General features: G+C 62.5%; 98 protein-coding genes and 1 pseudogene (2 of these 99 cut by a window edge). 43 read left to right on the top strand and 56 right to left on the bottom strand.

Annotated features, from left to right (window positions below):
• The 4 genes in view from amoF to amoH are tightly spaced (at most 20 nt apart) and all read left to right on the top strand, a layout consistent with a single transcriptional unit that may run on beyond the window.
• Window positions 1–1191, top strand: the 3' end of a protein-coding gene (gene amoF / locus KW824_RS02005) for an amonabactin biosynthesis non-ribosomal peptide synthetase AmoF (RefSeq protein WP_218408737.1). 1923 nt of this gene lie to the left of the window's left edge; the window shows 1191 of its 3114 coding nt (coding positions 1924–3114); its start codon lies off the left edge, out of view; it ends in the stop codon at window positions 1189–1191.
• 20 nt (window positions 1192–1211) lie between these two features.
• A complete protein-coding gene (gene amoA, locus KW824_RS02000; protein ID WP_218408736.1) occupies window positions 1212–1961 on the top strand; it encodes an amonabactin biosynthesis protein AmoA in 750 nt (249 codons plus the stop codon).
• Between the two features lie 14 nt (window positions 1962–1975).
• Complete coding sequence (gene amoG, locus KW824_RS01995; RefSeq protein ID WP_218408735.1) at window positions 1976–8275, top strand: amonabactin biosynthesis non-ribosomal peptide synthetase AmoG; 6300 nt, start codon at window positions 1976–1978, stop codon at window positions 8273–8275.
• Window positions 8272–9834, top strand: a complete 1563-nt coding sequence (amoH, locus tag KW824_RS01990) for an amonabactin biosynthesis glycine adenylation protein AmoH (protein ID WP_218408734.1) — start codon at window positions 8272–8274, stop codon at window positions 9832–9834. The genes amoG and amoH overlap by 4 nt, the downstream gene beginning before the upstream one ends.
• An 83-nt stretch (window positions 9835–9917) precedes the next feature.
• On the opposite strand, the gene KW824_RS01985 is transcribed toward amoH, so the two are convergent.
• Complete coding sequence (locus tag KW824_RS01985) at window positions 9918–10856, bottom strand: iron-siderophore ABC transporter substrate-binding protein (protein WP_218408733.1); 939 nt, start codon at window positions 10854–10856, stop codon at window positions 9918–9920.
• A gap of 206 nt (window positions 10857–11062) precedes the next feature.
• Here KW824_RS01985 and KW824_RS01980 point away from each other — a divergent pair, with 206 nt between their 5' ends.
• Window positions 11063–11788 (top strand): 4'-phosphopantetheinyl transferase, encoded by a 726-nt coding sequence (locus KW824_RS01980; RefSeq protein ID WP_218408732.1) that lies wholly within the window; start codon window positions 11063–11065, stop codon window positions 11786–11788.
• A 58-nt stretch (window positions 11789–11846) separates the two neighbouring features.
• Here the strand turns inward: KW824_RS01980 and KW824_RS01975 are convergent, their stop codons facing one another.
• The 5 genes from KW824_RS01975 to KW824_RS01955 form a co-directional block, all read right to left on the bottom strand.
• Window positions 11847–12641, bottom strand: a complete 795-nt coding sequence (locus tag KW824_RS01975) for an amonabactin ABC transporter ATP-binding protein (RefSeq protein WP_041205522.1) — start codon at window positions 12639–12641, stop codon at window positions 11847–11849.
• A gap of 43 nt (window positions 12642–12684) precedes the next feature.
• Window positions 12685–13767: an amonabactin ABC transporter permease subunit 1 gene (locus KW824_RS01970; protein ID WP_218408731.1), complete on the bottom strand. Its 1083-nt coding sequence runs from the start codon at window positions 13765–13767 to the stop codon at window positions 12685–12687.
• Between the two features lie 11 nt (window positions 13768–13778).
• The gene (locus KW824_RS01965) at window positions 13779–14795 is read right to left on the bottom strand and encodes an amonabactin ABC transporter permease subunit 2 (protein WP_043132296.1); all 1017 of its coding nucleotides are present in this window, start codon (window positions 14793–14795) and stop codon (window positions 13779–13781) included.
• 75 nt (window positions 14796–14870) lie between these two features.
• A complete protein-coding gene (locus KW824_RS01960) occupies window positions 14871–16844 on the bottom strand; it encodes a siderophore amonabactin TonB-dependent receptor (protein ID WP_218408730.1) in 1974 nt (657 codons plus the stop codon).
• A 58-nt stretch (window positions 16845–16902) separates the two neighbouring features.
• Entirely contained in the window at window positions 16903–18138 is a 1236-nt protein-coding gene (locus KW824_RS01955) for an MFS transporter (RefSeq protein ID WP_218408729.1), read from the bottom strand.
• Between the two features lie 262 nt (window positions 18139–18400).
• Between KW824_RS01955 and KW824_RS01950 the strand changes: the two genes are divergently transcribed.
• Window positions 18401–19153, top strand: a complete 753-nt coding sequence (locus KW824_RS01950; protein WP_218408728.1) for a hypothetical protein — start codon at window positions 18401–18403, stop codon at window positions 19151–19153.
• Window positions 19154–19171: 18 nt separating this feature from the next.
• On the opposite strand, the gene KW824_RS01945 is transcribed toward KW824_RS01950, so the two are convergent.
• The 4 genes from KW824_RS01945 to KW824_RS01930 all read right to left on the bottom strand — a co-directional run bounded on the left by KW824_RS01945 (window position 19172) and on the right by KW824_RS01930 (window position 22901).
• Complete coding sequence (locus KW824_RS01945) at window positions 19172–19633, bottom strand: DUF2919 domain-containing protein (protein ID WP_042648660.1); 462 nt, start codon at window positions 19631–19633, stop codon at window positions 19172–19174.
• Window positions 19634–19764: 131 nt separating this feature from the next.
• Window positions 19765–20712 carry a magnesium/cobalt transporter CorA gene (gene corA, locus KW824_RS01940; protein WP_005332981.1) on the bottom strand — a complete coding sequence of 316 codons (948 nt, stop codon included), beginning with the start codon at window positions 20710–20712 and terminating at the stop codon, window positions 19765–19767.
• A 308-nt stretch (window positions 20713–21020) separates the two neighbouring features.
• A complete protein-coding gene (locus tag KW824_RS21175; RefSeq protein ID WP_371316588.1) occupies window positions 21021–21098 on the bottom strand; it encodes a hypothetical protein in 78 nt (25 codons plus the stop codon).
• Between the two features lie 132 nt (window positions 21099–21230).
• Window positions 21231–22901: an electron transfer flavoprotein-ubiquinone oxidoreductase gene (locus tag KW824_RS01930; RefSeq protein WP_218408727.1), complete on the bottom strand. Its 1671-nt coding sequence runs from the start codon at window positions 22899–22901 to the stop codon at window positions 21231–21233.
• A 126-nt stretch (window positions 22902–23027) separates the two neighbouring features.
• Between KW824_RS01930 and KW824_RS01925 the strand changes: the two genes are divergently transcribed.
• From KW824_RS01925 to aroG, 5 genes are all read left to right on the top strand, one after another.
• Window positions 23028–23780 carry an electron transfer flavoprotein subunit beta/FixA family protein gene (locus tag KW824_RS01925; protein WP_218408726.1) on the top strand — a complete coding sequence of 251 codons (753 nt, stop codon included), beginning with the start codon at window positions 23028–23030 and terminating at the stop codon, window positions 23778–23780.
• A 103-nt stretch (window positions 23781–23883) separates the two neighbouring features.
• Window positions 23884–24813: an electron transfer flavoprotein subunit alpha/FixB family protein gene (locus KW824_RS01920; protein ID WP_218408725.1), complete on the top strand. Its 930-nt coding sequence runs from the start codon at window positions 23884–23886 to the stop codon at window positions 24811–24813.
• A gap of 224 nt (window positions 24814–25037) precedes the next feature.
• Window positions 25038–26126: a 3-phosphoserine/phosphohydroxythreonine transaminase gene (gene serC / locus KW824_RS01915; protein ID WP_005332966.1), complete on the top strand. Its 1089-nt coding sequence runs from the start codon at window positions 25038–25040 to the stop codon at window positions 26124–26126.
• Between the two features lie 173 nt (window positions 26127–26299).
• Complete coding sequence (aroA, locus tag KW824_RS01910) at window positions 26300–27580, top strand: 3-phosphoshikimate 1-carboxyvinyltransferase (protein WP_218408724.1); 1281 nt, start codon at window positions 26300–26302, stop codon at window positions 27578–27580.
• Between the two features lie 208 nt (window positions 27581–27788).
• On the top strand, window positions 27789–28844 hold the full coding sequence (gene aroG, locus KW824_RS01905) for a 3-deoxy-7-phosphoheptulonate synthase AroG (protein WP_218408723.1): 1056 nt from the start codon (window positions 27789–27791) through the stop codon (window positions 28842–28844).
• An 83-nt stretch (window positions 28845–28927) separates the two neighbouring features.
• Here aroG and KW824_RS01900 read toward each other — a convergent pair whose 3' ends face one another.
• On the bottom strand, window positions 28928–29686 hold the full coding sequence (locus tag KW824_RS01900; RefSeq protein WP_218408722.1) for a TerC family protein: 759 nt from the start codon (window positions 29684–29686) through the stop codon (window positions 28928–28930).
• A 73-nt stretch (window positions 29687–29759) separates the two neighbouring features.
• Between KW824_RS01900 and KW824_RS01895 the strand changes: the two genes are divergently transcribed.
• The 3 genes from KW824_RS01895 to KW824_RS01885 all read left to right on the top strand — a co-directional run bounded on the left by KW824_RS01895 (window position 29760) and on the right by KW824_RS01885 (window position 33026).
• Window positions 29760–30875 (top strand): ATP-NAD kinase family protein, encoded by a 1116-nt coding sequence (locus KW824_RS01895; protein WP_218408721.1) that lies wholly within the window; start codon window positions 29760–29762, stop codon window positions 30873–30875.
• Between the two features lie 108 nt (window positions 30876–30983).
• A complete protein-coding gene (locus KW824_RS01890; RefSeq protein WP_005332956.1) occupies window positions 30984–31262 on the top strand; it encodes a YfcL family protein in 279 nt (92 codons plus the stop codon).
• Between the two features lie 99 nt (window positions 31263–31361).
• Entirely contained in the window at window positions 31362–33026 is a 1665-nt protein-coding gene (locus tag KW824_RS01885; protein ID WP_218408720.1) for an AMP-binding protein, read from the top strand.
• A gap of 79 nt (window positions 33027–33105) precedes the next feature.
• Here the strand turns inward: KW824_RS01885 and cdd are convergent, their stop codons facing one another.
• The 3 genes from cdd to KW824_RS01870 form a co-directional block, all read right to left on the bottom strand.
• A complete protein-coding gene (gene cdd / locus KW824_RS01880; RefSeq protein WP_218408719.1) occupies window positions 33106–33987 on the bottom strand; it encodes a cytidine deaminase in 882 nt (293 codons plus the stop codon).
• A 242-nt stretch (window positions 33988–34229) separates the two neighbouring features.
• Window positions 34230–34916, bottom strand: coding sequence for an LrgB family protein (locus tag KW824_RS01875; RefSeq protein ID WP_218408718.1), 687 nt, complete (start codon window positions 34914–34916; stop codon window positions 34230–34232).
• Window positions 34913–35272: a CidA/LrgA family protein gene (locus KW824_RS01870; protein ID WP_218408717.1), complete on the bottom strand. Its 360-nt coding sequence runs from the start codon at window positions 35270–35272 to the stop codon at window positions 34913–34915. Before KW824_RS01870 ends, KW824_RS01875 begins: the two co-directional genes overlap by 4 nt.
• 130 nt (window positions 35273–35402) lie before the next feature.
• Here KW824_RS01870 and KW824_RS01865 point away from each other — a divergent pair, with 130 nt between their 5' ends.
• Window positions 35403–37118, top strand: a complete 1716-nt coding sequence (locus KW824_RS01865) for a glycoside hydrolase family 36 protein (protein ID WP_218408716.1) — start codon at window positions 35403–35405, stop codon at window positions 37116–37118.
• 58 nt (window positions 37119–37176) lie between these two features.
• On the opposite strand, the gene KW824_RS01860 is transcribed toward KW824_RS01865, so the two are convergent.
• From KW824_RS01860 to KW824_RS01850, 3 genes are all read right to left on the bottom strand, one after another.
• Window positions 37177–37683 carry a hypothetical protein gene (locus tag KW824_RS01860; protein WP_041205536.1) on the bottom strand — a complete coding sequence of 169 codons (507 nt, stop codon included), beginning with the start codon at window positions 37681–37683 and terminating at the stop codon, window positions 37177–37179.
• A gap of 146 nt (window positions 37684–37829) precedes the next feature.
• The gene (gene sbcB, locus KW824_RS01855; protein WP_218408715.1) at window positions 37830–39257 is read right to left on the bottom strand and encodes an exodeoxyribonuclease I; all 1428 of its coding nucleotides are present in this window, start codon (window positions 39255–39257) and stop codon (window positions 37830–37832) included.
• Between the two features lie 188 nt (window positions 39258–39445).
• Window positions 39446–40162 (bottom strand): metallophosphoesterase, encoded by a 717-nt coding sequence (locus tag KW824_RS01850; RefSeq protein WP_256351223.1) that lies wholly within the window; start codon window positions 40160–40162, stop codon window positions 39446–39448.
• A gap of 237 nt (window positions 40163–40399) precedes the next feature.
• On the opposite strand from KW824_RS01850, the gene mprF reads away from it, so the two are divergent.
• Together mprF and KW824_RS01840 are read left to right on the top strand one after the other, a co-directional pair.
• Window positions 40400–42955: a bifunctional lysylphosphatidylglycerol flippase/synthetase MprF gene (gene mprF / locus KW824_RS01845; RefSeq protein ID WP_218408713.1), complete on the top strand. Its 2556-nt coding sequence runs from the start codon at window positions 40400–40402 to the stop codon at window positions 42953–42955.
• 10 nt (window positions 42956–42965) lie between these two features.
• Window positions 42966–43694: an AcvB/VirJ family lysyl-phosphatidylglycerol hydrolase gene (locus KW824_RS01840; RefSeq protein WP_218408712.1), complete on the top strand. Its 729-nt coding sequence runs from the start codon at window positions 42966–42968 to the stop codon at window positions 43692–43694.
• Between the two features lie 130 nt (window positions 43695–43824).
• On the opposite strand, the gene KW824_RS01835 is transcribed toward KW824_RS01840, so the two are convergent.
• Genes KW824_RS01835 through KW824_RS01825 form a run of 3 tightly spaced genes read right to left on the bottom strand, consistent with a single transcriptional unit; the run spans window position 43825 to window position 46624 of the window.
• Complete coding sequence (locus tag KW824_RS01835) at window positions 43825–44595, bottom strand: ABC transporter substrate-binding protein (RefSeq protein ID WP_042649351.1); 771 nt, start codon at window positions 44593–44595, stop codon at window positions 43825–43827.
• A gap of 53 nt (window positions 44596–44648) precedes the next feature.
• Window positions 44649–45464 carry a carbon-nitrogen hydrolase family protein gene (locus KW824_RS01830; protein ID WP_218408711.1) on the bottom strand — a complete coding sequence of 272 codons (816 nt, stop codon included), beginning with the start codon at window positions 45462–45464 and terminating at the stop codon, window positions 44649–44651.
• An 8-nt stretch (window positions 45465–45472) separates the two neighbouring features.
• Entirely contained in the window at window positions 45473–46624 is a 1152-nt protein-coding gene (locus KW824_RS01825; RefSeq protein ID WP_218408710.1) for a methionine aminotransferase, read from the bottom strand.
• Window positions 46625–46738: 114 nt separating this feature from the next.
• Between KW824_RS01825 and KW824_RS01820 the strand changes: the two genes are divergently transcribed.
• Window positions 46739–47629, top strand: a complete 891-nt coding sequence (locus KW824_RS01820) for a LysR family transcriptional regulator (protein WP_182785634.1) — start codon at window positions 46739–46741, stop codon at window positions 47627–47629.
• 106 nt (window positions 47630–47735) lie between these two features.
• Here KW824_RS01820 and araA read toward each other — a convergent pair whose 3' ends face one another.
• Genes araA through KW824_RS01805 form a run of 3 tightly spaced genes read right to left on the bottom strand, consistent with a single transcriptional unit; the run spans window position 47736 to window position 51635 of the window.
• Window positions 47736–49235 (bottom strand): L-arabinose isomerase, encoded by a 1500-nt coding sequence (araA, locus tag KW824_RS01815; RefSeq protein WP_218408709.1) that lies wholly within the window; start codon window positions 49233–49235, stop codon window positions 47736–47738.
• Between the two features lie 13 nt (window positions 49236–49248).
• The gene (locus KW824_RS01810) at window positions 49249–49947 is read right to left on the bottom strand and encodes an L-ribulose-5-phosphate 4-epimerase (protein ID WP_218408708.1); all 699 of its coding nucleotides are present in this window, start codon (window positions 49945–49947) and stop codon (window positions 49249–49251) included.
• Window positions 49944–51635, bottom strand: a complete 1692-nt coding sequence (locus KW824_RS01805) for a ribulokinase (RefSeq protein WP_218408707.1) — start codon at window positions 51633–51635, stop codon at window positions 49944–49946. Before KW824_RS01805 ends, KW824_RS01810 begins: the two co-directional genes overlap by 4 nt.
• A gap of 361 nt (window positions 51636–51996) precedes the next feature.
• On the opposite strand from KW824_RS01805, the gene KW824_RS01800 reads away from it, so the two are divergent.
• The 4 genes from KW824_RS01800 to araC all read left to right on the top strand — a co-directional run bounded on the left by KW824_RS01800 (window position 51997) and on the right by araC (window position 56650).
• A complete protein-coding gene (locus KW824_RS01800; RefSeq protein WP_218408706.1) occupies window positions 51997–52980 on the top strand; it encodes an arabinose ABC transporter substrate-binding protein in 984 nt (327 codons plus the stop codon).
• A 66-nt stretch (window positions 52981–53046) separates the two neighbouring features.
• Window positions 53047–54543 carry an L-arabinose ABC transporter ATP-binding protein AraG gene (gene araG, locus KW824_RS01795; protein WP_218408705.1) on the top strand — a complete coding sequence of 499 codons (1497 nt, stop codon included), beginning with the start codon at window positions 53047–53049 and terminating at the stop codon, window positions 54541–54543.
• Between the two features lie 48 nt (window positions 54544–54591).
• Complete coding sequence (gene araH / locus KW824_RS01790) at window positions 54592–55593, top strand: L-arabinose ABC transporter permease AraH (protein ID WP_043132145.1); 1002 nt, start codon at window positions 54592–54594, stop codon at window positions 55591–55593.
• A 145-nt stretch (window positions 55594–55738) separates the two neighbouring features.
• A complete protein-coding gene (gene araC / locus KW824_RS01785) occupies window positions 55739–56650 on the top strand; it encodes an arabinose operon transcriptional regulator AraC (RefSeq protein ID WP_041205593.1) in 912 nt (303 codons plus the stop codon).
• 76 nt (window positions 56651–56726) lie between these two features.
• Here the strand turns inward: araC and KW824_RS01780 are convergent, their stop codons facing one another.
• Entirely contained in the window at window positions 56727–57347 is a 621-nt protein-coding gene (locus tag KW824_RS01780) for a bifunctional 4-hydroxy-2-oxoglutarate aldolase/2-dehydro-3-deoxy-phosphogluconate aldolase (RefSeq protein ID WP_218408704.1), read from the bottom strand.
• A complete protein-coding gene (locus tag KW824_RS01775; protein WP_218408703.1) occupies window positions 57331–58287 on the bottom strand; it encodes a sugar kinase in 957 nt (318 codons plus the stop codon). The genes KW824_RS01780 and KW824_RS01775 overlap by 17 nt, the downstream gene beginning before the upstream one ends.
• 315 nt (window positions 58288–58602) lie before the next feature.
• On the opposite strand from KW824_RS01775, the gene kdgR reads away from it, so the two are divergent.
• On the top strand, window positions 58603–59397 hold the full coding sequence (gene kdgR / locus KW824_RS01770; RefSeq protein ID WP_256351222.1) for a DNA-binding transcriptional regulator KdgR: 795 nt from the start codon (window positions 58603–58605) through the stop codon (window positions 59395–59397).
• Between the two features lie 127 nt (window positions 59398–59524).
• On the opposite strand, the pseudogene KW824_RS01765 reads toward kdgR, so the two are convergent.
• From KW824_RS01765 to kduI, 3 genes and pseudogenes are all read right to left on the bottom strand, one after another.
• Window positions 59525–60049: pseudogene (locus KW824_RS01765) on the bottom strand (YgjV family protein).
• A 66-nt stretch (window positions 60050–60115) separates the two neighbouring features.
• Window positions 60116–60877, bottom strand: a complete 762-nt coding sequence (gene kduD, locus KW824_RS01760) for a 2-dehydro-3-deoxy-D-gluconate 5-dehydrogenase KduD (RefSeq protein ID WP_218408702.1) — start codon at window positions 60875–60877, stop codon at window positions 60116–60118.
• Window positions 60878–60958: 81 nt separating this feature from the next.
• Window positions 60959–61795, bottom strand: a complete 837-nt coding sequence (gene kduI, locus KW824_RS01755; RefSeq protein WP_218408701.1) for a 5-dehydro-4-deoxy-D-glucuronate isomerase — start codon at window positions 61793–61795, stop codon at window positions 60959–60961.
• Window positions 61796–62081: 286 nt separating this feature from the next.
• On the opposite strand from kduI, the gene KW824_RS01750 reads away from it, so the two are divergent.
• Window positions 62082–62414: a SemiSWEET family sugar transporter gene (locus KW824_RS01750; protein ID WP_111910953.1), complete on the top strand. Its 333-nt coding sequence runs from the start codon at window positions 62082–62084 to the stop codon at window positions 62412–62414.
• A gap of 146 nt (window positions 62415–62560) precedes the next feature.
• Here KW824_RS01750 and KW824_RS01745 read toward each other — a convergent pair whose 3' ends face one another.
• The 7 genes from KW824_RS01745 to KW824_RS01715 all read right to left on the bottom strand — a co-directional run bounded on the left by KW824_RS01745 (window position 62561) and on the right by KW824_RS01715 (window position 70886).
• Window positions 62561–63394, bottom strand: coding sequence for a sugar phosphate isomerase/epimerase (locus KW824_RS01745; protein WP_218408700.1), 834 nt, complete (start codon window positions 63392–63394; stop codon window positions 62561–62563).
• Window positions 63395–63585: 191 nt separating this feature from the next.
• Window positions 63586–65229 carry an alpha-glucoside-specific PTS transporter subunit IIBC gene (locus KW824_RS01740; RefSeq protein WP_256351221.1) on the bottom strand — a complete coding sequence of 548 codons (1644 nt, stop codon included), beginning with the start codon at window positions 65227–65229 and terminating at the stop codon, window positions 63586–63588.
• A 35-nt stretch (window positions 65230–65264) separates the two neighbouring features.
• The gene (locus KW824_RS01735) at window positions 65265–66338 is read right to left on the bottom strand and encodes a glycoside hydrolase family 105 protein (RefSeq protein WP_218408699.1); all 1074 of its coding nucleotides are present in this window, start codon (window positions 66336–66338) and stop codon (window positions 65265–65267) included.
• Window positions 66335–68797, bottom strand: a complete 2463-nt coding sequence (locus KW824_RS01730) for a hypothetical protein (RefSeq protein ID WP_218408698.1) — start codon at window positions 68795–68797, stop codon at window positions 66335–66337. The genes KW824_RS01735 and KW824_RS01730 overlap by 4 nt, the downstream gene beginning before the upstream one ends.
• Before the next feature lie 546 nt (window positions 68798–69343).
• Entirely contained in the window at window positions 69344–70051 is a 708-nt protein-coding gene (locus KW824_RS01725; protein ID WP_218408697.1) for an oligogalacturonate-specific porin KdgM family protein, read from the bottom strand.
• A gap of 443 nt (window positions 70052–70494) precedes the next feature.
• Window positions 70495–70620 (bottom strand): type B 50S ribosomal protein L36, encoded by a 126-nt coding sequence (gene ykgO / locus KW824_RS01720; RefSeq protein ID WP_025326720.1) that lies wholly within the window; start codon window positions 70618–70620, stop codon window positions 70495–70497.
• Complete coding sequence (locus KW824_RS01715) at window positions 70617–70886, bottom strand: type B 50S ribosomal protein L31 (protein WP_218408696.1); 270 nt, start codon at window positions 70884–70886, stop codon at window positions 70617–70619. Before KW824_RS01715 ends, ykgO begins: the two co-directional genes overlap by 4 nt.
• Window positions 70887–71140: 254 nt before the next feature.
• Here KW824_RS01715 and KW824_RS01710 point away from each other — a divergent pair, with 254 nt between their 5' ends.
• Window positions 71141–71395, top strand: a complete 255-nt coding sequence (locus tag KW824_RS01710) for a DinI family protein (protein ID WP_171273977.1) — start codon at window positions 71141–71143, stop codon at window positions 71393–71395.
• A 131-nt stretch (window positions 71396–71526) separates the two neighbouring features.
• Here the strand turns inward: KW824_RS01710 and KW824_RS01705 are convergent, their stop codons facing one another.
• From KW824_RS01705 to dcuC, 5 genes are all read right to left on the bottom strand, one after another.
• Entirely contained in the window at window positions 71527–72288 is a 762-nt protein-coding gene (locus KW824_RS01705; protein ID WP_043132139.1) for a DUF2927 domain-containing protein, read from the bottom strand.
• Window positions 72289–72372: 84 nt separating this feature from the next.
• Complete coding sequence (locus KW824_RS01700) at window positions 72373–72876, bottom strand: M48 family metallopeptidase (RefSeq protein WP_218408694.1); 504 nt, start codon at window positions 72874–72876, stop codon at window positions 72373–72375.
• 130 nt (window positions 72877–73006) lie between these two features.
• A complete protein-coding gene (locus KW824_RS01695; RefSeq protein ID WP_005328305.1) occupies window positions 73007–74650 on the bottom strand; it encodes a hypothetical protein in 1644 nt (547 codons plus the stop codon).
• A 262-nt stretch (window positions 74651–74912) separates the two neighbouring features.
• Entirely contained in the window at window positions 74913–76574 is a 1662-nt protein-coding gene (locus tag KW824_RS01690) for a bifunctional UDP-sugar hydrolase/5'-nucleotidase (RefSeq protein WP_218408693.1), read from the bottom strand.
• 101 nt (window positions 76575–76675) lie between these two features.
• A complete protein-coding gene (gene dcuC, locus KW824_RS01685; protein ID WP_218408692.1) occupies window positions 76676–78028 on the bottom strand; it encodes an anaerobic C4-dicarboxylate transporter DcuC in 1353 nt (450 codons plus the stop codon).
• Between the two features lie 319 nt (window positions 78029–78347).
• Between dcuC and KW824_RS01680 the strand changes: the two genes are divergently transcribed.
• Window positions 78348–78953 (top strand): DUF922 domain-containing protein, encoded by a 606-nt coding sequence (locus KW824_RS01680; protein ID WP_218408691.1) that lies wholly within the window; start codon window positions 78348–78350, stop codon window positions 78951–78953.
• A gap of 73 nt (window positions 78954–79026) precedes the next feature.
• On the opposite strand, the gene mnmC is transcribed toward KW824_RS01680, so the two are convergent.
• A complete protein-coding gene (gene mnmC / locus KW824_RS01675; protein ID WP_218408690.1) occupies window positions 79027–81051 on the bottom strand; it encodes a bifunctional tRNA (5-methylaminomethyl-2-thiouridine)(34)-methyltransferase MnmD/FAD-dependent 5-carboxymethylaminomethyl-2-thiouridine(34) oxidoreductase MnmC in 2025 nt (674 codons plus the stop codon).
• A 90-nt stretch (window positions 81052–81141) separates the two neighbouring features.
• Here mnmC and fabB point away from each other — a divergent pair, with 90 nt between their 5' ends.
• Window positions 81142–82353: a beta-ketoacyl-ACP synthase I gene (fabB, locus tag KW824_RS01670; RefSeq protein WP_218408689.1), complete on the top strand. Its 1212-nt coding sequence runs from the start codon at window positions 81142–81144 to the stop codon at window positions 82351–82353.
• A gap of 61 nt (window positions 82354–82414) precedes the next feature.
• Here fabB and KW824_RS01665 read toward each other — a convergent pair whose 3' ends face one another.
• The 3 genes from KW824_RS01665 to KW824_RS01655 all read right to left on the bottom strand — a co-directional run bounded on the left by KW824_RS01665 (window position 82415) and on the right by KW824_RS01655 (window position 84700).
• The gene (locus KW824_RS01665; RefSeq protein ID WP_005326918.1) at window positions 82415–82909 is read right to left on the bottom strand and encodes a GNAT family N-acetyltransferase; all 495 of its coding nucleotides are present in this window, start codon (window positions 82907–82909) and stop codon (window positions 82415–82417) included.
• Between the two features lie 94 nt (window positions 82910–83003).
• Window positions 83004–83318 carry a DUF4377 domain-containing protein gene (locus tag KW824_RS01660; protein WP_218408688.1) on the bottom strand — a complete coding sequence of 105 codons (315 nt, stop codon included), beginning with the start codon at window positions 83316–83318 and terminating at the stop codon, window positions 83004–83006.
• Between the two features lie 95 nt (window positions 83319–83413).
• Window positions 83414–84700 (bottom strand): citrate synthase, encoded by a 1287-nt coding sequence (locus KW824_RS01655; protein ID WP_041205909.1) that lies wholly within the window; start codon window positions 84698–84700, stop codon window positions 83414–83416.
• Between the two features lie 423 nt (window positions 84701–85123).
• Between KW824_RS01655 and sdhC the strand changes: the two genes are divergently transcribed.
• The 8 genes from sdhC to sucD all read left to right on the top strand — a co-directional run bounded on the left by sdhC (window position 85124) and on the right by sucD (window position 94703).
• The gene (gene sdhC, locus KW824_RS01650) at window positions 85124–85513 is read left to right on the top strand and encodes a succinate dehydrogenase cytochrome b556 subunit (RefSeq protein WP_025326734.1); all 390 of its coding nucleotides are present in this window, start codon (window positions 85124–85126) and stop codon (window positions 85511–85513) included.
• Window positions 85507–85851, top strand: coding sequence for a succinate dehydrogenase, hydrophobic membrane anchor protein (gene sdhD, locus KW824_RS01645; protein ID WP_005326929.1), 345 nt, complete (start codon window positions 85507–85509; stop codon window positions 85849–85851). The genes sdhC and sdhD overlap by 7 nt, the downstream gene beginning before the upstream one ends.
• Window position 85852: 1 nt before the next feature.
• Window positions 85853–87619 (top strand): succinate dehydrogenase flavoprotein subunit, encoded by a 1767-nt coding sequence (sdhA, locus tag KW824_RS01640; RefSeq protein WP_025326735.1) that lies wholly within the window; start codon window positions 85853–85855, stop codon window positions 87617–87619.
• Between the two features lie 17 nt (window positions 87620–87636).
• Entirely contained in the window at window positions 87637–88353 is a 717-nt protein-coding gene (locus KW824_RS01635) for a succinate dehydrogenase iron-sulfur subunit (protein ID WP_025326736.1), read from the top strand.
• A 114-nt stretch (window positions 88354–88467) separates the two neighbouring features.
• Window positions 88468–91278 (top strand): 2-oxoglutarate dehydrogenase E1 component, encoded by a 2811-nt coding sequence (sucA, locus tag KW824_RS01630; RefSeq protein ID WP_218408687.1) that lies wholly within the window; start codon window positions 88468–88470, stop codon window positions 91276–91278.
• A 92-nt stretch (window positions 91279–91370) separates the two neighbouring features.
• On the top strand, window positions 91371–92558 hold the full coding sequence (gene odhB, locus KW824_RS01625) for a 2-oxoglutarate dehydrogenase complex dihydrolipoyllysine-residue succinyltransferase (RefSeq protein ID WP_218408686.1): 1188 nt from the start codon (window positions 91371–91373) through the stop codon (window positions 92556–92558).
• 106 nt (window positions 92559–92664) lie between these two features.
• Entirely contained in the window at window positions 92665–93831 is a 1167-nt protein-coding gene (sucC, locus tag KW824_RS01620) for an ADP-forming succinate--CoA ligase subunit beta (protein ID WP_005326943.1), read from the top strand.
• Window positions 93831–94703, top strand: a complete 873-nt coding sequence (sucD, locus tag KW824_RS01615) for a succinate--CoA ligase subunit alpha (protein WP_218408685.1) — start codon at window positions 93831–93833, stop codon at window positions 94701–94703. Before sucC ends, sucD begins: the two co-directional genes overlap by 1 nt.
• A gap of 205 nt (window positions 94704–94908) precedes the next feature.
• Here the strand turns inward: sucD and KW824_RS01610 are convergent, their stop codons facing one another.
• On the bottom strand, window positions 94909–95121 hold the full coding sequence (locus KW824_RS01610) for a hypothetical protein (protein WP_152565409.1): 213 nt from the start codon (window positions 95119–95121) through the stop codon (window positions 94909–94911).
• Between the two features lie 356 nt (window positions 95122–95477).
• On the opposite strand from KW824_RS01610, the gene KW824_RS01605 reads away from it, so the two are divergent.
• Window positions 95478–95915, top strand: a complete 438-nt coding sequence (locus KW824_RS01605; protein ID WP_041205904.1) for a YcgN family cysteine cluster protein — start codon at window positions 95478–95480, stop codon at window positions 95913–95915.
• 536 nt (window positions 95916–96451) lie between these two features.
• Here KW824_RS01605 and pflB read toward each other — a convergent pair.
• The 3 genes from pflB to ycaO form a co-directional block, all read right to left on the bottom strand.
• A complete protein-coding gene (gene pflB / locus KW824_RS01600; RefSeq protein WP_305730009.1) occupies window positions 96452–98734 on the bottom strand; it encodes a formate C-acetyltransferase in 2283 nt (760 codons plus the stop codon).
• Between the two features lie 41 nt (window positions 98735–98775).
• Window positions 98776–99624, bottom strand: a complete 849-nt coding sequence (focA, locus tag KW824_RS01595; RefSeq protein ID WP_218408683.1) for a formate transporter FocA — start codon at window positions 99622–99624, stop codon at window positions 98776–98778.
• 381 nt (window positions 99625–100005) lie between these two features.
• Entirely contained in the window at window positions 100006–101766 is a 1761-nt protein-coding gene (ycaO, locus tag KW824_RS01590) for a 30S ribosomal protein S12 methylthiotransferase accessory factor YcaO (RefSeq protein ID WP_043132116.1), read from the bottom strand.
• 310 nt (window positions 101767–102076) lie between these two features.
• Here ycaO and KW824_RS01585 point away from each other — a divergent pair, with 310 nt between their 5' ends.
• Window positions 102077–102775, top strand: a complete 699-nt coding sequence (locus KW824_RS01585; RefSeq protein ID WP_043132114.1) for a B3/4 domain-containing protein — start codon at window positions 102077–102079, stop codon at window positions 102773–102775.
• Window positions 102776–102855: 80 nt separating this feature from the next.
• Here the strand turns inward: KW824_RS01585 and sugE are convergent, their stop codons facing one another.
• A complete protein-coding gene (gene sugE / locus KW824_RS01580) occupies window positions 102856–103170 on the bottom strand; it encodes a quaternary ammonium compound efflux SMR transporter SugE (RefSeq protein ID WP_043132113.1) in 315 nt (104 codons plus the stop codon).
• A 329-nt stretch (window positions 103171–103499) separates the two neighbouring features.
• Here sugE and asd point away from each other — a divergent pair, with 329 nt between their 5' ends.
• The gene (gene asd, locus KW824_RS01575; RefSeq protein WP_218408682.1) at window positions 103500–104612 is read left to right on the top strand and encodes an aspartate-semialdehyde dehydrogenase; all 1113 of its coding nucleotides are present in this window, start codon (window positions 103500–103502) and stop codon (window positions 104610–104612) included.
• A 125-nt stretch (window positions 104613–104737) separates the two neighbouring features.
• On the opposite strand, the gene cspD is transcribed toward asd, so the two are convergent.
• A complete protein-coding gene (gene cspD, locus KW824_RS01570; RefSeq protein ID WP_005300025.1) occupies window positions 104738–104956 on the bottom strand; it encodes a cold shock-like protein CspD in 219 nt (72 codons plus the stop codon).
• 228 nt (window positions 104957–105184) lie between these two features.
• Here cspD and clpS point away from each other — a divergent pair, with 228 nt between their 5' ends.
• Both clpS and clpA read left to right on the top strand, forming a co-directional pair.
• Window positions 105185–105502: an ATP-dependent Clp protease adapter ClpS gene (gene clpS, locus KW824_RS01565; RefSeq protein ID WP_005325410.1), complete on the top strand. Its 318-nt coding sequence runs from the start codon at window positions 105185–105187 to the stop codon at window positions 105500–105502.
• A 60-nt stretch (window positions 105503–105562) separates the two neighbouring features.
• Complete coding sequence (gene clpA, locus KW824_RS01560) at window positions 105563–107815, top strand: ATP-dependent Clp protease ATP-binding subunit ClpA (protein WP_043132110.1); 2253 nt, start codon at window positions 105563–105565, stop codon at window positions 107813–107815.
• A 69-nt stretch (window positions 107816–107884) separates the two neighbouring features.
• Here clpA and infA read toward each other — a convergent pair whose 3' ends face one another.
• From infA to aat, 3 genes are all read right to left on the bottom strand, one after another.
• The gene (gene infA, locus KW824_RS01555; protein WP_005300033.1) at window positions 107885–108103 is read right to left on the bottom strand and encodes a translation initiation factor IF-1; all 219 of its coding nucleotides are present in this window, start codon (window positions 108101–108103) and stop codon (window positions 107885–107887) included.
• 68 nt (window positions 108104–108171) lie between these two features.
• Entirely contained in the window at window positions 108172–108888 is a 717-nt protein-coding gene (locus tag KW824_RS01550) for an arginyltransferase (protein ID WP_042650310.1), read from the bottom strand.
• Window positions 108885–109592: a leucyl/phenylalanyl-tRNA--protein transferase gene (aat, locus tag KW824_RS01545; protein WP_043132108.1), complete on the bottom strand. Its 708-nt coding sequence runs from the start codon at window positions 109590–109592 to the stop codon at window positions 108885–108887. The genes KW824_RS01550 and aat overlap by 4 nt, the downstream gene beginning before the upstream one ends.
• A gap of 17 nt (window positions 109593–109609) precedes the next feature.
• On the opposite strand from aat, the gene KW824_RS01540 reads away from it, so the two are divergent.
• Entirely contained in the window at window positions 109610–110080 is a 471-nt protein-coding gene (locus KW824_RS01540; RefSeq protein WP_218408681.1) for a glycine zipper 2TM domain-containing protein, read from the top strand.
• 102 nt (window positions 110081–110182) lie between these two features.
• Here the strand turns inward: KW824_RS01540 and KW824_RS01535 are convergent, their stop codons facing one another.
• From KW824_RS01535 to ald, 3 genes are all read right to left on the bottom strand, one after another.
• Window positions 110183–111424, bottom strand: coding sequence for a diguanylate cyclase (locus tag KW824_RS01535; RefSeq protein WP_171269774.1), 1242 nt, complete (start codon window positions 111422–111424; stop codon window positions 110183–110185).
• Window positions 111425–111480: 56 nt separating this feature from the next.
• Entirely contained in the window at window positions 111481–112431 is a 951-nt protein-coding gene (gene trxB / locus KW824_RS01530; RefSeq protein ID WP_043132103.1) for a thioredoxin-disulfide reductase, read from the bottom strand.
• Between the two features lie 184 nt (window positions 112432–112615).
• Window positions 112616–113731, bottom strand: coding sequence for an alanine dehydrogenase (gene ald / locus KW824_RS01525; protein ID WP_043132101.1), 1116 nt, complete (start codon window positions 113729–113731; stop codon window positions 112616–112618).
• A gap of 150 nt (window positions 113732–113881) precedes the next feature.
• Here ald and lrp point away from each other — a divergent pair, with 150 nt between their 5' ends.
• A complete protein-coding gene (gene lrp / locus KW824_RS01520) occupies window positions 113882–114373 on the top strand; it encodes a leucine-responsive transcriptional regulator Lrp (protein ID WP_005300047.1) in 492 nt (163 codons plus the stop codon).
• A 192-nt stretch (window positions 114374–114565) separates the two neighbouring features.
• Window positions 114566–114686 carry the beginning of a DNA translocase FtsK gene (locus tag KW824_RS01515; protein WP_218408680.1) on the top strand. The gene runs 2387 nt beyond the window's last position, so the window shows 121 of its 2508 coding nt (coding positions 1–121); it begins with the start codon at window positions 114566–114568; its stop codon lies off the right edge, out of view.

The raw sequence follows: 114686 nt of genomic DNA, 5'->3' as shown, positions 1-114686 counted from the left end.
ATCGAGGAGGTGTTCGCCACCTTGAGCGCCGGCGCGACTCTGGTGCTGCGCACCGACGCCCTGCTCGAATCCATGCCCGCCTTTGCGGCCGGGGTGGAGCAGATGGGGATCACCCACCTCGACCTGCCCACCGCGTTCTGGAACGAGTGGGTGGTGGCGCTGACGGCGGGTCAGGCCCATATTCCTGCCGGGCTTGCCACCGTCATCATCGGCGGCGAGGCGGTCTACCCCGAGCAGCTGGTCCAGTGGCAGCGCCAAGGCCGCTCCGATGTGCGCCTGTTCAACACCTACGGCCCCACCGAGACCACAGTGGTGGTGACCACCCAGGAGCTGCAACAGGAAGACCCGAGCCAGGCCCAGTTGCCCATCGGCCTGCCGCTGCCCGGCATGCAGGCGCTCATTCTGGGGGCGGGGGAGCAACCCGCCAGTGAGGGTGAACTGGTGCTGCTCGGCCCGCAGCTGGCCAACGGCTATGTGGGCAGCGCGCAGAGCCCGAATGTGCAGAGTGCGCAGGGCGGTTTCGGCACCCTGCGGGTTGGCGCGGAGCAGATGCCCGTCTACCGCACCGGCGATCGGGTGCGATTGGTGGATGGCCGGCTGGTCTACCTCGGTCGGCGCGACAACGAATTCAAGATAAGCGGCTATCGCATCCAGCCCGGCGAGGTGGAGGCCCAGCTGCTGGCCCTGCCGGGGGTGGACGAGGCCTGCGTGCAGGGGGTGAGCATCGGCAGCGTGCGCCGGCTGGTGGCCTTCGTGGCGGGGCCGGAGCGCGACAGCCGGGTCATCAAGGCGCAGCTGGCCAAGGTGCTGCCTGCCGCCATGATCCCCACCGACTATCGCCACTATGACCAGCTGCCCCGCACCGGCTCCAACAAGCTGGATCGCAAGGCTCTGCTGGCCGCCTACCAGGCGGGCGGCGAAGCCCTGACCCTGGGCAGCGAGACCGAGAACCGGGTCGGCGCCATCTGGCAGCAGATCCTGGGGCTCGCCACCATGGCGCCTGCCGACAACTTCTTCGAACTGGGGGGCCAGTCCCTGCAGACCATCCAGATCGTCAACCGGCTCGGCGCCGAGTTCGGGGTGCAGGTCAAGGTCTCCGACGTGTTCGATCACCCGCGCCTCGACGACTTCTGTCGTTTCCTCGACGGCCTGCTTGCCGAGGACGAAGAGAGCGTGGAGATGGTGTGGTGATGAGCAAGGAGCAACAAGCAATGACCTTTGATTTCACTGGCAAGCGGGTCTGGGTGACCGGGGCTGGGCGCGGCATCGGCCGCGAGGTGGCGACGCAGTTCGTGGCGGCCGGAGCAATCGTGGTGGGGTTGGATCTGGCGTTTCCCGAAGCCGACTACCCCTATGCCACCCGGCTGCTCGATATTGGCGATTCGAAGGCGGTCAACGCCTGCTGCGCAGCGCTGCTGGCGGACGGCGGGCTCGATGTGCTGGTCAACGGGGCAGGGGTGCTGCGCCTCGGCCCTGCCGACGCCTTGAGCGATGACGACTGGCACGACTGCATGACGGTCAACGCCAGCGGCGTCTTCTACCTGCTGCGGGCCCTGATGCCCCACTTCAAGGAGCAGCAGCGCGGCGCCATCGTCACCATCGGCTCCAACGCCGCCCATGTACCGCGCATGCAGATGGCAGCCTATTGCGCCTCCAAGGCGGCGGTCACCAGCCTGACCCAGACGGTGGGGCTGGAGCTGGCCCCCTTCGGCGTGCGCGCCAACCTGGTGTCGCCGGGCTCGACGGATACCCCCATGCTGCGCGGCATGCTGCCAAGCGAGCAGGCCATGGCCCGCACCATTGCCGGGCTGCCGGAGCAGTTCAAGCTCGGTATCCCCCTGCGCAAAATCGCCACCCCGGCGGAGATCGCCCATACCGTCCTCTTCCTGGCCTCGGATCTGGCCAGCCACATCACGCTGCAGGATCTGGTCGTCGACGGCGGCGCCACCCTGAGTGCCTGAGGCTTGAGAAACAGATGAACAATATGATTTTGCTGTTGAAACAGCTGGAACGGCAGGGGGTCAAGCTGGCTCTGAACGACAAGGGCCAGCTTATCTCCCAGTCGAGCAAGGAGGCGGTAACGCCGGCCATCGGCGCCACCATCAAGGCCAACAAGGATGAGCTGGTGCGCTGCCTGATGGCCCGCGCCGCCTTCGAGGCGCCCATTCTTGCGCAACGTGATGCCGAGGGCGCCCGGCAGGGGCCGCTCTCCTCGTCCCAGAGCGGGCTCTGGTTTATCGAGCAGTACGAGGAGGCCTCCCACCTCTACAACATGCCGGTCTATTTTCGCGTCAAGGGAGAGCTGGACACGGCGGCGCTGGAGTTTGCCTTCGACCACCTGTTTGCCCGCCACCCCAGCATGCGTACCCGCTTCATCAAGGACGAGGCGGGCAGGGGGGCGCAGGAGATCCTGCCCCACACGCCCTTCAAGCTGCATATCGAGGACGTGAGCGCAGAGCCCGCAGCCGAGCGCGAGGCCTATGTGGCCCGCCGGGTGCGCGAAGAGATAGGCCGCCCCTTCTCCCTGACCAAAGGGGATCTCAGCCGGGTGCACCTTATTCGGCTGGGCAGCCGCGAGCACGTGCTGCTGATCACCCAGCACCACATCATCTCCGACGGCTGGTCGGTCAAGAACATGTTCGCGGATCTCAAGCGCGCCTTTCTTGCCCACCAGAACCGCGAGCCCCTGCAGGTGAGCGAGCTGCCGCTCACCTACATCGACTATGCCCGCTGGTTCAACTCGCCGCGCTTTCTCGATTATCACGCCGAGTTCAAGCCGTTCTGGGTCGACCGGCTCGGTGGCAGCCCCGAGGTGCACGGTCTGCCGCTCGACAAGCCGCGCCCGGCCCATCAGGCCAGCGGCGGCGAGCTGGTCTTCTCCACCATCGACAATGAGCTGTGGGAGAGCTTCAAGCGCCTCTGCCAGCGCCACAGCACCTCCAACTTCATCGGCCTGCACGCCCTGTTTGCCTTGCTGATGGTGCGCCAGAGCGGCGAGAAGGAGGTGGTGATCGGCACCCCGCTCGCCTATCGCGAACGCCACGAGATCGAGTCGCTGGTGGGCTTTTTCGTCAACACCCTGGTGCTGCGCACTCAACTCAGTGGCAAGCCCAGCTTTGTCGACTACCTGCAGCAGTGCCGGGAGGAGGACTTGGCGGCCTTCGATCACCAGCTCTACCGCTTCGAGGCGCTGGCCGAGGCCATCGGCGCCGATCGCACCACCGCCATCAACCCCATCTTCCAGATCATGCTGGTCTATCAGGCCAAGGTGGACTTCAACGATCTCATCCCCGGCTGCCAGCTGGTGGAGGAGACCTCGCCTGTGCTGCCGGCCAAGACCGACATCTCGGTGAAGGTGACCGAGCTGATGGACTCCGTCAGGGTGGACTGGCTGTTTGCCACCGCCCTGTTCGAGCGAGAGACCATCCAGGCTCTTGCCGATCGCCTGTTGCACCTGATGCGCGCCGTGGTGGCGGCCCCCGAGACCGACATCTGGCAGCTACCGCTGGAGGCGGGCACCGACCAGGCAGCGATGGCCGCACAGCTTGCCGAGCTGCCGCAGGACTACCCGAGCCGCGACACCCTGCTCTGTCATATCGAGCGGCGCGCCGGGAAGTCGCCGGACGCGCTGGCGGTGAGCGACGGTGCGCAATCTTTGACCTATGGTGAGCTGGAGGTGCGTGCCAACCGGCTGGCCCACTGGTTGCTGGCTTGCGGCGTCACCCCGGGCGCCGCCATCGGCATCCAGGCCAGACGCGATGTCGCCTTCGTCATCGCCCTGCTCGCCTGCTGGAAGGCGGGGGCGGCTTATGTGCCCCTCGACCCTACCTATCCCGCCGAGCGGCTGGCCCATATCCTGAGCGACGCCAGTATTGCGCTGGTGCTCGGGGGAGAGCCGGATGCCCGGCTTGCCGAGGCCATCAAGGGCACAGATGCCGGTTACCACAACCTGCACCAGCTGGCGCTGGACAAGATGCCAACCAGCACGCCGGCACTGCCCCGGGACGCCGCCATGCTGGCCCAGATCATCTACACCTCCGGCAGCACCGGCCTGCCCAAGGGGGTCATGGTGGAGCAGGGCAGCCTGGTCAACCTGATGGCGGATCACGGTGAGCGCATCGCCCTTGATCAGAACGGGGCCATGTTCAACTGCATGTCTCTCTCGTTTGATGCGGGCAACATGACCAGCTTGCTGCCCCTGTACTGCGGCGCGGCCCTGCACTTCGGCGAGCCGGGCGAGGGGGTGATCGCCGCCGCCATGGCCAAAGGCGCCAGCCATATGATTTTGCCGACGGCCCTGCTTGCCAACCTTTTGCCACCGGCGGATCTCGGTTCCCTCAAGGCCATCGGCTTTGGCGGCGAGGCGTGCCCGAGCAGCCTGGTGGAGCGCTGGGGGGAGCGGGTGGCCCTCTTCAACATGTACGGCCCGACCGAGTGCACCGTCACCGCGCTCTGCGCGCGGCTCACCCTGGGGGCGCCCATCACAATCGGTCGCCCCGTCAACCACCTGAAGGCGCTGATCCTGGACGAGGCGGGCAACCTCTGCCCGGTGGGGGTCCCCGGCGAGCTCTGCCTGGCAGGGTTGGGGCTGGCCCGCGGCTACCTCAATCTGCCGGAGCGCACCCAGGAGGCCTTTATCGAGCTGGCGCTGGCGGAACGTGCCCATCGCCTCTATCGCACCGGCGATCGGGCCCTGCTGCGCCGCGACGGCAACATCCAGTATCTGGGCCGGATAGACGAGCAGATCAAGCTGCGCGGCTATCGCATCGAGCCGGGGGAGATAGAGACCCGGCTTGCCGAATTGTGCCCGGCCATCCGTCAGATCAAGGTTGTGGTGCAGGAGGGGCGCCTGCTGGCGTATGCCTGTTTGCAGGCCGGGGCGAGCGAGCCCGACGGCGATGCCCTGCTGCAGCGGGCCGGCGAGTGCCTGCCCGAATACATGGTGCCGGCGCGCCTCTGCTGGCTGCCCGAGATGCCGCTCACCCCCAACTGCAAGCTGGACTTGCGCCGCCTGCCCGCCATCGTCTGGCAGCAGAGCAAGGGCGAGCCGCAAAACGAACTGGAGCAGACCGTGCTCGCCATCTGGCAAGGGGTGCTCAAGCAGCCGCTCGGGGTGGAGGATGATTTCTTCCGCTTAGGCGGTGACTCCATCCTCAGCATCCAGCTCACCACCCGGTTGCGGGATGCGGGGCTGCACTGCAGCGTGAAGGACGTGTTCGAAGCCAAGACGGTGCGCCGCCTCTGCCGCCAGCTCGGCCAGCAGCAGGCGGTCAGCCACAGGAGCGAGCAGGGCAGCCTGACCGGCGAGTTCCCGCTCCACCCCATCCAGCACTGGTTCTTCGAGCAGGGCTTTGCCAGGCCAGGTCACTGGAACCAGGGGGTGATACTGCGCCTGCCGGCCGGGGTGGAAGACGAGGCCCTGCGCGGCTGGCTGGGTGCCCTGCGCCAGCACCACGACGCCCTGCGCCTGGCGGTGACCCCGACCGGTCAGCACTATCTGGCCGAACTGCCATTGCCGCCGCTGCCGACCCTGGATGCCGGCAGCCTGGATGAGGCCGGGCTGCAGGCCCGCCTGAGCGAACTGCAGGGGGATCTCGATCCCGCCTGCGGCCATACCCTGGCCTGGGCCCGCCTGCGCAATTTGACGGTGGACGGGGAGACGGTGGAGGGGCTCTTCCTCGCCTTCCATCACCTGGTGATCGATGCGGTCTCCTGGCGCATTCTGGCCGAGGATCTGGCCCGGGTGAGCAGGGGCGAGCCCCTGCCCGCCAAGGGCAGCAGCTATCGCCAGTGGGGCGAGGGGCTCGCGGCCTACGCCAAACGGGAAGAGGAGCAGATGGGCTTCTGGCTGGCTCAGGGGGAGGGCTGCGAGTCAGGCTTGCTTTCGGCGCAACGTGCCGCCGATGGTCGCGCCGCCGCCAGCCTGCTGCAACTGAGTCAGGAGACCACGGCCCGCCTCATCGACACCGCCAACCAGGCCTACTTCACCCGGGTGCCCGACCTGCTGCTGGCGGCACTGACCCGTACCCTGAGCGAGCAGGGTTACGGCAGCCGTCACTGCGTGATGCTGGAAGGGCACGGCCGTGAGGCCATCGATGCCGAACTGGACGTGAGCCGTACTCTGGGCTGGTTCACCAGCACCTACCCGCTGGCGCTGGAGGATGCCGGGGCCTGGGATGGGCTGGTCTGCGCCACCAAGGAGCAGCTGCGCACCGTGCCGGACAAGGGGGTGGGCTTCAACGCCCTGCGACTGCACCACCCCCGTGGCTGGGCACTGCCCCAGGCCCTTGTCGTCTTCAACTATCTGGGGGTCAGCCATCAGGGCGTTGCAAGCCAAGCCTGGCAGCCCCTGCCGCTGGCGCCGGGGGCACCCACGTCCCCTGACAACCTGCCGCGCGAGCTGGTCAGTCTGCACGGTGGCGTGTTTGATGGCCGCCTCACCCTGCGCCAGGTGGGCGCCCTCAACCAGCAGGCGAGCGACGCCCTGATGGCACGGCTGGCGGACAACCTGACGGCGCTGGTGGAACACTGCTGCACGGTGAAGGCCCCACGCCATACCCCGAGCGACTTCCCGGGGCTGGGCCTCTCGCAAGCCGCGCTCGATCGGGTGCTGAGCGGGCGTGAGGTGGAGACCCTGCTGCCCATGACCTCCTTGCAGCAGAGCATGTTCCATCACAGGGCGCTGCTGCCCCGGGATCACGCCTATCACCTGCAGACCGAGTTTGACTATCACCAGCCGCTGGACGTGGCGGTCTACCGTCAGGCCTGGCAGGGGCAGATCGCCCGCTGGCCGGCCCTTCGCAGCGAACTGGTGCTGACGGACGGAGTCGCGCTGCAGCGCATCATGAAGCACGCCGAGCTGCCGTTCCACTATGAGGACTTGTCCGAGGTGGGAAATGCGGTGGGAGAGGCAGAGGCACGGATCCAGGCCTACCGTGAGCAGGATCTGGCCCGCCCGATCCCGCTCGAGCAGGCCCCCCTGCTGCGCCTTGCCTGCTTCAAACTGGCCCCCGATCACCACAAGGTTGTCTTCAGCGCCCATCACGGCGTGCTGGATGGCTGGAGCGGACCCGTGTTGCTGGGGGCGCTGCATCGCGGCTATCAGGCTTTGATGAACGGCCTGTTGCCACAGCGCGATCCGGATACCGCCTGGCTCGAATTTGGCCGCCATATCGTGAGCCAGACCCGCAGCGCCGACGCCTACTGGCAGGGGCGTGGCGAGCTGCTAACAAAGCCTAACGATCTCGCCTGCCTGTTCGGGGTGACGCTGGACGCTAGCTCAAGCGGGCGCCATACCCAGCAGCGACCGGCGGTGTGCGCCACATCGTTGCCGACCGAGGTGGCGACCTTGCTCGCGCGCAGGGCCCGTGACCTTGGCGTGACCGCAGGCCTGTTGGCCCAATATGCCTGGCACCGTCTGCTGGCATGCCGCTCTGGCGATGCCGTCACCCTGGTGGGGAACGTGACCCCGGGCCGGGACTATCCCATCGAGGGGATCACCGCAAGCGTCGGGCTCTACATCAACAGCCTGCCGTTGGCCCTGGCGTGGCGCACCGAGCTGAGCCTGGCCGAGCATATCGCCCGGTTGCAGACTGACCTGATGGCGCTCAATGAGCACGGAACCCAGTCGCTGGCGGCGCTGACCAAAGGCCGGGCGCGTCTGTTCCAGAGCCTGTTCGTGTTCGAGAACTACCCCATGCCCGCGGCCCCTGCCGCCCCCGAGCCCCATCAGTTGGTGCCGCGCTTTGGCGCCGTGGTGGAGAAGGTGGAGCTGCCTCTGTCGCTCGTGGTCAGCAGCCGGGGCGAGACGCTCCAGCTGCGCCTCGAGTTCGACGGCGAGCAGATCCCCGAGGCCCAGGCCGAGGCGGTGCTGGCCGACTGGCTGGCCGAGCTTGGCTGGCTGGCGCAGGCGGATCTGGGCCAGCCGGCCAGAGTGGCGGCGGCCGCGCCGTTCCCAGCACAAGGAGCTGCCATACCATCTACAGCCACATCATCGACTGTCACCAGGGCTGAGTCCGGTCTGGCTCAGCCACCGGCCGAGGCCCGCAGGCTGGTGGCCCTGTGGGAGCGCCAGTGCGGCGTACCCGGCATCTGGCAGCAGACCCTGTGTGAACTCGGGGTGGATTCGGTGCAGCAGATCGCCCTGCTGGTGGCCCTCAATGAGGCGTTTGGCCAGGAGCGGGCGCCGCTTACCCTGCAGACCCTCAAGGCCCACCCATCCCCCAGCCGGCTCTATCGGCACTGGCTGGTGCGCCAAACGGAGGCCGCGCTATGACAGTGACCATCAAGCATGAGGCTCCGCTCGTGCAAACCCGGCCTGCCCCCCGTGAGGGGGCGGCCAACCTGGGCGCGCGGCTGGCGGCCTGTCTGGCCGCCACCCCGCTGGCTCCCGCCATCCGTATGGGCGTGGGCATGAGTGTGGACATGGCAGAGAGCCGTGACGGTGCAATCACAGGGCAGTGGCTCAGCTACGGCGCGCTCAATGCCAGGGTCGGCGAGATTGCCGCCCGATTGCAGGGACTGGCGGTGGGGGAGCGGGTCGGTCTCTATCTCTCCCGCAGCCCGGATCTGGTGGCCAGCCTGCTGGCCTGCCTGCGCCTCGGTCTCACCTTCGTGCCCCTTGAGCCGGACTTTCCGGTGGAGCGGCTGCAGGGGATCGCCCGTCAGGCGCGCCTGTCGGCGGTGATCTGCGACGGCGACAGACCGGCTCCCGCCTTCGGCTGTCCGCTGCGCACCCTCGATGGGCCGGCAGCGGCAGGGCCCGTCTCCTGGCACCAGGTGGATGACGCCCTGGCCGCCTACATGATGTTCACCTCGGGCTCCACCGGCGAGCCCAAGGGGGTGGTCATCAGCCGCCGGGCCCTGCTCTGCTTCCTCGACGGGATCCGCGAGCGGCTCGGGCTTTCACCTGGCTGCCACTGGCTCTTTATCACCACCCCGGCCTTCGACATCTCCCTGCTGGAGATGCTGGGGCCGCTCTGGGGCGGGGGCCGGTTGACGGTGGCCGGCGGCGAGCACAACAAGGATCCGCTGGGGATGCTGGCGCTGCTCGAGGGCGACCCCTCCATCAACTGGCTGCAGGCCACCCCGGCCTGCTGGCGCATGCTGCTCAAGGCCGGCTGGCAGGGGCGCGATACCCTCACCGCCCTGTGCGGCGGCGAGGCGCTGGACCCAGGCCTGGCCGAGCAGCTCTGTGCCCGCACCCGGCGACTGTGGAACTGCTACGGGCCCACCGAGGCCACCGTCTGGTCCCTGGTGAGCGAGGTGCACTGGCCACCGACTGATGGCCGGATCACCATCAGCCACAGCCTGCCCGGCTATCGCCACTGGGTGCTGGATGAGGCGGGGCAGCAGGTGCAGGAAGGGGAGGTCGGTGAGCTCTGCATCGAGAGCCCGGCCCTGTGCGAGGGGTACTGGCGCAAGCCGGCCTTGACCAGCGCCGCCTTCCTGCGCCTTGCCACCCATCGCCTCTATCGCACCGGTGATCGGGTGAGGCGGCTGGGGACGGACCGTTTCCTCTATCTGGGTCGGCGCGACGATCAGGTCAAGCTGCGGGGCTTTCGCATCGAGCTCGGGGAGGTGGAGGCGGGACTGCGCCGCCAGGCCGGGGTGCAGGAGGCGGCGGTGCGCCTCTTTGGCGAGGGGGACGAGGCCATGCTGGTGGGCTACGTGGAGGCGAAAAGCGGGGTGACCCTCCATCGCCTGGCCCTGCGCAAGGGGTTGCAGGCGACGCTCCCTCACTACATGGTGCCAGCGCGACTTATCCTGCTGGATGCCCTGCCCAAGACCGGCAGCGGCAAGCTCGATAGAAAGGCGCTGCCCCTGCCGGAGTAGCATTGCCCGTTGCTCGCAAGCGTTGATAAACAAAAAAGCCCGCATGATGCGGGCTTCTTGTTGGCAGTCAACCGAGATGGGGATCAGTGCGCGATGGGGGCCGCGTCCGGCTTGGTGAGCAGCTGCTCGACGTCGTCGATCACCTTGAGCGCCGCCTGGGGCCCGCCGGTGGAGGTCCAGAGCGACCCGTCCACGGCGCCGAAGCGCTTGCCCTTGATGGCGCCAAGCTGCTGGAAGGCCGGGGTCTGCTCGGCCTGCTTCATGGCATCCACCGCATCGCCGCTGGTGCTCAGGGTGCCGACCACCAGCCAGTCACCGTCCAGCAGGTTGAGGGATTCGAGACTCAGAGCCGGGGAGTGGGGGCTCTTGTCGCCGATCTGGTGGGCAGGGCGAGCCAGCCCCATCTCGGTGACCACGCTGCTGGCGAAGGTGCCGCCGTGCATGTAGCTAGGCCCCTTGGGGTTCCAGCGCACTATGCTCACCTGCTCCCCCTGGTGCTTGGCGAGCTTGCTGCGGGCCTCTGCCAGGCGGGCGTCATAGCGGGCGAGGAAGGCCTTGGCCTCGGCCTCCTTGTTCATCACATTGGCGCTGCGGTTGAACACGGTTTTCCAGGGCTCGCCCCAATTGCCGGTGACCACTGTGGGGGCTATCTCCTGCAGCAGGGCCAGCAGCTCTGGCTTGGTCTGGCCGGTGAGGATGAGATCCGGTTCGAGGTCTATCAGCTTCTCCAGATTGGGGTTGTCCAGATCCCCGACCACGGCGATCTCCTTGCCCGCCTTGTCCAGCAGATAGCGGGGCAGGGTGGACTGGCCGCGGCCGTTGACTGTGCCGACCGGTTGCACCCCCAGGGTCAGGGCGCTGTCGAGGTCAAGCTCACTCAACACCACGACGCGCCGGGGCGCATCGGGGACAGTGTGGGTCTGGCCGTTGGCATCGAGTACCTGGCGGGTGCCTGCCTGGGCCTGAAAGCCGACCAGACTGGCCAGCATGAGCGCGGCGGCCAGGGGGGAGAAGATCTTCATGGTTACATCCTTAATGGGTGAAATCGGCGGCACTCTTGGCCCATGCAGGGCAGCCCCTGTTGGTCGTGCCTGCCAGCCTGAAACCGGGGTCCAAATGGGCGGGGACATGCTACCACAGAAGCGCAAGTGAGAAACATTGTCATTTGTATTTGTGGTGTCTGCCCTGGGGGTTTTGTTACCATGAGGCGCCATTGCAAGGAGCCCAGATGCCCCCCTTATCCCCTCTCACCGCCTTCCTTTTGCAACGGGATCACCTGCTGCTGCCGGGTACGTCCCCCTTGACCCTGCATCGCATCTGCTTCGATGCCGCCGCCTTTACCCCCGCCTGCTTCGCGGCCCACGACATGGCGCTGCCCGCCAGCCTGGAGCGTGCGGCCCCCAAGCGGCTGGGGGAGTTTCTGGCGGGGCGCCTCGCGGCCCGCGAGGCCCTGCGCCCCTTTGGCCTTGCGGGGAAGGGGGTGGCCATCGGGAGCGCCCGCGAGCCCCTGTGGCCTGCGGGAATGGAGGGGAGCATCAGCCACAGTCAGCTGGCGGGGCTGGGGGTGGCGCTCTGTGGGGTGCGCCCCGCACAGGGGGGAATGGGGCTGGATCTGGAGGCCTGGCTGGGGCCGGAGCAGGGGAGTCAGCTCTGGCCCGGCATCGTCGATGAGGATGAGTGGGGGCGACTGGAGGGCGGGGCCCGCGCGTTCGGGCTGGACAGGGCCAGAGGGCTGACCCTGGTGTTTTCCGCCAAGGAGAGCCTGTTCAAGGCGCTCCATCCCAGGGTGGGGCGCTACTTCGACTTTCTCGATGCCCGCTGGCTGGGGATGACGGCCCAGAGCCTCACCCTCGAGCTGAAGGTCCCGCTGACGCCGACCCTGCCGGCCGGCTGGCGCTGCACCCTGCACTGGCAGCCGCTGCCGGGGGGCGTGCTCACCGCATTGTTGCTATGAGAGTGAGGCTTCGACCCAGACAAAGAAACCGCCATCAGGCGGTTTCTTGCCATCCGGCTCAGGCCGATTGCGCATGGTCGACGCGCCGACGGGGCACTATGACGGGGGCACCGTCGCCGGGGGCGTGCAGTATGTCCACATCTGTCTGGTAGAGCCGATCGATGAGGGACTTGGTCACCACCTCCCGGGCCGGGCCCATGGCCTGGATGCCGCCATCCCCCAGGGCAATCAGCTCGTCGCAGTAGCGGGCAGCGGTGGCGAGATCGTGGATGACGATGAGCACCGTCTTGCCCTCGGCGGCGACCCTGTGGATGGCCTCCATCACCTCGGTCTGGTGGCCTATGTCCAGGGCGCTGGTGGGCTCGTCCAGCAAGATGAGATCCGCATCCTGGGCCAGCACCATGGCGAGCCACACCCGCTGGGCCTGGCCGCCGGAGAGGGAGCTGGCGCTCTGCTGCCAGATGGCATCGAGCTGCATCCGCTCCCTGGCCCAGCCCACCATGCGGGCGTCCTCCTCGCTCCACTGGGTGAACCAGCCCTGATGGGGATGGCGGCCGTACTGCACCAGCTGTTCGACCCGGATGCCGGGCGGCACCAGGGGGCGCTGGGGCAGGTAGGCCAGCTCCCGGGCCAGGGCCTTCATGCCATAGCTCCCCAGGGGCTTGCCCTTGAGCAGTATCTCCCCGGACTGGGGCTGCTCCTGGCCAGCCAGCAGTTTGAGCAGGGTGGACTTGCCGCCCCCGTTGGGGCCGACGATGCCCACCAGCTTGCCCTGGGGGATGGAGAGGGAGATCTCCTTGAAGATGGCCTTGTGCTGATAGCCGAAATGGAGTCGATTCACGGTGAGCGTCATCAGGCGGCCCTCGGTCTGTCTTGGAAATGGATGAAGGGCATGGTCAGTCCGCCCGTTGTCTGTCTTTGATCAGGATGAACAGCAGCAGCAGGCCGCCGAGAATGCGGGTCATGATGCCGGTGGCCACCTCGTGGGGGCTGGCCAGTAACCGCACCAGGGTGTCGCTGGCGAGCAGCATCAGGGCGCCGCACAGGGCCGCAATCCAGAGCGGCACTATGCGATCCCGGGAGAGCCAGGAGGCGAGAATGGGGGCCGCCATGGCGATGAAGACCACGGGGCCGCCGATGGCGGTGCCAAGGGCCGCAACTATGATGGCCTGGGCCAGCACCCCGAGCTGCACCCGGTTCACGTTCACCCCCAGGGTTTTGGCGGTGACGGGGCCGAGGCGCAGCACGCCGAGGGCGCGGGAGAGATAGACGACCCAGGGGCAGACCAGCAGGATCAGTATCCCCACCGGCAGCACAGTGCCGTAGCCCTGGCCGACGAAGTTGCCCATGTTCCAGAGATAAAGGCTGGTGAGGTGCACCAGGGACTGGGTGGACATGGCGAACTGGCCGATGGCGTTCATCAGCTCGGAGACGCCGATGCCGATCACCACGAACAGGTAGCCCTGCTCCCCCGGCTTGTTGCACAGGGCATAGAGCACGGCGGCGGCAAACAGGGCGCCGAAGGGGGCGGCCCACCAGGGCCAGCTGCCGAGGGTCAGGTAGAGGGAGAAGATGATGATGGCAAGGGACGCCCCCTCGTTGACCCCTATCATGTCCGGGGTGGCGAGGCGGTTGCGGACCAGGGTCTGCACCAGGCAACCTGAGAGGCCCATGGCGGCGCCGGCCACCAGCACGGCGACGATGCGCGGCAGCCGGATCTTGAACACTGTCACCTGGTCGAGTCGGCTCCCCTCTCCAAGCAGTGTCTGGATCACTCCCGGCATGGTGATCTTGCCTGAGCCCAGGGTCAGGGCCAGCAGGGAGAGCAGGGTGAGGGCGAGCACCAGCGCCAGGGTGACGAGCCAGGCGCGGCGCTCCAGCAGCAGGGTGCGGCGGCCGAGGCGCAGGCGCAGGGTGCCGGTGGGGACCAGGGTCCCGGGCAGGGAGCCCGTCAGGGTGTCATTCGTGGGGTTGTTCATGGGAGGGCACCTTATTTGACGGCCAGCAGGGAGCGGAAGCCTCCGCTGCGCACCACCAGGATGAGCACGGGGGCGCCGATCAGCGCCAGAATGACGCCGTTGGGCAGCTCGAACGGCTGCAGCAGCCAGCGCGCCAGTATGTCGGCCCCGAGCAGGAACAGCACCCCGAACAGGGCGGAGAAGCGCACCTGGATGGCGAGGCGCACCGGCTCCACCAGGCGGGCGCAGTAGGCGGCCAGGAAGCCAACGAAGCCGATGGGCCCGGCGATGGCGATGGCGCAGGCGGTGAACAGAGTGGCGGCCAGCAGCACGCCGATGCGCACCCGGGTCGGCCGGATGCCGAGCGCCTGGGCCTGGTTGTCCCCCATCTGCATCAGGGTGAGCTGGCGGCAGAGCGCCAGGGTCAGCAGCAGGGCGGCCAGCGCGAAGGGGGTGACCGTCAGCACGGACTCCAGGCTGGAGGCGGCAAGGGATCCTAGGTTCCAGAAGCGGAACTGCTCCAGCACCACCCGGTTGGAGAGCAACAGGAAATTGGAGAGGCCGCCGAAGGTGGCGGAGAGGGCGACCCCCACCAGGATGAGCTTGAGGGGATTGGAGCGCCCCACCATGAGACCGAGGCCGAGCACGATGAGGTTGCCAAGCAGGGCCCCCATGCCGGACCAGAGCAGGTAACCGTAGGCGGATTCGACGCCAAACCAGGTGAGGCCTATCACCAGGGCGAAGACGGCGCCGGCGTTGACCCCGAGCAGGCCGGGTTCGGCCAGGGGATTGCGGGTGGCGCTTTGCAGCATGGAGGCGGCGAGCGCGAGACAGACCCCCACCACCAGGGCCGCCAGGGTGCGGGGCAGGCGCAGGGTATTGACTATCATGGCGAGTTTTTCATCGGCCAGGAAGGCGGGATCGCCCATCAGGAAACCGGCGACCTCGCGGCCACCATAGACACCGGCACCTGTGGCCAGTGACAGAGAAATCAGCAGCAAGAGGAGCAGCACTCCGAGCCAGAACAGCTGTGCTTGGTATCTGAGCACGCAACAACTCCTTTGATACGGGGCAGTAGAAACGCAAAAAGGGAGCCCCGATCTCGGGGCTCCCGCAGGGAGAGCTTACAGCTTGTAATCGACACCGGCGTAGACGGTGCGTCCTTCCAGGATGAAGTCGGCGTCGGTGGCCACCTCGTCACGCTGGGTGTTGGTGAGGTTGGTGATGCCGAGCTTGAAGTCCAGCGCCGGGGTGACGGTCCAGTTGGTGTTCACGTCCAGGGTCTGGTAGTGCTTGGAGGTGAACGCCTGGGAGTTGCGGGCCGGCACCTTGATCACCTGGCTGCCGACATATTGCCAGGCCAGGTTGGCGCTGACGAGCTCGCTCGCCTGCCAGTCCAGGCCGAGGTTGCCGGTGTGATCCGGGGTCTTGGCCAGATCATCCCCTGTGCTCCTGTCCTCGGAGTCCAGCAGGGTGAAGTTGCCGGTCAGCTTGACGTTGTCCAGCACGTCGACCCAGCCGGTCAGCTCCAGACCCTTGATGCGGGCCTCCTTGACGTTGAGGTAGGTCATCACGGTCGGACGGTAGCCCGGACCCCACTGATCGCTCTGGATCAGATCCTCGATCTCGTTGTGGAAGCCGGTCACCCCGGCGCCGAAGCGCGCGGCCTCGTAGGCGGTGCCCAGCTCGTAGCTGACGGCGGTTTCCGGCTTCAGATCCGGGTTGCCGATGACCTGGCAGGCGCCGCGGCAGGCGGTGGTGGAGAAGCCTTCGCTGGACTGGGCCAGGGTCGGGGCCTTGAACGCCTTGCCGGCGCCACCCTTGATCACCCACTCGTCGGTCAGGGTGTAGAGGGCGTAGGCGCGCGGGCTGAACTCGGTGCCATAGGTCTCGTGGTGATCCAGACGACCGGAGAGGGTCAGGGCCAGATCGCCGAAGCCGAACTCGTCCTGCAGGTAGACGGCGCTCTGGGTCGCATCCACGCTGCCATTGGCGATGTTGCGGCTGTGCTCCAGCTCGGTCTTGCGCAGCTCGGCGCCTGAGGTGAGCAGGTGATCTCCCAGGTAACCGCTGACCTGACCGTCCACCGTGTTGTTGGTCTGGGTGATGTCGGCGGCGCCGCCATTGAGCTGGGAGTCATCCATCAGATCGATCTGCTCGAAGTAGTAACGAGCGCGGCTGTCGAAGTGCTCCCAACGGCCGTTGTGGGTCAGCCCCAGGCTCAGGCGATCCAGATTCTGCACGTTGTGGGGGGTGGCCGGTGCGGTCGGGGCGCGGGGCACGTTGTTGAAGTAGCTGTCCATGTCGTTCTGGTTGTAACCCAGATCGAAGTCGATGTCCTGGTTGTCCGCCACCAGCCACTTCAGGCTGGTCAGCACGTTGACCACTTCACGCTTCTCCAGGGCATCGGCGTCCGGGTTGTTGGACTGATCGCTCTTCCAGTTGTCGCGCTGATAGCCTTCCACCACCACGCTGCCCAGCAGCTTGTTGTCGATCAGGGCGCCGGAGACATAGGCACTGCCCTGGTTGGCATCGCCGCCTTCCCCCTTGGTGGGCATGCTGTGGGTGTAGCCGACGGCAGCCTCTGTCTTCTCCTTGGCCTGGCGCAGGATCACGTTGACCACACCCCCCAGGGCATCGGCCCCGTACAGGGAGGAGACGGGACCACGGATCACCTCGATGCGCTCGATGGCGGCCATGGGGATGGAGCTCAGGTCGAAGTCGTTACCGTAGGCGCTGCCCAGGGTCTCGCGGGCGTTGACCCGTTTGCCGTTGATCAGCAGCAGGGTGTAGTCACCCCCCATGCCACGGATCTTGATCTCGTTGCGGCCGGTGGGGTTGGTGGAGACGATGTTGACGCCCGGCACGTGCTTGAGGGCATCGCCGATGTTGTTGACGTTCATCTTGTCCAGATCGGCACGGGTCACCACCGAGACGCTGGCCGGGGCGGACAGCTCGGTGTGCCTGGTCTGGGTGGCGGTGACCACCATGGTCTCGTTGGCCTTGACCGACTCTGCCTGGGCCAGGCCCGGTACGGCCAGCAGGCCGAGGGAGAGCAAAATCGGGTTCAAACGAAATACGCCATGCTGCAACTGCATTGTCAAAACTCCATGAATAAACAGAGGTTATGGGGTAGGGCGCGGTGGGCCCAAATGCTCACTGACTTCCTTGTCTGGCAGTACCAGAGGCAGGATTATTGTTATCTCTTGTGCTCTTCAGTCCCCGGATGAGGAACCAGACGCCGGTGCAGGCCAGGAGGCCGCAGCCGATGTTGATCCAGGCCAGGGTGGAGAAACCGTGCAATGCGCCTCCCTCGTCGGAGACCAGGTATCTGGCGGAGAGCAGGCTGCCGACCCCGGCCGCCACATTGGTGACAGTGCCCTGGAAGGACATGAAGGCGGCGCGCTGATGGGGGGCCGGAATGGCGGCGGTGACCGCAAGGGTGGTGCTGGCGCGGGCCGAGCTCAGGGCCATGAAGAGGGTGAATAGCAGGTAGACGGGCAGGCCGACCGGCAGGGCGAAGCCGAGCAGGGTGACCAGGGCCAGCAGCAGGCTGGTGAGCAAGATGGCGCCCTGGGCGCGGCCCTGGTCTATCCAGCCGCCGCACAGGCGCATGGTGGCCATGCTGGCGAGGCCGCCGCACAGATAGAGGGCGGCGATCTGCTGGCGCGGGAAACCGAGGTTGAACTGGAAGTAGTTTGCAAAGTGCGGGATCAGCAGGAAGTGGCCGAACATCTGCAGGCAGAGGATGCACAGGGCCCCCTGACAGAGCGGCGACCCCAGCAACTGGCGCAGCCCCTGGCCCTGCGGGGCGCGGCTGACCGGTAGCGAGGGCAGCAGGCGGGCGCAGATCAGCGCCAGCAGCAGACCGCTGGCGCCAAACAGCAGGAAGGGGCTCTGCCAGCCGAGCCACTGGGCCAGAACCAGGGCGACGGGCACCACCAGGATGGCGGCCAGGGAGAATGCCATGCCCACGTAGGCGAGGCGGCGTCCGCGATCGCTTGGTGGCACCAGATCCAGCACGGAGGCCATCAGAATGGCGGCAAGGGGCCCGGCCACGCAGCCGGACAGGATGAAGAGCAGCAGCAGTTGCTGGCTGTCTTGCACCAGGGCACAGGCCATCAGCAGCAGAAAACGCAAGGTGAGCAGCACCAGCAGGGCGGGTTTGCGATTGACCCGATCCAGCCAGGGGGCAGCAAGGAGCCCCGTCAGGGCGGCTCCCAGGGTGGCGCCGCCGCTGAAGTAACCGGTCTGCTCCGGGGCCATGCCGAGGCTGGTCACCAGATCGGGCCCGAGCGGCATCACCATCATCATGCTGCCCATGGAGAGCATGTTGATCAGCAGGGCCAGATGGATGGCAGCAGGGGAGGAGACGACAGGTTCTGGCTTCATCAGAGGCTGACTCGAAAAAATGAGTCCGAATTGTATCCGAGGGATATTGTCGTGACAACAAATGATAACCATTTTTATTTGTATTGAGTGGTCTCTCAATGAGTCTTTTATTTGGGCTCGAAAGCGAGCCGGATAAGGACCTTCATGATACCGTCCTGAGCCAGGCAGCTTGCCCCTTGCCATTGCAATCGGGGCGCCATGGCCCATGATGGCAAGGTGATGCAAGAGAGGCTGTGGGAAAAAAACTGATGTGGAGGCGACGATGAGAAGTTGGCGATGGTATTGGGTGCTCGGGTGCTGTGGACTCTGGGCCTTGCCGCTGCGGGCCGAGGTGAAAGTCATCCCGGTGTTTGAGGCAGAGGGGATGGTGCGAACCCTGAAGGAGATATACCCGGCGCTAGGGGTGAGTGCCATGGGTAACCAACTGGTGCTGAGCGGGACTCCTGCCCAGTTGCAGGAGGCTCAGATCACCCTGGATCAGCTCAACCAGCCGCCCCAGAGCCTGCTCATCGAGTGGCGGGTAGCGGGGGCGTCCAGCAGCCGGCAGGCGGGAATCGGCATCGGCAATGACAACGCCAAACGGCGCTGGCTGGTGGAGGGGGGGGCCGAGGATTACCAGCGCACCCAGCAGGACAACTGGCAGGTACGCGGCCTCTCGGGGCGGCCCGTTCTGCTGCAGATGGGCTCCTATCAGCCGGTCACCTTCTATCGCTGGCAGGGAGGCCGGGTGGTGGGCATGATGCCGCTGATGAACGGCCTCTACGCCACCGCCACCCTGATAGGGGACAGGGTACAGATAGCGCTCAGCAGCGAGCAGGCCAGGCTGGAGCGGGGAGACATCAAGACCGGGCAGAGCGCCACCGAGGTGAGCGGCGCCCCGGGTCAGTGGCTGACGGTGGGGGAGCTCTCCACCAGTCAGGAGGGTCAGGGGGCCGCGCTATCCAATCCGTCACAGCTCGGGGTGGCGAGCGGCAGCGAACGTCAGACCCTGCAGATCCGGGTCATGCGTCAATGAGGCGGACGAGGGTGGTCATTAATGGGGTTGATCCCGGGTGTAGTCCCGTAACTGACGGCTCTTGAGCAGATACCAGAGCGCCCAGAGGCTGGCGACCAGCACCAGGGCGGTGGGCCAGCTGAACGACCACGCTTGCAGATTGAGGCTGTGCAGCTGCATCACCAGACCGCTCGCGGTGGAGCAGAGCAACAGGCCCCGGCTGTGGCGCCTGAGTCTGGCGCGAATGCTTTGAGTCTGCTGATAGGTGCCGCCGCAGGCCAGCAGCGCCAGCATGGCGGGCACATCCGTCAGCAGGCCGAGATAGAGGCTCATCTTGTCCGGATAGAAGAGGGTCAGGATGGCGCTGCCGCTCTCCCGGGTGACGCCGGCCATCAGAAACAGCCAGACCGAGCGGGTCAGCAAGAGGGCGATGGGCCAAAACCAGAGCGGCGGGCGCAGCTGGCCATGATCGTCATAGCGATGTTCGGGGTAGAGGGTCATAAGGCCCGTTCCGGGGTTGAACTATTGATGCAGGGGATATGGGGCGGGGGGCTGCCCTTTGCAAGGCGGGGGAATTAATCGGGGGGCCATGCCCCCCAATCTCTGTGCAGCTTGTCTGACGCCGGAAGAGGTTACAGCCAACCCTTGCGCTTGAAGAAGAGGCCGGTGCCGAGCGACGACATTACCATCAGCACCAGCGACATCTGATAGCCGTACTCCCAGGCGAGCTCCGGCATGCGGCCGAAGTTCATGCCGTAGATGCTGGCGATAAGCGTCGGCGGCAGGAAGATCACCGCGGCCACCGAGAAGATCTTGATCACCTTGTTCTGCTCCAGATTGGTCACCCCCATGGAGGCCTCCAGCTGGAAGTTGATCTTGTCAAACAGGAACTGGGTGTGGGGCAAGAGGGACTCCACGTCGTGCAGCATCTCGTCGATCCACTTGTTCTGCTCCCCTGTCATGCGCTGGCGCAGGCTGCGTTTGAGGAAGCGCAGGGCACGGCGGGTATCGTGCAGGGAGAGACGGATCTGGCCGTTGGCCTCTTCCTGGGCCATCAGCTCCTTGAGCATGGAGTTGATCTGATCCGGCTCGAAGATCTGATCGGCGGTGTTCTCCAGGGTCTTGTAGCCATCCTCGATGAGATCCGAGAGGTACTCCACCTTGAGGTTCTGCACCTCCAGCAGGATGTCGAGGGCGTTCTCCACCTCCAGCCGGTCCTGACGCATGTAGTGGCGCAGCAGGCGCACCAGGCCGATGTCATCCTCGCGAATGCTGATCAGCAGGTTGTTGCGCAGGGTAAAGGAGACGTGGACACCCTTGGTGTCGCGGCCGATGCGCTGGGGGAACAGGGAGTGGATGTGCAGACCATCGGTGTCCCAGTAGAAACGGGCGGACGCCTCTATGTCGTCCAGCTCTTCCTTGTCGGGGACCTCTTCCAGAAACAGGCCCGTCAACCATTCTCGCTCCGCTGTATCCGGCTTGTAGGCATCCAGCCAGACGGTGTTGTCGGGGACTATGTCGTCCGGCCCGAGCGTGACTATGTCCAGCACCTTGTTGTTGAGAATGTAGGCGGTGATCATCTGTCCCCCCTTAAGAAGTCATGGGTAATCAGGGATGGTTGCACAGGTTCATGCGGCCTTAGATCGCACAGAAAGCGATCCCATGAAATAGCATAACGAGGCCGATGGACAACCTGAATGCGGCGAACTATACAGGGGCGGGCCCCGCTTGTCAGGGGCTATTCATCGGGGGTTCAGCCTGTTTGCTCAAAAAAACGGCGAGGTCGGAGCAGCTGTTCACATCCCCATGACCCGGGTGGGATAGCCAGGGCATGGGGGCTTGTTCGGGTGAACCTCTTGAGGTCAAGCCCCAGCCTGAATCGCAGCGGTCACATATTGGGATAGTTCGGGCCGGACCCTCCCTGGGGCGGGGTCCAGGCGATGTTCTGGGGCTGAGTATCCTTGATGTCAGGCCCCAGCTCGAACCGCGCCGGTCACATATTGGGATAGTTCGGCCTTGAGCCTCCCTGAGGCGGTGCCCAGGCGATGTTCTGGGGCTGCGCATCCTTGATGTCAGGCCCCAGCCCGAACCGCGCCGGTCACATATTGGGATAGTTGGGGCCGGACCCTCCCTGAGGCGGTGTCCAGACGATGTTCTGGCTGGGATCCTTGATGTCACAGGTCTTGCAGTGAATGCAGTTCGCCGCGTTGATCTGCAAGCGAGGCTGACTCTCCGCCTCCGGGGTTTCGGCCTCTATTATCTCAAAGACGCCGGCCGGGCAGTAGCGCTGGGCGGGCTCCGCCCAGGTGGGCAGGTTGACCGTCACCGGGATGCGCTCGTCCTGCAACTTGAGGTGGCAGGGCTGATCCTCGTCGTGGCTGGTGTTGGCCAGGTACACCGAAGAGAGCTTGTCAAAGCTGAGCCGCCCGTCCGGCTTGGGGTAGTGGATGGGCTGGCAGCGGCTGGCCAGGCGCAGTTGGCGATAGTCCGGCTCCTTGTCCAGCAGGGTAAAAGGAGAAGTGCGGGCAAACAGCCGTTGCTCCAGCCAGTTGAAGGCGCCGCCAAGCCAGGGGCCGAAGCGGTGCAACGCCGCGCCGAAGTTGCGGGCAGTTTGCAGCTCCTGCGCCAGCCAGCTCTGTTGCAGCGCGTCCTGATACTCGGCCAGATCCCGGCCCCCCTCATCGCCGCCGCGCAGGCTCATGGCGACCGTGCTGGCCGCCAGCATGCCGGACTTCATGGCGGTGTGAATGCCCTTGATGCGTGAGAAATCCAGGGTGCCCGCATCGCAGCCGATGAGCAGGCCGCCGGGGAAATGCATGCGGGGCAGGGAGTGCCAGCCCCCCTTGGTGATGGCCCTGGCGCCGTAACTGATGCGCTCGCCCCCCTGCAGGGTCTCTGCTATCAGGGGGTGGTGCTTGAGGCGCTGGAACTCGTCGAACGGACTGAGCCAGGGATTCTGGTAGTTGAGATCGACGATGAGGCCGACCGCCACCTGATCCTCTGCCAGATGATAGAGATAAAACCCCCCCTGACTCTTGCTGCCCCGCTGCTCACCGAGCGGCCAGCCGCTGCCGTGCAGCACCCGGCCGGAATGAGACTGGCCAGCAGGCACCTGCCACAGCTCCTTGAAGCCGATGGCATAGTGCTGAGGTTGGTGTTGCGGTTGGGCGGCGTTTTCCAGCGTGAACAGGGCGATCAACTGTTTGCCGAGGTGGCCGCGGGCCCCCTCGGCAAACAGGGTGTAGCGACCATACAGTGCCATGCCGGGCACGTGATCCGCCTTGGGATTGCCCGCTTTGTCGAGACCCAGATCGCCGGTCACTACCCCTCTTATCCTGTTCGCTTCCACGATGAGCTCGCTCGCCGCGAAGCCGGGGTAGATCTCGACCCCGAGCGCCTCGGCCTCCCGGGCGAGCCAGCGGCAGAGGTTGCCGAGGCTGATGATGTGGCAGCCGTCGTTGTGCATGCGCGGTGGCACCGCCCAGTTGGGCAGTTGCAGGGCGCGGTTGTCGCTTTGCAGCAGATGGACCTGATCATCCGTGACCGGGACGCCGAGCGGCGCCTCTTGCCAGCGATCCGGCAACAGCTCCTTGAGGGCGACGGGATCCAGCAGAGCGCCGGAGAGCAGATGGGCGCCCACTTCCGCCCCCTTTTCCAGCAGGCAGACCGAGAGATCCGGGGCCTGCTGCTTCAATGCGATGGCGGCACTGAGGCCAGCCGGGCCGCCACCGACGATGACGACATCAAATTCCATTGCTTCGCGTTCCATCTTGCCTCTGCGCTCGACTTGGCCTAGGGTAGTGCTGGTAGTTTACGTAAACGTAAACCATTTTGTCAGCATAAAAGTGTGAGAGTGCAAAATGGATTCACTCAACCGATACGAGGGATGACCGCCATGAAGCTGCTGGTCGCAGTCAAACGGGTCGTTGATTACAACGTCAGGATCCGGGTCAAGAGCGATGGCTCCGATGTGGAGCTCGCCAATGTGAAGATGGGCATGAACCCGTTTTGTGAAATCGCGGTGGAGGAGGGGGTCAGGCTGCGCGAAGCCGGGGTGGCGAGCGAGCTGGTGGTGGTGACCTTCGGCCCGGAGGCCGCGGCCGAACAGCTGCGTCACGCCCTGGCGCTGGGGGCGGATCGGGCGCTGCACTATGTTACCGATGAGACTTTGACCCCACTCACCGTGGCCCGCGCCCTGCAAAAGGTGTGCGAGCAGGAGCAGCCCAGCCTGGTGCTGCTCGGCAAGCAGTCCATCGACTCTGACAACAACCAGGTGGGTCAGATGCTCTCGGCCCTGTGCGACTGGCCGCTCGCCACCTTCGCCTCCGCCGTCAGGCTGGTGGAGGGAGAGTTGCAGGTGACCCGCGAGATAGACGGCGGTCTCGAGACCCTCGGCATGGCGCTGCCCGCCGTGGTGACCGTGGACCTGCGCCTCAACGAACCCCGCTTCGCCTCGCTGCCCAACATCATGAAGGCCAAGCGCAAACCGATAGAGAGCGCGTCCTTTGCCGACCTCGGCGTCGAGCCGGCCGGTCAGACTCGGCTACTTGGGGTGATGGCACCTGCCCCCCGGCGCGCCGGCGTCAGGGTGGGCTCGGTGGACGAGCTGCTGGACAAACTCAAGCACGAAGCCAAGGTGATCCCATGAGCGCATTGAGGGGCACGGCCTATCCCTCGGGCCAACTGGTTGCCGCCAGCGGGCGCGTTGGCGAATGGACAGGAAGATCAACGGACGACATCAAGGTGCAGCCATGAGCGTACTCATCATTGCCGAACATCATCAGGGCCAGCTGGCGGACAGCGCCGCCCGTCTGGTCACGGCGGCGAGCCTGCTCGGCGCCGAGGTCCACCTGCTGCTGCTGGGTCAGGGTCTGGCGGAGGCGGGGGAGCAGGCGGCCTCCTTGCAGGGGGTTAACCGGGTGCTGCTGGCCGAGCACCCCATGCTGGCGGAAGGGCTCAATGACGGGCTCGACCGACTGCTGGCCCCCGTGGTGCGGGACTATCAGCATTGCCTGATGGCGGCGAGCAGTCACGGCAAGGATCTGCTGCCGAGGGTGGCGGCCAGGCTGGGGGTGGAGATGATCTCCGAGGTGACGGGCATCGAGGGGCCCGATACCTTCCTGCGCCCCCTCTATGCGGGCAACGCCATTGCCAGGGTGGCGAGCACGGCGCCCGTCAAGGTGCTCGGCATACGGGCATCGGCCTTCCCAGGCGTCGAGAGCGGGGGGGCTGGAGCCAGGGTAGAGCACCTTCCCGTCCCCGAGCTGGCGTGCCGGACCCGGCTCATCGAGCGGCGTGCGGTGCGATCCGCCCGGCCCGAGCTTGGCGCGGCGCGGGTGGTGGTCTCGGGCGGGCGGGCGCTCGGCTCCAAGGCGCAGTTTGCCCTCATCGAGGCGCTGGCCGACAAGCTCGGCGGGGCTGTGGGTGCCTCGCGGGCCGCGGTGGACGCAGGCTTTGTGGCCAACGATCTGCAGGTGGGCCAGACCGGCAAGGTAGTGGCCCCGGAGCTCTACATCGCCATCGGCATCTCGGGGGCCATTCAACACCTGGCGGGGATGAAGGAGTCCAAGGTGATCGTCGCCATCAACAAGGACTCGGAAGCTCCCATCTTCCAGGTGGCGGATTACGGCCTGGTGGGGGATCTCTTCACCCTGCTGCCGGAGCTCACCGCCAAGCTGTAAATGTGCCAAAAAGGGGCGCAGAAAGCCGTCTGTGCTGTCTCGCCTCCGTTTCCATGCATGTTCGCTGCAAGCCCTGGCCCGTTCAGGGCTTTTTCCATGGCGGGGGCGTCGGCCATGGGGGCAAAAGGTTGCGCTGGATCCCAAAAAGCCTTTGCCCCCACGGGGGCCTGTCGTGTAAAAACGTTCGAGTCATCGATCACTCTCATCCACTCACGGAAAGCGTCATGAGCAAACAGATTTACAACTTCTGCGCCGGCCCCGCCATGTTGCCGGTTGAAGTCATGGAGCGCGCCCAGCGCGAATTTTGTAATTTCCAGGGGCTGGGAGCCTCGGTCATGGAGCTGTCCCATCGCGGCAAGCCCTATATGGCGGTCGCCGAGAAGGCCGAAGCGGATCTGCGGGATCTGCTGGCGGTGCCGGACAACTACAAGGTGTTGTTCATGCACGGCGGCGGTCGCGGCCAGTTTTCTGCCGTGCCCATGAACCTGCTTGGTGGCGCCAACAAGAAGGCGGATTATCTGGTGACCGGCGTCTGGGCCCAGAGCGCCGTGGATGAGGCCCAGAAATACGGGGACATCCAGACCTTCCAGGGGGTCGCCAAGAACGAGCAGGGGATAAGCCACCTGTTGCCGACCCCGGCGTTTCGTGCCGACGCGGCCTATGTCCACTACTGCCCGAACGAAACCATAGATGGCATCGAGATGTTCGATATCCCGGCCACCGGCGATGTCCCCCTGGTGGCGGATCTCTCCTCCACCATACTCTCCCGTCCCATCGACGTGAGCCGCTTCGGCATCCTCTACGCCGGTGCCCAGAAGAACATAGGCCCCTCTGGGCTGGCCATCGCCATCGTGCGGGACGACCTGCTGAACCAGGCGAGAGCCGACGTGCCCTCGATCTTCGACTACCAGCTCACCGCCAAGAACGACTCCATGTTCAACACCCCGCCCACCTACGCCTGGTATCTGGCTGGCCTGGTGTTCGAGTGGCTCAAAGAGCAGGGCGGGCTCGAGGCGATGGAGGCGCGCAACAAGGCGAAGGCCGACTTCCTCTACGGCTACCTCGACGACTCCAGCTTCTACGGCAACAAGGTGGACGCGGCCTGCCGCTCCCGCATGAACGTGCCGTTCCAGCTGAAAGACGAGGCCCTGGACAAGCAGTTCCTGGCCGAGTCGGAAGCCGCCGGTCTGCTGGCGCTCAAGGGGCACCGCATCGTCGGCGGCATGCGCGCCAGCCTCTACAACGCCATGCCGCTGGAAGGGGTCAAGGCGCTGGTCAGCTTCATGGATGGCTTTGCCAAGCGTCACGGCTGAGGCGTGTTCCCCTTGTAGCAATGACGCCGGGGGCTCCCCGGCGTCTGTTTTTCCAGAAGATCCTGACCGCCAGCCTCGTTGCCCCGGTTTTGTGCCACAGACGGTCTTGCCGCGCGGGGCGCAGGCTGTTAACGTCCGGTCAGGTGATTTACTTGAGATCGTACGGGAAGTCTATGAATTCGTTGCGTTTGGAACCCATTTCTAGCGTGGCCGGGGTGGTCAATCTGCCTGGCTCCAAAAGTGTCTCTAACCGTGCCCTGCTGCTGGCAGCCCTGGCACGGGGCACCACCCGGCTCACCAACCTGCTCGACAGCGATGACATCCGCCACATGCTGGCGGCGCTGACCCAGCTCGGGGTCAAGTACAAGCTCTCCGCCGACAAGACGGAGTGCACAGTGCATGGCCTGGGTCGCAGTTTTGCGGTATCGGCGCCGGTCAACCTCTTCCTCGGCAATGCCGGCACCGCCATGCGCCCGCTCTGTGCGGCGCTCTGTCTGGGCTCCGGTGAATACATGCTGGGGGGCGAGCCGCGCATGGAAGAGCGCCCCATCGGTCATCTGGTGGATGCCCTGCGTGAAGCGGGTGCCCATATCCAGTACCTGAAAAAAGATGGCTATCCGCCCCTGGTGGTGGATGCCAAGGGTCTCTGGGGCGGCGACGTGCACGTCGACGGCTCCGTCTCCAGCCAGTTCCTGACGGCGTTTTTGATGGCGGCCCCCATGGCGGCCGGCGACACCCGCATCCACATCAAGGGGGAGCTGGTCTCCAAGCCCTACATCGACATCACCCTGCACATCATGAAGCAGTTCGGGGTGGTCATCGAGCATGACGACTACAAGGTGTTCTACATCAAGGGTAACCAGACCTATGTCAGCCCCGGTGACTTCCTGGTGGAAGGGGACGCCTCCAGCGCCTCCTACTTCCTCGCGGCGGGCGCCATCAAGGGCAAGGTGCGGGTCACCGGCATCGGCAAGCACAGCATCCAGGGGGACATCCACTTCGCCGACGTGCTGGAGAAGATGGGCGCCCGCATCACCTGGGGCGATGACTTCATCGAGGCCGAGCAGGCGTCGTTGCACGGCATCGACATGGACATGAACCACATCCCCGATGCGGCCATGACCATCGCCGTGGCCGCACTGTTCGCCGAGGGGCCCACCTCGATTCGCAACATCTACAACTGGCGCGTGAAGGAGACCGATCGCCTGCACGCCATGGCGACCGAACTGCGCAAGCTGGGCGTCGAGGTGGAGGAGGGGCGTGACTTCATCACCGTCACCCCGCCAGCGCAGCTCAAGCATGCGGCCATCGATACCTACAACGATCACCGCATCGCCATGTGCTTCTCCCTGGTGGCGCTGTCCGATACCGCCGTCACCATCAATGATCCGGGTTGTACCTCCAAGACCTTCCCGGACTACTTCACCAAGCTGGCCAGCATCAGCCAGGCCTGAGTCCGTCGGGCCCGCCTTGTGCGGGCCCGTTCGTTTTTGCCTCCCGTCTTCTTCCCGGTTTGCCAACGCCCTTTAGCAGCATTATCCAAACTTGCAAGGTGTGCTGATAAAATTCCTTGCCAAAGAATGTAATTTTCTATTTACACCGTCCCGGTCGCGGGCTAGATTGAAGTTTCTTCATCGCAGTCATTTAGCAGGAAACTTGGTCATGCAGCATCAAACCGACGACGTTCGTATCAGTGAAATCAAAGAGTTATTGCCCCCGGTTGCGGTGCTTGAGAAGTTTCCGGCGACCGAGACCGCATCAAATACCGTCTTTGAATCCCGTCAGGCCATCCACAACATCTTGGCCGGTGACGATCAGCGCCTGCTGGTGGTAATAGGTCCCTGCTCTATCCACGATCCGGTCGCCGCCCTGGAATACGGCAAGCGCCTCAAGACTTTGCGCGACGAGCTCAAGGGCCAGCTGGAAATCGTGATGCGGGTCTACTTCGAGAAGCCGCGCACCACGGTCGGCTGGAAGGGGCTGATCAATGACCCTTACCTCGACAACAGCTGCCAGATCAACGACGGCCTGCGCATTGGTCGCAAGCTGCTGCTGGATCTCAACGACATGGGGCTGCCGACCGCCTCCGAGTTCCTCGACATGATCACCCCGCAATACGTGGCGGATCTGATGAGCTGGGGCGCCATCGGTGCCCGTACCACCGAATCCCAGGTGCACCGCGAGCTGGCCTCCGGTCTCTCCTGCCCGGTGGGCTTCAAGAACGGTACCGACGGCACCATAAAGGTGGCCATTGATGCCATCGGCGCCGCCAGCGCCCCGCACCACTTCCTGTCGGTGACCAAGTACGGTCACTCCGCCATCGTCTCGACCGCCGGCAACCCGGATTGTCACATCATCTTGCGCGGCGGCCGCGAGCCGAACTACAGCGCCGTCCACGTGGATGAGGTGGTGAAGGGGCTGGTCAAGGCCGGTCTGCCCCAGAAGGTGATGATCGATTTCAGCCATGCCAACAGCAGCAAGCAGTTTAAGAACCAGATGCTGGTGGCCGAGGACGTGGCCGGTCAACTGCGCGCCGGCAGCAAGGCGGTGTTCGGTGTCATGGTGGAGAGCCATCTGGTGGAAGGTCGTCAGGATCTGGTGGAAGGGTGTGAGCTCACCTTCGGCCAGAGCATCACGGATGCCTGCATCGGCTGGGCCGACACCGAGGTGCTGCTGCGCAATCTGGCGGACGCCGTGGCCACCCGCAACGCCCTCTGAGGCAAGGGCGGGGATGCCCGCTCACGGCAATAAAAAAGCGCGACCCCAGGGTCGCGCTTTTTGTTGGCTCAGAAAGAGAGGGCTTACTTGGCCCGCTCCTGGTGGCCACGCAGGCGGATGTTGATCATCTCCACCACCAGCGAGAAGGCCATGGCGAAGTAGATGTAACCCTTCGGAATGTGCAAGTCCAACCCCTCGGCCATCAGGGCGACCCCGACCAGGATCAGGAAGGAGAGGGCCAGCATCTTGATGGTGGGGTGGGTGTCGACGAAGTCACCGATGGCCTTGGCGGCAAACATCATGACGCCGACGGCGATGACGATGGCCAGTACCATGACGGGCACGTGATCCGCCATGCCGACCGCTGTGATGACGGAGTCCAGGCTGAAGATGATGTCGAGGATGGCGATCTGCACCAGTGTCGACATGAAGCCGACGGTCTTGCTCACTGTCCCTGGGTCCTCGGCGGCGCCCTCCAGGCTCTGGTGGATCTCGTGGGTGCTCTTGGCGATGAGGAACAGGCCCCCCACCAGCAGGATCAGATCCCGACCGGAGATGGCTTCATTCAGCACGCTGAACAGCGGTTCGGTGAGACGCATCACCCAGGCCAAGGAGAGCAGCAGCAGGATGCGGGTGCCCATGGCAAGCCCCAGCCCCAGGATCCGCGCCTTCTGGCGCTGAGCCTCCGGCAGACGCCCCACTAGGATGGAGATAAAGATGATGTTGTCGATGCCCAGCACGATCTCGAGCAGGGTCAGGGTGGCGAGCGCGACCCAGGCTGAGGGGTCAGCAATCCATTCCAGCATGATTGAACCTTGGTTGAAAAATTTGAAGCAGCGCATTCTAGCAGGGGGTTATGGCTTGTCCCAGTGGCGGGAAAAGATAAAAATGGCAGCCATCCAACGGGAGGAAAACATGTTTCGATTAGGGCTCATCATCAACCCCATCGCCGGCATCGGCGGGGCCGTCGGTCTCAAGGGCAGCGACGGCATGGTGGCCGAGGCGCTGGCACGCGGTGCCACCCCCAAGGCCAGTGAGCGGGCCCGCCAGGCCCTCTTGCCCCTGTGCGAGCTGACCACGCCGTTTGAGCTGCTGACGGTGGCCGGGGAGATGGGGGAGACACTGGCCACCGAGCTGCATCTGCCTCATAGCATCGTCTACCAGCCAGCCGAGGCCCAGACGAGCGCCGAGGACACTCGGGCCGCCGCCCTGGCCCTGCGGGAAGCGGGGGTGGATCTGCTGCTCTTCGCCGGTGGCGACGGCACAGCCCGGGATATCTGCGCGGCGGTGGGGGAGTCCTGCCATGTGCTCGGCATCCCGGCGGGGTGCAAGATCCACTCCGGGGTCTACGGCGTGACCCCGGCGGCGAGCGGCCGGGTGGCGGCGCGGATGATAGCGGGCGAGCTCCTGAGTCTGGTGGATGCGGAGGTGATGGACATCGACGAGGAGGCGTTTCGCGCCGGCAAGGTGCGTGCCCGCCACTATGGCCAGCTGCTGGTGCCCGGGGATCTGCGCTACGTTCAGGCGGTCAAGCAGGGTGGAAAGGAGTCCGAAGAGCTGGTGCTCGCCGATCTTGCCGCCGGTGTGGTGGAGCAGATGGAGCCCGATACCCTATATCTGATGGGGTCGGGCAGCACGGTGGCCGCCTGCATGGCCGAGCTGGGTCTCGAAAATACCTTGCTCGGTGTGGATCTGGTGGAAAATGGCCAACTTATCGGGCAGGATCTCTCCGCCGCCGAGATCCTGACCCGGATCCGCGGCCGTCGCTGCCGCCTGATCATCACCCTGATCGGTGGCCAGGGACATCTGTTCGGGCGCGGAAATCAGCAATTGAGTCCAGAGGTGATCCGGGCCGTCGGGCGAGACCATATCCAGGTGCTCGCCACCAAGTCCAAGCTGGCGGCTCTCGAGGGCCGTCCGCTGCTGGTGGATACCGACGATCCGGCACTGAACCGGTCGTTACGTGGTTATCTGCGCATCACCACGGGATACAAGGATCAGGTCATCTACCCGGTGGCCAACCCGGAATAGGACATCAAGGATGCGGCTGGCCTGGCGCCAGAGAGCCGCGATCAACCGGATCGCGGTTCCACTCCCCCGAATTTTTTGCCGGCAATCCCGGAAATGAGGCTGCGTTAAATGACGATTCACGATTTTGAACACAAGTTGTTGGGACTGATCGACGCCATGGTCGCCACGGCCAGCGAGGACGAGCTGTTTGCGGGCGGCTACCTGCGGGGTCATATCTCGCTGGCGGTGGCGCGCGCCGAGCTGGAGGGCAAGACCCTGGTGCGGGACGTAAAGAGCTATGTACTGCGCAGCCTGAACGAGGCCATCTTGCAGGGGGAGCTCTCCGAGCAGGACGAGGTGCTGGTGCAGGAGATGTGGAAGCGTCTGCAGCAGCAGGCGGAAGCTTGATCCCTTTCGCAATTCAAACAGAAGTTTAAGTAATCTGCTTCCCTGAGTGTTATCAAAAGGTTAATAATGAGGCTCGCCTTTTGTTTCAGGGATTAAACTATGGCCTCCTCCTCACGCATTGCCACCAAACTGCCGCTCGAGATGCTCTATCACTGGGAGCGGCAGTGTCCCGACCGGATCTATCTTCGCCAGACCATCCACCGCGAATACGTCGACTTCACCTGGGGTGAGGTCGCCGACGAGGCGCGGCGCATTGTGACGGCACTGCGTGCCTTGGGACTGGTTGCCGGTGACAAGGTGGCGCTGCTTTCCAAGAATTGCGCAGAGTGGTTCATCGCCGATCTGGCGATGCAGATGGGGGGCTACGTGAGCGTGCCCATCTACCCGACCGCCAACGTCGATACCATCGAATACGTGCTGCGCCACAGCGAGGCCAAGGCGATCTTCGTCGGCAAGCTCGACGACTGGAAGAGCCAGGAGGCGGGGGTGCCCGCCGATCTGTTGCGTATCGCCCTGCCGTACGACACCATGCCGGCCGCCCACCAGTGGGATGCGCTGCTCGATGCCCATGAGCCCATCCCGGACAGCCCGGTGCAGGCGCCTGACGCCCTGCTGAGTCTGGTCTACACCTCAGGCAGTACCGGCAAGCCCAAGGGTGCCATGCTGAGCGTGGAGCGCTACGCCTGGTCCTGCGAGAAGCTGGTGGAGGCGGTCTCCCTCACCGCAGCGGACCGCGGCTTCTCCTACCTGCCGCTCGCCCACATCACAGAGCGGGTCTATATCTACGGCGGTAGCCTGTTCAGCGGCGCCACCATCGCCTTCCCCGAGTCCCTCGATACCTTCATCGAGGACGTCAAGCGCTGCCGACCCACCGTCTTCATCTCGGTGCCGCGCCTGTGGGCCATGTTCCGTATCAAGATCCACGAGAAGCTGCCCCAGAAGAAGCTGGCGCTGCTGCTCAAGATCCCGCTCATCTCCGGCCTGGTCAAAAGCAAGTTGCAGAAGGGGTTGGGACTGGATCAGGCGCGGGTGCTGGGCTGCGGTTCGGCCCCGGTGGCCCCGGCACTGCTCGAGTGGTATCACAGCATCGGCATCGAGATCACCGAGGCCTGGGGCATGACCGAGAACCACGCCTACTCCACCCTCAACTACCCCTTCCGGGCGGACAAGATCGGGACCGTCGGCAAGGCCGGGCCCGGGGTGACCATCAAGATCTCCGAGGAGGGAGAGATCCTCTGCCGCTGTGACGGCATGATGCTGGGCTACTACAAGGATCCCGAGCACAGCGCGGAGGCCATCGACGCCGACGGCTGGCTGCACACCGGTGACATGGGCAAGCTGGACCGGGAGGGTTACCTCACCATCACAGGGCGCATGAAGGATGTGTTCAAGACCGCCAAGGGCAAGTATGTGGCCCCTGTGCCCATCGAGGGGCTCTTGGGGCAGGAACCCATCATAGAGCAGTTGTGCGTCATTGGTTATGGCATGCCGCAGCCGGTTGCCCTGGTGCAATTGGCCGAGAGTGCCATGAAGGGGGACAAGGCCGGGGTCGACGCCCAGCTGGAGGCTGCCCTGACCCGGGTCAACGGCCAACTCGAGTCCCATGCCCGCCTGCGCGGCATCCTGGTGGTCAAGAGCCCCTGGAACATAGAGAACGGGGTGCTGACCCCCACCATGAAGATCCGCCGCCATCTGCTGGAACAGAAATACGCAGACATCGGGGAACGCTGGTCCGGTGTCCAGCGCATCATCTGGGAATCCTGACAAGGGCGAGCGGAGTCTTGAACACAAATGCAAAGAGGGGAGCCAGTGGCTCCCCTTCGTCATTGCAGGCAACTGTGGTTCAGACCGCCTGGTACTCCAGCTCCACCCGCCCCAGCGCCTTGAGGGTCGACTGGGCGGAATCCCGCTGGCTGATCTGGCCGGACTTGCTCTCTAGCAGCACGGCGCGGCGCACTGTGGTGAGCTCCTCGCCATTCAGCACAGCATGGGCGCAGGCCATCTGCATCGGGGGGAGGCTTGGGTTGAAGGCGGCGTTCTCGGCGTAGCGGCCGCAGAAGATGCGGCCGTCCTCGAACTGCAGCGCCACCGCGGCATAGCCCTGACTGTAGGGAGCATAGCTCTGGCGGGCGGCGGCCAGCGCGGCCTGCCACAGGGGATCGTCGCTCTCAAGCTTGAGCTCGTCGTGGGCCTGGGGGCTCATCAGGGCATCGGTGATGTCGAGATCGGCGGGGCCGAAGGAGTGGGGCAGGAAGGACTGCAGCTCGCTCAAGTCGTCCGGCAGGGAGACCTTCAGGGTCTTGGCAGTGCTCAGCTCGTTCATGAACTGGCGGCAGTGACCGCAGGGGGTGTAGTTGACGGTGATTTCACTGATCCCGGTCTCGCCGCCGAGCCAGGCGTTGGAGATGGCGGACTGCTCGGCGTGGACCGAGTGGAACAGCCCCTGGCCCGCAAACTCCATGTTAGCGCCAAAATACCAACTGCCGCTCAGGCCGCAGGCGATGGCGCCGACGAAGAACCTGGAGATGGGGGCGACCGAGCAGGCGGCCGCCAGCGGCAGCAGGGCCAGGCGCAGGGCCCGATCGTCGAGCCCGGTGGCGGCTTTCAGGGTCGCCACTTGCTCAGGGGTAAAACGGGCCTGGAAATCGTCCCCCAGCATGGGCAGCAAGGCAGCCTGGAGCGGGGCGGAAAGGGTCTCGAATGGCTTGGCAAAGCGGGGATGCATACTGTGTCCTCAAAGGCCAATTGGGGGGCCATTGTAGGGAGCAAGCGCGGCGAAATGTGTGAGCGCGCTCACGCCTTGATGGGCAAAGGGGCGGGGATGGTAAAGGAAACGTTTGTCTTTCGCAATCTGTGCGCTTGCTCGCAGCACGGGAGGCGTAGCAGGGCTGCCTGAGTATGGTTGGACGCCAAGATCGCGCCCCAGCCATAACCGTCAGGGGCGGCTATGGCTGGGCGCTGTGGGGATCAGGTCAGCCAGTGATAGAGGGCAAACAGCAGGGGGGCGGCGGCGGCGGTCAGCACGCCGCATACCACCATGGCCAGCGACGAGAAGGCCCCCTGGGTGACTCCCTGCTCGGCGGAGGCGGCGGTGCCAATGGCGTGGGCACAAGCCCCCATGGCGAGCCCCTGGGCCTCGGGGTCGGTCACTCGCATCAGCCTGAGCAGGGGATAGCCCACCAGGGCCCCCAGTATCCCCACCACTACCACCACGGCTGCGGCGATGGCGGGAATGCCGCCGAGGGACTGGCTGACGCTCATGGCGAGCGGGGTGGTGATGGACTTGGTGGCGATGGAGGCCAGCAGCGCCGGATCCGCCCCCATCAGGTGGCCAACGCCCAGGGTGGTGCAGACCGAGATGAGCACCGAGGTGAGGGTGCAGACGACGATGGGCCTGAGCTTGTCCCGGATCTGGCGCGCCTGCTGGTAGAGGGGCAGCGCCAGCGCTACCACGGCGGGCTCCAGCAAGGCGGTGATGGGGGCGGTACCGTGCTGGTACTGATCCAGCGGCAGATCCAGCCAGAGCAGCAGACCTATGATGACGGCGGTGGGGATCAGCACCGGGTTGATGACGGGCCAGGGCAGGCGGCGGTAGAGGGACCGGGTCATGAAATAGAGTGCCAGGGTCAGGGGCAGGGCAAACCAGAACATCATTGTCTGTTCATCCTCTGATAGAGATGGCCGACGGCGCCCAGGATCAGCACTATGCCGAGCACGACGCAGAGCATGATGAGGCCAAACGACTGGCGCAGGGGCTCGAGCCAGGCCACGAGGCCGACGGCGACCGGCACGAACAGCACCCCCATGTGACGAAGCAGCAGGCCGCCCCCCTGCTCGACCCAGGAGAAGCGGATGAGCTGCAGGGAGAGCAGCACGAACAGCAGCAGCATGCCGATGATGCTGCCGGGGAAGGTGAAGGGCAGCAGGGCAGCCAGGGCCTTGCCTGCCAGCAGGCAGGCGATGATGACCAGAAAATCACGAAGGTAGCGCAAGGCGCGTTGCAACAACACGGGGGCCTCATCTTGGCAACTGTGAGCGAGGTCGCAGTTTAACAGGCACGGGGGGGATGGAACAGGGTCAACTGACCCGCAGGGGATACAATGGCCCCTCGCGTTTTTCCCATCACACGCAGGAGATCCCATGTCTTCCCCCTCTTTTCTGGCCAGGTTGCGCCAGCTGTCCGCCGATCCCGCCCTGCCTCCCCAGCTGCTGCAAACCCGCCAGTGGGACGGCCCCCTGTGCCGGGTGAGGCTGGACAACATTGGGTCCATCCCCGAGGCCGTGCGTCACTGGCGGCTGTTTGAGGGGGATCTCGGTCTTGCTCCCAACGCGGCCATCTACGGAGAGGGGTTCCAGATGCTGGCCCAGACCATGGGCAGCTGGCAGGCCCCCGAGCCGGTGGGCCGCTGCCCCGACGCCAGCGTCTATCGCATCACGGACGACGACGGCTATCACACCGTGCACAACCTGCTGCTGGTGGCCTGCGAGGGGGGCTGGCTGCTGCTGGCGTTCGCGAGCTGTCAGCGCTTTGGCGGGGAGTTTCGCCTCTATCCGGACGGGCGCCTCGAGATAGTGATGAACGCCGAAGGGCGCACCCTGGCACCCGGCCAGCACTGGCAGAGCGAGGCGCTGATCTGCCTGGAGGGGCCGGACAGGGAGGCCCTGCTGGGGTCGCTGGCGGACTATATCGAGGCCGAACACCCGTCGCTGGTGAACGAGGTGCCCGCGCGCCCGAGTGGCTGGTGCTCCTGGTATCACTACTATGCGGACGTGAGCGCCGCCGACATTCGCGAGAACCTGGCGGTGCGGGCGATGCGCTTCCCGGCCCTGCGCTACGTGCAGATAGACGACGGCTATCAGGCGAAAATGGGGGACTGGCTCACCCCTTCCCCCAAGTTCGAGCAGGGGGTGGCAACCCTGGCTGGGGAGATCCGCGCCGCTGGCTGCGAGCCCGCGCTCTGGGTCGCCCCCTTTATCGCCGAGCCCGGCTCGCAAGTGTTCCAGCAGCACCCGGAGTGGTTCGTGAAGGGGGAGGATGGCCTGCCGCTCCCCTCGGAGCGGGTCACCTACGGCGGCTGGCGCTGCACTCCCTGGTATGTGCTGGACGGCACCCATCCCGAGGTGCAGGCCCACCTCGAGCAGGTGTTTCGCACCCTGCGTGAGCTGTGGGGCATCCACTACTTCAAGCTGGATGCGAACTTCTGGGGCGCCATCCACGGCGGCCGCTTCCACGACCCGGCCGCCACCCGGGTCGAGGCCTATCGACGCGGCATGGCCGCCATCCTGCGCGGTGCCGGGGAGGGGGCCTTCCTGCTCGGCTGCAACGCCCCCATCTGGCCGAGCCTCGGCCTGGTGCACGGCATGCGGGTGAGCGATGACGTGGAGCGCCAGGGCCGGCGTTTTCGCCAGATAGCGCGGGAAGCCTTCTGCCGCGCCTGGCAAAACGACCGGCTCTGGGCGCTGGATCCCGACTGTGTCTGCCTGCGGGATATCCCGGGCCAGCACGCCGGCCGCGCCGAGTACGACTTCCACCTGGCCGCCCTGGTGGCGAGCGGTGGCATGGTGCTGGCGGGGGACAGGCTGCAGGATCTGGACGAGGGGCAGGGGGCGCACCTTGGCAAGCTGCTGGCCCTGTGCGCGGCGCGCACCCCGGCAGCCCGTTTCGATGACATGGGGTTCAGCCGTGGTCGGGTGGCCCTGCCCGGGGGCGGCGAGCTGCTCTGCCTGTTCAACTGGGACGAGCAAGCCACAGAGATGGCGCTGCCGGCGGGGGGGACGGATTTCTGGAGTGAGGCCCCCCTGGGAGAGACGCTGGTGCTGGCGGTGGGCCAGGGGGCGGTGATCCGCTACTCCTGAATACCGCGCTAAGCAAAAAGGCTCCCTCGGGAGCCTTTTTATCGGGTGGGGTTGACCCCTAGAAGTGCCACTCCATCCCGATGGCGTAGTTGGCGGAGCCATAACCCGGGATCTCGTTGCTGGAGGCGAGCGCCTTGAGGGTCAGGCGGGCGCTGAGGGGAATGCCGAGCCCCATGCCGATGGCGACCTCGTCGCTCTGATCCCCCATCATGTCGACCCGCAGGGTGCGGTAGAGGGAGAGATCCTGGCTCATCTGGGCATAGATCTGGGACGATTTGTTGTAGAGCTGACCGAAGATCTCCATCTGGAAGCCGTTCTGGGGCGTGATGGCCAAGGGAATACCGGCGAAGCGATAGAGGTCCGAGTGGTTGAAATAGCTGTTGGTGATCTGGGGGGTGAAGTCGGTCTGCTGATAGAGGGTGCTGAAGTTGCGCTCGATGAGCTGATAGGTCTGCTCCGGCAGACGCAGCAGATAGTCCGGCACTTCAAAACGCACCCCGGCCAGGGTGGTCTGGGGCAGCAAGGCACAGGCGACAAGGGTGAGAGCAGACAGTGCTGAACGCATAAAACGAGAGATCCCCAACAGTCGAGGCGCGGCATCCATGCCGGCAGCGCATGTAATTATCAAACTATCAGGAGCTTGGCTCCCCTGCTCATTATGTCGCGGACGCGGGGAGCTTACTGGGTTTTAAGTGTGAAACGCCTCACATCTCATAGATCTTCCAGGTAGCGATAGAGACTCTTCAGGATCGCAAAGTTCCGTTCGTTACTCTGATTCTGCTCCGCCAGCGCCTCGAGACGGGGCACATAGTCCGGCAGACGGCGGCTGAAGTAGTCGCTGCAGTGCAGGCGCCAGCGCTTCTGCTCCGCTTCGCTCAAGGTGTGAGGCCAGTTGCGGGCGCGGTAGCGGAACAGCATTTCCGGCAGGCGCGGATCACTGAAGGCAAACTCCCGCTCCCCCAGCAGATCCGCCGGGGTGGCGCGCACCAGATCCATGGTTGACTTGTCGCCGTGGCCGAAGAAACCGGCGTAGAGCTGGGTATCCGGGTCGCTGTCATTGCTGCCCGCAAACTCCTGATTGAACACCTCCACCAGTTTCTCTCGCACCTCGGGATGGGCTCGCAGCAGATCCAGGCTCTTGCGACACTGCTCCCGGTCTATGCCAAGCTGGTCGGCCCGCTCCGGGGTCAGGGTGGCGGCCGGCGCCAGCACCGGGCACTTGTTGATGTGCACCAGTTTCACCGGAATGGCCGCGAGATCTCCCAGATCCTCTTTTTTGGTATAGAGGCGCTCGCGGATCTCCTCGCTCGTGAGCTCGATGAGCGGGGTGGGGTCGCGGGTCAAGTCCACCATGATCACCGCATTCTGGTTGCTGGGGTGCCAGGCGAGTGGCGACACCCAGCTTGCGCACCCCTGCCAGGGTGAGAACATGCCGGAGACGTGCACCAGGGGCTTCATGGAAACCACGTCGATCAGCGCCTTCACCTTGTTCTTGTTGCGCAGGGCAAACAGGTAGTCAAACAGCTTGGGCTGGGCTTTTTTCACCAGCTTGGCCATCTCTATGGTGGCCAAGACGTCCGAGAGCGCATCGTGGGCGTTGGCGTGGGCCACGCCGTTGGCCACCGTCAGCTTCTCAAGCCGGAAGCTCGGCTTGCCCTCGTCGTCCTGGGCCCACTCTATCCCCTCCGGACGCAGGGCATAGCAGGCCCGCAGCATGTCGAGGATGTCCCAGCGGGAGTTGCCGTTTTGCCAGCTGTAGGCATAGGGGTCATAGAAGTTGCGATACAGGGTGTAGCGGGTCACCTCGTCATCGAAGCGGATGCTGTTGTAGCCCAGCACGCAGGTGTTCGGGGTGGCGAACTGCTCGTGGATCTGGCGAATGAAGTCCGCCTCGCACAGGCCGTCCTTCATCGCCTTTTGTGGCGTGATGCCGGTAATCAGGCACGCCTCCGGCTCCGGCAGGTAATCCGCGGGCGGCTTGCAGTAAATCACCAGCGGCTCGCCGATGATGTTGAAGTCGGCGTCGGTGCGAATACCCGCAAACTGCGACGGCCTGTCCCTGGCGGGGCTGATGCCGAAGGTCTCGTAATCGTGGAAGTAGAAGGTGGGCTCGCTGCCGGGCTGTGCTGTTTTGCTCATGTTGCTCGAGGTGAGGTGTCCGATGGCGGCGCCATGGCGCCTGGGTGGGCGGTGCCATGCACCGCAGTTGCCAGCATGGTAAACCATAGCGCAGGCAGAGCGAAGCGCGGGCGCCCTGGCTGCCGGTTTATTGAACGCTCAAGGGTGTCGTATCAGGGGACTGTGCAGGATTGCGGCTGGATGGGGGCTTATCGGGCCGTACCCGGGGGCAGGGGCATCAGGGTGTGCAGATCCAGCAGGGTGAAGAAGCCGCCTTCGTCGGGATACCAGCCGCCGGTGTCTATGTAGTAGACGTTGCCAAGCCGGGCCGGAAGGCCCACCGGGGTGTGGCCCACCACCAGGGCGACGAGATCCTCGACACCGCTCTCATCCAGCCGCTCGATGCGGCGCCTTGACCAGAGGCAGACGTTCTTGATGGCGCGAAGCCTACCGCCGCTTACCCCCGCATCCAGTTGGTCCAGCAGCCCCTGCCAGGAAGAAAAGGGGCAATCGGCGTGGAGCAGCCCGACCGGGCCGGCCGGAGTGGCCACCTCGATGGCGATAGGCAGGGTGCGGTAGTGGGCGGCGAGCGCCCCCTGCTCGCCCGGGGTCAGCTGCTGAAACCAGCCGCCGCCGTTCTGGATCCAGTTCTCCCTATCGCAGCTCTCGTAGCGGCAGACATAGTCGTCGTGATTGCCGCAGACTGGGTGAAACCAGGGCTTGGCCAGCCACTCGAGCACGGCTGTGCAGTCGGGGCCGCGATCCGTCAGATCCCCCACGGAGAAGAGGCGATCCCGAGCGGGGTCGAATCCCGCCTGGTCCAGCGCCCCTTGCAGCAGCGAAAAGTAGCCGTGGATATCGCCGACGGCGAGATCTCGCCCCAGAGGATTGCGGGAGAAGCGTCTGATCAGCGGGGACGGGTTCATGTCGATCTCCTTGCCCGTGCCGACGGGCGGCTTGTTCGCTTTTGTCTGGCCGTACATAAGGTTACAGAAGAAAGATGGCGGCCTCGCGGGGGCTGGTAAATCATATGACAGCATGCATGAAAAGGGGGCTCAGTGGCGAGCTCTTCCCGCCTTGCCCTTTCATGTGCAGGTGCCACGGGGGCCTTGTTCGCCGTCCCATGGCAGCGTCGTCATCTCGCTTTTTGACAGGAATCTTGAATGCGGCGTCAGCTGTTGATCTGGATAGGCCCCCTGTGCAGCCTGCTGCTGCTGGGGGCGGCCTTGACCGTCCTCTATCATTTGACCCACCTGTGGCACTGGCACGACATCCGCCTGGCCATCTGGTCTCAACCCTTGCCGCAGCTGGGGGCCGCCCTGCTGCTCACCCTGCTCAGCTATGGTTGCCTCTGTTGTTACGATCTGCTGGCCCTGAAGGTGCTGGACAAGCGACTGCCCCTGCAGCAGGTGGGGATGACCTCCTTCATCGCCTACACCTTCTCCAATACCCTGGGCTTTGCGCTGCTCACCGGCTCGTCGGTACGCTACCGGCTCTACTCCTCCCTGGGGCTTGGCACCGGAGAGGTGGCCAGGGTGATCCTCTTTTGCTCCATCACCTTCTTCCTCGGTTTGCTGGGCTGGGGGGGCAGCGCCCTGTTGCTGGGGCAGGGGGCTGCCCTGCTGGCACACTGGCCGCGCTGGGCGACCGGTCTGCTACAACTGGCGGGGGCCCTGGCCCTGCTGACGGTGCTGGTTTATCTATTTTGGCCGGGGGCGGCCCTGGTCTGGCGCGGGCACCTGCTGCTCCTGCCGCGCATCAGATACCGCCAGCTGCAACTGCTCATCGCCCTGCTCGACTGGATGGCCGCCGCCGCCGTGCTCTATGTGCTGCTGCCATCGGGTAGCGTGCCCTATCCGGTGTTGCTCAGTGCCTTCGTGCTCTCGAGCCTGCTTGGGGTGCTGGCGCATGTGCCGGGGGGCATCGGGGTCTTCGAGGCGAGCATGAGCCTGCTGCTCACCCACTATCTGCCGGTGGACAAGCTGCTCGCCTCCCTGCTGATCTACCGCTGCGCCTACTACTTCCTGCCCTTCCTCTGTGCCCTCCTGTTGTTCGCAGGTCAGGAGTTGCTGCAACAGCGGGCCCGCCTGCACCGGCTGCAGGGGATGATGATGGCGACCCGGGAGTTCGTGCCCGCCCTGGTGAGCATGGGCACCTTCGCGGCGGGTACTCTGCTGCTCTGCTCCGGGATGATCCCCACCATGAGGGGGCGGATCGAGGCCTTCCTGCAGGTGCTGCCCCTGCACCTGCTTGAGCTCTCCCATGTGCTCGGCAGCGTCAGCGGCGTGCTGCTGCTGTTGCTGGCTCACAGCCTCTATCGCCGTCATGACGGGGCTTTCAGGATCACCCAGTGGCTGCTGGGGCTCGGCATGCTGTTCTCCCTGTTCAAGGGGTTTGACTGGGAGTCTGCCCTGCTGCTCGGGGGCTTCTTGCTCGTCATCACCCCCTGCCGCCCGCTCTTTTATCGCAAGGGCTCCCTGCTCCACGCCCGGTTCACCCCCTCCTGGCTGATGTCGGTGGGGGCCGTGCTGCTGGGAGCCTTGTGGTTGCTGCTCTTCTCCTATCGGCAGGTGGAGTATGACCCCTCCCTCTGGCTGCACGTCTCGGCCCACGGGCCCGGGGCGGCTTCCCGCGCCCTGCGTGCCATGGGGAGCGTCATCGGTGTGCTGGCGGTGGTCGGGGTAGCCCATCTGCTGGCCCCTTTGCGCCTCGCCACCGACAAGCCGGATGCAGAGGCGCTCTCCCGTGCCCATGGGCTGGTGATGCGGGCAGGGGGAGGCCACGGTTACCTGGCCCAGCTCGGGGACAAATCCCTGCTGTTCCACCCAAGCGGCGAGGCCTTCCTGATGTACGGGGCAGAAGGCAGCAGCTGGATAGTGATGGGGGATCCCGTCGGCCAGCCCACCCTCGTGGAGGAGCTGCTCTGGCAGTTTCGCGAGCGCTGTGACGAGCACGACGTCAGCCCGGTCTTCTACCAGGTGTCTGCCCGCTATCTGCCTGTCTACCTGGATCTCGGGCTCATCCCCTTCAAGCTGGGGGAGGAGGCCATCGTGGATCTGCACGGCTTCGATCTCGCCGGCAGCCGCCTGCGCAACCTGCGCCAGAGCCACGCCAAGGGCAAGCGGGAAGGACTGCGCTTCGAGGTGGTGGCCGCAAGTGAGATTGCCGCCCTGCTGCCCGAGTTGAAGGGGATCTCCGACAGCTGGCTGCACAGCAAGCAGGGCAAGGAGAAGGGCTTCTCCGTGGGCAGTTTCGAGCCAGCCTACCTGACCCTCAACCCGATGGCGCTGGTGCGGCGCGAGGGGCAGATCGTCGGGTTTGCCAACCTCTGGATCAGCGACAACAAGGAGAGCCTCTCCATCGATCTGATGCGCTACAGCCTGGACACGGGGGCGGCCCCCGTCATGGACTTCCTGTTCGTCGAGCTCCTGCTGTGGGGCAAACAGGAGGGCTATGCCAGCTTCAACCTGGGGATGGCTCCCATGTCGGGGTTCACCGATAACCCCCTCGGCGGATACTGGGCCCGCCTTGGCAACACCCTGTTCACCCGGGGCAGCCGCTTTTACAACTTCCAGGGATTGCGGCGTTACAAGGAGAAGTTCGGCCCAAGGTGGGAGCCTCGCTACCTGCTCTGTACCGGTCATCTGGTGCTGCCCCGCACCCTGACTCACCTCGTCTCCCTCATCAGTCGCGGCCCCTTCGGGCTCATGAAGAAATAGGAGTTGGCCCATGAGAGCCATGTTGTTGCTGTTGATTTGCTGTCTCGTCTCTTCGTTCACCCTGCCGGCGGTCGCCGCCCAGCCAAGCCGGGTCGGCACGGATCTGGGGCTGGTGGAGTTACCGGTGGCGCAAACCTCGTCCGCCCCCATGGTGGTCTTCATGAGCGGGGATGGCGGTTGGGCCGCACTCGACAAGGGGCTCAGCGCCGAGTTGCAGCGTCACGGTATGCCGGTGGTGGGCTGGAGCTCGCTCAGTTATTACTGGAAGAAGAAGACCCCGGATCAGGCGACGGCGGATCTGGTGCGCATCCTCACCGAGTACCAGTCCCGCTGGGGGCGCCAGCGCTGGCTGCTGGTGGGCTTCTCCTTTGGCGCCGAGATAGTGCCCTTTGTCATCAATCGCCTGCCGCCGGCCTATCGCGACAGCCTGGTGGGGGCCGTGATGCTCTCGCCCTCGACGGCGTCGGATTTCGAGATCCACGTCAGCGACATGGTGGTGCACGACAAGGGGGGCAGCTATCCGACCCTGCCGGAGGTGAAACGCATCCAGAGTCTGCCGCTGCTCTGCGTACAGGGGGCGGATGACGACTCCCCGGTCAAACTCTGCCCGCACCTGCAGCAGCCGAATGTCACCACAGTGACCCTGCCGGGATCCCACCACTTCGACGACGACTACGGAGTGCTGTACCGGAGCATCGCCGATCGGCTGCCCTGGGCGGGGGAGGAGCAGGATCACTGAGCTGCCTTGCCCGCCAGGGGAGGCTGACTGAGAGAATCATTCAGCTGTCAATAGAATAAAAAAACGCCAGTCAATTGACTGGCGTTTTTTTTATTCTGTGATACGGCTTTTGATGGCGAGTCAACCGGCCTTAGAGCAGGTCTTCCAGCTGATACTTCTTGAGTAGTTGATCGAAGGTGCCATCGGCCTTGACGCTCTCGATGGCAGCATCGAACTGGCTCTTGAGCTTGTCATCCTTCTTGCGCAGGGCCACCGCCACCCCTTCTCCCAGGATCTTGTCCTGAGTGCCGTTGAACTGGGGGCCGACGAAGGCGAACTGCTTGCCCATCTCCTTGTCGAGGAAGCCCACCTTCAACTGCACCATGTTGCCGAAGGTGTAATCGGCGCGGCTGGACTGCAGATCCAGCATGGGAGACTGGGCGTTGACGTAGCGCTTGATCTTGGCCACGTCACCGTAGCGGGCGGTGATGAAGTTGTCCTGGGGGGTGCCCTCCTGCACCGCTATCACCTTGCCCTTGAAGTGCTCAGGGGTGTCGGCAAAGTCGGCAGCCTTGTCGCTGCGCCCCACGAAGCGGTTCTGCATCATGTAATAGACCTGGCTGAAGGCGACCTTCTGGCGCCGCTCGTCCGTGATGTTCATGGAGGACATGATGGCGTCGTACTTGCGCACCTGCAGGCCGGGCAGCAGGGCATCCCAGGGCTGGTTGATCACTTCGCACTCGGTCTTCATGGCCGCGCACAGGGCATAGGCGAGATCGACCTCGAAGCCGCCTAGCTTGCCGCTGCTGTCGACCATTTCGAAGGGAGGATAGGTGGCGTCGGTGGCGATCACCAGAGGTTTGGCGGCGGCCTGGCCCGCGGTGGCCAGGGCCATCAGCATCATTGCGGTGTTGAGTTTCATGGTCAGTCCCTTGAAGTGTGATGTCATTCCTAGCGTGCTAAATGGTGCCGGCCTCAAGGGCCGACGGCTATCTTGCGATGGGTGAGGGCTGGCAGCTGGCTGCGCACCCGGCGCTGGGCCGCCAGATCCAGGGTGGCGATGGCCAGTCCCTGACCCTCCTCTACCTGAGCCAGTACCCGGCCCCAGGGATCGATGATCATGCTGTGGCCGAAGGTGCGGCGCCCGCCGGGGTGCTCACCTCCCTGGGCCGAGGCCAGCACGAAGGCCAGGTTCTCCACCGCCCGGGCCCGCAGCAGCAGCTCCCAGTGCGCGAGCCCGGTGGTGTGGGTGAAGGCCGCGGGCAGGGCGATGAAATCAGGCGCGGGGTCCAGGCGAAACAGCTCGGGGAATCGCAGGTCGTAGCAGATCCCGAGACGCAGCAGCCCCCAGGGCAGGGGATGGCTCACCACCTCCCGGCCCGGGCTCATGGTCGCGGCCTCGTCATACTGCTCCTGCCCGGTGCAAAAGCCAAACAGGTGCAGCTTGTCGTAGCGGCTCGCGAGCTCCCCTTGCGGGTCGATGAGCAGGCTGCTGTTGTGCATCTTGCCTGGCTCGTCGCTTACGAGCGGCAGGGTGCCCGCCAGCAGCCAGACTCCGAGCTCCCGGGCCAGCTCCCGGGCCCAGGCCAGCAGGGGGTGATCCTCCACCGGGGCGGCCAGGGCCACCCGCGCCCGCTCGTCAACCGGCATCAGGTAGAAGTATTCGGGCAGCAGGACCAGCTCGGCCCCCTCGGCCGCCGCCTGACGCAGCAGTGCCTCGGCCTGGGTCAGGTTGTGATCGAGATCATCCCCGGAGACCATCTGCAGGACGGCAACGCGCAGTGAATCCATGGTGCCTCCTAGACGCCGCACAGGCGCTCGGCGCCCGCCAGCAGGGTGTCGTCATCCTTGGAGAAGGAGAGACGGATGACCCGCTGATCCGTGCCGTCGTGATAGAAGGCGGAGACCGGAATGGTGGCGACCCCGTGATCGCGGATGAGCCGCTGCACGAAGAGGCTGTCGGGCTCGTCGCTTACCCGCTCGTAGCTCGCCAGCATGAAGAAGCTGCCCGCCGAGGGGAGCAGGGTCAGGCGCGAATCCGCCAGGGCCGAGGTCAGCAGGTCGCGCTTGCGCTGGTAGAAGGCCGCCAGCCCCTGATAGTGGGCCGGTTGCTGCAACAAGTGGGCGAAGCCGTACTGCATGGGGGTGTCGGCGGCGAACATGGCGAACTGGTGCACCTTGCGGATCTCCTCCATCAGGGGGCGGGGGGCCACACAGTAACCCACCCGCCAGCCGGTGACGTGGAAGGTCTTGCCGAAGGAGAAGACGGCGACGGAGCGCTCCACCAGCTCCGGATAGCGAATGACGCTCTGGTGCAGGGCGCCGTCGAATACCACGTGCTCGTACACCTCGTCCGAGAGAATGAGAATGTCGGTGCCGCGCACCAGGCGAGCCAGGCGCTCCTGATCCCCCGCCTGCCAGACGGTGCCGGTGGGGTTGTGGGGGGTGTTGAGCACTATCATGCGGGTGCGGGGGGTGATGCGGGCGGCCACTTCCTCCCAGGGGATGGCAAAGTCCGGGGCCTTGAGGGCGATCACCACAGGGGTGGCCCCCTGCAACTGGATCATGGGGCGGTAGCTGTCAAACGCCGGCTCGAACATGATCACCTCGTCCCCCGGGTGTACCAGGGCGGTGATGGCGCAGAACAGTGCCTCGCTGGCGCTGGCGGTGATGGTGATCTCCTCACCGGCGTCATAGTGGTGGCCGTAGCTGGTCGCTATCTTGGCCGCCAGCTGCTCGCGCAGGGCGAGCAGCCCCGTCATGGGGGCATACTGGTTCTCCCCGGCCAGCATGGCCTCGTGGGTCACCCGGATGAGCTCGGGATCGCAGGGGAAGCTCGGCGCCCCCTGGGAGAGGTTGATGCTGGGATGGCGGGCGGCCAGATCCCCGATCACGCTGAAAATGGTGGTGCCCACTTGGGGCAGTTTGCTGACAATGCGGGGGGAAGACATGGCGCCGTCACCTGAGTGTGTTAAAGAGGTCCCTTTTTAGCCCCCGCAAGGGTTGCCGGACAACGGATTATTCGGCATGTTATGCATGAGTTTTTCTCAAGCATGGAGGCTTGTATGTTGTCCACCCAACCCCGCAGCCAGTTGCCCCTGTATGGCTTGCAGGTATTCGAGTGTTCTGCCCGCCATCTGAGTTTCACCCTGGCCGCCGACGAGCTGTGCGTGAGCCAGGGGGCGGTGAGCAAGCAGATCGCCCAGCTGGAGGCGCGCCTCGGCCATCTGCTGTTCGTGCGCGGCACCCGCTGCCTCACCTTGACCCCGGCCGCCGAGCGGCTGCTGCCCTTCGTTCGCGAGGGGCTTGCCCGCATGGGGGAAGGGCTCAGTGCCCTGCAGACCCTGCCCCACGAGCAGGCCATCAGCATCAAGGTGCCCTCCTGCGCCAGCCGCTGGCTGCTGCGACGGTTGCAGGCATTCGAAGGGGAGGCGGTGGAGGTGCGCGGCAGCCACAGCCATGGCATCGACTTTTCCCGGGAACCCTTCGATCTCGCCATCGTCTATCAGCCCTGCCTGGGACGCTATCCCCACAGCCAACCCCTGTTTCAAGAGCGGCTGACCCCGGTCTGCGCCCCGGCGTTTGCCGCCAAGCATCGTCTGTTCGAGCGCGACCTGAACGAGCTGCCCCTGCTGCCACTCATCCATGCCAGCGCCGATCGGCGGGACTGGCGCAACTGGTTTGCCGCCTTCCTCGACATCCCCTGGCAGCCCCAGGGGGGACAGCTGTTCGATACCCTGGACTTGGCGATGAATGCCGCCCTGCAGGGGTTCGGCCTCTCCCTCGGGGATCCCACCATAGTGGCCGAGGAGCTGGAGAGCGGCGCCCTGGTCGCCCCCTTTGCCCCCGTGCTGGAGACGGATCACGAATACGCCCTGATCGCCCGCCCCGACAGCCAGCGCCAGGGCGTGGCCCGCACCTATCACTGGTTACTGGAGAGCCGCGACCAACCCTGATTGCTGTCAGTGTCTCCCTGACTGAGTGATATCAGTCTGCCCCTAAAAGAAACAGCCCCGCGAGCGGGGCTGTTGTCATGGTGATGGCTACTGGCCGATTAAGGGGTCAGTGGCAGATCTTGTAGTAGACCTCGTTCCAGCGCAGTTGCTCCTTGAGGGCGGGAATGCGGGTGTGCTCGTCGATGACCACGAACTCTATGCCCATGATGTCGGCGAAGGTGCGCAGCTGTTCGATATCCACCGATTGGGTGAACACCGAGTGGTGGGCGGCCCCGGCCAGGATCCAGGCCTCGGCGCTGGTTTGCAGGTCCGGCATGGGCTGCCACAGGGCGCTGGCCACCGGCAGTTTCGGCATGGCCTCTGGCAGGTCTACCACCTCGAGCTGATTGACCACCAGCCGGAAGCGGTTGCCCATGTCGATGAGGCTGGCGTTGACCGCCTTGCCGGCGGGGGCCGCAAACAGCAGGCGGGCCGGATCGGCCTTCTTGCCTATGCCCAGATGTTGTGCATCCAGCACGGGTTTATCGGCGGCGATGGAGGGGCAGACCTCCAGCATATGGGCCCCCAGCACCAGGTTGTTGCCCGCCTCCAGGTGGTAGGTGTAGTCCTCCATGAAAGAAGTGCCGCCTGCAAGACCTGCCCCCATCACCTTGAGGGTGCGCAGCAGGGCGGCCGTCTTCCAGTCCCCTTCCGCCCCGAAGCCGAAGCCTTGCTGCATCAGGCGTTGGCAGGCGAGCCCCGGCAGCTGGTGCAGGCCGTGAAGGTCTTCAAAGGTGGTGGTGAAGGCGCCAAAACCACCGTCGGTGAGGAACTTCTTCATCCCCAGCTCCTGGCGCGCCGCCTCATACAAAGAGGCGCGAAGCGGCCCGCCCGCCTGCACCGCCTCGGTCAGGGTGTAGCTTTCTTCGTATTCGGCCAGCAGCGCCTCGATGTCGCTTGCGGGCACGGCGTCGATCACTTTGACCAGATCGCCGACCGGGTGGTAGTTCACCTGATAGCCGAACTGGATCTGGGCTTCAATCTTGTCACCCTCGGTGACCGCCACGTTGCGCATGTTGTCGCCGAAGCGGGCGATCTTCAGGTGGCGGCTGTCGTGAATGGCGGCGGCGACCCGCATCCAGTTACCCAGCTTGCGGTGGGCCTCCTCATCTTGCCAGTGACCGACCACCACGGTGCGCGGCAGCCGCAGACGGGCCCCCATGAAACCGAACTCACGGCCGCCGTGGGCGGTCTGGTTCAGGTTCATGAAGTCCATGTCGATCTCGCTCCACGGCAGATCCCGGTTGAACTGGGTGTGGAACTGCAGCAGGGGTTTTTGCAACTGGCTGAGTGCCGGGATCCACATCTTGGCGGGGGAGAAGGTGTGCATCCACACCATGAGCCCGATGCAGCGCTCGTCGTGATTGGCATCCCGGGCTACCGCGCTTATCTCGTCGAGGGTGGTGCCGGTGGGCTTGAGCACTATCTTGACCGGCAGGCCGGCGCGCTCGTTGAGCTGGCTGGTGATGGTGTGGGCGTGATCGGCCACCTGCTTCAGGGTGGTGGCGCCATACAGGTGCTGGCTGCCGACCAGGAACCACACTTCCAGCTGTTTCATCAATTCCATCTTGGTGTCCTCATTATGCTTTTGTCTGGCCGTAATAGGCGTGCTTGCCATGTTTGCGCTGGTAGTGCTTCTCCAGCAGGTAATCGGGCAGGGGGCGTGCCCCCGGGTTTATCTGGCCGGTGAGCCAGGCCATGCGCGCCACCTCCTCCAGCACCACGGCGTTGTGCACCGCGTCTTCGGCACTCTTGCCCCAGCTGAAGGGGCCGTGGTTGGCCACCAGCACCCCCGGCATGGTGAGGATGGGGGTCTGCTTGAGGGTCTCGACGATGAGGTGGCCGGTCAGCCCCTCGTAATCCTCCTCGACCTCGCCCGGAGTGAGCAGGCGCGAGCAGGGGATCTCGCCGTGAAAGTAGTCGGCCTGGGTGGTACCGAAGATCGGGATGGCGCGCCCCGCCTGGGCCCAGGCGGTGGCATGGGTGGAGTGGGTGTGCACCACGCCGCCAAGCTCGGGATAGGCGCGATAGAGCACCAGGTGGGTGGCGGTGTCGGAGGAGGGCCGCAGAGACCCCTCCACCTGCTTGCCCGCCAGATCCAGCACCACCATGTCCTCGACCCGCATCCGCTCGTAACTGACGCCGCTCGGCTTGATGACCACCAGATTGCGCTCTCTGTCGATGCCGCTCACATTGCCCCAGGTGAAGGTCACCAGGCCGTGGCGCGGCAGATCCAGGTTGGCGACGAGCACCTGCTCCTTGAGCATCTGGAGGTTCATGCCGGCATCCCCCGGTTGTAGAGCGGCTCGGCGGCGGCGCCCCAGGCGAGGTAGCGCTGGTAGAGACGCTCGTATTCGGCGACCCGCTCAGGGTTAGGCTGGTGGGTGCGCTCCACGGCGCTCGCCATGTGGCGCTGGGCCTCGGCCACATCGCCGTGGATCCCTGCCGCCACGGCGGCAAAGATGGCCGCCCCCAGGGCGCAGCACTGATCCGAGGCCACCACCTGGATGGGCCTGTTCATCACGTCGGCGCAGGTCTGCATCACTGTGGTCGACTTGCGGGCGATACCGCCAAGGGCGATCACCTGCTCCACCGGCACCTGCTGACTGGTCATGCACTCCATGATGCTGCGGGCCCCGAAGGCGGTGGAGGCCACCAGGGCGCCAAAGAGATCGGGGGCATCGGTGCCGAGGTTGATCCCCGTGAGGGTGCCTTGCAGGCGCTGGTTGGCGTAAGGGGTGCGGCGACCGTTGAACCAGTCGAGCACCACCGGCAGGTGGGCCAGATCGCGCTGCTGCTCCCAGGCGGCGGCCAGGCTTGGCAGCAGCTCCCGCTTGTGGGCCTCGATGGCGGTGCGAAGCTCCGGATACTGGGCGGCGAGGCTCTCCAGCGGCCAGCCGAGCTGGCGCAGATACCAGGCATAGATGTCGCCGAACGCCGATTGTCCCGCCTCCAGCCCCACCATGCCCGGCACCACGCTGCCGTCCACCTGGCCGCAGATCCCGGCAATGGCGCGATCGCCGATGGTGGCCTCGTCGGCGATCAGGATGTCGCAGGTGGAGGTGCCTATCACCTTGACCAGCGCATTGTTGCCAGCCCCGGCCCCCACCGCCCCCATGTGGCAGTCAAAGGCGCCGCCGGCGATCACCACCTCGCAGGAGAGGTGCAGCCGCTCCGCCCACTCGGGGGTCAGGGTGCCGACCGGCAGATCGGCGGTCCAGCTGTCGGTAAAGAGCGGGTAGTCGAGATCCTGGGTCAACAGCGGATCCAGGGCGTTGAGAAAATCGGCGGGGGGCAGGCCGCCCCAGCTCGGGTGCCAGAGGGACTTGTGGCCGGCGGAGCAGCGCCCGCGCCGGATGTCGGCCGGGGCCTGGGTGCCGCTCAGGATGGCGGGCACCCAGTCGCACAGCTCGACCCAGTTGCAGGCGGCGGCGCGCACCGCCGCATCGGCTCGGGAGGCGTGCAGTATCTTGGCCCAGAACCACTCGGAGGAGTAGACCCCGCCGATGTAGCGGCTGTAGTCGGGGAACTGGCCGCCGTGGCACAGCGCCGTGATGGCCTCGGCCTCCTCGATGGCGGTGTGATCCTTCCACAGCACGAACATGGCGTTGGGGTTGTCGGCAAACTCCGGGCGCAGGGCCAGCACACGCCCCTCTGCATCGATGGGGGCTGGCGTGGAGCCTGTGCTGTCCACCCCTATGCCTCGCACGGCGGCGCGCTGACGCGGGGTGAGCTGACTCACCACCGCCACCACCGCCTGCTCCATGGACTCCAGATAGTCGAGGGGGTGGTGGCGGAACTGGTTGGTGACCGGCTGGCAGTAACGACCGGCCTGCCAGCGGGGGTAATAGACGACCTGGGTTGCCAGCTCGGCGCCGTCGTGGCAGCGCACGGCGAGTGCCCTGACCGAATCGCTGCCGAAATCGAGTCCGATGGCGATGTGCTCGGACCTGGGGTGCTCAGACATAAGTGCTCCTGACCATCAATGAGGGGTGACTGGTGAGGAACCATAGGAGATGGACCTGAGGGGCGGTTAGCCATTGGCTGCTGGAAATATGGATTTTAACGCTGTTGCTGCAAGAGGGTGACGGCCATCCAGAATTGGGTATGTGACAATTTTGCTAATTATATAGACGAAACGGCTGCAATTTCATGGCGTGATCCTGCTCTCCATTTTTCCATGTGAAAACGATTACAACTTGGTTCGCTCATCTAGCAACAACAATAACGTCATGTTTGGACATGTTTTTATGTGGCAGCTTGAGGAATGGACCCGATGGCCGCGCTTCATGGATACATGGATTGATAGAACACCTGGAGACACTCGCATGAACAAAATCGTTAAAAGCATGATCGCAATGGGGTTTGCCCTTGGTATGGCAAATTCTGCTTTCTCGGCCGAGGCGCTGAAGCTGGGTTATCTGGTCAAGCAGCCGGAGGAGCCCTGGTTCCAGACCGAATGGAACTTCGCCGACAAGGCGGGCAAGGATCTCGGCTTCGAGGTGATCAAGATAGCCGTCCCCGATGGCGAGAAGACCCTCAATGCCATCGACAGCCTGGCGGCCAACGGCGCCAAGGGCTTCGTCATCTGTACCCCTGATCCCAAGCTCGGGGCCGCCATCATGGCCAAGGCCAACAGCATGGATCTCAAGGTCATCACGGTGGACGACCAGTTCGTCAACGCCAAGGGCCAGCCCATGGAGCAGGTGCCCCTGGTGATGATGGCCGCCACCAAGATTGGTGAACGCCAGGGCCAGGAGCTCTACAAGGAGATGCAAAAACGTCAGTGGGACCTGAAGGCCACCGGCGTGCTCGCCATCACCGCCGACGAGCTGGATACCGCCCGTCGCCGGGTCGACGGCTCCTTGAGTGCGCTCAAAGCCGCCGGTTTCCCCGAAGGCCAGATCTACCGCTCTCCCACCAAGGCCAACGACATTCCGGGGGCCCTGGATGCCGCCAACTCCATGCTGGTGCAGCACCCCGAGGTGAAGAACTGGCTCATCGTCGGCATGAATGACAATACGGTGCTCGGCGGTGTGCGCGCCACCGAAGGGCAGGGCTTCAAGGCCGACAACGTCATCGGCATCGGCATCAATGGTGTGGATGCGGTGAACGAGCTCTCCAAGTCCAGCGCCACCGGCTTCCTCGGCTCCTTGCTGCCAAGCCCGGACGTGCACGGCTACAAGAGCATCCAGATGCTCCATGACTGGGTAGTCAACGGCGCAGAGCCGGCCAAGTTCACCGAGGTGACCGACGTGGTGCTCATCACCCGCGACAACTTCAAGGTCGAGCTGCAGAAGAAAGGTATGTGATCGCCAATCCCTGATACCCATGCCGGCATGGCGCCCTGCGCCGTGCCGGCTGGCTGGAGTCATCTCATGAATCAAGTTCCTTATCTGGAGTTTTGCGGCATCAGCAAGGAGTTCCCCGGCGTCAAGGCGCTGCAGAACGTCTCCTTCTGCTGCCAGCAGGGCTCGGTGCACGCCCTGATGGGGGAGAACGGCGCGGGCAAGTCCACCCTGCTCAAGATCCTGAGCGGCTTTCAGGCTCCCACCACAGGGGTGGTGAAGCTGGCGGGCCAGGAGAAGGTGTTTCAAGACACGGTCGACGCCCTGGAGAGCGGGATCGCCATCATCTATCAGGAGCTGCATCTGGTGCCCGAGATGAGCGTGGCGGAGAACATCTACCTCGGGCAGCTGCCCACCCGGCGCGGCGTCATCGATCGGGAGAAACTCTATCAGGATGCGGCCAGACAGCTGGCGCGCCTCGGCATGGATGTGTCGCCGGAGACGCCGCTCAAGTACCTGTCGCTCGGGCAGTGGCAGATGGTGGAGATCGCCAAGGCCCTGACCCGGGACGCCAGCGTCATCGCCTTCGACGAGCCGACCAGCAGCCTGTCGTCGCGCGAAATTGAGCAGCTGTTTCGGGTCATACGTCAGCTGCGGGACGAGGGCAAGGTCATTCTCTATGTCTCCCACCGGATGGACGAGATCTTCGCCCTGTGCGACGCCATCACGGTATTCAAGGATGGCCAGTTCGTGCGCACCTTCGCCTCCATGGCCGAGGTGGACCGGGATCTGCTGGTCAAGACCATGGTGGGACGGGAGCTGACCGACATCTACGGCTACAGCCCCAGAGCGCTCGGTGAGGTGGGCCTCAAGGTGGAGCACCTGATGGGACCTGGCCTCAAGGCGCCAGTGTCGTTCGAGGTCAAACGGGGGGAGATCCTCGGCATCTTCGGGCTGGTGGGGGCCGGTCGCAGCGAGCTGATGAAGCTCATCTTTGGCGCCGACAAGATGCGCACCGGCGAGATAGCCGTGTTTGGCAAGCCGGTGGTCATCGGCAGCCCCATCGACGCCATTCGCAGCGGCATCATGCTCTGTACCGAAGACCGCAAGGCGCTCGGCATCATCCCCATCCATTCGGTGCAGGAGAACATCAACATCAGCGCCCGCCGTCACAAGGCGTGGGGGGGCTTCTGGATCAACCAGCAGTGGGAGGACGAGAACGCGAGGCTGCGGATCCGCGACATGCGGGTCAAGACCCCGTCTCCCCATCAGGCCATCATGAACCTCTCCGGCGGCAACCAGCAGAAGGCCATTCTGGGGCGTTGGCTCTCCGAGGACATGAAAGTCATCTTGCTCGACGAGCCGACCCGCGGCATCGACGTCGGGGCAAAGAACGAGATTTACAACGTGATTTACGATCTGGCCAAGGTGGGCATCGCCGTGGTGGTGGTATCAAGCGAGCTGCCGGAAGTGCTGGGCATCGCGGACCGGATCATGGTCATGCGGGAGGGGGAGATCGCCGGCGAGCTCTCCCACGATGAGGCCAACGAGGTCAAGGCGCTCAATCTGGCCATGCCGGCCCGTTGATCTGCTGACCGCAACGAGATAGCACCCGGAATTTTCAGGAGAAAAACCATGACAACTACTACCTCAGTCGGCCAGGCCGCCAGCACCGCGACGACCAGCGGCTCCCGCCTGCAACTGGCCCGCGTCTGGGATCAATACGGCATGCTGGTGATCTTCGCCATCCTGTTCCTGCTGGCCTGCGTGCTGGTACCCAACTTCGCCAGCCTGATCAACATGCGCGGGCTCGGGCTCGCCGTCTCCATGTCGGGCATGGTGGCCTGCGGCATGCTGTTCTGCCTCGCCTCCGGCGAGTTCGACATGTCGGTCGGCTCAGTGGTGGCCTGCTCCGGCGTCGCCTGCGCGGTCGGCATCAACGCCACCGAGAGCATCACGGTGGGCATCCTGGCCGGCATGTCGGTGGGGGTGCTGTTTGGCCTCATCAACGGCATAGTCGTGGCCAAATTCAAGATCAACGCCCTCATCACCACCCTCGCCACCATGCAGATGGCACGGGGGGTGGGCTACATCATCTCCGACGGCAAGGCGGTCGGCATAGTGGAAGAGGGCTTCTTCGAACTCGGCAACTCAGCCCTGCTCGGCATCCCGACCCCGGTCTGGCTGACCGCCGTCTGCTTCGTGCTGTTCGGCCTGCTGCTCAACAAGACCACTTTTGGCCGCAACACCCTGGCCATGGGGGGTAATGAGGAGGCGGCACGCCTGGCCGGGGTCAATGTGGTGCGCACCAAGATCATCATCTTCACCATGACCGGGCTGATTGCCTCCATCGCGGGCATCATACTCGCCTCGCGCATGACCTCGGGCCAGCCCATGACCTCCATCGGCTTCGAGCTGGTGGTGATCTCCGCCTGCGTGCTGGGTGGGGTCTCCATGAAGGGGGGGATCGGCAAGATCTCCTACATCATCGCCGGGGTGCTGATTTTGGGGTTGATGGAGAACGCCATGAACCTGCTCAACATCTCCCCGTTTGCCCAGTATGTGGTGCGTGGCCTCATCCTGCTCGCCGCCGTGCTGTTCGACCGCTACAAGCAGGTGCGCAAGGCGCGCGTCTGATCCCTGTCCAACCGGTGCCGGCCCGCGTTCAGCGGGTCTGCCCAGGGTGGCACCATGGCTCACGGCACATCCCGTTGTGAGCCAGTTCACCAATTTCACACGGCGCTGAGCGCCAGATAGCGCGTTCCCAAGGTGAGTCTTTACAATGACCCAAGCCGATTTTTTTACCCAAGCGCTGTTTTCCGCCATGTCCTCGATGCAAAAAGAGAAGCCGAAACAACTCAATCCCCTGCTGCCGGGCTACGCCTTCGATGTGTTCCTGGTCTCGGGCATGACCCCCATCGAGCAGGGGAGTGCGCTCGACTTCATCATCGACCGGCCCCAGGGAATGAAGGGCTTCATCGTCAACCTGACCATCAAGGGCAAGGGGCAGATCTTCCAGGGGGATCAGGCATTCACCGTGGAGCCAGGCGACTTGCTGCTGTTTCCGCCCGCGGCCGTGCACCATTACGGCCGGGCGCCGGATGCGCGGGAGTGGTATCACCGCTGGGTCTATTTCCGGCCGCGGGCCTACTGGGCCGACTGGCTCAAGTGGCCCCAGGTCACTGAGCGGGTGGGGCGCCTGCAACTGGCGGACGCCGCCTTGCTCGCCGAGTTCGACGCCCTCTTCCTCGACATCGAAGAGACCCACCAGCAGCTCAGACCCATGTCGGAACAGCTGGCCATGAACCTGCTGGAGCGGCTGCTCATTCGCTGCTATGAAGCCTCCTCCCTCAATGCCTACCCCACCATCGACCACCGGGTTCACCAGGCGTGCCAGATCCTGAGCGAATCGCTCTGCGCCGAGATCTCGGTGGAGGCGCTGGCCGAGCAGGTGTTTTTGTCCCCGTCACGGCTGGCCCACCTGTTTCGCGAGCAGGTGGGGGTGAGCATAGTGCGCTGGCGCGAGGATCAGCGGATCATGCGGGCCAAGCTGCTGCTGCAGACCACCCCCATGTCGGTGGCTACTATCGGCCAACAGGTGGGCTATGACGATCAGCTCTACTTCTCGCGGGTGTTCAGGAAGCGGGTAGGGGTCAGCCCCACCGAATACCGCAAATGCGCCACCCCGCTGTGATGCCGGGTTCGGCAAGGTCAGAGAGACGACAAAGCCCTCGTGATGAGGGCTTTGTCATTCAGGTGCGGATCTGGGCTCAGAGCGCCGCCATGGCCTCACGAACCAGGGCGCCTATCTTTTCCCACTCCTGTTTCTCGATGAGATCCGCCGGGACCATCCAGGTACCACCGCAGGCAAACACCGAATTCAGGGCCAGGTACGCTTTCACATTGCTCGGGCTGACCCCACCGGTGGGCATGAAGCTGACTGGATAGACGGCGCTCATGGCCTTGAGCATGGGGAGACCGCCGGAGGGCTCAGCCGGGAAGAACTTGAGGGCGCGAAGGCCCAGCTCCATCGCCTGCTCGACCAGGCTGGGGTTATTGACCCCCGGGATCATCAGCACGCCGCGCGCCTGACAATACTGGACGATGCGCGGGTTGAGGCCGGGGCTGACGATGAAGTCCACCCCGGCGTCGATGGCCTGATCCACTTGGGCCGTGGTGAGGACGGTGCCGGCCCCGATGATCATCTCGGGGAAAGCGGCACGCAACTGACGGATGGCCTCGGCAGCCGCCGGGGTGCGGAAGGTGATCTCCGCACTCGGCATGCCGTTGTCCATCAGGGCTTGGCCCAGGGCCACGGCATCGTCGGCATTCTGGATGGCGATGACGGGGATGATCTTCAGGGTTGAGAGTGTTTCAAGCAAGGTTGACATGGGTTGCCTCAGAGGTGGGAAGGGGGGGCATCGCCGAGCCGGGAATGATTGCCCCGCGATGCTGGATGACGGTGCCGGCCAGCAGATGGGCATAATGAGCCGCCTTGCTTGCCGTGTGCCCGGCGAGCCGTGTGGCGAGGTAGCCGGCGCTGAAGGAGTCGCCGGCTGCCGTAGTATCGATCACCTGCTCCCTGGCCAGTGACATGGCCGCCACTTCGCAGCGCTGCTCACCCTGTACGATGAGGCAGGGGGCGGCGCCCCGTTTGATGACGATCTCGGGGACGCCGAACCCTTGGGTACGCGCCACCACCTCGGCCTCCTGGCTGTCACCCCACAGGGAAAATTCGTCGTCCAGGGTCAGGAAGGCGAGGTCGGTCAGGGCCAGCACGGCGCTATAGATCCGTTGTGCGGCCTCTTGGTTTTCCCACAGCCGTGGCCGGAAGTTGTTGTCAAAGGCGATCTTTACACCCTTGGCTCGACACAAGGCCACTTGCTGCAGCAAGCTGGCCCGATCGGCGGGGGGGAGGATAGCGAGGCTGATGCCGCTTAAGTAGATCCAGTCAACTTGCTGCAACTGCTGGCAAATAGACTCGGCGTCCTCTCCCTGCAACCAGTAGCGGGCGGCTGCGTCATTGCGCCAGTAATGGAAGGTGCGCTCGCCCCGGGCATCGGTTTCGATAAGATAGAGGCCGGGCAGTTTGTGCTCCAGCCTCTGTACCAGCTCGGTGTGCACCCCTTCCTGCTGCCACTGGGTCAGCATGGTGTCGCTCATGCTGTCCGTCCCCAGCGCCGTCACATAGTGCACGGACAGCTCGGGGTGGGTGCGGGTCAGGTAGACGGCGGTGTTGAGGGTGTCCCCTCCAAAGTGACGTACTATGCCCGCCTTGCTCTCGGATAGCTCAATCATGCACTCGCCAATGACGGCAATCTTGGTCGGCATATGCCCTCCCGTGTTGATGACACCGTTATTATATTTAATGTCCCATAGACATCAAATAAAATAAAACATCATTTCATAAATTTTTTGTGTGATCCGTCTGTGGGGCTGGCAGTGCGATCTTGATGTCGGGGGCGGGGCAGCATGGGTAGTCGTGTCGCCAGGTTGCAAGGGCAGTTGCGTCGGTCAGCCTGGTCTGCGACCTCATCTGTAATGGCGGTGGGTCTGGGCGTTGTCCTCCTGTGAAACGCACCTATGGCTATGATTGGGCTTGCGTTTCAAATACACTGAAACGATGGAGCTTATAAGGAGAACCTTATGTCAGTGGTAGATACCTCGCCAGATTCCGTTTCATCCGTTCTGAAAGTCTTTGGCATCCTGCAGGCGCTGGGGGAGCAGAAAGAGATCGGCGTGACCGAGTTGTCCCAGCGGATCATGATGTCCAAAAGCACCGTCTATCGCTTCTTGCAGACGATGAAGACCCTGGGTTATGTCAATCAGGAGGGGGAGTCAGACAAGTACACCCTGAGCCTGAAGCTGTTCGAGCTCGGTGGCAAGGCGCTGGAGCACCAGGAACTGATCCCGATCGCGGATACCCAGATGCATCGCTTGGGCAAGCTGACCAAGGAGACCCTGCACCTGGGGGCGCTCGACGAAGACAGCATCGTCTATCTGCACAAGGTAGACTCCGAATACAACCTGCGGATGTACTCCCGTATCGGTCGTCGCCGCCCGCTCTACAGCACCGCCCTTGGCAAGGTGATGATGGCCTGGTTGCCCGAGGAAGAGGTGCGCGGCATGCTGGCCAATGTCAGTTTTGAGCGCTTTACCGAGCACACCCTGACCGACATCGACGCCTTGCTGGCTCAATTGGTCCTGGTGCGCGAGCAGGGTTACGCGGAAGACAACGAAGAGATGGAGCCGGGCCTGCGCTGCTTCGCCGTGCCCATCTACAGCCGCATGGGACGCATCATCGCTGGGCTCTCCCTGTCACTGCCCCTGGTGCGTTTCAGTGAAGAGAACAAGGATGAGCTGGTGGGCTTGCTGCATGAGGCGGCGGCCCGTATCTCGGCCGAACTCGGTTTTCACGACTATCCATTCCTGGCCAGGTAACAGGGGATGAACCGCGGCAGCCTGCCGCGTTCTTTCTCGAGCAAAGCCGGTGGCGGGACTGTCTGACAGCAGCTCCGCCTCCGGCTTTGTTGTCCCTTGTCGTGCTCGCTCTGGCAACTACCAAGGCTTATCCCTGTTGCGTGCTCACGCATCTCGCCTGTCGCCGCGCCCTGTAGAGGCCGAGGATGAGGTGGCCGTTGACGATGAAAAAGCTGCCCTCCAGCAAGATGCCTCCCCATGACCCCGCCCAGATGTTGTGGACAAATCAGCAGACTGTGCTGCTCAACATGCACAGCCGCAGCGCCATGCCTTCTAGCCGAAACAGGGCGTAGGTGCTCAAGGTGGTGCCGAGCAGCGTCAACAGCTGGATGGGATGTGCGATCCTGGGCATCACCAATAGCCAGGTCAGTCCCAGAAAGAACAGCATCACACCCAGGCCGCGATAATAGCCGGAGACCCAGGTCCGTACCGCACAGAGCAGGCAGTTGATGGCGGCGGCCGTGGCGCCGAGCAACATGAAATGGGCTGTGAGGAGTGCGCCGTTGAGGGTCAGGTGCAGCCGCAGTTTACTGTCCTGGGATTGCCGGAAGGCGGTGATGCCTATGGCACAGGCGAGCAGGCCAAGCAGCTGGGCCAGGGGGTCGAGCGACATTGAATGGATTCCTAGACGAGACGAACGAAAAAAGGCGCCTATGGCGCCTTTTGTATGGGCTAAGGGTTAGCGGGCCAGCCAGCCACCGTCGACGGCAATGGTGTAGCCGTTGATGTAGTCGGAGGCGGGGGAGGCCAGGAACACCACGGGGCCCATCATGTCATCCGGCACCCCCCAACGTCCGGCCGGGATCCGCTCCAGGATGGCGGCGTTGCGATCCTCATCGGCGCGCAGGGCCGTGGTGTTGTTGGTGGCCATGTAGCCGGGGGCGATGGCGTTGACGTTGATGCCCTGGCTGGCCCACTCGTTGGCCAGCAGGCGGGTGATCCCCATGACGCCGCTCTTGGAGGCGGTGTAGGAGGGGACACGAATGCCGCCCTGATAGGAGAGCATGGAGGCGATGTTGACTATCTTGCCGCCCCGGCCCTGGGCCATGAACTGCCTGGCCACCGCCTGGGACATGAAGAAGACGCTCTTGATGTTGATGTTCATCACGTCGTCCCAGTCCTTCTCGCTGAAGTTGATGGCGTCGTCGCGGCGGATGATGCCGGCGTTGTTGACCAGGATGTCGACGCGGCCGAAGCGGGAGACCGCCTGATCCACCAGGGCGGGCAGGGTATCCACCTTGCTGACATCGGCCTTGAGGCTCAGGAACTGGCGTCCGAGCGCCTCCACCTTGGCGATGGTGTCCGTGGGCTCGACGATGTTGATGCCGACGATGTCACAGCCGGCTTCGGCCAGACCGAGCGCCATGCCCTGGCCGAGGCCGGTGTCACAACCGGTCACGATGGCAACCTTACCCTTCAAATCGAATGCATTGAGAATCATCTTGTTTCCTCTGCTGCCACCAGACGTGGCAGGGGTGATGGGGAATGCGGGCGACCCGTGTCGCCCGGAATCGGATGGGAATTAGCGCAGATCCCTGACGGCCACATGATCCATGTCGCCGAACACCTGGTTTTCGCCGACCATGCCCCAGATAAAGGTGTAGGCCTGGGTGCCGACGCCGGAGTGGATGGACCAGCTTGGGGAGATGACGGCCTGCTCGTTGTGCACCAGCAGATGACGGGTCTCGTCCGGCTTGCCCATCATGTGGAACACGGCGGCATCCTCTTGCATGTTGAAGTAGAAGTAGACCTCCATGCGGCGCTCGTGGGTGTGGCAGGGCATGGTATTCCACAGGCTGCCCTCTTCCAGCTGAGTCATGCCCATCACCAGTTGGCAGGTCGGCAGCACGTCCGGCACCAGGTACTTGTAGATGGTGCGGCGGTTGCTGGTGGCAGCCTCGCCCAGGGTGGTCGGTGAGGCTTCTGCCCGGGTGACCTTGCGGGTCGGGAAGCTCACATGGGCCGGGGCGCTGTTGTAGTAAAACTTGGCCGGCTGCATGGCGTCGACGCTGACAAAGCTCAACTCGCGGGCACCCTGACCCACATAGAGCGCCTCGGCGTTGCCGATCTCGAAGGGGATGCCATCAACCACCACCACGCCTGGCCCGCCGATGTTGATAAGCCCCAGCTCGCGGCGCTCGAGGAAATAGCTGACGCCGAAGGTCTTGCCCAGCGCGTCCGAGAAGGCGAGGGGATCCTGGACCGGCATGATGCCACCGAACACGATGCGGTCGATGTGGCTGTAGGTCATGGTCAGCTGGTCTGGCGTGAAAATCTCTTCTACCAGGAATTCACGGCGCAGGCCCTGAGTGTCCAGCTGTTTTGCATGATCGCTGTGAATGCTTTGACGAATTTGCATGATTAACCTCGATGAGCGCCGCAGGTTGGCAGTCGCGTTGTCTGTAATGGCTATAATGATAACAAGCAAAAAATAAAAATCAAAACAGTGTTTTGTATTTTTTGTTTGTTGGGATTAGACTTCTTGCCCGGTGTGGCTCATGGCCGTGCCGGGCCCGTTGAACCGGGCCACTGATGTCTTCGCGCCATAAAGAAAGGCTTCGCGGCGAAGGCAGACAGGCTGCCGCCCTGCCGGGTGGCGGCAACAGGACATTCGTTGCCAATCTCATTCAATAACAGGTCTATCAATGAACAAGTGTGTTTCATCCAATCGAATCATCATGTTGGCCGGGGTGGCTGCCCTGAGCACGGTTCTGTTTGCCTTCGATACCGCCTCCCTCGGGCTCTGTGCGGCCTTCCTGACCACGGGATCCTTCTCGCTGCAGGTGTTCGACATCCTCAAGACGCGAGAAACCAAGGCGATTTCCACCAAGATGTATCTGGTCTTCATCAGCGGTCTGTTGCTCTGGCTGACCTATGGCCTGAAATCGGGTGACACACCGCTGATCATGGCCAATGGCATCACACTGCTGCTGGCCAGCGCTGTCATGGTGCTGAAGTGGAGCAATGAGCGGGCCTGACCCATAGTCTCGAAGATGACCACCCTCCGGTGGGATGGCCATCGGATGCTCCTTATCAGCACTCAGCTCCATCCATCTGGTGGATGAACGAAGCGGCGCCTTGGGCGCCGTTTTTCGTCTTGGCTTATTCCCTCCACGGATCTGATTTACCGACTCAAGCGGCGCAGATAGTCCACACTCTCCCGCAAGGCTTCCCCCGACAGCTCCTCGACGATGATGGGAACATGGGTCAGTTGGCACTGCGCCAGCATGGTCAGCACCTCGGCATAGTCGATCAGCCCCTGCTCCAGACCCACCGATACCTTGTTGCGCCCCTCCAGGATGAAGTTCTTGAAATGAAGCAACCGGATGCGCTCGCCATGCTGGCCGAGAAAGTCGGCCAGGATCTCGCGCCAGTCCGCGACATTGTCGGCATCCAGCAGATTGGCCAGATCCAGGGTCACCAGGAAGTGCTCCCCCAGGCGGGTGTTCAGCCGCGCCAGGCTCTCCGCATCGTGAATGATGTGATCGCACACCGCTTCCACCAGAAAATCGCAACCGGCCAGCGCCAGATCGGGCCTTAACCGGGCCAGGCTCTGTTCCACCTTGTGGAAGGCGGTGGCCCCGTGGTTGTCCGGATGCCGGGTCCAGTTATCGTCGTTGAGGGAGCCGGTCTCACTGCCCACGACGCCGATGTGGCAGTGGCGGGCGAGCTCGATGTTGAGCCGTACCCGCGCCAGTTCGCGCATCAGGAAGTCGGCGTCGGAGTGGGCGGGGTTGAAGTAGCTGGCCAGCAGGAAGATGGACAGTCCGGCCTCTTGCAACTGCTGGATGTGGGTGGTCAGGGCGTGGATATCACGGGCCTGATAGGCCTCGGGCCAGCTCTTGTGCACGGCCAGTTGCAGCCCGTCGAGGCCGAGCTGGCGGGCCTGGGCGATCAGTGCCGCCGGCGTCTGATCCGCGAGATCATGGGCGCGGGCCCCAATCTTCAATCTGTTCATGACATGCTCCTGTGGGTCATGGCTGTGATGTCTCTGACGGCACCTCGGTCAAGGGGGTCGGCGTCAGAAACGGCTTGCGAGCCCATCTGGGCTCGCAAGTTCAAGAGGCAAGTCACGGCTCTCGAATGGACCCCAGCGAGGGGGCCCGATACCCGATGCGCGCGCTTGCCATCGGCACACTCAAAGCCCCATCAGGCGGCCGTTGCCGGAATGGTTGCATCGGGGGCAGCCTGTGGGCCCTTGTTATACTCCTGCTCGAAGTACTCACGGACCATGGGGGCCGACAGACCGACCACCACCTGCAGGTTCTTGCCCGAACGCATGACCCCCAGGGCACCGGCTTGTTTGAGGGCCTTGTCATCCTGTACCTGGGTCGGATCCTTCACCACCAGGCGCAGACGGGTCTGACAGTTGCCTATGGTCTCGACGTTGTCACAACCCCCGACACAACGCAGTATGGCGGCGGCTCTGAGGCGATCCGGCTCCTGGCCGGCCACGGCCTTGCCAGACTGCTTGTCACGGTAGTCCTGCTTGGAGTAGAGGCGCACGTCGTCTTCCTCCTCTTCATCGCCACGACCTGGGGTGAGGAAGTTGAACTTCAGGATCATGTAGCGGAACACGAAGAAGTTGATGGCGGCGAAGCTGAGGCCCAAGGCTAGGTGGATCCAGATTAGGTGGGCGTGGTTCTTGGCGTAGAAGACCCAGTTGAACAGGATGATGTCGTTCAGACCACCACCCATGAAACCGACCACACCGGACAGATAGAGCGCCACACACAGGGTTGCACCAATGATGGCATTGACCAGATACAGCACCGGGGCCACGAACAGGTAGGTGAACTCGATGGGTTCGGTGATGCCGACGGCCATGGCGGTGATGATGGCCGGGATCACCAGGGCGGCGATCTTGCGCTTCATCTTCTGCTTGGCAGTGGCATAGATGGCGAGTCCGGCCCCCAGGGAGCAGAACACGCTGATGTTGCCGTACAGGGAGTAACCGGCGGCCGGGAACTGTTCAACCAAAGGCACGGTGGAAGCCGCATAGGTGGAAACGTTCTCGATCCAGTGGGTGTAGAGACCACCATCGACCACGGCCGGGCCGAAGAAGAAGGGGAAGTAGACGAAGCGGTGCAGACCGGTCGGCACCAGAATCCGCTCCACGAAGGCGAGCAGCCACATGCCGAAGGCATCGGCTTCCACATAGAAGCCCTGCATGGCGTTGATCCCCACCTGGACCTTGGGCCAGAACTCGCAGGTCAACCAGGCCATGGGCAACATGACGAAGAAGGAGATGATGAACACCAGGCTCATGCCCTGGAAGATGGTGAGGTAATCCGGCAGTTTCTTCTCGAAGAAGCGGTTGTGGATCCAGGTCACCACGCCGCCGATGATGAGGGAGAAGACGATGCTGGTATCCAGCGTCTTGATGCCCCCCACCAGCGCCAGGCCGCTGGCGCCGCCCACTTCCTGATTGAAGTTGACCCCGAACTCAGGCCCCCAGAAGGTGAGCATGCTGTTGGTGAAGTAGTTGTAGGCCATGTAGGCAAAGAAGGCGACCAGCGCCGCTCGGGCCTGACCCGACTTGGCAAGACCCACCGGGAGTGCCATGCAGAACAGCAGGGGGAAGTTGCGGAAGATGGTCCAGCCCCCCGACTTGATGATGGTCATCACCTTGAAGAAGTTGGAGTCGGGGTGAGCCAGGTCCCCCATGATATCGGGCATGGTGAGCAACCCGGTGATGGCGAGCAGCAAACCGGTAAAGGGTAGAAAGGCAATGGGGACAGCCATGGCACCGCCAAAGGTCTGGAAGGCCCCCATAAAGTTCCGTTTGGACATCAATTTTTCTCCGAATGATTACAACGATAAAGTATTCAGGCCAGCCACTGGCCCTGCTCAAGCTCGAGCAGCAGCAACATCGTCAGCGCCTGGGCGTAAGGCACGGGTGCCATGGCAATGTCGCAGTAGTACTGGTGGTCATGACCGACCATGGTCCCCTTGGAGGCCTCGAGGACGATGCCGTCCCCGTCGATACGCTGCCACACGGCACGGGCCGCCCGCAGGGCAGGCTCAACCACGACCTCATCCAGCAGCCCCAGGCGGACACCGCGCAACATGCCATAGGCGATCCCCGCCGTGGCCGAGGACTCCTGAGGGGAATAGGGGTCATCCAGCACCGTGTGCCACATGCCGTTGTCGGCCTGCAGATCGCACAGGGAGCGCACCTGGCGCGCCACCACCTGGGTGAGGAATCGGCGGGTGCCGGCATCCAGGTGATCCCCCATCAGATCGATGAATTCGGGGATGGCCACGGTGATCCAGGCATTGCCCCTGGCCCAGAAGGCCTCGGCATAATGGTGCCGATCGAGGAAGGTCCAGCCGTGATACCAGAGCCCGCTCCTGGGCTCACTCAGGTAGCGGGTGTGCAGCAGGAACTGGTAGACGGCCTCGTCGATCAGATCCTGACGCTCCAGCACTATCCCGGCCGTGCCGAGGAACAGGCAGGTCATGAAGAGGGTGTCGTCCCAGAGCTGGCCGGTGTTGGGTTGCTCCTTCACCACGTGCTGGAAGCCGCCCTCTTCGGTTCTGGGCAGGTTGGCCAGCAGATCGTCGGCCCAGGCGTTGACCGCCTCGTGCAGATCGGCACGGCCGCTGTGGCCCGCCAACAACGCCAGGGTGATCATGGGGGCCGTGGTATTGATCTGCATGGCGGGCAGCCCCTTGCGGATCTGGTCTTCGTACCAGGCCAGCAACGAGGCTTGCAGTTCGGCATCGTCCTTATGCCGGGCATAACGCCAGAAGCCGTAGAGGCCGACGCCGACCTCCCACTCCCACTGCTCGAACTGGATGGTCAGGCCTTTGCTGGCCGTCAGTTCGCCCATGCCTTTGAGCTGGCAGAAGCCACGGACCACCCGCTCCAGGGTAGGGATCAGTGCTGGCTGTTTCATTGAGCTTCTCCACGATAGGCGATGATAGGGTCACATCCGACGTCGGCGGGGAAGCTGTGCGAGACCCCCTCGACCAGGCAGGTGCCCTGCCAATCCAGACACATGAGTTCGCCCTCTGCGGTGCCGGCGATGGCCGTCTCGCCATCGAGGCTTACCTCGAGCGTGGTCATGCGTTGACAGAAGGCAGCGAATGCCGCGTCGTTGCCATGGCCGACCTCGATATACCAGGCCACCCTATGCGCCTTGGCGCGATATTCATTGCCGGCGGTCATCCCGGTTGTCATCGCATTGAGGGGGGCCGAGCAGCCGATGGCGGCGAAGGCATCCCCGGCCTTGATCAGGCAGCCGTGGGTCGTGGCGATCACCTGATCGAAGGCCTCCGCCGGCAGGTAGAGGTGAGTCCAGGGGAAGGGATCATCCTCGGCCAGCCGATAGATCTGCAGAGTGCGGTTTTTCACCTGCATCACTCGCGGCAGCACACCGTTGCCGGACCAGTAGGAGGGGCGCTGTTCACCGCCGGGTTCGGCTTCGCCCGGGTGGTTGACCCAGAACTTGGCGTCGTGACCGGAGGCGAACTGCACATCCACCAGATGCTGCTGATGGCCGCGTTGACCGGCATGGTGGTCGACGCAGCTGGAGAGGCTGACGCCCGGCTCCTTCCAGACGACGATCTTGCCGCCCCCCGCCTGATAGCAGGCCGCCAGCGTGCCCTGTTGCAGGGTCGCGTAGCGGTCGGCCTCGAGGGGGGGCTGATAGTCGCTGGCACAGAACAGCGGCAGGGAGGCGCACTTGCGGTTATACCAGCCGCCGCCCCAGGCCACGTTGCCGTAGGCCGACAGCTCGGTGAGCACGCCGGCCAGCAGCTCCTTCTCGTAGACTCGTCCCATGGTGCCGGCGGCAATCCCGGCCTGATAATGCAGGGAGCTGAGCAGCATCAGCCGATCGATGAGTGCCTTGGCGCGCTCGCGCACCCAGGTATCTTCCGCCAGCTGATAGAGTGCAAACAGACCGATGTAGTCGACCGGGTAGTAGGGGGCCGAGTTCCACTCGACAAAGCCGTGCCGATCGATGGCATCGAACCACTGCGCCAGGCGCTGTGCCGCGATGGTGCGCTGCTGTTCGCCGCTGCGGCCAGAGGCCAGGAAACGTTCGGCGGGGAACAGCTGGCCGGCCAGGTATTGGGCGGTGTGGAAGCAGAGGGTGTGGTTCTCGCTCCAGAACCACATCACGTCATTGCCCGGTTCATCCATCCAGTAGCGATAGCCGAGGATGGCACTGCGTACCCGTCGCCACAGGACGGTCGGGAAGTGCTCGCCCTGGTGGCGTTGCCAGATCCAGAGCAGCGGGACCAGGGAAAAGTCGGAGCAATCCTCGCGGGCGCTGATCCGCGCCAGGGTGTCGAGCAGCAACTGCTCAGCCTCGGCGGTGATCTCGCCGCTGTGCAGCATGGCCAGCAGGCGAGCTGTGCGTTCCATACCATGTTGGGCGCAGTGCCGCAGTGCCTGCTGCTTGCGATCGCTCAGGCTGGTCGATGGCTCGGCATTGCCGAGGGGCTGCATGAGGTTGACACCGAAGCTGCGGTTGATGGAAACGCCAGCACAGCTCATGTTCAGCACAATCTGGTAGTGCGCAGGGCCGATGTCGGCGGGGAGATCCAGGGTCAGCCACTGGCTGCCCGGCGAGACGGTGCCGAAATCCACCTGGCGCGGTCTGAAATTGTCATTGCCCATGCCATGGATCTCGCCTTTCAGGCGAACGGGGTGCGTCGGTGCGGCCATGCCGAGCCGGATCCTGACCTGATTGTGCCAGGCGGTGAGTTCGGGGCGCATGGCGCCGGCAAACTGGCAGATCTCATCGAGCATGTCGGCATCGACATTAGGCAGCGAGACCCCAAGCGGCTCGTTGCCGCGGTAGATGAGCCGCAGAGCAAACACCGTATCCCGCTCAAACAGCTCTTCCAGATGGACAAGCAGGGTGTTCTTGCCCGCCTGCAAGGGCAGCATCAGCTCACAACGTTGCAGCTTGTTACGGGTGAAGGGGGTGAACTGGGTGATGGGCAACCCATCACACCAGAGTCGGACTCCGCCGCAGGTCGACAGCTGGAAAGGGTAGTTACCCGCTTCCGCCGCATGCAGCTCGACTTCCAGCCACCGCTGCACATGGAATGGCACTCGCTGGAAGGAGGAGAAGGAGACGGTATCGCCCTCACCAGTGAAACTCACCTGGGTGCGCGGCAGGGCTTCACCCGGTTCGATGGTGCGTTCGACCATCTGCTGGCGAAAGATGCGCCGACAAAAGGCATCCTCTTGCGGTCCCATGCCGTTCTTGAAGTGGTAGTCCATGGCCATATCCATGGCCTCACCGGCAAAAAACTCGGCGAAACGCTCCGCGCGGGGGGGGGATACGCAAAAACGGGTGAGCGCCATATTCGGCTCAAGCACCCAATTTCCAAGCTTCATACTACTCTCCTTGAAGCTATTGAGACCCATAGGGATTTATTAATATTGAGTAACCAGACGAACCCCTTTTTATGTTGTTAAAGGGGTTCGCCACCTTAATGAATATAAAAACAGATGGCAGTGTGTTTTAACGGAGAATGATGAAAGTCATTGGGCCGTTGGACATCTGATTTTATCTCTCATTCAACGCAATGATGTAAACTGTGACCTGAGCGACAATATGTCGACAGTCAACCGATTAATGTTTCCTGAACTGGAGCATAACCATAATGTTTGCTCATTCAGTGACAGTGAAATGTCAATTTCAGATAAGTCTGTATTACGTGACACAAGGCCCATATTCAGCGATGAATGGTCATTCGCAATGAATGACAGGGGTCATTGGATTCCCTTTTTACTTCATCTCCCACGGCTCTTTATTTATCGTGTCATAGGACCTGGTTGGTATTGACTTTCAAGGGGACTGTCGTTATTCACTGACCCCAATGACTCTCGATATCGCAGAGGTGCGCCTTGGGCCTCAGCCCTGGGATAGCAGATTCAGGTCTAGAAGATGTACTCAATCCCGACGCGCCAACGCCACTGCCAGTCATTGGGGTAGGGGTTGTCATCGGCCGGATCGTTGTATGATACGTAGCCGATTTCGGTGAAGGGTCGCCAGTTCTTGTTGATGGGGACACGGATGGTGACGTTGTTCAGATATGAATACTCTTCGCCATTAAAGTCAGGATAATCGAGCTTTTTATATTCGAAGTCATAGGCAACGGACCAATTCTCTGCGTTATAACCAAGGTAATAATTCAACTGGAAATAATGGCCGTTTTCCTTGTTGAGCGAATCGTCGTAGTTGCGCTGACCCACCCGGAAACGTGCGGCAGTATAAAAATTGGGATTGAACCAATAGGTGGGCTTGACGTGAATACGCAAATCTTGCACGTCATCGGTGATCTCGGTATTGAATCCGGATTCCAGCAACCACGTTTCATTTAGCTTGGCGAGGTAGGTCAAGTCATATTCGGTGCCAGTGGTGTGGAATTCATCGAAGGCACCCTCTCCTTCACCACCGTTGGTAAATTTGGACTCGACACCAAACCCCCAACCATTATCGAAGCGATGAGATACCACCAGGCGATCGCTCTGTTGATCCTGTTTTTCCAGAAACTCGTGTCGATAATTGAGGCTCAATGCATTCGCATTCATGCTGGTGAGCGCGGAGCAGACGGCAATGGCTGCACAGGTGAATTTTAACTTCATACCTTTCGATCAATCCTATGAAAAAAGCTGCAGACAGTGGTCCCATTGCCAGATAGCACATGTGGCTTTCAATCTGAATTGGGCTCGTTTAAATCTGTTTTGGCGGCAATGCACGGCCATGAGTTGGGTTGTGAAGATCAGCAAGCACATCTGTGATGTGCGTGTCGAGCAAGTTTCATCTCACTGGTCATCATTTTTCAAAACAACGGTTCAAATATAATTCAACCAGTGTTTCATTTGCAATGACAACATCATGATGACGCCCTAAAATGGGATCTGTGTCTACATAAAATGAAATGACGTTTCTTTTTATGTGCGTGTGGGGGTTGATTGGAGCTTTATGGGGGCTGGGCTGAAGACGAGAAGGAGGTATTTTCGATGAGTCAGAAACGATCTGGCCCTCGGGATGAGGGCCAGGGAGGATGGACAGAGCGCCTGCGTATTTAGCCTTGGCGAGCCTTGAATCTGGGATTGCTCTTGCAGATCACGAACAGCTTGCCGCGTCGACGAACGACCTGGCAATCAGGATGGCGTGACTTTGCTGATTTCAGTGAGGCGAGCACTTTCATGATTTTTCTTTTCCTTTGTTGAAGAATTGGCCAAATCGCTGACCGAAGCGGGCGACTTGTCCTTCCTTGCCGACCTGCTTCTGCTTGCCGGTATAGAAGGGGTGGGAGGCACTGGAGACATCCAGCGTCACATAGGGATAGGTGTTGCCATCTTCCCATTGCTTGGTGCGATCGGTCTGCAAGGTGGATCCGATCAGGAAGTAGATGTTGCTGGCCAGGTCGTGAAACAGGACCTTGCGGTATTGAGGGTGAATGTCGGGGCGCATGATTATCTATTTTGTTATGTTATAACACGAAATTATGATGCGACGGATGAGAACCAATATCAACCATTTTTTCTCCCGAGGTGGCCAGGCAGGATGGAACTCGCTCAGAAAAGGGAAGCAGGAGGGAATGCGATGTGGTCATGACATGGGAGAACGATGGATTGTTGAGCGATGGAAGGGGAACGAGATGCTGAGCCTTTACTTTTGGTTTTTACTGTATAAAAATACAGTCATTTCTCATGGAGACGTATCCTATGCGCCTGGAAATCATCATCGACAGAAAACATCAGATCCCCACTGCGACCATGGAGGCGCTGCGTCAGGAGTTGCTCAAGCAGCTGGGCGAGCGATTCCCTGATCTGCATGTGCGGGTTGCGCCCGGCAGCGCAATGGCCTTGACGGTCAGCCGCGCCAGCAAGGAGGACAGGGAACTGGCCGAGGCCATGGTGCAGGAAGTATGGGAGAACGCCGAGAGCTGGATGCCGGAGGCGGAAGGCGCCGAGGCCTGATCAGGAACAGGTTGTCATTTTGCCTGTCATGGTAACAGGCTGGCTCTTACCCCGGTTTGAACGAAACGCAGCTCAAGGCTGCGTTTTGTGTTTGTGAGAAGGTGGCAGGGTGCTGGGCCAGCTAAGAGGGCTCAGAGCCCGGCCCAGCGTTTGAGGCTGCCACTTTGTACTCGCTGATTTGCCTCTGCGATGTCGCCATTGGCGCGAAGCGCCTTGAGGGCGATGGGCAGGGCTGTGCGCACCTCGTCGGCGGTCATGCCGGCATGGAGGGCGGGATGATAGGCGAGCTTGAGCAGCACATAGTCGAGCCCGGTGGGGAAGCTGTCGATGCTGTTGTCGTTGAAGATGGAGGGAAACACCTTGTCCGAGTCATTGGGCAGCCCCATCACCTGGGTGAGCTCCTCCACTACGCAATCCAGAAAACGGCCCTTGGCCCGGCTGTAGTCCACCGGGATGATGATGGTGGCACGGGTGATCTCATAGCGGCCGTTGGCCGCGAAATTGGCCAGGCAGATCCCCTCCTTGAGGGCAATGCCGACAGAGTCATCCTGGCGCATGGTGCGGCGGGCCCAGCCGGCCATCTGCTGGTGCCTGGTCATGATGAGGGTGAGATTGGGGTTGTCGCTGACGAGCAGTATGGGGTGGCCGGTGATCCTGGCCAGATGCTGGCTCTGCACCTTGACCACCTCGGCCTGCAGCGCCTTGTCGCCAAACTCGTTGATGAGCTTGAGGCGGATGGGGCCTTGCCAGCGGGAGAAGCGTACCTGGGCCTCATGGCCATATTCCCGCTTCATGGCGACTTCCATGAAGCTCTGGATCAGATAGTCGTCGCTCTGCCAGCGCTCGGTTGCCAGCAGGGAGCAGGGCAGCAGCATGGCGAGCCACAGGGCCATCACCTGGCCTCGCGCGGCATGACGACAGCTATGCCCTGAACGAGTGTGCCCTGGGATCATCTTGCCTCCTTGCAACCGATGGCCTCAGCCCGAGGTGCGTTCGATGTCACGCCAGGTGAGCCATAGCCTGAGATCGAACTCCAGTTGATGATAGTCCGGTTCCATGTGCAGGCAGAGCTGGTAGAAGGCCTTGTTGTGATCCTTCTCCCGCAAGTGGGCAAGCTCGTGCACCACTATCATCTTCAGGAAGGCGGGATGGGCCTCCTTGAACAGGGCGGCGATGCGGATCTCGTTCTTGGTCTTGAGCTTGTTGCCCTGTACCCGGCTGACATAGGTGTGCAGGCCGAGGGCATCCTTGATCACGTTGATCTTGCCGTCGAAGATCACCTTGGAGAGCGGCGCCGAGCTTTTCAGGTAGCGGTTTTTCAGCTCCATGGTATAGGCCAGCAGCGCCTTGTCACTCTGGACGAGGTGGGTCTCAGGGTAGCGTTTGGCCAGCATCTCGCCGAGTTTCCCCGCCGCGATCAACTGCTGTACCTGGGCCTTGAGCGGCTCGGGATAGCCCCCCAGATAGGTCAGTTCCGCCATGCTGTCTCCCCCTTCACACTAAAAAAGAGCGCCATTGTAATCATGATGGGCCCCCTTGAACACAGGTCTGCACGCCAATGAAAGGGGCCGTCGCTGTTGCCAGCGACGGCCCCGACTTTCGCAACCGGTCTCAGCGACGGCGATAGAGACCCGGATCCACCTCTTCATAACGGTCCGTCAGATATTGATAGAAGGCGAGGCTGGAGGGAGAGCTCGGCGTTTTCAGCTGCTCTGCCACCCGCTCCGGCTTGGCGATGATGAACTTGGGATCCTGCCGCCGGATGTCGGCCAGCACCCGCTCGCGCACGTCATAGGGCGGATTGACGTTGGCGAAGAACAAATAGGCGGAGGCGGGCTGGCGATCTGTCCACAGATAGTATTGCGGCTGTATGCCGTCGACCCAGATCTTGTCGGTCGGCCCTGTCTCGGCCTTGATCCTGTCGACCCGCACCTGGGCCGGCGGATTGAACGGCTTGCCCTTGAGGTTGCCCTCCCAGGCGTTGTTGACCAGCAGAGCCAGCATGGCGAGTGACGCCAGCCAGGGGGTGGCGCTGCGCACATCCCAGGCGCGCCAGAGCGGCACCAGGATGAGCACCGGCAGGGCCCACAGCAGGCTGTTGCCGAGCACTTCGCGCACCCGCGGCAGCGACCACTCCTTGGTGCTCCAGCCGTAACCGAGTTGCTGGGCCAGCAGCCAGCTTGCGGTCAGTACCACTAGCGAGATGCAGAGCAGGCCCAGGGCATCGGACTGTTGCTCGCTGCGATCCAGCAGGCAGGCCAGAGGCAGCAGGCCAAGCTGCAGGTAGAGCACGTCGTAGTGATCGAACACGTGGCCGGAGACGGAGTTGGCGATCAGGGTAAAGAGCACGCCAAACAGGGTGGCGCAGAGGGCAGGCAGATACCACTCCTGGCGGCGTCCCAGCATCAGCACCATGAAGGCTGGCAGCAGCATGACGAGGCCGGTGCGCAGCAGGCCGACTGCCCCCACTTCCGGCGAGAAGCCGTTGCCATAGCTCCCCTCGAAGAAGATGCCGAAGGCGTAGTATTTGAATTCGTCCAGCAAACCGTGGTGCTGGAAGTAGGCAAACAGCGGGCCGCCGACCAGGGCCAGCCCCAGCAGGCTGGAGCAGAGCAGGCCGAAGGCGCAGCGCCACTGCTCACGCAGACACCAGTGGCAGAACAGCACCAGATACCAAGCCCCCCAGAAGGCGCCGTTGTTGGTGCGCATCCATGCCACGATGGCGAAGGTGAGGGCCGCCACCAGGGCCGGACCCCAGCGAAACTGCTTGTCCAGCAGCAGGGTGATGAAGGCCCACTGGGCGATGAGGGCCAGGTGGAAAGTCCAGTCCTCGGTCATGTTGCCGTAGTAGTAGCGGGTGCTGTAGAGCGCCAGCAGCGCCAGCATGCTGCCGAGGCGGGCCCGCAGGGAGAGCCCCAGCTGGGAGAAGGCCTGCCAGCTGGCGAGCAGACCAAGCCAGCAAAGTACCCACTCCAGCAGCCAGATCCCGAAGAAGCCTCCCAGGGAGTAGCCGAGGGCATCGAGGGCGAAGATCATGGGGCCCTTGATGTCGATCATGTCCCGGTAGAGCACGCCCCCCTCGCTCCACATCTTGCCCATCACAGCGAACAGGGAGGCATCAAAGCCGGGCGCCATGCCGTGGAACAGCGGGTTGCGCAAGCAAAACAGCAGCGCCATCAGGGCGGTGAGCAGGACAACCAGCGGCTTGAGCCCGGGGTTGTAGCGCTGAGGGGTAAAACGGATGGCGTGATTCATGGATGACCTGTTCCTGCGGGAAAGACGTAAAAGCGGGCCTATCTTGCCGAGGCCGGCAGTCCGATGCAATGGGCTGGGGTGATGTGTTTGAAATAATGTATAAAAGTAGCGTTTTCAGTGCCTGAGTTGCGCAAGACGGCGGCGGTGTCTGGTGTTGCCGAGGCGATGTAAGAGGGTAGGGGGATGTACTTGGTATAACGGACAAGAGTGCCGTTTCACCCAGGAAAGCGGCACTCTTGCAGGGGATGGCCCGATGAGAGCCTCAGGCCATGGGACTGGCGCCCTGGTATTCCACCAGTGCCGGCAGGGGGGCCAGCTCGGGCAGATGGCGGGCCCAGCGGATAAAGGCATCGGCCAGGGTGATGCCGAGCTCCTGATTGTGCTGGGTCAGGGTGCGGGCCAGGGCCGTGTAGCCCTCCTTGCCGGAGGCGGTGTAGGCGCTGGAGACCCCCCGATAGATGGCATCCATCTCGACGTTCTGCCACTGACCCGGGCTCGCCTCCCATTCGAGGCGGGTGATCCGGCTCCCCCTGGGCCTGTCTGCCTGATAACGGAAGCGCATCCCGGCGGTATAGGGGAAGCTGCCGCTGCCATTGCCGACCACGCCGTTGTTGGTGGCGTTGTCGATGGCTCCCTCCAGCGCCTCCGCCAGCTCATGGCCGTGCACCCGGTAGAGGGTGAGTGGAATGGCAAAGGGCAGCAGGCGCCCGGCGATGTCCGCCTCGCTCAAGGGGCCGGGTTCGAGGGAGCTGCGTACTCCCCCTGCGTTGTGCAGGGCGAAATCCACCTGGCCTACCTGCTCGCGGGCACCGGCCAGCATGGCGCTCGCCACCAGGGGGGCGACCTGACTGCCAGCGGGTAGGGCGGCATCGGGCAGGCGCTGATGGTGCAGTGGCCCGGCGAGGTGGGTCACGATGCGCCGGGTCATGGTCTCGAGTTCGGGTCGGTAGCGCCTGGCCAGATGCTGCTCGATCTCGGGGGCCGGCTCGCAGAAATGGAGCCCTGCCGGCGGGGGCGAGGCAAAGGGCCAGGGCTGCCAGGGCAGCCACTCCAGCTGGCCGCGGCTTTGGCAAACGCGTCCGCGCTCATCAAATTCCAGCTCGCACACCCCGAGGCACAGCGCGCTGTGGGCCGCATGCAGTATGGCGACCCCCTCGATCATCAAGGGGTAGTCCCCCTCGCTCATCAGCCCGAGCGGGGCCAGATCCCCCAGCTGGCTGTGGGTGTGGCCACCGACAATCAGGCTGAGTTCGGGGAAGCGGGCCGCCAGCTTCTTGTCCTGCTCCAGCCCAAGGTGGCTGAGCAATATGATGTGCTCTATCCCTTCGGCCTTGATCTCGCCAAGGGCGGCGCTGAGGGTCTCTTCGATGCCGTGGAAGCGGGTGTGGGGATCCGGGCTTGCGATGGCGGCCATCTGCGGCAAGGTGATGCCGAGCAGGGCGAAGGGGACGCCGTCGATGACGCGTCTGTGCCAGGGACGGCTGGCATCAAACAGCTGTGGCAAGCCGTGCAACCGCAGCGGGGCATCGGCTGGCTCCTGGCTGCTGTCGAGGTTGGCGGCCAGCACCGGATAGTCGAGCTGGCGCAGAAACTCCACCAGCGGGCCGTTGCCGAGATCGAATTCATGGTTGCCGATCACCATGGCATCCGGTCGTAGCAGGCCGAGCAGGTCGGCGTTGGCCCGCCCCTTGAAGCGGTTGAAATAGAGCGACCCCTGGAAGGTGTCACCCCCGTGCAGCAGCAGGCAGGTCTGGCCCGCAGCGGCAGCCTGCTGGCGCAGGGCGGTCAGCCGGGTCAGGATGCGGCCGTAGCCGCCACACTGGGTGCGCCATTCGGACTCACCCTCAGGGGAGAAGCGCATGGGGGCGCCATCGAAATGGGAGTGGCAGTCACTGAAGTGGGCAAGTTGAACCGTAATACTCAAGGCTCGGTCCTCCTTAGGGAAAAAGAGCACCGAGTCTACTGCAAGGGGTGGGGGGGATGCCAGCCCGGCAGGCGCCGGGCTGGAAAAGAGTCAGACGGTACTCAGGCAGGGACCAGGATCTGGGTGGCGAGGATCACCACCAGCAGGCCGACCGCGACCGGCATAGAGGTGCGCTTGACCACCTCGAACGGGGACAGATTGCCCATGCCCGCACAGGCGACCACCACCCCGGAGACTGGCGAGATGGTGCGACCCAGGTTGGAGGCTTGCAGCATGGGGATGACCAGGTAGGCAGGATTGACGCCCAGACTGGTGGCCAGGTGCGGGATCAGCTCCACGAAGGCATAGAAGGGGGCATTGCCCGAGCCGGTGGTAAAGGCGGCCAAGGTGGTGATGACCACCAGCACCAGCATGATGACGATGCCGCCGGTGCCAAAGCTCTGGGCCAGATCCAGGAGATTGGCGATGAAACCGAGCCCCATCAGCCCCTGGGCGAAGACCCCGGCCCCCACCAAGAGCATGACCACGCCGGCGAAGGCGTCAGCCATGCTGCGCCAGCACACCTGCAAACCGTCCAGCAGCTCGCGGCCGTTGCGCTTGCGCACCAGCTCCAGCAGGGCGGCCAGCACCAGGCAGATGACGATGATGGTGACGATGTCGAGCTTGGGGCCCAGCTTGCCGTCAAACAGCAGCACACCGATGATGGGGGTGAACGGCAATATGGCGTAGAAGCCGGGGGCATCGGTGATGAGATCGCTCGGGGCGACCGCCTCGTTGTGTTCCCCGGACTTCCTGTCCAGATAGCGCTGCCAGAAGAAGTGGGTCACCGCCATGGCGGCGATGGCCGTCAGGGAGATGGGCAGGGTCAGCTTGAAGGCAAACTCGATGAGCTCCATGTTGGCGGCCTGGGCGGCCATCACCACGTCCCCCGAGGTGGGGGCCAGTATGATGGCGGCCGGAGAGGCGCACACCGCGGCCGCGGCGCCACGGGAGATCCCCATGTTGACCATCAACGGGAACAGGGTCGCCATCAGCAGCACGCCGAGGCCGGTGGCGGAGCTCACCGCCAGCGACATGGCGCAGGCCACCAGGTAGGCGGCTACCAGCAGTATGTAGGGGGACTTGATGATGCCAAGGGGCTTGCTGGCCAGCTTCACCAAGATGGTGTTGGCGCCTATGTGGCTCATGTAGCCGGCAAAGCCGCACAGCACCATGATCAGCATGCCGAGGCCGCCCCCCCTGTCTACCAGCAGGAAGCGCACGTACTCGAACACGTCTGTGGCCACGTGGCCGGTGGAGGTGACGCTGGCTGGCAGCACCGCCTTGCCCATCAGGGCGGTGATCGCCAGCAGCAAGAGGCCGCCGCTGAGCAGCACCCCGGTCGCCGAATAGCCCTTGAAGATGTAGCGACCCACGGCCAGGGTGACCAGGGTGCCAATAAGGAGTTCCATCATAAATAGGTTCCTGAGTATGGAGTGACGTATGGCATCTAACGGGCTGAGCAGAGGATTGGACTGGCTAGCCTGACATGTGCCAACAAAAGCGCCGGGATTATTACCTCATAAGGAGTAATTCACCATGGGAATGGTGGCTGGCTGTGATCTCCCTTGCAAATCCCCATCCGCCCAGGGGGAGATCCTACCCTGTGCCACCCCCGGCACCGAGAGCAGGTGACAGCGCCCCTGATCGCGGTTAATCTCCACACTGACTATTAATTCATTGATTATTAATTGAAATTACGCCGGGACTCACAAGGAGCAAGGCAGCACGACGATGGGACTCTTCAGCAAGACAGGGGCGGTGGCGGCCCTGATATATGCCGCCTCAATCGGAGCAGCACCCTCCCATTATGCAGGTATTCGAGTGGCGCCTGATATCAAGGTCGATTTCCAGTTCTATCGGGTATCAGGGGCCGATGTGGCTGCAGTGATGCGCCAGATCACCGCCTTGTCACCCACTCAGGCGGACGGCCATATCGGCAGGGCCAGCTATCAGCTCTCCTGGCAGTTGCAGACCAGGGCGACCCCGGTGCGCTGCGAGCTGGATCAGGCCCAGGTGACGGCCCGCATCCAGGTCAGGGTGCCGAACTGGATGGACAAGGGCAGGGCGTCCGCGGCGGAGCGGCAGAAGTGGGACAAGCTGGTGGCGGCCATGTTCGACTACGAGAGCCGCCACAAGGATATATTGCTCGAAAGCGTCAGCCAGCTCGGCATCCGGCTCGCCCAGTTGCCCATTGCCCGGGATTGTGCCGTCTTGCAGCATCAGGGCTGGCAGCAGGGGCAGGCGGTGCTGGAGGCGACCCGGGATCGATTCGCCACCCTGGCGCAGCAGACCGATCGGGGGCGCAAGCTCGGGGTCAGCTGGCCAGAGGGCAGCTGACCGTCATCGCCAATAAAAAAACGGGCTTCCCTTGTGGAAGCCCGTTTTGTTTGAGGTCCAACCTGGGTTGGGATCAGGACGCCGGATCGCGCAGCGGCTTGCCCTTGCGCAGCCTGCGCACCCAGTAGCGGGCCGGATGCAGCGCCTCCAGCAGATCGGCCGCCAGCGGCAGCGGATCACCGCAGATCTCGCTCGCGACCAGCTCACCGCAGAGGGGCGCCGAGCACAGCCCCCGGGAGCCGAGGGCGCCCAGCACATAGAGACCGGCGTGCAGGGGCAGCGTGCTCTGCTGATCAGCGGGGGCCTTAGGGTCTTGATCCGCCAGGCTTGCCAATCTGGCGACGGGGCCTGCCACCGGCAGGTGATCCCGGCTGGCGCAGCGAACGCCCACCCGCGCCTCGTTGCCGCTCACGTCCACCTCGGCAGGCCAGCTTTGATCAGGCAGGCAGGCTTGCAGCCGTGCCTGGTTCTGAGCCTGCTCCTCGGCACTGAATGCGAGGGTACTCTGGTTACGGCCATAGCTGGCCCCGATGCAGTGCGCTCCGTCGTGGGCCGGGGTGAGGTAGCCGTCGTAGCAGAGCACAGTCCTGAGCTGGCTTAACCGCGCCGTGGTCGGCACATGGCTCACCTGACCGCGGACCGGGTAGAGCGGCAGCTCCGCGAAGGGGAGCAGGGCGGGCAGCCGGTGACCGGCTGCCACCACCAGGTTGGGGGCCTGCCACAGGTGGCCATCCTGGCTCTCCACCTGCCAGCCGTCCGCCAGCTCGCTGATGCTGCTCACCGGTGTGTGGTACTCAAGTCGCAGGAGACCGCTGGCTTGCGCTTCTTTCAGGGCGGCGCGGGTGAGATCCGCCGGGCAGAGCCAGCCCCCCAGGGGGTAGCTGACGCCACCGTGGCCGCAGGGCAGGCCGACCACCTGCTCAACTTCCGAGGCAGAGAGTGGGTGCATCAGCTCGGGGGGGAAGGGGCCCTGACCCATCTTGGCGAGCTTGGCGGCGGACTTGTCGTCGTAGCCAAGCTGGGTGACGCCGCACAGGGAGAAGGCCACGGGATGGCGCGCGGCCAGGGTCAGCAGCCGCTGGCGGGCATAGCCGAAGGCCAGGGAATAGAAGCGCGACAGGGCGTCATGCTCCCCGTTGAGCAGGGGATAGAGCGCCCCCTGCCGGTTGCCGGAGGCGCCGGTGGCAGGCTCGCCATCTTCACACAGCAGGGTCACCTTGCGACCTCGCACCACCAGAGAGAGTGCCGTCATGGCCGAGGCGATGCCGCCGCCGATGATCAGCACCTCGCCGTCCCGGCCGGCGGGGCGGGCATACCAGGGGGAGATGCTTTGCTCGGGCACTTTGCCCTCCCGCCTCCCTGCCAGCATCTCCCGCTTGCTGCCGTGCCCCTTCACCTTCTTCATGGCAAAGCCGGCGTCAATCAGACCGCGGCGCACGAAACCGGCGCAGGTAAAGGTCGAGAGGGTCGCGCTGGTGCGAGCGAGGCGAGCGAGGCCATCGAACAGCGCTTGTGTCCACATCTCGGGATTCTTGGCCGGCGAGAAGCCATCGAGATACCAGGCATCCACCAGACCCTGAGGGCCGTGAGGCACCTGGGGCAGCATCTCCTTGATGTCGCCAAGCCAGAGATCGAGGCGGATGCGGCCGCCGGCAAAAATGAGGCGGTGGCAGCCGGAGACCGGCAGCGGCCATTGCTCGATGAGAGGCTGGCTAAGGTGCGCGAGCTCGGGCCAGGCCGCCAGGGCCTTGCAGAGATCGGCTTGGGCCAGGGGGTATTTCTCGAAGCTGATGAAGTGCAGGTGCGAGCCGTTGCCGGATTGGGGGGCCTGTTCCAGGAAGGCGGCCATTGTCGCCAGAAAGTTAAGACCTGTGCCGAAACCTGTTTCGCCAATCACGAAACTGTCACTATCGTGGTGCGAAAATCGTGCCGGTAGGTGATTTTGCAATAAAAAGACGTAGCGGGTTTCACTTAGACCGTTATCATTGGAAAAGTACACATCCCCGAACTCACTGGAGACTGGAGTTCCCGCTTCATTCCAGTCCAATCGGGCATGATGTAAGGATGTTTGACTCACGTTTTCCTCTGCTCGCGTCATAAATTCGCGGGCATTCTACGTGAAAGCAGACCAGTTTGGCAGCCGAAAGCGGGTAGACTCGGTGCCAGTTTTTCCAGACGAGATGAATTAATGAGAAGAGCAGTGATCACCGGTATCGGCGTCATCTCCAGTATCGGCAACAACAAGGAAGAGGTGCTGGCCTCCCTGAAAGCAGGCAAATCCGGCATCACCTATTCCGAGCAGTTTGAACAGTACAACCTGCGCAGCCGTGTCTGGGGTAACATCAAACTCGATCCGTCTGAACTGATCGACCGTAAAGTCATGCGTTTCATGGGTGACGCCGCGGCCTATGCGTACCTCTCCATGCAGCAGGCTATCGCTGACGCGGGTCTGCCAGAGGATCAGGTCTCCAACGAGCGTACTGGCATAGTGGTCGGCTCCGGCGGCGCCTCCGGCAAGAACACCTCCGAGTCTGCGGACATCGCCCGTGAAAAAGGGGTCAAGCGCGTGGGTCCCTACATGGTGCCGCGCACCATGTCCTCCACCACCTCTGCCTGCCTGGCCACCCCGTTCAAGATCAAGGGTGTCAACTACACCATCAGCTCCGCCTGTGCCACCTCTGCCCACTGCATCGGTCACGCACTGGAGCTGATCCAGCTTGGCAAGCAGGACATCGTCTTCGCTGGCGGCGGCGAGGAGCTGGACTGGTCTTCCACCATCCAGTTCGATGCCATGGGCGCCCTCTCCACCAAGTACAACGACACCCCGGAAAAGGCGTCCCGTACCTATGATGCGGACCGCGATGGTTTTGTCATCTCCGGTGGCGGTGGCATCCTGGTGGTCGAAGAGCTGGAACATGCCCTGGCCCGCGGTGCCCACATTTACGCCGAAATCACCGGTTACGGTGCCACCTCCGACGGCTACGACATGGTTGCCCCGAGCGGTGAAGGCGCTGTGCGTTGCATGAAGATGGCGATGCAGGACGTCGGCTCTGTGGATTACATCAACACCCACGGCACTTCGACTCCGGTCGGTGATACCAAGGAGCTGGAAGCCATCCAAACCCTGTTTGGCAGCAATGCGCCCAAGCTCTCCGCCACCAAGGCGATGACGGGCCATGCCCTTGGCGCCGCCGGTGTGCACGAGGCCGTCTACTCCCTGCTGATGATGGAACACGGCTTCATTGCCCCCAGCATCAACATCGAGAACCTGGACGAGAAGGCCGTGGGTCTGCCCATCGTACGTGCCTACGAAACGGCCGATCTCAATACCGTCATGTCCAACAGCTTCGGCTTTGGCGGTACCAACGCTTCCTTGGTGTTCAGCAAGTTCAAGGCTTGATGAACCGATGAAGTGAAAAAAGGCGCCGCAAGGCGCCTTTTTTTTGGGCTTTAACTGGGCCTCAGGCCGGTTCGGCCAGGGGCAGGCGCATATAGACGGCGTCCTCGCCGTACTCCTCCAGCGACTTGGGGGTCTTGGCTGGCACGAAGCCCTGCTTGCGCCAGAAGGCGGGGGCATCCTGCACCGCCACCAGACCTGCATGGCGATACCCTTCTCGGCTCGCGAAATCGAGCGCCGTGGCCAGCAGTTGCTGCCCGACGCCCAGACCGCGGGCCTCGCCACTGACCGCAAGATCGTGCAGATAGAACTCTTCATGACCGGCCAGCGCCTTCATCGGCACCGAGAGGGGCGGGGGCTGGTGAGCGCGCCAGGGATGGCAGAGCAGGTAACCGAGCACCCGGCCCTGACGCTCGGCGACCCAGCAACAGGCGGGGGCGAGTTGTGCCTTGTTGCTCATCACCTCGAGGGGCTCGGGCTCCAGCTGGTGGTAGCACTCGCTCTGAATGGTCATGATGGCGGGCCAGTCGAGGGGCCGTATGGTTCTTATCTTGATCATCGTACAGGAGGGCGCGTGCCCCTGGTCAACCCTTGAAAGAAGGTGGTCAGCATAACCCAAGGGGCGTGCAAATTGAACCGCAGCCCCTCGTGGCTCAGCGAGCGGCCTCTTTGCTCACCACCTTGATCAGCTGATAGCGCACCGAGGAGGCGTCCGCCGGCACGTCGGTGAGCTGTTCGGTACGCACTTCCAGTTGATAGTGGAAACCAGGCTCAAAGGTGAAACCTTCGATCTGCTGGTAGAAGAGGGTCCAGCTCTCGCCAGGCTGGCTGCGCACCTGCATGCACTTCATGGGGGCGACACCGACGCAGTCGGCCAGCTTGTCCTGGATATAGAGGGTCTCTGTGGCCGGGGTGCTCTGGCAGGCGCTGAGCAACAAGGCGGAGCAGAGGAGCAGGGGAGCTTTCATGATGGGTGTCCTTGGCGTAAAAGGGCGCGATTAGACCCTCAAATGAAAAGGCGGTCAATGACCGCCTTTGTAACAAGCCATGACAACTCGCCGGATCAGCGCTGATCGAGGGGAGTGAAATCCCGTTGGGCCAGGCCGGTATAGAGCTGACGCGGACGGCCGATCTTCTGGTCCGGATCCGAGTGCATTTCGTTCCAGTGGGCAATCCAGCCGATGGTGCGGGAGATGGCGAAGATCACGGTGAACATGGACATGGGGATGCCGATGGCCTTCATGATGATGCCGGAGTAGAAGTCCACGTTCGGGTAGAGCTTCTTCTCGATGAAGTAGGGGTCGGAGAGCGCGATGCGCTCCAGCTCCATGGCCACGTCCAGCAGCGGATCCTTGATCTGCAGCTCGGTCAGTACCTCGTGACAGGTTTCGCGCATCACGGTGGCACGGGGGTCGTGGTTCTTGTAGACCCGGTGGCCGAAGCCCATCAGACGGAAGGGATCGTTCTTGTCTTTGGCCTTGGCGATGTACTCGGGAATACGGTCAACCGAGCCGATCTCCTCGAGCATCTTGAGGCAGGCTTCGTTGGCGCCGCCGTGGGCCGGACCCCACAGGGAGGCGATCCCCGCAGCGATACAGGCGAACGGGTTGGCGCCGGAGGAGCCGGCCAGACGCACGGTGGAGGTGGAGGCGTTCTGCTCGTGATCCGCATGCAGGGTGAAGATGCGATCCATGGCGCGCTCGACGATGGGGTTGACCTTGTACTCTTCGGTCGGCACGCCAAACATCATGTGCAGGAAGTTGCCGGCATAGGAGAGGGCGTTGCGCGGCTGCATGAAGGGCTGGCCGATGGAGTACTTGTAACACATGGCGGCCAGGGTCGGCATCTTGGAGAGCAGACGGAAGGCGCAGATCTCGCGATGTTCTTCGTTGTTGATGTCGAGGGCATCGTGATAGAAGGCGGACAGGGCGCTGACCACACCGCACATGATCGCCATGGGGTGGGAGTCACGGCGGAAGCCGCGGAAGAAGAAGGCGATCTGCTCGTGCACCATGGTGTGGCGGGTGACCAGGCGTTCAAATTCCGCGTATTGCGTCTTGGTGGGCGCCTCGCCGTACAGCAGGATGTAACAGACTTCCAGGTAACTGGCCTGGGTGGCCAACTGGGCGATGGGATAACCACGGTGCAGCAAGACACCCTGATCTCCGTCAATATAGGTAATGGATGATTTGCAAGCACCGGTGGCCATAAAGCCGGGGTCGAAGGTGAAGTACCCTTGCGCGCCCAGTTTTCTGACATCGATTACATCGGGTCCAACAGTACCGGACAGGATCGGTAGTTCTACCGGCTCTTTTCCGGGCAGATGTAGGGTGGCTATCTTATCAGCCATAGCACGTCTCCTTTGCTCTTTTATAATTTGGTTCCAGTCCTACTTTATTACGACTTTCATGACGCTGGCAAAGGTTCTTACCCGTACCACGGCGGCTGGAGCGCCTTATTTGAACCAGAGAACCACTCTCTTGTCAATTTTCCTGAATGATCATTAATGACTTGTTAAAGCGGTTGTGAGATCTGGTTTACGGTTTTGGGTTTTCTATGTAGCTAATTGATTGTCATTGGTTAAGGCCGCCGATATACTGCGCCTCGTGGGTGATGGCCGTCGGTGTTTGAAACGCTTTCGCAAAGCCAGATGTGATATCTAAAATGTTGTTTTTGGCTTTTCCGAGTTGTTTTGGTAACAAAAACCTAACAAATGCCACTCCTCGCCCTCAAAGCGTGTGAAAACAATAACTAACGTGCTCAATGGAGCTGAGTGGGCAAAGCCGTGAAAAATAAACAGAGACCTGTAAACCTCGACCTGCAAACGATCAGCTTTCCTGTCACCGCCATCGCTTCCATCTTGCACCGTGTCTCAGGGGTCATCACCTTTGTGGCGCTGGCCATCTTGCTGTGGATGCTTGGAACTTCACTCTCCTCTCCCGAAGGATTTGAAACCGTCGTTGCCATCATGGACAACTTCCTGGTCAAGTTCGTGTTGTGGGGGATCCTGACTGCGCTGGCATACCACATTGTGGGCGGCCTGCGTCACCTGGTCATGGACATGGGGCATTGGGAAGAGCTGGATTCCGCGAATCAGAGTGCCCGGGTGGGCTTCGTGATTACCGGGATTCTGGCGGTATTGGCGGGGGTACTGGTATGGTAACCAATTCTGCAACTTTCGGGCGCAGCGGTGTTCATGATTACATCCTGATCCGCGCCACCGCCCTCATCATGACGGCTTACGTCCTCTATCTGGTGGGCTTTGTCGCCTTCAACGACATCACCTACGAGGTGTGGACCGGCTTCTTCGCCACAACCTTCACCAAGGTCTTCACCCTGCTGACGCTGCTGTGCGTCCTGATCCACGCCTGGATCGGTCTGTGGCAGGTGCTGACCGACTATATCAAGCCGGTCGGGCTGCGCGGTGCGCTGCAGTTTGCGCTGGTGGTGGTGCTGTTCGTCTATCTGATGACGGGTTTCGTCGTGCTGTGGGGTGTGTAAGGTGACTATTCCAACTCGTGAATTTGATGCGGTCGTGATCGGTGCCGGTGGTGCCGGCATGCGCGCCGCGCTGCAGATTGCCCAGTCCGGCAAGAGCTGCGCACTGCTTTCCAAGGTTTTCCCGACTCGTTCCCACACGGTTTCCGCCCAGGGCGGGATCACGGTCGCCCTGGGCAATGCCCATGACGACAACTGGCAGTGGCACATGTATGACACCGTCAAGGGCTCCGATTACATCGGTGACCAGGAAGCGATTGAATACATGTGCAAGACCGGCCCCGAGGCCATCTATGAGCTGGAGAACATGGGCTTGCCCTTCTCCCGCTTCGACAACGGCTCTGTCTATCAGCGCCCCTTCGGCGGTCAGTCCAAGAATTTTGGCGGCGAGCAGGCGGCCCGTACCGCGGCGGCTGCCGACCGGACCGGTCACGCCCTGCTGCATACCCTGTATCAGCAGAACGTCAAGAACAAGACCACCGTCTTCTCCGAATGGTATGCCCTGGATCTGGTGAAGAACCAGGACGGCCACATCGTCGGCTGCACCGCCATCGACATGGAGAGCGGCGAAGTCGTCTACTTCAAGGCCAAGGCCACAGTGCTTGCCACTGGCGGCGCCGGTCGCATCTACCAGTCCACCACCAACGCCCACATCAACACGGGTGACGGCGTCGGCATGGCACTGCGTGCCGGAGTCGGCGTGCAGGACATGGAATTCTGGCAGTTCCACCCCACCGGCATCGCCGGGGCAGGGGTACTGGTGACCGAGGGTTGCCGTGGTGAAGGCGGCTATCTGCTCAACAAAGATGGCGAGCGCTTCATGGAGCGTTACGCGCCCAACGCCAAGGATCTCGCCGGTCGCGACGTGGTGGCTCGCTCCATCATGATCGAGATCCGCGAAGGCCGTGGCTGTGACGGTCCCTGGGGCCCGCACATCAAGCTCAAGCTGGATCACCTCGGCAAAGAGGTGCTGGAATCCCGTCTGCCGGGCATCTGCGAGCTCTCTCGCACCTTCGCCCACGTGGATCCGGTCAAGGAACCCATCCCCATCATCCCGACCTGCCACTACATGATGGGCGGCGTGCCGACCAGCGTGAACGGCCAGTGCCTGACCCAGGATAAAGACGGCAACGATGTCCCCGTGGTCGGCCTGTTCGCGGTGGGGGAAATCGCCTGCGTGTCCGTGCACGGTGCCAACCGCCTCGGCGGCAACTCCTTGCTGGATCTGGTGGTGTTTGGTCGTGCCGCCGGCATGCACCTGGTGGAGACCCTGGGTGAGATGGATCATGGTCGCGAGGCGTCTGAATCCGACATCGCCGCGGCGCTGGCCCGCTTCAATCGCTGGGAGAACAACCGCGATGGCGAGGATCCCGCCGAGATCCGCCGTGACCTGCAGCGCTGCATGCAGAACAACTTCTCCGTGTTCCGTGAAGGGGACGCCATGGCAGAAGGGCTGGCCGAGCTGAAACTCATCCGCGAGCGCCTCAAGAATGCCCGTCTGGACGACACCTCCAAGGAGTTCAACACCCAGCGCATCGAGTGTCTGGAGCTGGATAACCTGATGGAGACGGCGTTTGCCACCGCGGTTGCCGCCAACTTCCGTACCGAGAGCCGGGGTGCCCACAGCCGCTTCGACTTCCCGGAGCGTGACGACGAGAGCTGGCTGTGTCACAGCCTCTATCATCCGGACACAGAGTCCATGACCCGTCGTGCTGTCAACATGTCACCCAAGACCCGTGAGGCGTTCCCGCCCAAGGTCCGGACTTACTGATTGCGGAGCCAAGCACAATGAACGTCACATTCTCTGTCTACAGATACAATCCGGACGTTGATAACGTCCCGCATATGAAGGAATATCGTCTTGATATTCCTGAAGGTTCCGACATGATGGTGCTCGACGCACTGATCCAGCTCAAGGAGCTGGATCCCACGCTCTCCTTCCGCCGCTCCTGCCGCGAAGGGGTCTGTGGATCAGACGGTCTCAACATGAATGGCAAGAACGGTCTTGCCTGCATCACTCCGCTCTCCGATCTGCTGAAGAAGGGCAACAAGGTCGTCATCCGGCCCCTGCCTGGTCTGCCAGTGATCCGCGATCTGGTGATCGACATGACCCAGTTCTACACCCAGTGGGAGAAGGTCAAACCCTTCCTCATCAACGATGAGAAACTGCCGCCCGTGCGTGAGCACCTGCAATCCCCCGAAGAGCGCGCCAAGCTGGATGGCCTGTACGAGTGTATTCTCTGTGCCTGCTGCTCCACCTCTTGCCCCTCCTTCTGGTGGAACCCGGACAAGTTCATCGGCCCGGCCGGGCTGCTCGCCGCCTACCGTTGGCTGGCGGACAGCCGCGATACCGCCGCCACTGAACGACTGGGCAACCTGGATGACGCCTTCAGCGTGTTCCGTTGCCACGGCATCATGAACTGCGTGAACGTCTGTCCCAAGGGCTTGAACCCGACCAAGGCCATCGGTCAGATCAAGTCGATGTTGCTCAACCGGGCTGTGTAATACCAGGGCCAGGACGCCTTGCGCCGGGCCCGACCTCTGGATAGCCATCCCGTCCCGGGATGGCTATGACCCTACAAGCTGCGCTGCAGTGAACAAGATGTACAAGGGATAGAAATGCATAACGGCGTGATGAAGGCCTGGTTGGAGTCATCTCACCTGGCTGGTGCGAATGCAAGCTACATTGAGGATTTGTACGAATCCTTCCTGGAAAACCCCGACTCCGTGGCCGAAGAGTGGCGCAGCCTGTTTAGCGAGCTGCCCCAGGTCAATGGCCATGCAGTTGAACAACCCCACTCTCAGGTTCGCGACTATTTCCGCCGCCTGGCCAAGGATCCCTCCCGTTACAGCGCGCCCGTTTCCGATCCCCAGGTGGATGCCAAGCAGGTGCGCGTACTGCAGCTGATCAACGCCTTCCGCTTCCGCGGTCACCAGAATGCCAATCTGGATCCCCTCGGCCTCTGGACCCGTGAAACCGTTGCCGAGCTCGACCCGGCATTTCACAACCTGCAGGGCGCAGACATGGATGCCACCTTCAATGTGGGCTCCTACGCCATCGGTCGCGAGACCATGGTGCTCTCCGATCTCTACGCCTCGCTGAAGAAAACCTACTGCGGCAGCATAGGTGCAGACTACATGCATATCACCTCTACCGAGGAGAAGCGCTGGCTGCAAGACCGTCTTGAATCCATCGAAGCCAAGGGCAACTACAGCACCGAGGAGAAGACCCGCTTCCTCGAGAGCCTGACCGCCGCCGAAGGGCTGGAAAAATACCTGGGCGCCAAGTTCCCGGGGGCCAAGCGTTTCTCCCTGGAAGGGGGCGATGCCATGGTGCCCATGCTGAAAGAGCTTATTCGCCGCGCCGGTGAGCAGGGTTGCAAGGAGGCCGTCATCGGCATGGCCCACCGCGGTCGCCTCAACGTGCTGATCAACGTGCTGGGCAAGCGTGCCCAGGATCTGTTCGACGAGTTCGCCGGCAAGCACGGCGAGTCCTGGGGCACAGGGGATGTGAAGTACCACATGGGCTTCTCCTCCGACTTCGCCACCCCGGGCGGCAACGTCCACCTGGCGCTGGCCTTCAACCCGTCCCACCTCGAGATCGTCAACCCCGTGGTCATCGGCTCGGTGCGTGCCCGCATGGACCGTCGCGGTGACAAGGATGGCTCCAGTGTGCTGCCCATCACCATCCACGGTGACTCCGCCATCGCGGGGCAGGGTGTGGTGGCAGAAACCTTCAACATGTCCCTGACCCGTGCCTACGGCGTCGGCGGCACTGTGCGCATCGTCATCAACAACCAGGTGGGTTTCACCACCTCCTATCAACGTGACCTGCGCTCCACCGAATATTGCACCGACATCGCCAAGGCGGTGCAGGCGCCTGTGCTGCACGTCAACGGGGATGACCCGGAAGCCGTGGTGCTGGTGACCCAGATTGCGCTGGATTATCGCAACACCTTCAAGCGTGACGTGGTGATCGAGCTGGTCTGCTACCGTCGTCACGGCCACAACGAGGCCGACGAGCCGAGTGCGACCCAGCCGCTGATGTACCAGAAGATCAAGCAGCACCCGACTCCGCGCAAAATATATGCCGATCAGCTGATTGTCGAAGGCACCATCACCCCTGAGCTGGCCACCACCCTGGTCAACGACTACCGCGATACCCTGGATCGGGGCGAGCGGGTGAGCAAGGAGTGGCGTCCCATGGAGCTTCACTCCGTGGATTGGACCCCTTATCTCGGTCACGACTGGGCCATGGCCTATGACAGCACAGTGCCCATGGATCACCTGAAATCCCTCGGCGAGCGCATCAGCCAGTACCCGGCGACCCATGTGCTGCAGCGCCAGGTCGAGAAGATCTACGAAGACCGCCGCCTGATGGCCGCCGGCGAGAAGCTGGTTGACTGGGGCTTTGCCGAGACGCTTGCCTACGCCACCCTGGTGGACAAGGGCGCACGCATCCGCTTCACCGGGGAAGACTCCGGCCGTGGCACCTTCTTCCACCGCCACGCCGTGCTGCACAACCAGACCGATGCGAGCACCTACACCCCGCTGTGCAACCTGCACGACGAGCAAGGTCCGTTCGAGATCTACGACTCGGTGCTGACCGAAAACGCGGTACTGGCGTTCGAATATGGCTACGCCAGCGCCGAGCCGGCCGGTCTGACCATCTGGGAAGCCCAGTTCGGCGACTTCGCCAACTGCGCCCAGGTGGTGGTGGACCAGTTCCTCTCCTCCGGTGAGCAGAAGTGGGGCCGGATGTGCGGCCTGACCATGCTGCTGCCCCACGGCTACGAGGGCCAAGGCCCGGAGCACTCCTCCGCCCGTCTGGAGCGCTATCTGCAGATGTGTGCCCAGCACAACATGCAGGTGTGCGTGCCCTCCACCCCGGCGCAGGTGTTCCACATGCTGCGTCGCCAGGTGGTGCGCCCGATGCGCCGTCCGCTCATCGTGATGACGCCGAAATCCCTGCTGCGCCACCCGCTGGCGGTGAGCAAGCTCGACGAGCTGGCGGAAGGCACCTTCCAGAATGCCATCGGCGAGATTGATGCGCTGGATCCGAAGGGCGTCAAGCGGGTGGTCTTCTGCTCCGGCAAGGTCTACTACGACCTGCTCGATGCCCGCCGCAAGGCTGAGCAGCAAGATGTCGCCCTGGTGCGGATCGAGCAGCTCTACCCCTTCCCGGAAGAGGAAGTGCGCGCCATTCTGGCCGACTATGCCCATGTCGCCGACTTCGTCTGGTGTCAGGAAGAGCCGCAGAACCAGGGCGCCTGGTACAGCACCCGTCATCACTACGACAGCGTGCTGCCAAGCCATGCCCGTCTGTGTTACGCCGGTCGTCCGGCCTCGGCCTCACCGGCCGTCGGTTACATGTCTGTCCACGCCAAGCAGCAGAAAGCCCTGGTGGAAGACGCGCTGACCCTGGAATAAACGAGTTGTGAAGGGGAGGGGGCTCTGTGAAGCCGACCCTCTCCGTCTCTGGAACAAGCCTGCTGGCCAAGAAGTAACAAGGAACTGATTACATGACTATCGAGATCAAGGTACCGGACCTGCCGGAATCAGTGGCGGACGCCACCATCGCCACCTGGCACAAGAAACCGGGTGATCTGGTTGCCCGTGACGAAGTGCTGGTTGACATCGAAACCGATAAAGTCGTGCTGGAAGTCCCCGCGCCGGAAGCCGGCGTACTGGGTGACATCCTGCAACTGGAAGGCGCCACTGTGCTCTCCCGTCAACTGATCGCCATCCTCAAGGCGGCCCCGGTGGCCGGTGAAGAGACCAAGGAGAAGCCGGTGGACGTGGCGACCGATGACGCTGCCGACGGTTTGAGCCCCTCTGTGCGCCGCCTGGTGGCCGAGCACGATATCGACGTGGCCAAGCTGACCGGTACCGGCAAAGGTGGTCGTGTCACCAAGGAAGATGTGGACACCTTCATCAAGAACCTGAGCAAGCCGGCAGCCCCCGCCGCCGTGGCAGCCGCACCGGTTGCGCCCATCGCCCCCCTGGCCGGTCGCACCGAGAAGCGTGTGCCCATGACCCGTCTGCGCAAGCGCATCGCCGAACGTCTGCTGGAGGCCAAGAACACCACCGCCATGCTGACCACCTTCAACGAGATCAACATGGCGCCCATCATGAAGCTGCGCAAGCAGTACGGCGAGATCTTCGAGAAGAAGCACGGCATCAAGCTCGGCTTCATGTCCTTCTACGTGAAGGCGGTGGTGGAATCCCTCAAGCGCTACCCGGAAGTGAACGCGGCGCTGGACGGTGACGACATCGTCTATCACAGCTACTTCGACGTCAGCATCGCCGTCTCCACCCCCCGTGGTCTGGTGACCCCGGTACTGCGTGACTGCGACAACATGAGCCTGGCCGACATCGAGAAGGCCATCAAGGATCTGGCGGGCAAGGGCCGTGACGGCAAGCTGACCGTGGATGAACTGACTGGCGGCAACTTCACCATCACCAACGGCGGTGTGTTCGGCTCCCTGATGTCCACCCCCATCATCAACCCGCCCCAGAGCGCCATCCTGGGGATGCACAAGATCCAGGACAGACCCATGGCCGTCGACGGCAAGGTCGAGATCCTGCCGATGATGTACCTGGCGCTCTCCTACGATCACCGCATCATCGACGGCCGCGAGTCGGTGGGCTTCCTGGTCTCCATCAAGGAGCTGCTGGAAGACCCGACCCGTCTGCTGCTGGATGTCTGAACAAGAGTGACTGAAAGATAACGAGGGGCCGCCCAGGCCCCCATTCACAGGGGATTGAGAAACACGAGCCCCGGACGGAAATACCTACAACACGGATAGAGCATCTATGAATCTGCATGAATATCAGGCAAAACAGCTGTTTGCCGAGTATGGCCTGCCGGTCTCCGAAGGTTATGCCTGCGCTACCCCGCAGGAAGCGGCCGAAGCGGCCGACAAGATTGGCGGCAACACCTGGGTCGTCAAGTGCCAGGTCCACGCCGGTGGGCGTGGCAAGGCGGGCGGCGTCAAGCTGGCCAAGAGCAAGGACGAGATCCGCGCCTTCGCCCAGAACTGGCTCGGCAAGAACCTGGTGACTTATCAGACTGACGCCAACGGTCAGCCGGTCACCAAGATCCTGGTAGAGTCCTGCACCGACATCGCCAAGGAACTGTATCTGGGCGCCGTGGTTGACCGTGGCAGCCGCCGCGTGGTCTTCATGGCCTCCACCGAGGGTGGCGTGGATATCGAGAAGATCGCCCACGAAACTCCGGAACTCATTCACAAGGCCGCCATCGATCCCCTGGTGGGCCCGCAGGCTTATCAGGCCCGCGAGCTGGCCTTCAAGCTGGGTCTGGTCGGCGATCAGATCAAGCAGTTCACCAAGATCTTCATGGGGCTGGGCCAGATGTTCCTGGATTGCGACTTCGCCTTGCTGGAGATCAACCCGCTGGTGATCACCGACAAGGGCAACCTGCACTGCCTGGACGGCAAGATCAACATCGACGCCAATGCCCTCTACCGCCAGCCCAAGCTGCGCGAGATGCACGATCCCTCCCAGGATGACCCCCGCGAAGCGCATGCCGCCCAGTGGGAGCTGAACTATGTGGCCCTCGATGGCAACATCGGCTGCATGGTCAACGGCGCGGGTCTGGCCATGGGCACCATGGACATCGTCAACCTGCACGGCGGTTCACCGGCCAACTTCCTGGACGTCGGCGGCGGCGCCACCAAGGAGCGCGTGACCGAGGCCTTCAAGATCATCCTGTCCGACAGCAAGGTGCAAGCCGTGCTGGTCAACATCTTCGGTGGCATAGTGCGCTGCGACATGATCGCGGAAGGCATTATCGGCGCGGTCAAGGAAGTAGGGGTCAAGGTGCCCGTGGTAGTGCGTCTGGAAGGCAACAATGCCGAACTGGGTGCCCGTAAACTGGCCGACAGCGGCCTCAATATCATCGCCGCAACGAGTCTGACTGACGCAGCTCAGCAAGTGGTTAAAGCAGCGGAGGCCAAATAATGAGCGTTCTGATCAACAAAGACACCAAGGTGATCTGCCAGGGCTTCACCGGCGGTCAAGGTACCTTCCACTCCGAACAGGCGATTGCCTACGGTACCCAGATGGTCGGCGGCGTGTCGCCGGGCAAGGGTGGCACCACTCACCTCGGCCTGCCGGTGTTCAACACCGTTCGTGGCGCCGTCGAAGCCACCGGCGCCACCGCCTCCGTCATCTATGTTCCGGCCCCGTTCTGCAAGGACGCCATCCTGGAAGCGATCGACGCTGGCATCAAGCTCATCGTCACCATCACCGAAGGCATCCCGACCCTGGACATGTTGCAGGTCAAGGTGAAGCTGCAGGAAACCGGCGTGCGCATGATCGGCCCCAACTGCCCGGGCGTCATCACCCCGGGTGAGTGCAAGATCGGCATCATGCCGGGTCACATCCACAAGCCGGGCAAGGTAGGCATCGTCTCCCGCTCCGGCACCCTGACCTACGAAGCTGTCAAGCAGACCACGGACGAGGGCTTCGGCCAGTCCACCTGCGTCGGCATCGGTGGCGACCCCATCCCGGGCTCCAACTTCATCGACATCCTGGAGATGTTCCAGAACGATCCGAAGACCGAAGCCATCGTGATGATCGGCGAGATCGGCGGCAGCGCCGAGGAAGAGGCGGCGGCCTACATCAAGGCCCACGTCACCAAGCCGGTGGTCTCCTACATCGCGGGCGTCACCGCCCCGGCTGGCAAGCGCATGGGTCATGCGGGCGCCATCATCGCCGGTGGTAAAGGCACGGCCGCAGAGAAATTTGCCGCCCTGGAAGATGCCGGCGTGAAAACCGTGCGCTCCCTGGCCGATATTGGCAAAGCCCTACGCGAAGTAACTGGCTGGTAAGTTCTTTAGCCTGTTATCTCAGATAGCAAAATGCCGCCCTCGGGTGGCATTTTTTATGAGCGCGGGTTTATGCCGTTTGGTACCCACCGGCATCATGTTCCGTTTGTCGGTTGGTGCCGGAAGGATGGTTCCAGATCCGGTCTGATGAAAGATAACCTGAGGCTTCAGTGAAGTAGGCCCCGGGGAAGCGGCCAGGGCTGTGCACTTAATCTGTTAAAACAGACATCTCCTGCTGGTCGTTCTGTGACATGGTGGCAGCAAAGTTATTGCGACCACCTCCTTTGCCGTAAGCAGGCTCCATTCCTCCTGATGGGAGGGCACCTCCAGCGGCGGGCGCTTCTCCCGGGATCACCGACGAGGAGCAGGACGTGAGCAATAGCGATGCAGCTATTAGCAATGCAAGTTTCAACGTCTTCATGGCAACGTCCTCTGTCCAGCTAATGGGCTGGGCTTGCGAGTAATCAGTTTAGATCTTGTTGCCGGGGCAGAGTGCATCAGCATTGACTACATGTTGTAGCCATTGGAGGCTTTCCGATGGAAATTTTGCATCAATTCAATGACAAGAACATCATGGCAAATTTGCCAAAAAATTCGCGGAAGTCGCTAAAGGTGCATTGGTTCTGCTTCTTTCGGCGTCAAAACCAGACCCCTTGGGCAGGGGGCTAATTGGCAGTGGGTGTAGTCCATCTTCCTTGAAAAATCGGACCATAAAGGGTATAACCACGCGCTTTACTGGTCTATTGAGCGAGCCCTTCCATGCAGCGAGTCGAGAAAATGCAGCCAACTCCTTTTTGGCAGGAGAAGACCCTGCAGCAGATGACCATGACGGAGTGGGAGTCACTGTGCGACGGCTGCGGCAAATGCTGCCTGAACAAGCTGATCGACGAGGACACCGAGGAGCTGGTGTTCACCAATGTGGCCTGCAACCTGCTCAATACCAAGACCTGCCAGTGTTCCGACTACGGCAACCGCTTTAAAAAAGAGCCGGACTGCCTGCAGATCACCTTCGACAAGATTGCCGAGTTCGACTGGCTGCCGTCGAGCTGCGCTTACCGCCTGCTGGCAGAGGGGCAGAGCCTGCCTGAGTGGCACCCGCTCATCACCGGCAGCCGCAGCGCCATGCATCAGGCCGGTCAGTCGGTACGCGGCAAGGTGGTGCACGAGGCCCATGCCGGCGACTGGATCGATCACATCATCACCTGGGCCAGTTAAGCCGCAGCCGACAACAGAGTATCCAGATGCCGCAGGGGCAGGGGAGTCGGACTCCTCTGCCCCTGTTGCTATGGGTATATAGAACGATCAGTTTTAAGGCCTGATGGCAGTGGAAACACGATGTTGCACTCAGGGGATAGAGCGCGCGCCATCCTCTCTCGGGGTCGCGTGCTGAAGCCGGAGGGTGATAAGAGCGACCGCTTGCCACCATTAAGCCCGCCAGCGCCCGCCAAATCGCTTTTATGACCAGGGGCAGGGGAGTTTACACCCCCTCTGCCCCTGCTGTTTTCTGGCGCCTCACAGCGGGACACCAGGCCCCTTTCCTTCACACTGACCCCTCTCCCGAGAGTAAAGAAACCAACCCTGGCGTGCAGGGGCTACGTTGGCTTTGCGGCAGCTAGTCTGACTGCGCTTTTCTGAATGGGAGGTTGGGCAGAGGATGTGTATCTAAAACCGCGGGGGAGAGCGGTGATCGCCAGCAAACAGCCATAAAAAAACCGGCGCCTTGGCGCCGGTTTTTGTTCACCGAGACTCTATTACAGAGAAGCGGTGAAGGTACGGGTGATGACGTCTTGCTGTTGCTCTTTGGTCAAAGAGTTGAAGCGAACGGCATAACCGGATACGCGGATGGTCAACTGCGGATATTTCTCCGGGTTTTCCATGGCGTCCAGCAGCATTTCACGGTTCATCACGTTGACGTTCAGGTGCTGACCGCCTTCCAGGTTGGATTCGTGGTGGAAGTAACCATCCATCAGGCCAGCCAGGTTGGCTTTCTGTGCTTCCATGTCTTTGCCCAGCGCGTTCGGCACGATGGAGAAGGTATAGGAGATACCATCTTTGGCGTAGGCGAACGGCAGCTTGGCAACGGAAGTCAGTGAGGCAACGGCACCCTTCTGGTCACGACCGTGCATCGGGTTGGCACCCGGGCCGAACGGTGCACCGGCGCGACGGCCATCCGGGGTGTTACCTGTCTTCTTGCCATACACCACGTTGGAGGTGATGGTCAGCACGGACTGGGTCGCCACGGCGCCACGGTAGGTGTTGAGCTTCTGAATTTTCTTCATGAAGCGCTCGACCAGGTCACAGGCGATGTCATCGACGCGAGCGTCGTTGTTGCCGAACTGCGGGTACTCGCCTTCGATTTCGAAGTCGATGGACACGCCATCTTCGTCACGAACCGGCTTGACCTTGGCGTACTTGATGGCAGACAGGGAGTCGGCTGCGACGGACAGACCGGCGATGCCGCACGCCATGGTGCGATAGACGTCACGGTCGTGCAGTGCCATCAGGGAGGCTTCGTAGCTGTACTTGTCGTGCATGTAGTGGATGATGTTCAGGGCAGCGACGTACTGCTTGGCCAGCCAGTCCATGAAGTGATCCAGGCGATCCATGACGTCGTTGTAGTCGAGGTATTCGCTCTTGACCATTTCGGTTTTCGGACCGACCTGGATCTTGAGCTTCTCGTCGATACCGCCGTTGATTGCATACAGCATGGTCTTGGCCAGGTTGGCACGAGCGCCGAAGAACTGCATCTGTTTGCCGATGATCATCGGAGACACGCAGCAAGCGATGGCGTAGTCATCGTTGTTGAAGTCCGGACGCATCAGGTCATCGTTCTCGTACTGAACGGAAGAGGTTTCGATGGATACCTTGGCGCAGTACTTCTTGAAACCGACCGGCAGCTTCTCGGACCACAGAATGGTCAGGTTCGGCTCAGGGGACGGGCCCATGGTGTACAGGGTGTTCAGCATACGGAAGCTGTTCTTGGTGACCAGGGTACGGCCATCAACGCCCATACCGGCCAGGGTCTCGGTCGCCCACATGGGGTCGCCGGAGAACAGTGAATCGTATTCAGGGGTACGCAGGAAGCGAACCATACGCAGCTTCATGACCATGTGGTCCATCAGCTCCTGGGCTTCTTGCTCGGTCAGCAGGCCTTTCTTCAGGTCACGCTCGATGTACACGTCCAGGAAGCTGGAAGTACGACCGAAGGACATGGCGGCACCGTTCTGGGACTTGACCGCCGCCAGGTAGGCGAAGTAGGTCCACTGCACGGCTTCTTTGGCGGTCTTGGCCGGTACGGAGATGTCGCAGCCATATTTGGCGGCCATCACCTTCATCTGGGCCAGAGCACGGTGCTGCTCGGAGATCTCTTCGCGCAGACGGATGGTGGCTTCCAGGTTGACACCGTTTTCCAGGTCGGCCTGCAGGGACTTGAACTGGGCCAGTTTGTCGGCCATCAGGAAGTCGATACCGTACAGGGCAACACGGCGGTAGTCACCGATGATGCGGCCACGGCCGTAGGCATCCGGCAGACCGGTGATGACGCCGGATTTGCGGCAGTTCAGGATGTCTTTGGTGTAAACGTCGAACACGCCCTGGTTGTGGGTCTTGCGGTACTCGGTGAAGATCTTCTCGACCATTGGGTCCAGTTGACGACCGTAGACTTCGCAAGAGGTCTTGACCATCTTGATACCGCCGTTGGCGATGATGGCGCGCTTGAGCGGCTTGTCAGTCTGCAGACCGACGATTTGCTCCAGGCTCTGATCGATATAGCCGGCATCGTGAGCGGTAATGGTGGAGGGCAGGTCAGTATCAAAATCGACCGGCGCGTGAGTGCGGTTCTCGATCTTGATCCCTTCCATGACCTTGTCCCACAGCTTGGTGGTAGCTTCGGTCGCGCCAGCCAGGAAGGACTCGTCACCTTCATACGGGGTGTAGTTCTTCTGGATGAAGTCACGGGTGTTGACAGAGGTCTGCCATTCACCGGCTGCGAAGCCTTCCCATGCTTTTTGGAACTGTTCGTTAAGTTCTGCCATTTTCATTACCTCTCAAGGTATTTATGTGTCTGCCGCCATCCTTAATGATGGCGACGGAAGATAAACCAGTAAGTCAGACCAACCATGACGCCGCCACCAATGATATTACCTATGGTGACCGGAATGAGGTTGTTTAGGACGAAGTTGGATACGGTCAGATCGGCGAACGATGCCGGGTCCTGGCCGATGGCCTGCCAGAATTCCGGGCCTGCTACCGCATGGATGGCGATGCCGACCGGGATCATAAACATGTTTGCGATGCTGTGTTCAAAGCCGGAGGCCACGAACATGGCGACGGGAAGCAGCATCACCATCACCTTGTCGGTGGCAGTGCGGGCGCCGAAGGCCATCCACACGGCGAGACACACCATGAGGTTGCAGAGGATGCCGAGCGCCAGGGCCTCGAAGAAGGTGTGATGGATCTTGTGCTGGGCCACTTTCATGGCGTTCAGCCCCCACTGACCATCCGCCGCCGTGTACTCGGCCGACATGATGATGAGGGCGACTATGATGAGCCCGCCGATGAGGTTGCCGAAGTAGACCAGACCCCAGTTCTTGAGCAGCTGAGTCCAGCTGATGCGGTTGGCTGCCTTGGCCACCAGGGTCAGGGTGGTGGAAGTAAACAACTCGGCGCCGAGCAGTACGCACAGAATGAGACCGAGGGAGAAACAGAGGCCGCCGACCAGCTTGGACATTCCCCAGGCCATGCCGCTCGATCCCGTGGTGACGGTGATATAGAACACGAATGCGATGGCGATGAAAGCGCCAGCCGTGATGGCCAGAGGAATGACCTTGTGGGCGGGCTTGGTGGCCTTGGCATAGGTGATGTCTTCAGCCAGGGCGGCGATGGCTTCGGGCTTCAGACAATCAAAGGGAGATTCTGCTTTCAATTCTCAGTACCTGCATATTTTGCCTGTGGAAATCATAACAAAGGGGCTGATCCCCAAAATTGACTCCGATCAAGAATTACAGATTGTGAATGTAATTTTACTACAGGTTTTTTATTCATCCGGAAGCTTGACTTTACACCAGGTTTCAGGTGAAACAGAAGGTGGTGTGTTTTTAATTTCATGATTTTTAAGAGTTTATATCTGCTGCATCAAAAAAGGCACTGGCAATGCACCTTTGAGGCCGCCGTGCACGATGAACTTCAAATTGACAACCCCCTAAGAGGTATTTTTTGTTATTTATTTCATCTTTGAGTAGTGGCCAGCAAAAGCGTAGACCATAAAACAGAAGGGGCCATCAGGCCCCTTCGTCACACTGGCATGTCAACGCCATGTATGGATTCGTTTGGCTTTTTGCAGCTTCTCGTAGGCTGCCAGCAGTTTCTGATGCAGGGGGAACTGGGACAGGGATAGATCCGCAGTCTCCAGACCATGGAAGCGTGCCTCGCCGCGGGCATGGGCCCAAGCCTCGGCCAGGGTCTCTTCCCCGAACATGCGGGTGAACACCGGGCGGTACTGCTCTGGATCACGCTCTTCATCCAGGAACAGCTCGACGCAGGCGCGCAGGGCACGGTAGTAGTTCGCGCGATCGGCCGGGAACACCGACTGGTTGAACTCCATGGTCCAGTCGATGAGATCCAGTGCGCTCTCCAGGTCACCTGCGGCCAGGGCCAGCATGGCCTTGAGTTCACCGATCCGCAGGGTATGCAGGGCGGAGCCCTTGGCGGCGGCGATGCCGAGCAGCTCACGGACGCGGGTGCGCTCGTCGTGCCCCTCTTCGTCCAGCTGATCGAACAGCGCCATGTACTGTTCCGCGTTCCACTCCAGGGACGGCAGCGCCAGGATCACTTCCCGCAGGTGGGCACCCATGGTGTTGTTGGCCAGCAGCAGATCCTCGACCGGATAGATGTCGGACATGCCCGGCACCAGGATGCGGCAGGCGTAGACGCCGAGGTGCTCGTAGTCGGCGATGTAGACCGGTTGCTCCAGCTCGTGGAAGATGCCGATCAGGTGATCGAACTCCTGCTGGGAGGTGCCACGGAAGTCCCAGTCGGCAAATTCGAAGTCGGACTCCTGCTTGAACAGATCCCAGCTGATGAGACCGGAGGAGTCAATGAAGTGAGTTTCCAGGTTGTGGTGATCCGCCACCTGCTCGTTGTCGAATGACGGCGGCACGAATACGTCCAGATCCTTCAGGCCACGGCCCTGCAGCAGCTCGGTGACGGTCCGCTCGAACGCCACTTCGAAGCGCGGGTGGGCGCCGAAGGAGGCAAAGCAGGTGCCATTGCTCGGGTTGAGCAGCACCACGCAGATGACCGGATAGCGTCCGCCGAGCGAGGCATCGAAGCTGTAGATGGGGAAACCTTCGGCCTCCAGCGCCTCGATGGAGGCCTTGATGCCGGGATAGCGGGCGATCACCTCGCTCGGGATCTCGGGCAGGCTCAGGGCCTCGGCGATGATCTTGTTCTTCACGTGGCGCTCGAACACCTCGGACAAGCCCTGGGTGCGGGCCTCGGTCTTGGTGTTGCCGGCGCTCATGCCGTTGGAGACATAGAGGTTGCCGATGATGTTCATCGGGATGTAGACGGTCTGATGATCGGACTGGCGCTCGAACGGCAGGGCGACGATGCCACGCTCCTCGTTGCCGGACTGCAGGTCCACCAGCATGTCGGCGGTCACTTCGCCGTCCGGGTTGTAGAACTTGCGGGTGAAGCTGTCGAGCAGACCGGCAGGCAGTTGGTCACCCTGGATGGGGAACCACTTCTCGTTCGGGTAGTGGACGAAGTCACCGTTCGCCACCTGCTCACCCAGATAGAAGTCGGCAAAGAAGTAGTTGGTGGAGAGACGCTCGAAATACTCCCCCAGGGCCGAAGCCAGGGCAGCCTTCTTGCTGGCTCCCTTGCCGTTGGTGAAGCAGAGGGCGCACTCTTTGTCCCGGATGTGCACGGACCAGACGTTGGGCACGGGGTTGAGCCAGGAGGCCTCTTCGATATCAAAGCCCAGGGCCTGCAGCTTGGTCTGGAAGCGTTCGATGGAGTCTTCCAGCGCCGCGTCCTTGCCGGGAATAAAAGTGTGGTCGGTCATCACAATATCCTGATTTTTATTGGCTCATGTTCGGTCGCAGATAATAGCATGAGTGGCGGGAAAAGCGGCCAGGACAATCCCATTCCAGGTGCGGGTCAGGGGGCTGTCGGTGGCCTGAATAGGCTGGGTTATTAGCTCTCCTGAACAACATTAAGAAAAAGTAGTTTTTTTTATGTCATGCCGTCGCCCATCATGGGGTCGACTTGTTTCTTCGTGGTGACAAGCATCACGGGCCTGCCCTCCGGGCATGGGGTATGTGGCCTCGTCTGCCGTTATTGCCTTCACCACGGATCATTTATTGGGAGTTGCTATGCCATTCATGACACCACAGATTGATGCCAGGGTGACCAGGCTGGCCCCGGGATTCCGGGCCCTGAGCATTCAGGTCGACGGGGCCAGCATCGTCGATCGCAACGTCGGCGCACAAGCGCTTGCGCGGGCCTGCCAATCCGTCGCGGCGGGCGGTGCCCCCTGGGCACAGGCGCATCTGTCCGCCTGGGGCGAGGTGTTCAAACGCTTCGGTGCCAAGCCCCAGCGCACCCCCTGCTCGGCACAGGCGCTGCTCAAGCGGGTGCAACGCGAGGGCAGCCTGTCCTGCATCGATCCCGTCGTCGATCTCTACAACGCCATCAGCATCGAGTACGCCATCCCCGTCGGTGGGGAGGATCTCACCGCATATGAAGGGTCGCCCCGGCTGATCATTGCCGATGGCACCGAGCTGTTTGACACCATGAAGGAGGGGGCCCCTGCCCACGAGACCCCCGAACCTGGCGAGGTGGTCTGGTGTGATGACAGAGGCGTGACCTGTCGCCGCTGGAATTGGCGTCAGGGGACCAGAACCCGGCTCAGTGCTGAGTCCGGGCAGATGTGGTTCATTCTGGAGAGCTTGCCTGAAATGCCGCTGGCGGCACTGCAGGAGGCCGGTGATCGGCTGGTCGAGGGGTTAAGGCAGATGATGCCGGGCGCCCGGATAGAGAGCGTGCTGATAGGAAACCCCGGCGGGGCATGAGGAGAACATAATGGCCACCCTGGGTGGCCATTTTTATACGTGCTGGTGGGACGTCGTGGGACGAAGCTTCCATCTCGTTATCAGCCGATCAACTTGAGCCCCAGGATACCGCCGATGATCAGCAGCAGGCAAAGCACACGGGCCAGGGTGGCCGGTTCGTTGAACAGCCAGATCCCCATCAGCACGGTACCGACCGCGCCTATGCCGGTCCAGACCGCGTAGGCGGTGCCAAGGGGCAGCTGCTTGACCGCCATGGCGAGCAACAGCACGCTCACCCCCATGGCAGAGAGAGTCAGCAGGGTAGGGAGGGGACGGCTGAAACCGTCGGTGTACTTGAGGCCGATGGCCCAGGCGACCTCGAACAGGCCGGCCAGTAGCAGGAGTAACCAGGGCATATGAGTATTCCAGGCGGGGCAGGGTCGTCCCTGCGAGTCAAGAAGGCCTTGGGGTCGTCCCCAGGGGGCAGTGGTTGCCAGTCGGACATCATGATGCCTGACCGATGGGGAGTCCGCCAAGCGCGGTAGCCCGGAACCCATGGTTATTGCGGCAAATGACACAGAATATTGCGCAATTCGACTTGCGCCCGTCGCCACAATCCGTAATGTGGACAGACGCATTAATTACACATCATGCTTGTGGCCAATTTGTGAACGGCCCCCCGTCCGGCAAGGGATCACGGCATATGAGACTTCATTTTTATAGCAGCTATCCAGGGTAGGACATTATGAAAAAAGTTGGTTTGGTCGGTTGGCGTGGCATGGTGGGTTCGGTACTGATGAGCCGGATGCAGGAAGAGAAGGATTTTGCCCGCATTCAACCCACCTTCTTCACCACCTCCCAGGCCGGTGAGGCCGCCCCCAATTTCGGCGTCGATGCCGGCACCCTGCAGGACGCCTTTGATATCGAGGCACTGGCCGCACAGGAGATCATCATCACGGCTCAGGGTGGCGACTACACCAAGGATGTCTATCCCCGTCTGATGGCCGCCGGCTGGCAGGGTTACTGGATTGATGCCGCCTCCTCCCTGCGTATGGAGAAGGACGCCGTCATTATCCTGGATCCGGTCAACGGCGACGTGATCGACGAGGCGCTGGACAAGGGGATCAAGACCTTCGTCGGCGGCAACTGCACCGTTAGTCTGATGCTACTGGCCCTGGGTGGCCTGTTCAAGGCCGATCTGGTGGAGTGGGTGAGCGTGGCCACTTATCAGGCCGCATCGGGCGGTGGCGCTCGCCACATGCGCGAGCTGGTCACCCAGATGGGGCTGCTGCGCGACGAAGTGGCGGTAGAGCTGGCAGATCCTGCCTCCGCCATCCTCGACATCGAGCGCAAGATCACCGAGAAGACCCGCTCTGGCACCCTGCCGGTGGACAACTTCGGCGTGCCGCTGGCCGGTGGCCTCATCCCTTGGATAGACACCAAGCTCGACAACGGTCAGAGCCGCGAAGAGTGGAAGGGCCAGGCCGAGACCAACAAGATCCTCGGTATCGAGAACGCCGCCATTCCGGTGGATGGTCTCTGCGTGCGCATCGGTGCCCTGCGCTGCCACAGCCAGGCCTTCACCATCAAGCTGAAGAAAGATGTGCCGCTCCCCGAAATCGAGGCCCTGCTGGCCGCCCACAACGACTGGGTCAAGGTGATCCCCAACGATCGCGACATCACTGCCCGCGAGCTGACCCCGGCCGCCGTCACCGGCACCCTCAGCATCCCGGTGGGGCGTCTGCGCAAGCTCAACATGGGCCCGGAATACCTGGCGGCCTTCACCGTGGGCGACCAGCTGCTGTGGGGCGCCGCCGAGCCGCTGCGCCGCATGCTCAACATCCTGCTGGCGCGCTGACAGGGATAGCTCGCAAGAGCACACAATAAGGAAGGCCTGGCCTTTCTTATTGTGTCGACATATCGAGCGACATAAAAAACGGCATCCTTGCGGGATGCCGTTTTTCAATTTATCCAGTTTGACTCTTACATGTTCTGTGCTTCGTTTGGCACGATGACAGAGGCGTGATTTCCTTTCGGCCCCTGCTGCAGTTCGAAGTTGACTGCCTGACCCGCTTTCAAGGTCTTGTAACCTTCCATTTGAATCGTGGAGTAGTGAGCGAAGATGTCTTCACCACCGCCTTCCGGACAGATAAACCCAAATCCTTTTGCGTTGTTGAACCACTTGACTGTTCCGGTTGCCATACATCTACATCCTTTTATTGATTACCCTGAAGTCGTTGAGTAACCTGCGCCAGCCTTATATAACTAGAGCATCACCCCGTAGCAGACGGGCGCCGATTAGCAAGTAACCAATCTAGTCCAACTTTTAAGCGAGTCAAGAAGTTGTTAACAACCGATGTGATCTGGTTAACAAGTCTATTGACAATCTTGAGCGAGACGGTAGTAATCTAGAGGTACCAAAGCGCAATTATGAGCAAGCAGAAAGAACTCTTTGCTAATGAAGAGATTGCAGAAGCAGAGAAAACGAAGCTGCAACCGCCACCCATGTACAAGGTCGTCTTGAACAACGATGACTACACACCGATGGAGTTCGTGGTGGAGGTGCTGCAAAGGTTCTTTGGTATGGATCTGGAGAAGGCCACTCAGGTCATGCTGAGCGTGCATTATAGTGGTAAGGGAGTCTGCGGCACATTTACCGCCGAGATTGCCGAGACCAAAGTGGTCCAGGTCAACACCTATTCACGTAACAACGAACATCCACTGCTATGTACCATGGAAAAGGCTTGAATCTGATGACTTGATGGCGATAACGACACCGCATTGTTGCTGTACTGAGGGGAGGTGCCTATGTTGAACAAAGATCTAGAAAAGACGCTGAACGAGGCTTTCAAGCTGGCCCGTGACGAGCGCCACGAATTCATGACCGTCGAGCACCTGTTGTTAGCCCTGCTGGATAACAGTTCAGCCCATGAGGCGCTGAATTCGTGTGGTGCGGATGTGGAGCAGATGCGCAAGGAAATACGCGCCTTCATCAATCAAACGACCCCGCTCATCCCCCGTGATGACGAAGACAGAGAAACCCAACCGACCCTTGGCTTCCAGCGCGTGCTGCAACGTGCCGTGTTCCATGTCCAGTCGTCGGGCAATACCGAGGTGAGCGGTGCCAATGTGCTGGTCGCCATCTTCAGCGAGCAGGAGTCCCAGGCTGCTTACTTCCTGAAAAAAGCCGAGATCAGCCGGCTGGATGTGGTGAACTTCCTCTCCCACGGGGTGCGCAAAGACAGCAAGCCCGAGAGTGGCGGCAATAATGCCGAGTCCGATGACGAGGTCTCCTCCGCCCAGATCGAGAGCTTTGCCACCAACCTCAACCAGCTGGTACTGGAGGGGCGCATCGATCCGCTGATCGGTCGCGATCAGGAGCTGAGCCGCACCATTCAGGTGTTGTGCCGTCGCCGCAAGAACAATCCCTTGCTGGTGGGGGAGGCCGGTGTGGGCAAGACCGCCATCGCCGAGGGGCTCGCCTATCGTATCGTCAAGGGTGACGTGCCCGAGGTGATAGCAAACAGTACCATCTATTCCCTGGACATGGGTTCCCTGCTGGCAGGGACCAAGTACCGTGGTGACTTTGAGAAGCGTCTCAAGGTGCTGCTCAAGCAGATCGAGCGTCAGGAAGGGGCCATCCTCTTCATCGACGAGATCCACACCATCATTGGGGCGGGCGCAGCCTCCGGCGGTCAGCTGGATGCGGCCAACCTCATCAAGCCGCTGCTCTCCAATGGTCTGCTGCGCTGTGTGGGGTCAACCACCTATCAGGAGTATTCCCAGATCTTCGAAAAAGATCGGGCTCTGGCGCGCCGCTTCCAGAAGATCGACATCGTCGAGCCGAGCATAGATGATACCACTCGCATCCTGATGGGGCTCAAGAGCCGTTATGAGTCTCACCATGGCGTGCGCTACACCGTCAAGGCCATCCGCGCTGCGGTCGAGCTCTCCGCCAAGTACATCAATGACCGCCACCTGCCGGACAAGGCCATCGACGTGATCGACGAGGCGGGGGCGGGGCAACGTCTGTTGCCGGTCAGCAAGCGTAAAAAAGTGATCAATGTGCCGGAAATCGAGGCCATAGTCGCGAAGATTGCCCGCATCCCGGAGAAATCAGTCTCCTCCTCCGACAAGGAGGTACTGAAGAACCTGGAGCGCAACCTCAAGATGGTGGTGTTCGGCCAGGACAAGGCCATTACCGTATTGACCGACGCGATCCGACTGTCGCGTTCCGGCCTTGGCAACGAGCGTCGCCCTGTGGGCTGCTTCCTGTTTGCCGGCCCGACCGGGGTGGGCAAGACCGAAGTCACCCAGCAGCTCGGCAAGGCGCTCGGGGTCGAGGTACTGCGCTTTGATATGTCCGAATACATGGAGCGCCATACCGTCTCCCGCCTGATCGGGGCGCCTCCCGGCTATGTGGGCTTCGAGCAGGGTGGCTTGCTGACCGACTCGGTGCTCAAGCATCCCCATTCGGTGGTGCTGCTGGACGAGATCGAGAAGGCGCATCCGGATGTCTTCAACTTGTTGCTGCAAGTGATGGACAACGGCACCCTGACGGACAACAACGGACGCAAGGCCGATTTTCGCAACGTGATCCTGGTGATGACCACCAACGCGGGCGTACAGGAGACCCAGCGCAAGTCCATTGGCTTCCAGCAGCAGGACATGAGTCACGATGCCATGGCGGTGATCAACAAGACATTCAGTCCGGAGTTTCGTAACCGGCTCGATCACACCATCTGGTTCAACCATCTGGACATGGCGGTGATCCATCAGGTAGTCGACAAGTTCATCGTCGAACTGCAGGTACAGCTGGATGCCAAAGGGGTATCACTGGAGGTATCTGAAGAGGCGCGCCACTGGTTGGCCGAGAAGGGTTATGATCGGGCAATGGGTGCCAGACCCATGGGACGGGTCATTCAGGAGCACCTCAAGAAGCCGTTGGCCAATGAGATCCTGTTCGGCTCACTGGTCGATGGCGGAGTAGTGAGAGTGGAGCTGGTGAATAACAGCCTCAGCTTTGACTTCCAGGTCAATGTTGAAGCTGTCTCTCACTAAATGTGATTGAGGCCAGAAACGACAAAAAACCCCAACCGCGAGGCTGGGGTTTTTTGCTGAATTCCTGGCTTAGCGAGAGCGGAAAACAATACGTCCCTTGGAGAGATCGTACGGAGTCAGAGCCACCGTTACTTTGTCCCCAGTCAGGATACGGATGTAGTTTTTGCGCATCTTGCCGGAAATATGAGCGATAACCACGTGACCATTTTCCAGTTCCACACGGAACATGGTATTGGGCAAGGTTTCGAGAATGGTACCCTGCATCTCAATACTGTCTTCTTTAGCCATTGAATCCTCTTGATAAGCCACAACAAAAAACCGCTGGATCATGCCGGATTTAAGGCTATGTGTAAAGTTTACTCGGGCTTGGTGTCGATATTTTTCCATTCTCCCTGCACCAGCAGCTCGTGGGGCAGGTACTGGCGCTTGTAATTCATCTTGCGGCACGCCTCCACCAGATAGCCCAGATACAGCCAGCTGCGACCGGTGCGCCTGGCCAGTTCCAACTGGCTCAGAATGGCAAAGGTGCCCAGAGAGCGGTCGGCATAATCGGGATCGAAAAAGGTATACATGGCGCTCATGGAGTGGGGGAGCAGGTCCGTGGTGGCCACCCCGATGAGGCGTCCCTCCTTGCGTATCTCCATGTAGAGCGGTGGCATCCAGTCGCAGTGCAGGAATCCCTTGTACTGGGTGCGGCTCGGCGGGTACATGCTGCCATCGTGGTGGCGCTCGCGGATGTAGCGCTCATAGAGCTGGTAATACTCGGGTTTGTCGTCGTAGCTCAGCACCAGCTCGAGATCCCGGTTCAGCTGACGAACGCGTTTCTGGCCGCGGTTAGGCACGAAACGCTCGCTGTGGATGCGCAGTGACTGGCAGGCGCTGCAGGCCGGGCAATGGGGGCGATAGATGTCGTTGCCACTGCGCCTGAATCCCGCCGTCAGCAGTCGCTCGTAACCGGCAGCATTGAGCAGCTCATGATCCATCAGTACCAGCAACTGCTCCTGCTCATGGCCGAGGTAGCTACACGGGTGTCTGGGGGTCAGGCCTACCTTGAGGATCACTTCTTCTGTCATAGGCTGATTCTCCTCTGCTGCCAGCAACCGTCTTGCAGTGGTTGCTTGATCAGGCTCGCCAATGTGGTCAGAAACCGGCTTCTTGGCCACTCCTGGACTCCCAGGGTGGCCAGGAAGTCGTTCTGCATCTGGCAGTCGATGAGGGCACCCCCATGGCGTGCGAAGTGGCGACAGAGCGCCACCATGGCCAGTTTGGCGCCGTTATCGATGCGGCTGAACATGGACTCACCGCAGAAGAGGCGGCCAAGGGAGAGGCCATAGAGCCCCGCCTGCAACTGACCATCCTGCCAGATCTCGACGGAGTGGGCATGGCCCAGGCGGTGCAACTGCCGATAGGCGTCGATCATGGGGGCGCTTATCCAGGTGCCGCTGGCGCTGCGACGGGGGGCGGCGCAGGCCGCTATCACCTCATCGAAGGCATGATCGATGGTAATGTCGAAGGGGGTGCGGCGCAGATACTTCTGCAGGCTGCGCCCTATGTGCAGCTCATCGGGCACTATCACCCCCCTGGGATCCGGCGACCACCACAGCAGCGGCTGATGGGGCTCATTCCACGGAAAGATCCCGCTGTGATAAGCTGCCAGCAAACGGGCAGGGGAGAGATCTCCCCCGATCGCCAGCAGGCCGTTGGGTTCTTCCAGCGCATGGCTGGGGGAGGGAAACCAGCACAGCTCATCATCCAGTTCGGTGAGATAGCGAGACATAAGACAGAGGTTCACAGATGAAGGCCATTATCCTGATAGTATCCAGCTTGCTGGGCTTTGTCACGGCGCCCGCCTGGGCTGCACCCTACGAGCGCAATACGGCTCGCCCCGTCGATCAGGTGGTGTTTGGCCAGGTGGACACGGTGCGCAACATCACCCAGCGCCAGGTGCTGGAATCCGAGCATACCGGTTGGAAAACCCTGGGTGGCGCCGTACTGGGGGGGCTGCTTGGCAACCAGTTTGGCGGCGGCCATGGGCGGGAGATCGCCACCGCCGTGGGGGCACTGGCGGGGGCTGCTGCGGTGCAGCACTACCAGTCCGGTGGCAGCGTGGTGGAGAAGCAGCTGGTGGAGCTCTTGATCCGCAATGAACAGAACGGGCTCATCAACGTTATCCAGGACTACGATCCGGCCATGGTGTTTGCGAGCGGAGACAAGGTGCGCATCCTCTATTTCAGCGATGGGGTGCGGGTCGACAAGACCTATTGAGGAAACCCGTGAGCGGGCAGGGGGCAATCAGGAGGGGGAATAACCCGGCGGTCACAAGGGGCGCCGGGCGGTACTACACGGAGTGTCTCTTTCGAGACTCGTTCAGGCGTCCTGGCAGACTATCTTGTCGCGACCTGTGTTCTTTGCCTGATACAGCTGGCGATCTGCCTCACTCAGCGCCTCGTCCATGGAGAGCCGCCCGACCTTGATGACGCCAAAGCTGGCGCGCACAAAGAGCGGTACTTCCCGTGACAGCGGCTGCTGACGCAACTGTTGCCGCAGCCCCTCCAGCCGCTTGAGCAGCACGGGAACCGGGCAGTGGGGCACCATCAGGGCAAATTCCTCGCCACCGAAACGGGCTATCATGGCATCCGGGAAGAACTGGGTGAGCAGCCGGGTCAGGTGGCAGAGCAACTGATCGCCGATGGCATGGCCCCAGTGATCGTTGACCTGCTTGAAATGATCCACGTCCAGCACGCACAGGGCGAGCTGCGCCTGCTGACGCTGATGCTCCTCGAACCACTTCTGCCCCTCGTTGAACCAGTAACGCCGGTTGTAGAGCCCGGTCAGGTAGTCGCGGTTGGCCGATTCCTGGATGTTGTTGAACTGCTCGAGCGCCTCCAGATTGTGGCTGACCCGGCACTGCAGCTCCTCGGGCTCGAACGGCTGGTTGAGAAAGTCGTTCGCCCCCTGCTTGAGGTAGCGGGCAGAGAGGCCGTGCTTGTCCGACACCGAGATGCCGATGATGGCGAGCTGCTGCTTGCTGTAACGCTCACGCAGCATCCGCACCAGGCTGATGCCGTCTATCTCCGGCATGTAGTAATCCACCAGCATCAGGCGAATGGCCGGGTGTTGCTCGAGCAGGGCCAGGGCATCCCGGGCGCAGGTTGCCTCGTGCACCAGCAGCAACTGCTTGCGCAACTGGGCAGCGGTGCGATGGCGGGAGGTGCGGGAGTCATCGACCACCAGCACCTCGATAGCCTGATTGAGGTAGAGGCGGTGCACCAGGCTGACGGCGTATTGCAGGGAGTGGCGTGAATCTTTCATCACGTAATCCAGCACACCGGCCTCCAGCCAGGCTTCCCGTTTCTCCTCGCTGATGTCGGCGGTGAGGATCACCACGGGCAGACCACGGTCCAGCAGCACATTGACGGCTTCTCCACTCGGGGCATCCGGCAGGGTGAGATCCACCAGGGCGACCACGTACTCTTCGCCCTGACAGTCGCGGGCGCCTTCAAGGGTATCGAACGCATCAATCTCCAGCCCGGTTTGTTGCGAAATGGCCTGAGTCAACATGCGGCGAATCGTCAGGCTGTCTTCCACAATCAATATTTTCCGTTTCATCCGGCTCCTTAAAAGAAAAGGGCATGCCACTTGGCATGCCCTTTATATCCTTGTGCTTATTGTGCGTCCAGATATCGCTCGGCATCCAGGGCTGCCATGCAGCCGGTACCGGCTGAGGTGATCGCCTGACGGTAGACGTGGTCGGCCACGTCGCCGGCGGCAAACACGCCCGGGATGCTGGTCTGGGTCGCGAACCCTTCCAGGCCGCCACGCACCTTGAGGTAGCCGTTTTCCATCGCCAGTTGGCCTTCGAAGATCTGGGTGTTGGGCTGGTGACCGATGGCGATGAAGACCCCCATCAGCGGCAGCTCGGAGGTGGAGTCGTCCCGGGTGCTGCGCAGGCGCACGCCGGTCACGCCCATGTTGTCACCCAGCACCTCGTCCAGGGTCTGGTGAGTGTGCAGCACTATGTTGCCGCTCTCGACCTTGTCGTGCAGACGTTTGATCAGGATCTTCTCGGCGCGGAACTCGTCGCGGCGATGGATGAGGTGCACCTTCTTGGCGATGTTGGCCAGATAGAGCGCCTCTTCCACGGCGGTGTTGCCGCCGCCGACCACGGCCACTTCCTGGTTGCGATAGAAGAAGCCGTCACAGGTGGCACAGGCGGAGACGCCACGGCCCTTGAAGGCCTCTTCGGAAGGCAGGCCCAGGTACTTGGCGGAGGCGCCGGTGGCGATGATCAACGCGTCGCAGCTGTATTCACCGTTGTCACCCTTGAGGCGGAACGGGCGCTGGGTCAGCTCCACTTCATTGATATGATCAAACAGGATGCGGGTATCGAATTTTTCCGCATGCTCTTTCATGCGCTCCATCAGGGCCGGGCCGGTCAGCCCTTCCGCGTCCCCTGGCCAGTTTTCCACCTCTGTGGTGGTGGTCAGCTGACCACCTTGCTGCATGCCGGTGATGAGCAGGGGATTGAGGTTGGCGCGGGCGGCGTAGACGGCGGCGGTATAACCCGCCGGGCCGGAGCCCAGGATCAGCAGTTTGCTATGAGTAACTTGGCTCATGATGTGATTTCCGAGACGTGATGAGTTTGCGCGATTGTAGGTAATTCGTGATCCGGGGTCAAAGGCCAGGGCACCGATTGTGGCAATCGCCAAAGAGAGGAAAGGATGGCTGGATTTGAGCCATAAAAAAACCGCCCATCGCGGGCGGATTTTCACTCATCGACGCTCCCTGGCGGGGGCGGGATCAGTTCAGCAGGGTCAGGGGATCCGTGTAGGCCAGGTTGTGCGCCACGGCGACCTCTTTGCAGGTGATCTTGCCCGCCATCACGTTCAGGCCGTGCAACAGGTGGGGATCACTGAGCAGTGCGCCGCGATAACCCTGTTCCGCCAGCTTGATGATGAAGGGCAGGGTGGCGTTGTTGAGGGCCACGGTGGAAGTGCGGGCCACGGCGCCCGGCATGTTGGCTACGCAGTAGTGCACCACCTCGTCGACGATGAAGGTGGGATCCTCGTGGGTGGTGGCGTGAGAGGTCTCGACGCAGCCACCCTGATCGATGGCCACATCCACGATGGCGGAGCCCGGCTTCATGCGCGCAATGTGGTCACGGCTGACAAGTTTTGGCGCAGTGGCGCCCGGTACCAGCACGCCGCCGATGACCAGATCCGCCGCCAGCAGGTGGCGCTCCAGGGTCTCGCGATTGGAGTAAACCACCTTGGCCGCCCCCTGGAACTCGCTGTCGAGACGACGCAAGGTGTCGATATTGTTGTCGAGTATGGTCACGTCGGCACGCAGGCCGATGGCCATGCGGGCCGCGTTGGAACCGACCACACCGCCGCCGATGATCACCACCTTGGCCGGTTCGACTCCGGGTACACCACCGAGCAGCACACCGCTACCGCCGCGGGATTTTTCCAGCGCCTGGGCACCGGCCTGAATAGACATGCGTCCGGCCACTTCAGACATGGGGGCCAGCAGGGGCAGGCCGCCACGGCCATCGGTGACGGTCTCGTAGGCGATGCAGACGGCGCCGCTGTCGACCAGCTCCCGGGTCTGGGCCAGGTCTGGCGCCAGGTGCAGGTAGGTAAAGAGGGTCTGGTCCGGGCGCAGCATGGCGCGCTCGACCGCCTGGGGCTCCTTGACCTTGACGATCATCTCCGCCTTGGCGAAAACGTCTGCCGCAGAGGCCAGAATTTCGGCTCCGGCAGCCAGATAATCTGCGTCACTGAAGCCAATGCCATTTCCTGCGCCGCTTTGGACGAAAACGGTATGGTTTCGTGCTGTCAGTTCACGTACACTGGCCGGAACCATGCCTACGCGATATTCATGGTTTTTTATTTCCTTAGGTACACCGATAATCATGCTATCCCTCGTCTATCGATTGGTGGTTTATGTTGCCCAGATGTTAAGCAACATTTGCGCCTAGTATATTCAGGTATTGACAGGATTTGTGACCATTATTATAAAATGACTGGTGATTCTTACCAAAAAATAGCCAAAGGATGGAATTAAATGATGGAAGCTAAGAGTCGGCTAAAGGATTTGGACAGGATTGACCGCAACATTCTGAATGAACTGCAAAAGGATGGCAGGATTTCGAACGTTGAGTTGTCCAAACGAGTTGGCCTGAGTCCCACACCGTGTCTGGAACGGGTTCGTCGCCTCGAGCGTCAAGGCTATATCGAAGGATATGCCGCTATTCTGAACCCTCATTATCTGGATGCGTCTCTGCTGGTGTTCGTGGAAATTACCCTCAATCGTGGCGCCCCCGACGTGTTCGAACAGTTCAACAAGGCTGTTCAGGTGCTCGAAGAGATCCAGGAGTGCCATCTGGTGTCAGGTGATTTCGACTATCTGCTCAAGACCCGCGTCAGCGACATGTCGGCCTACCGCCGCCTGCTGGGGGAAACCCTGCTGCGTCTGCCCGGCGTCAATGACACTCGCACCTATGTGGTGATGGAAGAGGTCAAGCAGAGCAGTCGTCTGGTGATCAGCACCCGATAAGCGGGATTGTGCTGTGACTTGCATACACCACGACGAGTCACGATAGTCAGAAACGAGCGGCCGGTCCGCTCGTTTCTTCTTATTACTGTATTCATGGCCCCGCCCTCAGGCACTGGCTGACAATCGGTGGGCTTTTCAGGGATACTAGGCCCCCTATCCCCGCATTACATGTTTTCAGAAAGGAGCCGGAGTTTGGCCGATAAAAAGCTGTTTACTCCTTTGTCAGGTACGCAACGGATCTTCGAGGCCGTCTTGATCGCCATCACGCTGATGGCTGCCTATCTCTTGCTTGCCCTGTTGACCTACCATCCCG

The sequence above is a fragment of the Aeromonas sp. sif0611 genome (assembly GCF_019218845.1).
GTDB lineage: Bacteria > Pseudomonadota > Gammaproteobacteria > Enterobacterales > Aeromonadaceae > Aeromonas > Aeromonas media.
The sequence above is the reverse complement of the archived record's forward strand: the minus strand, read 5'-3'. Positions and strand labels throughout refer to the sequence as shown.

Bases quoted from the DNA above. Each gene is read 5' to 3' on its own strand.
- sbcB (WP_218408715.1), bottom strand. From the start codon at position 39,257: ATGAGCAAAACAGCACAGCCCGGCAGCGAGCCCACCTTCTACTTCCAC.
- KW824_RS01750 (WP_111910953.1), top strand. From the start codon at position 62,082: ATGAACAAGTGTGTTTCATCCAATCGAATCATCATGTTGGCCGGGGTG.
- sdhD (WP_005326929.1), top strand. From the start codon at position 85,507: ATGGTAACCAATTCTGCAACTTTCGGGCGCAGCGGTGTTCATGATTAC.
- ald (WP_043132101.1), bottom strand. From the start codon at position 113,731: ATGATTATCGGTGTACCTAAGGAAATAAAAAACCATGAATATCGCGTA.
- KW824_RS01920 (WP_218408725.1), top strand. From the start codon at position 23,884: ATGAGCGTACTCATCATTGCCGAACATCATCAGGGCCAGCTGGCGGAC.
- KW824_RS01900 (WP_218408722.1), bottom strand. From the start codon at position 29,686: ATGCGCTGCTTCAAATTTTTCAACCAAGGTTCAATCATGCTGGAATGG.
- KW824_RS01895 (WP_218408721.1), top strand. From the start codon at position 29,760: ATGTTTCGATTAGGGCTCATCATCAACCCCATCGCCGGCATCGGCGGG.
- KW824_RS01950 (WP_218408728.1), top strand. From the start codon at position 18,401: ATGAGAAGTTGGCGATGGTATTGGGTGCTCGGGTGCTGTGGACTCTGG.
- KW824_RS01735 (WP_218408699.1), bottom strand. From the start codon at position 66,338: ATGAAACAGCCAGCACTGATCCCTACCCTGGAGCGGGTGGTCCGTGGC.
- amoG (WP_218408735.1), top strand. From the start codon at position 1,976: ATGAACAATATGATTTTGCTGTTGAAACAGCTGGAACGGCAGGGGGTC.
- araA (WP_218408709.1), bottom strand. From the start codon at position 49,235: ATGGAATTGATGAAACAGCTGGAAGTGTGGTTCCTGGTCGGCAGCCAG.
- KW824_RS01985 (WP_218408733.1), bottom strand. From the start codon at position 10,856: ATGAAGATCTTCTCCCCCCTGGCCGCCGCGCTCATGCTGGCCAGTCTG.
- aat (WP_043132108.1), bottom strand. From the start codon at position 109,592: ATGTCTCGCTATCTCACCGAACTGGATGATGAGCTGTGCTGGTTTCCC.
- fabB (WP_218408689.1), top strand. From the start codon at position 81,142: ATGAGAAGAGCAGTGATCACCGGTATCGGCGTCATCTCCAGTATCGGC.
- KW824_RS01820 (WP_182785634.1), top strand. From the start codon at position 46,739: ATGTTGTCCACCCAACCCCGCAGCCAGTTGCCCCTGTATGGCTTGCAG.
- corA (WP_005332981.1), bottom strand. From the start codon at position 20,712: ATGATCACCGCCTACATTCTCAACAACAAGGTGCTGGACATAGTCACG.
- KW824_RS01715 (WP_218408696.1), bottom strand. From the start codon at position 70,886: ATGCGCCCCGACATTCACCCTCAATACCGCAAGGTCCTGTTTCACGAC.
- KW824_RS01635 (WP_025326736.1), top strand. From the start codon at position 87,637: ATGAACGTCACATTCTCTGTCTACAGATACAATCCGGACGTTGATAAC.
- KW824_RS01975 (WP_041205522.1), bottom strand. From the start codon at position 12,641: ATGACGCTCACCGTGAATCGACTCCATTTCGGCTATCAGCACAAGGCC.
- KW824_RS01875 (WP_218408718.1), bottom strand. From the start codon at position 34,916: ATGATGTTCTGGTTTGCCCTGCCCCTGACCCTGGCACTCTATTTCATG.
- KW824_RS01805 (WP_218408707.1), bottom strand. From the start codon at position 51,635: ATGTCTGAGCACCCCAGGTCCGAGCACATCGCCATCGGACTCGATTTC.
- KW824_RS01535 (WP_171269774.1), bottom strand. From the start codon at position 111,424: ATGAAACGGAAAATATTGATTGTGGAAGACAGCCTGACGATTCGCCGC.
- KW824_RS01655 (WP_041205909.1), bottom strand. From the start codon at position 84,700: ATGGCTGATAAGATAGCCACCCTACATCTGCCCGGAAAAGAGCCGGTA.
- amoA (WP_218408736.1), top strand. From the start codon at position 1,212: ATGACCTTTGATTTCACTGGCAAGCGGGTCTGGGTGACCGGGGCTGGG.
- kduI (WP_218408701.1), bottom strand. From the start codon at position 61,795: ATGCAAATTCGTCAAAGCATTCACAGCGATCATGCAAAACAGCTGGAC.
- KW824_RS01830 (WP_218408711.1), bottom strand. From the start codon at position 45,464: ATGGATTCACTGCGCGTTGCCGTCCTGCAGATGGTCTCCGGGGATGAT.
- odhB (WP_218408686.1), top strand. From the start codon at position 91,371: ATGACTATCGAGATCAAGGTACCGGACCTGCCGGAATCAGTGGCGGAC.
- KW824_RS01945 (WP_042648660.1), bottom strand. From the start codon at position 19,633: ATGACCCTCTACCCCGAACATCGCTATGACGATCATGGCCAGCTGCGC.
- kduD (WP_218408702.1), bottom strand. From the start codon at position 60,877: ATGATTCTCAATGCATTCGATTTGAAGGGTAAGGTTGCCATCGTGACC.
- KW824_RS01665 (WP_005326918.1), bottom strand. From the start codon at position 82,909: ATGATCAAGATAAGAACCATACGGCCCCTCGACTGGCCCGCCATCATG.
- KW824_RS01585 (WP_043132114.1), top strand. From the start codon at position 102,077: ATGCCATTCATGACACCACAGATTGATGCCAGGGTGACCAGGCTGGCC.
- KW824_RS01680 (WP_218408691.1), top strand. From the start codon at position 78,348: ATGGGACTCTTCAGCAAGACAGGGGCGGTGGCGGCCCTGATATATGCC.
- araC (WP_041205593.1), top strand. From the start codon at position 55,739: ATGACCCAAGCCGATTTTTTTACCCAAGCGCTGTTTTCCGCCATGTCC.
- KW824_RS01660 (WP_218408688.1), bottom strand. From the start codon at position 83,318: ATGAAAGCTCCCCTGCTCCTCTGCTCCGCCTTGTTGCTCAGCGCCTGC.
- KW824_RS01540 (WP_218408681.1), top strand. From the start codon at position 109,610: ATGAAGGCCATTATCCTGATAGTATCCAGCTTGCTGGGCTTTGTCACG.
- mprF (WP_218408713.1), top strand. From the start codon at position 40,400: ATGCGGCGTCAGCTGTTGATCTGGATAGGCCCCCTGTGCAGCCTGCTG.
- serC (WP_005332966.1), top strand. From the start codon at position 25,038: ATGAGCAAACAGATTTACAACTTCTGCGCCGGCCCCGCCATGTTGCCG.
- KW824_RS01890 (WP_005332956.1), top strand. From the start codon at position 30,984: ATGACGATTCACGATTTTGAACACAAGTTGTTGGGACTGATCGACGCC.
- KW824_RS01930 (WP_218408727.1), bottom strand. From the start codon at position 22,901: ATGGAACGCGAAGCAATGGAATTTGATGTCGTCATCGTCGGTGGCGGC.
- kdgR (WP_256351222.1), top strand. From the start codon at position 58,603: ATGTCAGTGGTAGATACCTCGCCAGATTCCGTTTCATCCGTTCTGAAA.
- KW824_RS01700 (WP_218408694.1), bottom strand. From the start codon at position 72,876: ATGGCGGAACTGACCTATCTGGGGGGCTATCCCGAGCCGCTCAAGGCC.
- KW824_RS01955 (WP_218408729.1), bottom strand. From the start codon at position 18,138: ATGAAGCCAGAACCTGTCGTCTCCTCCCCTGCTGCCATCCATCTGGCC.
- lrp (WP_005300047.1), top strand. From the start codon at position 113,882: ATGATGGAAGCTAAGAGTCGGCTAAAGGATTTGGACAGGATTGACCGC.
- sucD (WP_218408685.1), top strand. From the start codon at position 93,831: ATGAGCGTTCTGATCAACAAAGACACCAAGGTGATCTGCCAGGGCTTC.
- KW824_RS01775 (WP_218408703.1), bottom strand. From the start codon at position 58,287: ATGCCGACCAAGATTGCCGTCATTGGCGAGTGCATGATTGAGCTATCC.
- KW824_RS01925 (WP_218408726.1), top strand. From the start codon at position 23,028: ATGAAGCTGCTGGTCGCAGTCAAACGGGTCGTTGATTACAACGTCAGG.
- KW824_RS01705 (WP_043132139.1), bottom strand. From the start codon at position 72,288: ATGGCCCTGTGGCTCGCCATGCTGCTGCCCTGCTCCCTGCTGGCAACC.
- sugE (WP_043132113.1), bottom strand. From the start codon at position 103,170: ATGCCCTGGTTACTCCTGCTACTGGCCGGCCTGTTCGAGGTCGCCTGG.
- KW824_RS01605 (WP_041205904.1), top strand. From the start codon at position 95,478: ATGCAGCCAACTCCTTTTTGGCAGGAGAAGACCCTGCAGCAGATGACC.
- KW824_RS01550 (WP_042650310.1), bottom strand. From the start codon at position 108,888: ATGACAGAAGAAGTGATCCTCAAGGTAGGCCTGACCCCCAGACACCCG.
- dcuC (WP_218408692.1), bottom strand. From the start codon at position 78,028: ATGATGGAACTCCTTATTGGCACCCTGGTCACCCTGGCCGTGGGTCGC.
- mnmC (WP_218408690.1), bottom strand. From the start codon at position 81,051: ATGACGCGAGCAGAGGAAAACGTGAGTCAAACATCCTTACATCATGCC.
- clpA (WP_043132110.1), top strand. From the start codon at position 105,563: ATGTTGAACAAAGATCTAGAAAAGACGCTGAACGAGGCTTTCAAGCTG.
- KW824_RS01730 (WP_218408698.1), bottom strand. From the start codon at position 68,797: ATGAAGCTTGGAAATTGGGTGCTTGAGCCGAATATGGCGCTCACCCGT.
- clpS (WP_005325410.1), top strand. From the start codon at position 105,185: ATGAGCAAGCAGAAAGAACTCTTTGCTAATGAAGAGATTGCAGAAGCA.
- cdd (WP_218408719.1), bottom strand. From the start codon at position 33,987: ATGCATCCCCGCTTTGCCAAGCCATTCGAGACCCTTTCCGCCCCGCTC.
- araH (WP_043132145.1), top strand. From the start codon at position 54,592: ATGACAACTACTACCTCAGTCGGCCAGGCCGCCAGCACCGCGACGACC.
- KW824_RS01725 (WP_218408697.1), bottom strand. From the start codon at position 70,051: ATGAAGTTAAAATTCACCTGTGCAGCCATTGCCGTCTGCTCCGCGCTC.
- KW824_RS01695 (WP_005328305.1), bottom strand. From the start codon at position 74,650: ATGAATCACGCCATCCGTTTTACCCCTCAGCGCTACAACCCCGGGCTC.
- trxB (WP_043132103.1), bottom strand. From the start codon at position 112,431: ATGAGCCAAGTTACTCATAGCAAACTGCTGATCCTGGGCTCCGGCCCG.
- aroG (WP_218408723.1), top strand. From the start codon at position 27,789: ATGCAGCATCAAACCGACGACGTTCGTATCAGTGAAATCAAAGAGTTA.
- KW824_RS01980 (WP_218408732.1), top strand. From the start codon at position 11,063: ATGCCCCCCTTATCCCCTCTCACCGCCTTCCTTTTGCAACGGGATCAC.
- araG (WP_218408705.1), top strand. From the start codon at position 53,047: ATGAATCAAGTTCCTTATCTGGAGTTTTGCGGCATCAGCAAGGAGTTC.
- KW824_RS01960 (WP_218408730.1), bottom strand. From the start codon at position 16,844: ATGCAGTTGCAGCATGGCGTATTTCGTTTGAACCCGATTTTGCTCTCC.
- KW824_RS01840 (WP_218408712.1), top strand. From the start codon at position 42,966: ATGAGAGCCATGTTGTTGCTGTTGATTTGCTGTCTCGTCTCTTCGTTC.
- KW824_RS01810 (WP_218408708.1), bottom strand. From the start codon at position 49,947: ATGAACCTCCAGATGCTCAAGGAGCAGGTGCTCGTCGCCAACCTGGAT.
- KW824_RS01865 (WP_218408716.1), top strand. From the start codon at position 35,403: ATGTCTTCCCCCTCTTTTCTGGCCAGGTTGCGCCAGCTGTCCGCCGAT.
- sucC (WP_005326943.1), top strand. From the start codon at position 92,665: ATGAATCTGCATGAATATCAGGCAAAACAGCTGTTTGCCGAGTATGGC.
- KW824_RS01800 (WP_218408706.1), top strand. From the start codon at position 51,997: ATGAACAAAATCGTTAAAAGCATGATCGCAATGGGGTTTGCCCTTGGT.
- infA (WP_005300033.1), bottom strand. From the start codon at position 108,103: ATGGCTAAAGAAGACAGTATTGAGATGCAGGGTACCATTCTCGAAACC.
- KW824_RS01825 (WP_218408710.1), bottom strand. From the start codon at position 46,624: ATGTCTTCCCCCCGCATTGTCAGCAAACTGCCCCAAGTGGGCACCACC.
- KW824_RS01610 (WP_152565409.1), bottom strand. From the start codon at position 95,121: ATGAAGACGTTGAAACTTGCATTGCTAATAGCTGCATCGCTATTGCTC.
- cspD (WP_005300025.1), bottom strand. From the start codon at position 104,956: ATGGCAACCGGAACAGTCAAGTGGTTCAACAACGCAAAAGGATTTGGG.
- ykgO (WP_025326720.1), bottom strand. From the start codon at position 70,620: ATGAAAGTGCTCGCCTCACTGAAATCAGCAAAGTCACGCCATCCTGAT.
- KW824_RS01850 (WP_256351223.1), bottom strand. From the start codon at position 40,162: ATGAACCCGTCCCCGCTGATCAGACGCTTCTCCCGCAATCCTCTGGGG.
- KW824_RS01745 (WP_218408700.1), bottom strand. From the start codon at position 63,394: ATGAACAGATTGAAGATTGGGGCCCGCGCCCATGATCTCGCGGATCAG.
- asd (WP_218408682.1), top strand. From the start codon at position 103,500: ATGAAAAAAGTTGGTTTGGTCGGTTGGCGTGGCATGGTGGGTTCGGTA.
- KW824_RS01710 (WP_171273977.1), top strand. From the start codon at position 71,141: ATGCGCCTGGAAATCATCATCGACAGAAAACATCAGATCCCCACTGCG.
- KW824_RS01835 (WP_042649351.1), bottom strand. From the start codon at position 44,595: ATGAAACTCAACACCGCAATGATGCTGATGGCCCTGGCCACCGCGGGC.
- aroA (WP_218408724.1), top strand. From the start codon at position 26,300: ATGAATTCGTTGCGTTTGGAACCCATTTCTAGCGTGGCCGGGGTGGTC.
- sucA (WP_218408687.1), top strand. From the start codon at position 88,468: ATGCATAACGGCGTGATGAAGGCCTGGTTGGAGTCATCTCACCTGGCT.
- ycaO (WP_043132116.1), bottom strand. From the start codon at position 101,766: ATGACCGACCACACTTTTATTCCCGGCAAGGACGCGGCGCTGGAAGAC.
- KW824_RS01740 (WP_256351221.1), bottom strand. From the start codon at position 65,229: ATGTCCAAACGGAACTTTATGGGGGCCTTCCAGACCTTTGGCGGTGCC.
- KW824_RS01970 (WP_218408731.1), bottom strand. From the start codon at position 13,767: ATGAACAACCCCACGAATGACACCCTGACGGGCTCCCTGCCCGGGACC.
- KW824_RS01780 (WP_218408704.1), bottom strand. From the start codon at position 57,347: ATGTCAACCTTGCTTGAAACACTCTCAACCCTGAAGATCATCCCCGTC.
- amoH (WP_218408734.1), top strand. From the start codon at position 8,272: ATGACAGTGACCATCAAGCATGAGGCTCCGCTCGTGCAAACCCGGCCT.
- KW824_RS01885 (WP_218408720.1), top strand. From the start codon at position 31,362: ATGGCCTCCTCCTCACGCATTGCCACCAAACTGCCGCTCGAGATGCTC.
- KW824_RS01860 (WP_041205536.1), bottom strand. From the start codon at position 37,683: ATGCGTTCAGCACTGTCTGCTCTCACCCTTGTCGCCTGTGCCTTGCTG.
- pflB (WP_305730009.1), bottom strand. From the start codon at position 98,734: ATGGCAGAACTTAACGAACAGTTCCAAAAAGCATGGGAAGGCTTCGCA.